This window comes from Amnibacterium flavum, assembly GCF_003097495.1.
GTDB classification, from domain to species: domain Bacteria; phylum Actinomycetota; class Actinomycetes; order Actinomycetales; family Microbacteriaceae; genus Naasia; species Naasia flava.
In genome coordinates, this window is the sequence record NZ_QEOP01000001.1 from 1,478,766 (window position 1) to 1,591,559 (window position 112,794).

Here is a 112,794-nt window from a genome sequence, read left to right on the forward strand (position 1 = left end):
GAGCAGCTCCGCCGCGTCGGGGGCGAGGCCGGGCTGGGTGACCGGGTCGGCGCCGTAGCCGAAGAACTCGTCCAGTTGCGCGACGAAGCGGTCCTCGCCGCCGGTCAGCTCGATCCGGCCGGCCATGTCGTGCAGGATCCTGAACGAGTAGTTGTGCCGGCTGCCCTCGTAGAACGTCGAGTCCTTGAGCAGGCCGGTCTCGGGGTCGAAGGCGTTAGCCCATCTCTCGGCGAGGGTGAGGAACTGCTCGGCCAGCGCCCTGTCGCCCACGTGCTCGGCGACCTGCGCCGTGCACCAGTAGCCGAAGGCGATGTCGAGCGTATGGGTGATCGGATGCGCCTCGCCGCGCTGCAGATACTCCTCGCCGTAGGTGCGGCGCAGGTCATTCGCCATGTGCACGAGCGCCCAATCCCAATCGATCCCCGGCAGCCCGAGCTGGCAGAGATCGGCTAGGAAGGTCTGCGCGAGCGCGCTCCCCTGGCGTGAGAACCGGTCGCTGCCCCGAGCCATCCGGTACCCGATCGGGAAGTTGCCCTCCTCCTCGCAGATCGTGAGCATCGCGTTCGCGAGCTCGACGGCGCGTTCGGGGACGAGTGCCGTGAGCAGCGGGAGCTGGGTGCGGTAGATGTCCCACATGGTGCTGATATCGAAGGCGAACGGGCCGTCGGAGGGCCAGAAGGGGCTCTCGTCGGGCGCCAGGCACGGCTTGATGAGCGAGTGGTAGAGCGCGGTGGCGAAGATCGTCTCGCGTGACTCCGACGTGGTCTCGACCGCGATGGTGTCGAGGTGGTCGCGCCACGACCCGGCTGTCAGCTGCTGCCTCTCCTCGAACCGGGCGGGACCCTCGCCGCAGTCGCGGTGCAGATTGCGCTTCGCCTGCTCCGTGCCGCGGAGGGAGAAGCCGAACCGCAGTTCGATCTGCTCGCCCGGCTCGCTGGGGCCCGCCCACATGACGCCGAACGGGCGCAGGGTCGTCGGGCGGATCCGGTCGAAGTCGAGCCGGGTGCCGCCGGGCATCAGGCGCCGGTCGTACCAGAGCATGCGACGCCAGTTCGGGTTGTCGCATTCGATGTGGACGGCGAGAGGTGTGCCCTCGACGACGATCTCGCCCGCCGCATACGTCGGGTCGAGCGACTCGAGATGTGCGCGAAGCGGAACCGTCGCGCCGTAGGGGATCGTCAGGCCCCCCATCGAGAAGTCGATGACGACGCGCGCGTTCCCATGCTGCGGGAAGGTGTAGCGGTGGACGGCGCTCTTGGGGCCGACCGTGATCTCGGCCCGGATGCCCGAGTCGAGCATCGCCGAGTAGGAGCCGGGCTCCGCGTGCTCGTCGACGATGTCCCAGGTCCGGCCGAGCACGTCGAGCGGCTCGACCATGGGGGTGACGCGGAAGTAGTTGTAGTACTTCCGGATCGCGCCCGTGCCCGACTGCTGGAAGTGCGTGAAGCCCGACGCGAGCTGGCCGTCGTGGAGCGTCGGCGGGACACCGTCGAGGGCGAGGTCGAAGCGTCCGTACCCCGTCGGGTAGGCGCCGGAGTAGGCGCAGGCGGACACCATCCCGAGCGGCGAGGTCGCGCCCGGATGCGTGTTCCCGATCTGCGGCTTCGGCCACCACCAGGTGTCGGCGAGCCCGGTTCGCGGCGGCAGATCGGTGACCTCGGTGCCGATGAACGGATCGACGCGGCGCGTCACCCGATGTGCCCGATCCGTCGCATGGAGCGACGTTAGGGGTGTCAGGAAGACAACCGATGGTGCCCGGGTGAACGGTGGATTAAGCCCGCGCCTCACTCCCTCGCGACTGCGGGGCCCGCCTCAGGCGGCGCCGCCCGTCGAAGAGCTGGTAAGCCAGGCGATCAGGGTTAGCGGTCGGTCCGGTCGTGAGCGCCGTGGGCGGCGAAGACCGCGATCGCCGGGCCGGAGATCAGGTACTCCTCGCCCGCCGCCAGGGACTCGCCCGACGCGAGGTCGTCGGCGCTCGTCCAGAGCAGCTCGTACTCGGTGATGCCGTCGTGGACGGGCAGCACGATGCTCCGGTCGTATTCGCCGCCGTGGACCGCGACGAGCACCATGTTCGCCTTCTCGACCGCGGGGGTCGATGCGGCGAGGAACTGGACGGTCCTGTTGCTGGGGGAGTGCCAGTCGTGGTCGGCCATGCGGTGGCCCTCGGCCGAATACCAGCTGCGCTCGGTGGCATGCGGCGTCGATTGGTCGCGGACGGCGTACTTCATGGGACGCAGCGCGGGGTTCTCGCGGCGGATGCGGAGCAGTGTGCGGGTCACCTCGACCAGCTGCTCCTGCCACTCCGTGCGCAGCCACGAGACCCAGGTCAGGTCGCTGTCGTGGCAGTAGGCGTTGTTGTTGCCGCGCTGGGTTCGCCCGTACTCGTCGCCCGCCGTGATCATCGGGATCCCGGACGAGAGCAGCAGGGTCCCCATCATGTTGCGCATCGCGCGGCGGCGGTCGGCGAGCAGCCGCGGGTCGCGGGTCTCGCCCTCGACGCCGAAGTTGAACGACCTGTTGTCGCTGGTGCCGTCGCGGTTCTGCTCGCCGTTGCCGAGATTGTGCTTGGTGTTGTAGGCGGTCAGGTCGGCGAGGGTGAAGCCATCGTGGGCGGTGACGAAGTTGACCGACGCGAGCGGGCCGCGCTCCGCCGGGAAGACGTCGGCGGATCCGGCGAGCGCGCCCGCCAGCCGGCCGATGCCCGCGGGCGGGTGCGAGTAGTGCCTCATGGCCGCGATGTCGCTCAGCCAGAAGTCGCGGACGGTACCGCGGTAGCCGTCGTTCCACTCGCTCCAGCCGGCGGGGAAGTTGCCGGTCTGCCAGCCGCCCATGCCGACATCCCACGGCTCGGCGATCATCTTCACGCCCGCGAGCTCGGGGTCGTCGCGCAGGGCGAGCAGCAGCGGGTGGTCGCGGTCGTAATGGACGCGGGCATCCCGCCCGAGCGCGGCGGCGAGGTCGAAGCGGAAGCCGTCGACCTGCATCTCGTTCGCCCAGTACTTGACCGAGTCGAGGACGAGTCGCTGCGGCACCTCGTGTCCGAAGTCGAGGGAGTTGCCGCACCCGGTCGTGTCGATGTACTGACCGTTGTCGGTCTGGCGGTAGTACCCGGCGTTGTCGATGCCGCGGAAGCTGTAGCGCGGACCGCCGATCCCCTCCTCGGCCGTGTGGTTGTAGACCACGTCGAGCAGCAGCTCGAGCCCCGCGTCGTGCAGCGACTTGACCATCTGCTTGAACTCGCGGAGAACGCCCGATGGTCCCGACTGCTGCGCGGCGCGAGAGGCGTAGGAGGGGTGCGGTGCGAAGAAGGCGAACGAGTTGTAGCCCCAGTAGTTGCTGAGCCCCTGCCCGACGAGACGGACCTCGCTGCCGAACGCATGCACGGGGAGCAGCTCGACGGCGGTGACCCCGAGATCCTTCAGGTAGGCGACCGTGCTGTCGTGGCCCAGGCCCGCGTAGCTTCCGCGCAGGACGGCCGGGACCCGCTTGCTCTGCTTGGTCAGCCCGCGCACATGGGCCTCGTAGATCACCGTGCGGTCGAGCGGCACGGCCGGTTTGGTCGTCGTTCCCCAGTCGAAGCTCTCATCGACGACGACGCCCCGCCAGTTGCCCGGTCCGAGACGCACGACGCCGCGCGCATACGGATCGAGCAGCAGGGAGGCGGGGTTGAAGGTGTCCTGCGGACCGCTCGGACCCGACACCCTGATGCTGTACCGGCGCCCCGGAGTGAGCCCCGCGGAACGCACCGACCACACGTCGTCGGCCTCGCGCACGAACGGCGCGGTCGAGGTGATCCAGAGCGGATCGGCGTCATCGAAGAGGACCAGTTCGATGGAGGACGCGTTCGAGCTCCAGACCCGGAGCTCGGGGATTCCGGAGTCGCCCCGGGAGACGCCCAGCCGCTGAAGCGCATCGACCGACGTCATGCTTTCTAGAGTATTGGTCATGGTCGCCTACCTGGATCACGCCGCGACGACTCCTCTGCATCCCGAGGTGCTCGAGGAATACGCGCGCGCCCTCGCCGTCGTGGGCAATCCGGCGTCCATCCACGGGCACGGTCAGCAAGCCAAGCGCATGCTCGAGGAGGCCCGCGAGCAGCTCGCCGAGGTGCTCGGCTGCGACAGCATCGAGATCGTCTTCACCTCGGGCGGCACCGAGGCCATCAACCTCGCGATCAAGGGGATGTACTGGTCCCGCAACTCCGCTGGCGACCGCCCCGTCATCGTGATGCCCGCGGGGGAGCACCACGCGACCGTGGACACGGTCGACTGGCTGGTCGACGCCGAGGGCGCCCGCCTCCACGAGATCGGCATCGACTCGCAGGCGCGGGTACTTCCCGGCGTACTCGACACGGCGCTCGCCGAGGACGACGGTGCCGTCGCGCTGGCGACCGTGATCTGGGCGAACAACGAGGTGGGCACGGTCCAGCCCGTCGCGGAGCTGGCTGCCGTGGCTTCCCGGCACGGCGTCCCGCTGCACTCGGACGCCGTCGGCGCACTCGGGTCCGTGCCGATCGACTTCGCCGCTTCGGGGCTCGCGGCGATGAGCGTGTCGGCTCACAAGATCGGCGGGCCCGTCGGGGTGGGCGCTCTCGTCCTCGCCCGGTCGGCCTCCGTCGTGCCTCTCCTGCACGGTGGGGGGCAGCAGCGCAAGGTCCGGTCGGGTACGCAGGATGTCGCGGGAGCCGTCGCCTTCGCCCGCGCCGCGCGGCTCGCCGCCGACCGGTTGGATGCGCATTCCGCATCCGTCCGCGAGCTGCGCGATCGGCTCGTCCGCGGCGTGCACGAGATCGCCCCCGACGCCGTGCTGCGAGGGGCACCGGACGCGCGACTCCCCGGCAATGCGCACTTCACCTTCCCCGGCTGCGACGGCGATTCCCTTCTCTTCCTCCTCGACACCGCGGGTGTGTCGGTCAGCACGGGATCGGCCTGTGCAGCCGGGGTCAGCGAGATCTCGCATGTGCTCATCGGCATGGGCGTCGAGGAGGATGACGCGCGCGGGGCACTCCGCATGACGCTCGGTCAGGGCAGCACGGCGGCCGACGTCGACGCCTTCCTCGCCGCCCTGCCCGACGCCGTCGCCCGCGCCCGGCGGGCCGGCTACTCGAGCCGAGAACCCTCCATCCGCTGACCCGGTTGCGCGGATCAGGAGATCTGCGTGGATCAGGACGATTTCCGCACGGATCGGGACCGGACCCCGTTTTCGTCCTGATGCGTGGAACCGGTCCTGATCCGTGCAGACGGCCGAGTCCGGGAGCGGGGTTCGGGTTGGCGTTTACGATTGAGGGATGCGTGTTCTTGCGGCCATGAGCGGGGGAGTGGACTCCGCCGTCGCCGCCGCGCGCGCTGTGGAGGCCGGCCACGAGGTCGTCGGCGTGCATCTCGCCCTCAGCCGCATGCCCGGCACCCTCCGCACCGGCAGTCGCGGCTGCTGCACCATCGAGGACTCGATGGACGCTCAGCGCGCCGCCAACGTCATCGGCATCCCGTACTACGTGTGGGATTTCTCCGAGAGGTTCAAGGCCGACGTCGTCGACGACTTCATCGCCGAGTACGCCGCCGGGCGCACCCCGAACCCGTGCATGCGCTGCAACGAGCGGATCAAGTTCGCGGCCCTGCTCGAGAAAGCCCTCGACCTCGGCTTCGACGCCGTCGCAACGGGCCACTACGCCACGATCCTCACCGACGAGCACGGCAACCGCGAGCTCCACCGCGCCTCCGCATGGGCGAAGGACCAGTCGTACGTCCTCGGGGTGCTCACCTCGGAGCAGCTCGCGCACGCCATGTTCCCCCTGGGCTCGACCCCGTCGAAGGCCGAGGTCCGCGCCGAAGCCGCCGCGCGCGGTCTGTCCGTGGCCGCCAAGCCCGACAGCCACGACATCTGCTTCATCTCCGACGGCGACACCCGCGGCTGGCTCTCCGAGCGGGTCGACCTGCAGCCCGGCCCCATCGTCGACCGCAACGGGGCCGAGGTCGGCCGCCACGAGGGATCCGAGTCGTACACCGTCGGTCAGCGTCGCGGACTCGGCCTCAGCGTTCCCGCTCCCGACGGCCGCCCGCGCTTCGTCCTCGAGGTCAAGCCGCGCACCAACGAGGTCGTCGTCGGACCGAAGGAGGCGCTCGCCACCTCCGAGATCGCGGGCGCGCGCTTCACCTGGGCAGGGCTCGCCCCCGCCGATCCGTCGACCCCGTTCGACTGCGACGTCCAGATCCGCGCGCACGCCGATCCGGTCCCCGCGGTCGCCGTCGTCCGCGACGGGGAGCTGGTGATCACCCCCGGTACCCCGCTCGACGGAGTCGCCCCCGGACAGACCGCGGTCGTCTACGTCGGGACCCGCGTCCTCGGCCAGTGCACCATCGACCGCACGGTCTCCGCCGTTCCCGTCACCGCCTGATCCCGGTCAGCGGACTTCGGATCCCTCTGACAGTCGGCTCCGGGTCGGCTCGGAGCGCGCCGCGCGTGTCGGCGGTCTGAGGTTGGATAGGGGCATGACCGACGAGCGCGACCCGGTGCCCGACTCGACGCCCGTCGCCCTGGCGAGCGCGGCCGACGAGGCCGCGGCCCTGACCGAGCAGATCCTGCGTCTGCGCGACGAGTACTACGACCGCGACGCGTCGACGGCGACCGACGCCGAATACGATGCACTGATCCGCAGGCTCGAAGAGCTGGAGCGACTGCACCCCGAGCTGCAGAGTCAGGACAGCCCGACCCAGACCGTCGGCGGCCGTGCCGAGACCACGCTGTTCGCGCCCGTCGAGCACGCCGAGCGCATGCTCAGCCTCGACAACGTCTTCAGCGAGGATGAGCTGCGGGCATGGGCGGCCAAGGTCGAGCGCGACGCCGGCGGTGAGCAGGTCCGCTATCTGACGGAGCTCAAGATCGACGGGCTCGCGATCAATCTCCGCTACGAGCGGGGCATCCTCGTCACGGCTGCCACCCGCGGTGACGGAGTCGTAGGCGAGGACGTCACCCAGAACGTGCTCACCATGGGCACCATCCCCGAGCGGCTCGCCGGCACGGGGCATCCCGACCTCGTCGAGATCCGCGGCGAGATCTTCTTCCCCGTCGCCCTCTTCGACGAGCTCAACGCGCGTCAGGCCGAGGCCGGTGAACGCGTGTTCGCCAATCCGCGCAACGCGGCGAGCGGATCGCTCCGGCAGAAGGAGGAGGGCAAGACTCCGGCGAGGCTCGAACTCATGCGCGACCGCATCCGGCGCCTCCGCATGCTCGTCCACGGCATCGGGGCGTGGCCCGTGAGTCAGATCGAGAGCGGAAGTGCCGACCCGAAGATCGGGCCCATCACTTCGCAATCCGAGGTCTACGCCCTGCTCGCCGAGTGGGGCCTGCCGATCTCGAGCCATTTCCGAGTGCTCGACGACATCGACGGAGCGGTCGAGTACATCCAGCGCTACGGCAAGGGCCGCGCCGGCGTCGAGCATCAGATCGACGGGGTCGTCGTCAAGGTCGACGACCTGGCGCTGCACGTCGAGCTCGGCGCGACCAGTCGTGCGCCGAAGTGGGCGATCGCCTACAAGTACCCGCCCGAGGAGGTGCACACCAAGCTGCTCGATATCGTCGTCTCCATCGGTCGCACCGGTCGGGCCACTCCGTTCGCCGTGATGGAGCCCGCCCTCGTCGCCGGATCGACGGTGCGGCAGGCGACGCTGCACAACCAGCAGGTCGTCAAGCAGAAGGGCGTGCTGATCGGCGACACGGTCGTGCTGCGCAAGGCGGGCGATGTGATCCCCGAAGTGCTCGGCCCCGTCGTGGAGCTGCGCGACGGCACCGAACGCGCCTTCGTGATGCCGGAGTTCTGCCCGGCCTGCGGCACGCGCCTCGCACCCGCTCGCGAGGACGACATCGATCTGCGCTGCCCCAATTCCCGGTCGTGTCCTGCTCAGGTGCGCGGGCGCGTCGAGCACATCGGCTCGCGGGGAGCGCTCGATATCGAGGCGCTCGGCGAGGTCGGCGCCGCAGCCCTCACCCAGCCGCTCGTTCCCGAATCGCCGCCGCTCGTCACCGAGGCGGGCCTGTTCGATCTCACTCTCGCCGATCTGTTCCCGATCGAGGTGGTGGTCCGCGATGCCGAGACCGGAATGGTCGTCGAGGAGGACGGCCGGCCCAAACGTCTCTCGCCCTATCGACGCCGCCGGGCGAAGAAGGACGGCCCCTATGATCCCGATGCCGTCGAGGGCTTCCCCGGCGATGCCGAGTACGTGCCGTCCAAACGTGCACTCGATCTCGTCACCAACCTCGAGAAGGCCAAGACCCAGCAGCTCTGGCGCATGCTCGTCGCCCTCTCGATCCGGCACGTCGGGCCCGTCGCCGCGCGTGCGCTCGCCCAGCACTTCGGTTCGATCGACGCGATGCGCGCGGCGTCCCGAGACGAGCTCGCCGCCGTCGACGGCGTGGGCCCGATCATCGCCGACGCACTGATCGACTGGTTCGCGGTGGACTGGCACGTCGAGATCCTCGACCGCTGGGCCGCCGCCGGAGTGCAGCTGGCGACACCGGGCCACCCCGGGCCCGGAGCGGCGGCCGAGGCAGGCGGCGTGCTTGCCGGGATAACGGTGGTACCCACGGGTACTCTCGACGGGTACAGCCGGGAGGGTGCTGTCGAGGCCATCCTGGCCGCGGGGGGCAAGACCGCTTCGAGTGTCTCGAAGAAGACCGATTTCGTCGCCGCCGGACCAGGGGCCGGGTCGAAGCTGGCCAAGGCCGAGCAGCTCGGCGTCCGCATCCTCAACGCTGAACAGTTCACGATCCTGCTGCGAGAAGGGCCAGACGGTGTCTGACGACCGCCCCGGAGATGACGATTCCACGCGCGAGACGCCGAAGCCGAGCCGGCGCAACTTCCTGAGGGTCGCGGGCCTCGGCGCCGCGGGTGTCGCCGCCAGCGCCGCAGCGGCCTTCGGTGTCAGCCAGCTCGGCCGCGCACCGAGCGATGCCCAGGCGCCCGTCCCGACTCCCACCGGGAGCCTTCCGCCCCGCGCGGAAGGGCCGGGTTTCGACCACCTCATCGTCGTCATGTACGAGAACCGCTCGTTCGACAACATCTTCGGCTACCTCTACGACGGTGGCGGTCTCGCCGAGGGTCAGACGTTCGAAGGGCTCACGAGCGCTCACTCGAACAGGACAGCCAAGGGCCACGAGGTCGCTGTCCATCGCTACAAGGGCAACACCGACGAGATCATGTCGAGCCCCCGCCCCGATCCGGGCGAGGAGTACCCGCACGTCAACACCCAGCTCTTCGGCACCGTCGCCCCCGAGAGCAACAAGCACAAGAAGGTCGGCAAGATGACGGCGCCGTTCAACGCGCCGACCGACGACTCCTCACCCGACATGAGCGGGTTCCTGCAGGACTACATCAACAACTACACCGCAGACCACGAGGGCAAGGAGCCCACGGAGGACGAGTACTCCGTCGTCATGGGCGCGTTCGATCCGCAGATGCTGCCGGTCTTCTCGACGCTGGCGAGGAACTTCGCGATCTACGACGCGTGGCACTGCGCGGTCCCGTCGCAGACCTTCGGCAACCGATCCTTCTTCAACGCCTCCACCTCGCACGGCTACGTGACCAACAGCGGCGACGGCGGATACAAGAAGTGGTTCGACTCCAAGAACCTCTCCCCGACGATCTTCAACCGGCTCACCGACGGCGGCCTCGACTGGGCGGTCTACTACGACGACAAGCAGATCGTCTCGATGACCGGATTCATCCACGCCCCCGCCCTCGAGCCGTACTTCAAGACCAACTTCCGGACCATGACCCAGTTCTACGAGGATGTGGCGAAGGGTCAGCTGCCCGCGTACTCGTTCGTGGAGCCGCGGATGGTCTACGACCACAACGACATGCACCCGCCGGTCGGCCCGTTGACCGAGACCGACGTCGACGGGACGATCATCGCCGGCGGAGCGGTCTCCGACGTCCGCGCCGGCGAGGCGCTGCTCCACCAGATCTACTCCGCCGTGCGTGCGAGCTCGTCGTCGACCGGATCGAACGCGATGAACACCATGCTGCTCGTCACCTTCGACGAGCACGGCGGCACCTACGACCACGTGCCGCCGCCCGCCGCGACGCCGCCCGAGCCGCAGGCCGACACCGAGATGGGATTCCAGTTCAACCGTCTCGGCGTGCGTGTGCCCGCAATCGCGATCTCGGCGTACACGGCGAAGGGCAGTGTCATCCACGACCCCATGCACCACGGCTCGGTGATCAGCACCCTCACCACCAAGTACGGGCTGCCGCCCATCACCGCCCGAGACAACGGGGCTCCGACGATCGACAACGCGACCAACCTCGCCGACCCGCGCGATCCGGTCAGCTGGCCCGAGACCCACCCGCAGTACGTTCCAGCGAACCCCGAACGCGACCTGCCGTTCGACGCCGCCGACGAGGACCGTCCGCTCAGCCCTCCCGGGGTCGGCCTGGTCGGCATGCTCATCGCGAAATACGGCACGAAGGACGACAAGGTGCCGACCTCCTACAAGCAGGCGTACGACCTTCTCACCAAGCGCGGACAGGACATCTTCGGCTCGGGTTGAGCCCGCCCTGTCCGCTGATCCGGGCGCTGAGGTTAACAGCTCGTCACGGCTCGGCGAGTCGCGAAACGGGGGACTGTCAGTGTCCTTCCGTGTGTACCTACTATGGGGGCCACGCCCGATGAAGTGAGGACGGCCCCCGCCGCCCTCTTCCCGGGCTGCGCCGCGGTCGAAGCGGTGGGTGGCTCAGGGGGTTTCGGGTGTTCACGGGTGCGGGTGCGATGGTCGTCGCGCTCAGCCTGTCACTCGGCCTTTCGCTCGGTATCACTCCCGTCCCGGCGGTCGATGCATCCGTCGCGTGCGCGAGCAATTCCTGCGTGACGACGGTCGAATCCGAGCTTCCCGACGTTCCCGCCAGCCCGGTTCCGGCCGAGAGCGACGAAGGCGCCTCGGACGATCTCGGCGAGCTGGTGACACCGCCGCCGTCGTTCGACGAGATCGAGACCTGGTGGACCGGTCTGAGCCCGGCGACCCAGGACGACCTTATCGCGGAGTCGCCCGAGCTCATCGGCAACCTCGACGGCATCGACTTCGATCTCCGCGACCGGGTCAACCGCGGACTCCTCGACTCGACCATCGCGACGCTGGAGGCGAGTCTCGAATCGGGCATGGGCAAGGCGGCGGCCGGATCGATCACCCAGCGGCTCGACATGCTGCGCGAGATCGACGAATCCCTCGAGCGCCCCACCGGGTCGCCCGAGCGGCGCCTCATCTCGCTCGACACGACCTTCCCCGGCAAGGCCGCGGTCGCCATCGGCGAGATCGAGCGGGCCGACTTCATCAGCATTCTCGTACCCGGTGCGCTCCTCTCCGTGCGGGCGCACATGTCGGAGTGGACCAAGGTCGCATCCGACCTCTACCAGTCGCAGGAGGCCTGGCAGACGACCTTCTCCGACCCGCGCTCCGTCGCGACCGTCTCGTGGATCGGCTACCAGACACCCGATGTGACCAACGCGGTCAGTCTCGACCTCGCCGAGCAGGGCGCGGAGATGCTCGCCGGTTTCGTGAACGGCCTGAAGGCGCTCCGCGCCGATCACGAGCCCTACATCTCCGTCTTCGCCCATTCCTACGGAGCGACGGCCACCACACTGGCGCTGTCCCGAGGAACGATGACGATCGATGCGCTCGCGATGATCGGCTCGCCGGGCGGTGACGTGTCGAACGTCTCGCAGCTCGGCATCGCAGGCGACAAGGTGTGGGTCGGCGAGGCGCCGTGGGACCCGATCGTCAACACCGCCTTCTTCGGCGTCGACCCGAGCGCGCCGTCCTTCGGTGCGCACCGCATGAACGTCTCGGGTTCCAGCGATCCCGTGACCGGCGCCGTGCTCACCGCGTCGGTCGGGCACGACTGGTACCTCGAGCCCGGCACCGAATCGCTGCGCAATCTCGCGCTCATCGGCATCGACCGCGGCGAGTTCGTGACCGACGGATCGGACGACGACCAGCTGAAGACCCTCGCACTGCTCGACCGCTGACCGGCGGAGGGGCGGGAGGGGCGCACCTAGACTTGAGGCGTGTCTGATTTCTCCCGCGAGCAGGTGCAGCATCTCGCCGCTCTCTCCCGTATCGCGCTCACTCCCGACGAGGTCGATCACCTCGCGACCGAGCTGGCCTCGATCGTCGACAACGTGCGCAAGGTGAGCGAGGTCGCGACAGCCGATGTGCCCGCCACGAGCCACCCGATCCCGCTGCAGAACGTGCTGAGGCCCGACGTCGTGGGCGACGTCCTCACCAACGAGCAGGCTCTCTCCGGCGCCCCTGACGCAGCCGACGGACGCTTCCGCGTCTCGGCGATCCTGGGGGAGGAGCAGTGATGGGCGACGATCTGACCCGGCTCACCGCCTCCGCCCTCGCCGACAAGCTCGCCGCGGGTGAGGTCTCCTCGGTCGAGGCGACCTCGGCCCACCTCGACCGCATCGCCGAGATCGACGGCGGAGTCCACGCGTTCCTGCACATCGCCGGCGACGCGGCACTCAAGCGCGCCAGCGAGGTCGACCAGCTCCGGGCCGACGGCCACGACGTGGGACCCCTCGGCGGCGTGCCCATCGCGATCAAAGACGTGCTGTGCACCTACGACATGCCGTCGACCGCGGCCTCCCGCATCCTCGAGGGGTGGATCCCGCCGTACGACGCGACCGTCGTCGCGCGCCTGCGCTCGGCGAACCTGATCCCCCTCGGCAAGACGAACATGGACGAGTTCGCCATGGGGTCGTCCACCGAGTACTCGGCCTACGGCCCCACCCGCAACCCGTGGGACCTCGACCGCATCCCCGGCGGCTCCGGCGGCGGGTCCGCTGCGGCCGTCGCGTCCTTCGAGGCGCCGTTCGCGCTGGGGAGCGACACGGGCGGATCCATTCGTCAGCCCGCCGCCGTCACCGGCACGGTCGGCGTCAAGCCCACGTACGGCGGCGTCTCGCGTTACGGGGCGATCGCGCTCGCCTCCTCGCTCGACCAGGTCGGTCCGGTCAGCCGCACGGTGCTCGACGCTGCGCTCCTGCACGACATCATCGGCGGCCACGACCCCCGCGACTCCACCTCGCTCGACCAGCTGTGGCCGTCGTTCGCCGACGCCGCGCGTGCCGGCGCCGAGAACCTGGCACTGTCCGGAGTCCGGATCGGTGTCGTCAAGGAGCTCGGGGGTGCCGGCTTCCAGGCCGGTGTGACGCAGCGCTTCACCGAGACGCTCCGCCTCCTCGAGCAGGCCGGTGCCGAGATCGTCGAGGTCAGCGCCCCGCACTTCGAGTACGCCATCGCCGCGTACTACCTGATCCTCCCCGCTGAGGCGTCGAGCAACCTCGCCAGGTTCGACTCCGTCCGTTTCGGCCTCCGCGTCACGCCGGAGGGCGGGGGAACCGTCGAGCAGGTCATGGCTGCCACCCGCGAGGCGGGCTTCGGCCCCGAGGTCAAGCGACGCATCATCCTCGGCACCTACGCCCTCTCCGCCGGGTACTACGACGCCTACTACGGCAGCGCCCAGAAGGTGCGCACACTCATCCAGCGCGACTTCGATGCCGCGTTCGAGCAGGTCGATCTCCTGCTGTCGCCCTCCGCGCCCACCACGGCGTTCAAGTTCGGTGAGAAGACCGCGGACCCGCTGTCGATGTACCTCAACGACATCACGACGATCCCCGCGAACCTCGCCGGCGTGCCCGGCATGGGGCTTCCGATCGGCCTCGCGCCAGAAGACGGGCTGCCCGTCGGGCTCCAGATCATGGCACCCGCCCGTGAAGACGCCCGTCTCTACCGCTTCGGCGCGACTCTCGAGGCGCTGCTCGAGGACGCGTGGGGGCACCCGCTCCTCGACCTGCTGCCGACCGTGCCGCACAGCTACGAGCCGAAGCCCGTCGGCCGCGTCCCCGCACACCTGGCGCCGCAACCGGGCGCCGGCACCGAGCCCGACGGAGGGGCACTCTGATGGCCGCTGAGAAGCTGCTCGACTTCGATGTCGCGCTCGAGAAGTTCGAGCCCGTGCTCGGCTTCGAGGTCCACATCGAACTCGGCACCGTCACCAAGATGTTCTCGCCGGCGCCCAACCCGGCTGCGTTCGGTGCGGAGAGCGGTGCGCAATCCGCCGCCCCCAACACGCTGATCGCCACGGTCGACCTGGGGCTGCCCGGGTCCCTGCCCGTCGTGAACGAGCAGGCGGTCCGCTACTCGATCTCGCTCGGGCTCGCCCTCGGCTGCAGCATCGCCGCGACGAGCCGGTTCGCGCGCAAGAACTACTTCTACCCCGACCTGGCGAAGAACTACCAGATCTCCCAGTCCGACGAGCCCATCGCGTTCGAGGGCGAGGTCGAGGTCGAACTCGACGACGGCACCGTCTTCACGGTCCCCATCGAGCGTGCCCACATGGAGGAGGACGCCGGCAAGCTCACCCACATGGGCGGCTCGACCGGTCGCATCCAGGGCGCCGAGTACTCCCTCGTCGACTACAACCGAGCCGGCGTTCCGCTCGTCGAGATCGTCACGAAGCCGATCTACGGGGCCGAGAAGCGGGCGCCCGAACTGGCGCGCGCCTACGTCGCCACGATCCGCGACATCGTCCGATCGCTCGGTGTCTCCGAGGCGCGGATGGAGCGCGGCAACCTCCGCTGCGACGCCAACGTGTCGCTGCGTCCCCGCGGTCAGGAGAAGCTCGGCACCCGGACCGAGACGAAGAACGTCAACTCGCTGCGCAGCGTCGAGCGCGCGGTCCGCTACGAGATCCAGCGGCAGGCCGCGATCCTCGACGCCGGCGGATCGATCCTGCAGGAGACCCGGCACTGGCACGAGGACACCGGGGTCACGAGCCCCGGACGCGTCAAGTCCGACGCCGACGACTACCGGTACTTCCCCGAGCCCGACCTGGTGCCCATCGTGCCCTCGCGCGAGCTCGTCGCCGAACTGCGTGCGGCGCTGCCCGAGTCGCCGGCCGCGTTCCGGCGTCGGCTCAAGGCCGAGTACGGATTCACCGACTCCGAGTTCCAGGACCTCGTCAACGCCAACCTCCTTGTCGAGCTCGGCCAGACCGTGTCCGCCGGCGCGGCTCCCGCACAGGCCCGGAAGTGGTGGCTGGGCGAGATCCTGCGCATCGCCAACTCGCGCGGTGTCGAGGCCGGCACGCTCATCTCGCCCTTCGACGTGAGCGAGCTGATCGCCCTCGTCGAGAGCGGCGAGCTGACCGACCGGCTCGCCCGTCAGGTCCTCGAAGGCGTCATCGCCGGCGAAGGCACGCCCGATGAGGTCGTCAAGGCGCGCGGGCTGGCTGTCGTCTCGGATGACACGGCACTCATCGCCGCCATCGACGAGGCTCTCGCCGCTCAGCCCGACGTGCTCGACAAGATCCGCGACGGCAAGGTCCAGGCGGCCGGCGCCGTCATCGGTGCGGTCATGAAGGCGATGAAGGGCACCGCGGATGCCGCGCGTGTCCGCGAGCTGATCCTGGAGCGCGCGCAGGCCTGAGATCGCCGGGTGCCACCGGCCGTCGGGTGCCCTTCATTTCGCTGCGCTCAGTGGGCGGGCGGGGTGCGCAGGCTGCATTTCGGCGGGCTCACTGGGCGGCGGGTGCCGGAGGTGCCCTGCACTTCGGTGCGCTCAGTGGGCGGGCGGTAAGTCGCCGCCCGCTGAGCGCAGCGATGCGCAGGCCGGGGGTCGGTGGGCGGCGGCTAGAGGCCGCGGTCGACCATGTCGAGCAGGCGGGTCTCCGCGTCGTCGATCATCTCGGGGGTGAGGCCCCGCAGCGGCCCGTCGATGACGAGCATGGCGAGCCCGTGCACCGTCGACCAGGCGAGGAACTCGCCGTTGCGTCGACGCTCAGGGGTGACGACCCCCGCTGCCGCCAGCTCATCGAGGCACAGCGCGACCAGCTGGAACGGCGTCCTTCCGGCCGCTCCCGCCTTATCGGGCGAGAACGCGTGGCGGAGATCGTGCGGCACGCTGAATGCCGCCCGGAACAGTCCCGGCTGCTCGCGCGCGAACCCGATGTACCCGGTGCCGACGGCACGAAGATGCCCTCGCGCGATGGTCGCCTCGTCGGTGTCGGCGGGCACCTTCGCCCACTCGATCTCGATCCGATCCGCGGCGAGCCCCTGCGCGACCGCGGACACCGCGTCGAGCAGCGCGCCGCGGTCCGCGAAATGCCGGTAGGCCGCATTGGGAGAGACGCCGACCCGTCGAGTGGCTTCACGCAGGACCACCGCGTCGGGCCCGCCGTCACGGGCGAGGTCGAGACCCGCATCCAGGAGGGCCTGGCGCAGGTCCCCGTGGCGGTAGGTGCTGCGCACCGGCGTCGCGGTCATCTGTGCCTCTGCTCGGAAGGGGTTCTGGTGGAGTGCGGCACAGCGTAGTGTCGCAGTTGTTCACAGTGTAAACATTTTTGTCATCCGCAAACTGCGGAGAGTGGAGATTTTGCCATGCTCGGGACCAGTCATGCGTTCAGCGGCTTCTCGTCGAACCGGATCGCGGAGTCCGTCGTGTTCTATCGCGACACGCTCGGGCTCTCCGTCGAGGAGAACATGGGCGGATTCAACCTGACCTTCCCGGGCGGGGGAGCGGTGTTCGTCTACCCGAAGGACAACCACGAACCGGCCACCTTCACCGTGCTGAACTTCCCGGTCGACGACATCGATGCCGCGGTGGGCGAGCTCAACTCGCGTGGGGTGGTGACGAAGATCTACAGCGATGACGAGTTCGAGACCGAGCCGAACGGCATCGCCCGTGGGGGCGGACGCGGTCCCGACATCGCGTGGTTCAAGGACCCCGCCGGCAACGTGCTCTCCGTACTGGCCGACCCGAGGAGCTGACCTCGTCGCGCTCATCGACTCTGAGTGCTGGCCGACAGCATCCCGATGGATGCATGCGCGGGTGACCGCTGCTGCCAGACTCGGACGCGATGAGCACTCTCGATGCGATCGTCGTCGGCTCGGGCCCGAACGGGCTCGCGGCTGCCGTGACCCTCGCCCGCGCCGGACTCTCCGTGACCGTTCTCGAACGCGCGGAGACCATCGGCGGCGGGGCCAGGACGGCCGAGCTCACACTTCCCGGGTTCCGGCACGACATCTGCTCGGCCGTCCACCCGATGGCCTTCGCATCCCCGTTCTTCTCCGAGTTCCGGCTGCGCGAGCGGATGGAGTTCGTGACTCCCGAGATCTCCTACGCCCACCCGCTCGACGGCGGACGCGCCGCCCTGGCGCATCGCGATATCGCGCTGACCGCCGAGGGACTCGGGCGTGACGGCAGGGCCTGGCAGCAGATGTTCGGCCCTCTCGTCGCAGACGGCCGAGCCCTCGCCGAGGTGACGGGCAGCGCCCTTCTCCGTGCCGTGGGTCATCCGGTCGCCACCCTCCGCCTCGGGCTGCGAGCACTCGAGCAGGGCGGTCCGCTCTGGAATCTGCGCTGGTCGGGCGATGCGGCACCCGCGCTCCTGTCGGGGGTCATGGCGCATGCGGTGCAGCCGATGCCGACGCTCGGCTCCGCTGCGGCGGGGCTCGCCCTCGCCACGCACGCGCACGCCGCCGGGTGGCCGATCCCGATCGGCGGCAGCCAGAGCATCATCGACACCCTCGCGGCCGATCTCCGCGCGCACGGCGGCACCATCGAGACCGGGATCGACGTCACCGATATCCGAGCGCTGCCCGCCTCCCGCCTCGTGCTGTTCGACACCAGTGCCGCTGGCATGGCGCGGATCGCCGGAGACCGTCTGCCCGACGCCTACCGGGCTCGGCTGCGTCGCTTCAGGTTCGGCAACGCCGCCGCCAAGGTCGACTTCGCCCTCTCGGCTCCCGTGCCGTGGACGAACCCCGATCTCGTCAGGTCCGGCACGCTGCACATCGGCGGCACACGACCTGAAGTCGCACGGGGGGAGCGGGACGTCGCCACCGGTCGGATCCCGCGCAGCCCGTATGTGCTCGCCTCTCAGCCGACGACGTTCGATCCGTCCAGGGCGCCGGCGGGCAGGCACGTGCTCTGGACCTACACGCATGTGCCCGCGGGGTCGACCGTCGATCCGACGGAGGCGATCACACGTCAGATCGAGCGGTTCGCCCCGGGCTTCCGCGACGTGATCCTCGCCTCGGCGAGCAGCTCCGCTGAGGGGCTCGAGGTCTACAACCCCAACTACGTCGGCGGCGACATCGCGTCGGGCGCCGGGTCGTTCGCTCAGCTGCTGGCGCGACCCGTGCTGTCACCGACCCCGTGGCGCACCCCCGCGAAGGGCGTCTACCTCGCGTCGGCTTCGGCCTCACCGGGCCCCGGCGTCCACGGCATGGCCGGCTGGAACGCAGCTGTCACCGCACTCCGCGACGAGTTCGGGGTCGCAGCCCCGCCGTCGCTCGCACCGGATGGAGCACAGCATGTCGCGTAACTCCCGCATCATCGACGCAACGCCGCAACAGGTCTTCGACGTGCTGGCCGACGGGTGGCTGTACCCCGCGTGGGTCGTCGGGGCGTCGAGGATCAGGTACGTCGATGCGAGGTGGCCGGCCGTCGACTCCGAACTGCACCACTCGTTCGGCGTGTGGCCGCTGCTCATCAACGACAAGACGGTCGTGCTCGAGTGCGAGCCCCCTCGGCGGGTCGCGCTGCAGGCGCACGGCTGGCCGATCGGGGAGGCCCGCGTCGTCATCCACGTGAAAGCCCGCGGAAACGGGAGCGTCGTCCGCATCGAGGAGGACGCGGTCGAGGGTCCGGGCCGATTCGTGCCGGAGTTCATCCGATCGATCGGTCTCTCGATCCGCAACCGGGAGACCCTCCGTCGTCTCGCCTGGCTCGCAGAGGGCGGCGCGGGCGCGACTCGCTGACCGAGGCTTCCTGCGAGCGGCGTCCGCCCCGTGGGGGTCCGCGACGGCGACGGGTCCGCGATCCGGGCGCGGCGGCCGAGGGAGCGCTAGGAGGCCAGCACGGAGTCGGTGAACGCTCCGAGCCGGGTCTGGAGAGTGCTGATGCGACGCTCGACGATCTCGGCGGGGTCGGGCTGCATGTCGTACTTGGGCGGCGCGATGCGGATCGTCAGCGAGCAGGCGAGGTCGGCGCAGATGTAGGTGCCGACCGTGTTGCCGTCGCGTCCCGCCTCGCCCGCTTTCGGCGCGGAGAACAGCGACACCTGGTTCGCCGGCTGCTGGGTGCTGCACAGCGAGCACATCGCGGCGAATCCGGGACGCATCGACGACTCGGCGGCTCGCAGCAGCAGGCCGATCGGCTTGCCGTCGCGCCAGGTCACGATGTAGCCGCGCTGAGGCGCCTTCGGATCGCGCCAGCCGAGGTACTCGCGCTGATCCCAGAGCACCTCGTGCAATCCCGGCAACGTGAAACGCCCGGCCTCGCCGGCGGACGCGTTGACGAACGAGGTCCTGATCTCTGATTCGTTGAGCGGCTGCATTCTGCCGACAAGCCTAACCGGCCTTGCCGCGGGTCCAGAGCCTCTCGATGACCGCCCCGACGGGTCCGGCGACCACGAGGACGAGCAGCGCCCAGTAGTTGATGTCGGGGAAGAACAGGCCGACGATCAGCGCGGTGACGAAGAGCACCGTGATGGTGAGGCTGCCGACGAGCGCGTGGACGCTGACCGGGTTGTCCTTCGACTCGGCGTCGGGGTGCCCCCTGACCGCGAATGCCATCGCCGTGAGGGTCGCGCTGCTCAGAGTCATGGTGCCGACGTAGAAGGCGACGGTGAAGACCGATGGCTCGAACTCCGACGTCATCGCGGTGGGCAGGGGAAGCACGACGACCGTGAACGCCCACAGGACACTGAGCACGGCGATGAGCGGCGTGTACTGGACGACGTGCTCGAACAGCTGGTGATGCGCATACCAGAGCCGGGCGATGACGAGGAAGCTGATCAGGAAGCTGATCACCTGCGCTCCGTTGGAGACGATGAAGTCGACCGGGGTGGCGCCGCCCTCCGACGACTGCGGGACCAGGTCGACGAGGGGCAGGATCAGCAGCGTGATGGCGATCGCCGCGATCGCATCGGTGAAGAACACGACGCGATCGAGACCGCGCGAGGTCGCGAAGCGGGAGCGTCTCGTCAGCGGCCGGTGGGCGGTCATGAGCCCAGCCAACCATGCCGTCGCTCCTGTCCACCGATGCCGCGGCGGGTCGATGCGAGGATGGAGGGTCCCGGCGAGTGCCGCGGCAGGAAGGCGATCCCGTGACCGAACAGATCACCGCCCTGCGGCGCGACCTCGAGACAGCCGGGTACACGGTCGACGCGCTGCGGGAGCTGTGGGGCGACTCCGCCGACGCGGCCCTCCACCGTGGACGCCGGCTCCCCGCACTCCGGCGCCTCGAGGCCTCCGCCCCGTCGCCCCTCGCCACGCTCGCCCGCCTGTTCGTCCTCGGCTATCCGAGTACGAAGGAGGACCTCGACCGCGCCCTGCCCTCCCTGGGTGCCCTCGGAGCCGAACAGCTGGGGCTCGTCGGAATCGAGGGCGACGCCGTCGCTCCCGCACTCGACCTGCGCCCCTACTCCTTCGTCGATGCCTTCGGCGCCGGGCACTGGTGGATCGCATCCGACCTCGGCGAGATCGCGACCGACGGGCCCCTCCGGCTCGACCACGTGCTCGGGGTCGGCGGCGCCTCGCTCACGCTGGCCCGCCTCCAGCTGCCGACTCGCGCCCGGCGGGTGCTCGACCTCGGAACCGGATCGGGTATCCAGGCGCTGCACGCCTCCCGAGGCGCCGACGAGGTCGTCGCGACCGACATCTCGGCACGTGCGCTCGAGCTCACCCGATTCAACGCGGCACTCAACGAGACCCTCGTCGTGACCCGCCTCGGCAGCCTGTTCGACCCGGTGCGAGGCGAGCGATACGACCGCGTGGTCTCGAATCCGCCGTTCGTCATCACCCCGCGGGGCGCCGACGTCCCCGACTACGAGTACCGGGACGGCGGCCTCGTCGGCGACGGCATCGTCGAGGCGGTCGTGCGCGGTGTCTCCGACGTGCTCGTCGAGGGCGGTATCGCACAGCTGCTCGGCAACTGGGAGTACCGCGCCGACGAGGACGGTCTCGACCGCGTGCGCGGCTGGGCGGAGGCGAGCGGCCTCGACGCCTGGGTCATCGAGAGGGAGAGACAGGACCCCTCGCTGTACGCCGAGACCTGGATCCGCGACGGGGGCACCCTGCCCGGCACGCCCGCGTTCGATGCGCTCCACGAGGCGTGGCTCGCGGACTTCGACGCCCGCGGCGTCACGGCTGTCGGCTTCGGGTACCTGCTGCTGCGGCGTCCCGTCGGAGGGGTCGTCACGTTGCGCCGATTCGAGCGGGTGGCCGACGCGCTGGGCGATGAGCCCGGCGGCCTCGGTCGGCACCTGCAGGCCGCGCTCGACGGGCATGACTGGCAGGTCGAGCGGGACGATGTCGCCCTGCTGTCGGCCAGGCTCGTCGTCGCGCCCGATGTGACAGAGCAGAGGCACCACTGGCCCGGAGACGCGGACCCTGCCGCGATGGATCTCCGACAGGGCGGCGGCTTCATGCGGACCGTGCTGCTCGACACCGCGCTCGCCGCGTTCGTCGGCGCCTGCGACGGGGAGCTCGCCGTGGGGCAGATCATCGCCGCCATCGCGTCACTGCTCGAGGCGGACGAGTCGGAACTGCGTGCCGAGCTGCTTCCGCGCATCCGGTCCCTGCTCGACGACGCGATGCTCCTGCCGGACTGACCGGGGGGCTAGTTATGGCCTTCGGCCTACTCGACCTCCGGGGGCAGCGGGTCTCGGTAGGGTCTCCGGAGGTCGAGTAGCGCGAAGCGCGCATCGAGACCGAAGCCCCGACACGTAGCCCTCAGGCGTGGCCCGGGAACGGCTTCCCGTCGAGGCTCACGTCCGAAGGGTCGACATCGACATCGCCGACATCGTCGGGACCGCCGGTGCCGGGCAGGACGTTGACGTCATCCGAGTCGACGTCGGAATCCGCGGTCGCCTCGCTCGTCGTTCCCGATTCCTGCTTGCGCTCCGTCTCGGTTTCGCTGGCGGGGGAGTAGGCGACGTCCTTGGCCTCGAGGGTCTTCTCGTCGTGGGTTTCAGTCATGATCCGACGTTAGGCGCGCACCCTGGCCGTGCACCCGGCAACTCCTGTCGATCAGCCGGTCAGAGGCTGCGTTCGAAGCAGACGGACAGGTCGGAGTCGACGTAGTAGCCGAACAGGTCGATCTCGTGGTACCCCTCACGGGTGTAGAACCGGATCGCGTCGGGCTGCTCGGTCCCCGTCTCGAGACGCAGCGTCCGCCAGCCATGGGAGACGGCCTCGTTCTCGAGGGCGCGGAGGACCGCGGTCGCCACCCCGCTGCCACGGTTCTCGGGACGCACGTACATCCGTTTGATCTCGGCGACGCCGTCCTCCAGTCGTCGGAGCGCGCCGCAGGCGATCGCATCGCCCGACTCGTCGTCGACGGCGATGAGGTAGACGTCGATGTCCGCCGCGGTCGGCTTCGGGCCGGGTTCGTGGTCGTCGCGGCCGTAGCGCGCGTCGAGCTCCGCACGCTGAGCGAGTCGCAGAACGACCCCTTCCGGTTCGTCCCAGTCGGCGGTTCGGATGGTGAAGGTTACGCGCTCGATTCTTCCAGGGCCGGCTCGCGACGGATCACCGGCATCTGCAAGACTTCAGCCATGACGGTTCTGCTGGGGGTGCTGCGCGATGCGATCGTTCGCGACGCCGGCTCCCTCGTGCTGCCGCACCTCGACCTCCTGACGGCTCTGGCCCTGCTCGGCGGGGTGGCCCTCGCGGGTGTCTGCGTCCTGGCCATCGCCGACCGCTGGGGTCGCCGGGCCGCACTTCGGCTGGCCCTGCTCGGGGCGCCGCCGGTGTTCCCGCGGGCCCGGGTCGCGCATCCCGTTCCCGTTCCGCATGCCATGCCCGACGCGCCGGGTCGTCGACTTCCGCGAGCTCCTGGAGCGACCCTCCCGGTCGTCTGAGTTCCACCCCTGCGGTGGGAGGAGGGCGACCAGACGTCGCCCGCTCATTCCTTCACCCTCAGGAGAACTCTTCGTGGACCCCTTCGCCTTCGGCCCCTTCCAGGCCGTGCTCGACTTCGCCTACTCCGCCGTCGCCGCTCTCGGCACCGCCCTCGCACCGTTCGCCGGTGCCTCATCCGCCGCGCTGGCGATCGCACTCGCGACCGTCATCGTCCGCATCGCCATGCTCCCGCTCGGGATCGCGGCGGCGAAGTCGTCGGCCGCCGCCCGCCGACTCGCACCGCAGGTCGCCGAACTGCGGAGACGCCATTCGAAGAACCCGGAACGCATGCAGCGCGAACTGGCGACGCTCTACCGCGACGCCGGTACCTCGCCGGTGGCGGGATGTCTTCCGCTGCTCGCTCAGGCGCCCCTCGTCGCGGTCATCTACGCGATCTTCACCCGTCCGGAGATCCACGGCGGCCTCAACAGTCTGCTCGCCGACGGTCTCGCGGGAGTGCCGCTCGGCATCCCGCTCGGCCACACCGTCTTCTCCGGCGCGATCGATCCCGCCTCGGTCGTCGTCATGCTGATCGCGGTCCTCTCCATCACCCTCGCGGCCGAGCTGTCTCGGCGCCTCGCCCTCCGTCTCGCGCCGCCGAGCCTCCCCGCCCCCGAACCGGCACCGGGACAGCCGGTGATGCCGACGCCGAGCCCCGGCATGATGCGCGCCCTCGGATTCGCGCCGTACCTCTCGCTCGTCGCGGCGGTCTTCGTTCCGTTCGCGGCGACCATCTACATGGCGATCTCGGCGCTGTGGGGGGTCGGGGAGCGGTGGATCCTCGCCCGCAGGTACGCCCGGGTGGTCTGAACCTGCAACCTCCGGTCCCGTTCGCGGCGGCAACACACCGGCGCCGCGGGCGGGTCGGCGGGCACGGCGAAGTTAGCGTCGAAGGATGGAATTCGACCGCTACGGATCCGATGTGCTCGCGACGAACGACTGGCGCAAGCCGAAGAAGGCTCCCGTCGTCATCGTCGAGGCGGTCAACGACCTCGTCGTCGAGCTCGCCGGCGACGGGTTCTGCGGCGCGGTCGTCGGAACCGAGGGTCGGATGGTTCGTCTCGAGGACTACCGCGGCAAGGTGCGGCTGTTCCCGCTGGGGCCCGGTTTCCTGCTCGAGGGGAAGCCGGTCGTCCTCAAGGCCCCCGCCGCGCTCAAGGCCCAGGGCGGGCGGCTGGTCAGCGCGTCGGGATCGATCGCCGTCACCGATGCGAAGGCCAGGACGGCTCGGGCGAGTCGCATCTTCGTCGAGGGCCGCCACGACGCCGAGCTGGTCGAGAAGGTGTGGGGGCACGATCTCCGCGTCGAGGGCGTCGTCGTGGAGTACCTGGAGGGCGTCGACCACCTCGAGGACATCCTCCGCGAATTCCGGCCCCAGAACGGACGGCGGGTCGGAGTCCTCGTCGACCACCTCGTGACCGGTTCGAAGGAGAGCCGTATCGCCGACCAGGTGCGCAAAGGACCGTTCGGAAAGTCGGTCCTGGTCGTCGGTCACCCGTACATCGACATCTGGCAGTCGGTGAAGCCCGCACGCCTCGGGCTGAAGGCCTGGCCCGTCATCCCGCGCGGCACCGAGTGGAAGCACGGGATCTGCGAGGCGCTGCGCTGGCCGCACGAGGACCAGGCGGACATCGCCCGCGCCTGGCAGCGGATCCTGTCGCGCGTCGACAGCTACACCGACCTCGAACCCGAGCTGCTCGGGCGGGTGGAGCAGCTGATCGACTTCGTCACCAGCGACTGAGTCTCGGGGGGACTCGATGAGTCGGCGCCCGAGCGTCAGCGCCCGAGCTCGAGGGCTCGAATCAGCGGTCGGCGCGCGCGTTGACCCGGATGCTGATCCGGCCCTCGTAGATCCCGCGATCGTCGTCATCGGCTGACGGGGCGGGTGCGGGGAGCGAGGTCTGCCGCTCCACCTCGAGCTGCGCCTCATGGCGGGCGGGGGCGAAGATCTCGTCGGCGACGCCGAACATTCCGCTGCCGATGGACCCCGACCCGCGAGCGGGCCGCGAGGAGCCGCGCGCAGCGATCGACATGGCGGTGATCGCGGCAACGGCGACGCCGGCGACGATCAACCACTCCACGCGCACGATCCTATGTCGCCCCTCGGACCCGGTGGGCGTGTCGCGGATGGCGTGTGGCGAATCAGCCGAGGCGATGCAGTTCGACCTCCGCGATACGACCGTCATCCAGCACGAGGGTCATGAATGTCCGATGCGGCTGGCGCCGTCGGTCGGTGGGGGAGCCCGGGTTCAGCAGTCGCAGGCCACCCGGAGCCGTCGTATCCCACGGGATGTGGCTGTGTCCGAAGACGAGCAGATCGGTACTCCGGAATGCCGCCTCGGCCCGGCGCTCGCGGCCGGTCGCCGCGCCGGTCTCGTGCACCACGGCGACCCGAACCCCGTCGATCTCGGCACGGCCGACCTCCGGCAGCCGGTCGCGCAGGTCCTGGCCGTCGTTGTTGCCCCAGCAGCCGAGCAGGCTGCGGGACCGTTCGCTCAGCCGTTCGAGCGTCGACAGGTCGACCCAGTCGCCGGCGTGCACGACGACGTCCGCCCGATCGACCTCGCTCCACACCTCGGCCGGCAGATCTTTCGCCCGCTTCGGCAGATGTGTGTCAGCTACGAGAAGGAGCCGGGTACTCACGTTCACATTCTGCGCCGAGCGCGGGGGCGTTCACTGGACGGATGATCACTGATCGATCCGTCTCGGCTGACGAAGCGGTAATGGTCGGCGACTCGGTGTACGACATCCAGCCGGCCACTCGCGCGGGGGTCGTGGCGATCGGCCTGCTGTCCGGCGGAGCGGGTGCCGCCGAGCTCACGGACGCGGGCGCGATCGCCGTGTACGAGGACGCCTGCGCTCTGCTGGATGCCCTCGACGACGTGCTCGGCGGGGGCTCAGCTGACGCTCCGCCCGCTGTCGGACGTGCGGCGTAGTGTCCCTCGCATGACCGACAGCAACGCATCCACCAGCGAGCCCGAGATGCTCGGAGCTCCCCGCGACGACAGCGACCCCTCCTCCGCTGCGAAGGACCCGGCCGACTGGGTCACCGGCGACGAGCCGATGACCGGACCGCAGCGCAGCTATCTCGACACCCTGGCCCGCGAGGCCGGCGAGGAGATCCCCGCCGACATCACCAAGGCCGAGGCGTCCGAGCAGATCGACCGCCTGCAGAACGAGACCGGGCGCGGCCAGTAGTCGCGACCTGACACACGCCGACGCCGCCTCCCATCGGGAGGCGGCGTCGGCGTTTTTGCGAGCGGTGACCGGCTCAGGAATTCTCGGCCGCGTCGCGCAGCAGTCCGAGCAGAGGCGCGGCGGCCTCGTCGAGGAAGCGCTGCTGCAGCTCGTCACCGACCTGGACGAGGGCGACGTCGGTGAAGCCGGCCTCCCAGTACTCCTTCACGGCCTCGACGATCGCATCGAGGTCAGGACCGCAGGGGATGCTCTCGGCCACGTCCTCGGGACGCACGAACTGGGACGCCCCGGCGAAACCGGCCGGCGTCGGCAGGTCCGCGTTGACCGCCCAGCCGCCGCCGAACCAGCGGAACTGGTCGTGCGCGCGTGCGATGGCGTCATCCCGGTCGGGCGCCCAGCTGATCGGGATCTGACCGATCTTCCGTGCACCCTCGCCCTTCAGGCCGTCCCACGCCGACAGCAGTTCGGCATCGGGTTCCGTCGTGATGAGGTGATCGGCGAGCGGCGCGAACCGCTCGAGCGCCTTCTCTCCTCCGACCGCGATCCCGATCGGCACGCCGCCATCGGGTGCGTCCCAGATCCGCGCGGAATCGACGCGGAAGTAGTCGCCCTGCCAGGTGACCAGCTCGCCGGTGAGGAGTTCGCGGATGATCGAGGCCGCCTCGACGAGCATGTCCTGCCTCTGGTCCACCGGGGGCCAGCCCTCGCCGGTCACGTGCTCGTTGAGGTTCTCGCCCGAACCGAGCCCCAGCATGAAGCGACCGTCGGACAGGAGCTGCAGTGTCGCCGCCTTCTGCGCCACGACAGCGGGGTGGTAGCGCTGGATGGGAGAGGTGACGTAGGTCGCGAGATCGACCTTCGACGTGGCCTGCGCCACCGCGCCGAGAACGGTCCAGGCGTAGGGCGCGTGCCCCTGGGAGACGAGCCAGGGTGAGTAGTGGTCGCTCGAGACCTCGAAGTCGAAGCCGATCCGTTCCGCGTCGACGGCGTAGGAGACGAGCTCCTTGGGGCCGCTCTGCTCGGTCATGAGCGTGTATCCGAATCGAACCATGGTGTCCTTCTCCCTGTCGTGTCCGGCCTCTCAGCCGCGCTTCGACGCTATGGCGGACGTCGATCCGATCCCCGTCGAGCGAGGGAACTCCCAGCAACCCCCACCTAATCTGCAGGTGTGACCAGCCACGCACTGACCACGCTCGCAGCGGCCTCCGGGGGCGGCACCGACGATCTCGGCGGACTCGTCGGCGTGGCTGCCCGGGTGATCCGCGCTCTGGGCGAAGTCGGGGTCGGGCTGCTGACCCTTGCCGAGACGATCTTCCCGCCCATCCCGAGCGAAGTGGTCCTGCCGCTCGCCGGCTTCCTCTCCCAGCGCGGCGACATGAACATCGTGTTCGTCTTCATCAGTGCGACGCTCGGCGCGTACCTCGGCGCCCTGCTGCTCTACTGGCTCGGTCGCCGGATCGGCGAGGAGCGCTCGATCAGACTGCTCTCGAAGCTCCCGCTGGTCGACCGGGACGACTTCGAGCGTGCGGCCGGCTGGTTCTCGCGGCACGGCAAGTCGGCCGTGTTCTTCGGTCGTCTGCTGCCGGGCGTGCGCAGCCTCATCTCGCTTCCCGCGGGTGCCGCCAAGATGTCGCTCGTCGTGTTCAGCGTGTTCACGATCGCGGGCAGCGCCCTCTGGAATGCTCTCCTCATCGGCCTCGGGGCTCTGCTGGGCACTCAGTACGAGCTCATCGACCAGTACTCCTGGGTGCTCGACGTGCTCGTCTACGCGGCGATCGCCGGGGTGATCGGCTGGCTCGTCATCAGGCGGATCCGGCGCGGACGGGCATCGACGGCGTCGTGACGGCGGTCTGATCGCGACTGCCCGACCGTGAGGCGAGAGCCCGGTTCAGTGCGCGGGCCGCGCGGTGGCTGGGACGCTCGACGAACCGCCAGAACAGGTGGGCGACGACGAAGCTGACCGGGATCGCGAGCAGCGCGGCCTGCTTCCAGTCGTCCGGTCCGAGGAGGTAGGCGAGCGCCACGATGATCGGCACGTGGACGAGGTAGAGGCTGAACGAGATCCGGCCCAGCCAGGCGAACAGGGGCCGGGTCAACGCCTCGCGCACCGCCGGCACGACGATCGCCAGCACGATGACCGCCACCGACGAGGCGACGCTCACTCCGCGCAGCGCCTCGACGATCGTCGCGTCGGCGACGAGCGGCCTCGCCAGCTCGGAGGCGACGAAGCCGAGAAGGGCGGCAGCGAGCAGCAGAGGCCACCCGATGCGGAACCAGGAAGCGGTGTTCCTCTCGGCGGCCCACGCAGTGAGCCGGGGGAGCAGAACGGCGACGAGGGTGCCGAGCAGGAACGCCGGAAGGTAGGAGAGTGTGCCGTCACCCACGGCGAACCCGGTCACCGCGATCCCGAGCACGACCGGACCGATCACCCACCAGAACCGGGCAGCAGCTCTCGCGGCGACGATGAAGAGCGGCAGCAGCACCGCGAACAGCATCTCCCAGCGCAGCGACCAGAGCACGTTGTCGATGTCGTAGCTGTATCGGGACAGTGTCGCCTCATCGATGAGGGTGCCGGCGGTCAGGGTGGCGGCGTTGTTGTCGACGAGCCAGCCGGCCGGGAACAGGGAGGTATCGCGGGGAACGGCGACGAGGAGCACCGACGCCAGGACGAGCGCGGCCCAGACGGGCAGCATGATGCGCACGAGACGCGATGCCAGGAACCCCGCCCAGGAGAACGAACGCGACCGCAGTGCCGGCAGTGCGACCACGAGTCCGCTGAGCACGAAGAACAGCACGACGGCCTCGCTGCCGGCGGTGAAGAGAGCGAGCGGGGTGTCGTTCAGCCACCACCAGAGGCCCCCGGGTGCGGCAGAGGCTCCCGTGTCGAGGTGCGGGCGCGCGACCTCCATCAAGTGGTGGAGGACGACGACCAACGCCGCGACCCCGCGCAGCCCGTCGAGTGCTCCGAGTCGCCCGGACGCGGCCGTCGGCGCTGCGATGCGCTCGGAACTGCGCGTCGAAGACTCGGTCATTCCCTCAACACTACGAACAGGTCCTGGGCGTCGCCCGGGTCCTGGCGACGTCATGGCATGCGCTCAGTGCCGCCTCAGCCGACGGTTCTAAAGTCGGATGATCCGTAGGATTCGCGCCGGAGACGGCGTGCTGGCATCAGCAGGAAGGACAGGCCATGGGATTCCTCGACCGGTTGCTCGGACGCGAAGACGACAGCGCCGACCAGCGCCCCGCACGTCCGCAGACGCAGCCCCGCACCGATGACGAGATCGCCATCGAGCGGTACCGCTACCTCCTCCGCACCGCCCCGCCCGAGACGATCGAGCAGGTCCACGCCGAGGCGTTCTCGAAGCTGACCCCCGAGCAGCGACGCCAGGTCTACGACGAGCTCAAGCAGGGATCCGAGCCTCCCGTCGACGACCAGCCCGCCTCGCTTGCGAGGTCGGCCACCCGTGCCGAGATCCGTGATCCCGGCTCGATGGAGCGCACGTTCGGCGGCAACGCGGCGCGTGGCGGCCCGAGCTTCGGCTCGATGGTCGGCTCCTCGATCCTCGGAACGGTGGCCGGTTACGTCATCGGTTCCGCTCTCGTCAGCGCGTTCATGCCCGATGCGGGGTACGGCGACGCGTCAGCCGACGGCGGAGATTCGGGCGACACGGGCGCGGACTCAGGCGACGCCGGCTCGGACGCCGGAGGCGACTCCGGCGGCTGGGGCGATTCCGGCTGGGGCGGCGATTCCGGCGGGGGCGACTTCGGCGGTGGCGATTTCGGCGGCGGGGACTTCGGAGGATTCGACGTCTGACATCGTCGACCAGGCGGCCGGCACGCCGGGTCCGGAGACGGACCCCGAGGTGTCGGTCATCGGCCGCGCCTTCGATCCCATCCGACAGAGTCTCCTGCGCACGCTCACGAACGAGGATGAGAGCCCGCCCGAGTGGGTCAGCAAGCTCGAACGCGGCGACGACGGAGGCTACTTCCCGCAGAGCTCGGCAGCGTGGGCGGTCCACGGCGACCTGCCGACGATCGTCGCGGGGATCCGCGCCCTGCTGACTCAGGCCCTTCATCCGGGGGCGCTCGCGGGTGTTCACGACCACTCCCGGTACCGGGAGGATCCGTTCGGTCGGCTCGCGGGCACGATCCGCTGGATCTTCACGGTCACCTACGGCTCGACCGATGCGGCCGACTCCGCGACGGGGTGGGTGCAGCACATCCATCAGCGGGTGCGCGGCGTCTACCCCGGATCCGACGGCGAGCCGATCGCCTACGCGGCCGACGATCCCGACCTGCTGCGCTGGGTGCATCTCGCGTTCACGGATGCGTTCCTCGGGGCGCACCTGGTCTGGGGAGCGCGTCCGATCCCGGGTGGACCCGATGCCTACGTCGCCGAGTGGGCGAAGGCCGGCGAGATGATGGGCGTCGCGGCCCCGCCGCGGACGCATGCCGAGCTTCGTGCGCAACTGCGGGAGTATCTCGACGCCGGCATCCTCCGGTACGACGAACGCGTCGCCGACGTGGTGCGGTTCCTCCGGCGCCCGCCGCTGCCCCGAGCGCTGAAGCCCACCTATCCTCTGCTGTTCCGTGGCGCCGTCGCGTCGATGGACGACGAGTACCGCGCACTCCTCGGACTGCCGACTCCGCGTGGTCCGGTCCGACTGCCCACCGCGCTGGTGCTCGACGCGACCGGGCGGCTCATCGGTCGCACGACGGGCGCCGAGGTGTCGGCTCTCGCACGTCTCGAGCGACTCGGTCTCACCCGTCCCTGACGGGGCGCTGAGTCCGCGGGCCGGAAGACGATCCGGCCTGCGGACTCCTCGGGTCAGGCCTTGCGGCGCCCGAACGCGGAATAGCCCGCGAACACGAGCGCGAGAGCGGCCACCACCAGTGCGGCGATCCCGAGGCCGCGCGCGACCCCGTCGTCGGACGACGTGGACGACGCGGTGACCGTCGCGCTGTCGTCGTCGGCGTCCGCCGCGGCGTCGTCACCGTCCGCAGCGCCCCCGTGGTGGTCGGCAGCGGGAGCGTCCGTCACGTAGAGGACCGGCGCGGGGTACTCGCCGTCGGCGTCGTCCGCCCACTCGACGACCTCGCCGTCGGAGTACGTCTGCGTGGCGGGAAGCGCGATCGAGCCCGTCTCGGGGACCGGTCCGACGCTGATGGCGAAGCGCTGGAACTCACCCGGGTCGATCTGGGTTCCCTCGTCGGCCTGCCAGGTGATGCTCGTGGCAGCCTCCGTGATCTCGGTGCCGTTCTGATCGACGGGCTCGGGCAGGGCGCCGCGGTTGACGGTCGCGGTCCAGCCGTCGACCGGCTCGACGGACACGCTGGCGAACGGGGTGTCCGTCGGCAGGGCGACGGACAGGGCGATGGTGCCCGCCGTCTCGCTCTCGTTGGGGACGCGGAAGGTCAGGAGCGAATAGCTGCCCGGCTCCGCCTGGTCGGGACTGACGGAGACGTGCGCGCTGGCGGCGAGCGGGGCGGCGAGGGCGAGGACGCCGCCGGCGATCAGTGCGGTGAGCGCGCGAGTGGTCTTGTTGATGGGCATGGTGGTGTTTCGGCTTTCTGGAGTCTGCTGGATTGGGGTTCGCGTGACGCCCGTTCGGGCGGTCAGGCCCGAACCGGAGGTCCGCGATGACGCAGAGTGCCGAGGAGTTCCCGCAGAGGCGGTGGAGTGCTGACCGAGTCGGCGGGGAGCGCGAGGCCGCCCGTGCGCCGGACCGGGATGAGGGTGAAGCGAAGGAGCGCGACGACGACCCGTCGGGCGATGGCGGCCGTCGCGTCGAGAGTCCTGCGTCCGAGGAGGACGATCGCCGCGGTGAGGACGGCGGCCGCGGCGTGCGCGAGGAACATGGGCGGGACCGGGCTCGCCCCGATCTCGGGCTGCATCGCGCCACCGTGCTGGTGCGCGACGGCGAGCGAACCCGCCGTGCCGGTGATCGCGAACAGACCGTGGAAGCCGGCCTGGCTGACGACGACGGCGACGGTGGTACGCCAGATGGAGAGAGCGACTGACGAGAGCGCGAGGCAGACGAGCGCGGCCAGCGCGAATGCGAGTGCGAGGGTGACGAATCCGGGCGGGGAACCCCCGCCGACGACATGCGCGAACATGGCGACGAATGTCGAGATGGACGCCGTCGCGAGTGCGCCGAGCGTACGGACGGAGCGGTCGCTCACTCGCGCACCCCCGTTGTTCGGCTCGTCGATGCCGGAAGGCATCGATCCGACCCTATCCGGAGGCGCGGGGGGTCGGCGCAGCGGCGAGCCTCAGAAACCGACGAACAGCGCCGTGATCCCGAGCCCGCCGGCGACCACGGCGGTCACGCCGGCGACGCCGATGAAGACCCGCTCGCGGGTGCGTTCGAGGCGTGTGCGACGCAGGATCTCGGGTTCGAGCGAGCGCTGCGCGGAGACGAGGTCGGGATGCGACTCGAGCCGTGCGCCCACGCTGTCGAAGGCGGTGAACTCACCGGGACGTTTGGATTCGACGATTCCGGCGAATTCGCCGCGGCGTCGGCCGACCCACATGGTGTCGCCCACGGTGGACCAGTCGATCGAGAGCTGTGGGAATTCGGTGAAGCCGGTGTTCGTGGGGCGAATTGCGGTCATGACGACTCGATGTCTCGGAGCGTGCGGGCCCCGCGTCTCAGCCCGGGGGAATCCACGTCGACGCGGCACTGACTCAGTGCTTCATCGCCGGCGGAGAAGTGTTCTACTCCCGGTTCACTCACGCTAGGGGAGCCCCGGGCGGGGGCGCATCCTACGGTGGAGTGATCCGGACCCCTACCACAGAGTGACGCCCCGTGCCTGGGCGTCCGACCTGAAGCGACACGCGGCGAGTGTCGAACGTTTGTTCTAATCTCGGGCCGTGGCAGGAAGGACGTGGCCGAGTCGGCAGTGGCATCCGCTGCTCGCGACCATCGAAATTACTCCCGGCAACTGGGAGCTGCGAGATCACCTGGGGCGGACCTACGGGGTGGTGCGCATCATCCGGCGCGGAGACGAGGTCGGCTACAAGGCGGAGTTCATCGACGAGGACGGAGGGCGCCACCTCGTCGGCTATCGGACGAATCTCGCCGCGTCATGTCTCCATGTCCACTGGCGGTTCCTCGCGTCTCACGGGCCCGGAGGCCCGGTGAACGGCGCATGATCACGGAGGCTGAGATCATGCTGGGAACAATTGTCTTGTGCACAACATAGTTGGACGCGAGCTGCTAGCTTCGCTGCATGGCCGCCGAAACGAAGACTCTGGGTGTCGATCAGCAGATCTGCTTCGCGCTCTACAGTGCTTCGCGCTCGTTGACCGCGCGATACCGCGACCTGCTCGCGCCCCTCGGCGTCACCTACCCCCAGTACCTCGTGCTGCTCGTGCTCTGGGAGACCGCTCCTCTGAGCATCGGGGCGATCGGCGAGCGTCTGCAGCTCGACTCGGGCACCATGTCGCCCCTCGTACGTCGTCTGGAGTCGCTCGGACTCGTCGAGCGCACGCGCACGGCTACCGATGAGCGCACGGTGCTCGTCCATCTGACCGCCGCCGGTCGTGATCTCGAGAGCCTCGCAGCGGGCATTCCCGATCAGATCTGCGCCGCCACCGGGCTCGGAGTCGAGGATGTGGTCGCCCTGCGCGACCAGGTCGCCGACCTGGCCGAAAATGTCCGCGCTTCAGCACGAACCGCGGCCTGACAGAAGGAGAATCATGCCCACTCGTACCGCCCGCACCGCATGGAACGGCAGCCTCGAAACCGGTGAAGGCCAGGTCGAGCTGACCAGCTCGAAGCTCGCCACATTCGACGTCTCCTTCCCGAAGCGTGCCGCCGACGACGCGAACGGTGCCACGAGCCCCGAGGAGCTGCTCGCCGCCGCCCACTCCGCCTGCTACGCGATGCAGCTCTCCGCCGTGCTCGGTGCCGCGGGCGGAACGGTCGAGGCTCTCGACGTCAAGGCCGACGTCTCGCTCGGCCCCGACCCCGCAGGTGGATTCCGCCTCACCGGGATCGCGCTCACGGTCCGCGGCGAGGTCACCGGAATCGACGCTGCCGCGTTCCTCGAGGCCGCGAACGCCGCCAAGGTCGGCTGCCCCGTCAGCAAGGCGCTCACCGGAGTCGAGATCACCCTCGACGCCGAGCTCGAGGAGTAGTCGACCCGCATCATCGGAGAGGGCGGGCGTCTCACGACGCCCGCCCTCTTCGCGTGCCGCCCGCGGTAGGGGGCCTTCGGCATCCCCGCCGGCATCGGTGTCGTCTCGCGATGTCAGGGGATCAGGTCAATCCTCGGGCTGGTCGATCGCGCGTGCCGCGATCGTCTTGCCCTCGGCGATCTTCTCGTCGTCGTCCTGCAGCACTCCCGCCGTCTCGAGGATCCGGCCGCCGATCGCGGTGACGATCTCTGCGGGCGTGTGCTCGGCAGCCTCGTCGGTTGCCGGGGTCTCGGGGGCGACGTGCAGCCGCGAGTCGTCGACGGGAGCCTGCTCGGACTCCCGTGCGTGTTCGACGCAGAGCCTCGCGACCGTCTCGGCGTGGGCGTACATCACCGAGTGGGCGGCGCCGGTGATCTCCCACGTCTTCGATGACGGCAGCAGCTCGCCGACCTGCTCGACCCATTCACGTGGCGCGACGGCGTCGAACTCGCCGCGGATGACGAGCGTGTGGGCGCGGATCCGCGGAAGGCGGTCCTCGATCGGGAACGAGAGCATCTTCGGCAGGACTCGGAAGAACCAGCGGAATCCGCAGAACAGATAGGCGCTGATGGCGAGCACTTTCACGGTGTTCGGTTCGTGCCAGCTCGCCTGCAGGAAGCGGCGTGCCTGGGTGATCACCCGCCGCTCGGTCGGATGGACGACAGGCCCGATGAGCACCAGTGTCGAGATCTCAGGGCGGCGGGAGACGAGATCGCTGACCACCTGACTGCCCATGGAGTGCCCGATGATGATCGGATCCACGAGATCGAGCTCGTCGATGACCTGGCCGACGAGGTCGGCGTAGTCGCGGATGGACAGCGTGTGGTCGGGGTGCGGGACGCCCGCGAAACCCGGCAGGTCGACGGCGTGCACCGGCCCGAACTCGTTGAGGTACGGTGCGAGCTTCTCGAAGTACGTCGACGAGACTCCGATGCCCGGGACCAGGAGGAAGGGCCGGGTGCCGTCGGTGCCGACCGAGTTGACGCGCACGTACATGCCGTCGCGACGGACCCTCGTGACCTCGACGGTCGGCGAGAGCTTCCTCCGTCGCTCGCGGATACGCGGCTCGGCGGAGGATCGGGAGGAACGGACCACCCTCCAACGGTAGCCGTGCCATCCGGTGCGGATGCTCGGATGCCCCCCGGTCCGTGAGGGTGTCAGAGGGGTCGGGTCGCCTTGATGATCGCGCCGTGCATCTCGGGGGCGACCTCGTGCGTGTACTCGACGGTGATGTCGGTGAATCCGGTGCCAGTCAGCGAGTCGACGTATTCGCTGCGGGACAGTGCGCCCGCGATGCAGCCCGCATGGCTGCCCCGCTCGACGCGGTCCGCGTGGGACAGGTGGTCTTCCGCGACGACGTCGGACACCCCGATCCGACCGCCGGGCCGCAGCACCCGGAACATCTCGGAGACCACGGCGGCCTTGTCGGACGACAGGTTGATGACGCAGTTGGAGATGACGACGTCGATGCTCGCATCGGCGAGCGGGATCTCCTCGATCCGGCCCTTCAGGAACTCGACGTTCTGGGCGCCCGCCTCGATCCTGTTGCGCTCGGCAAGGGCCAGCATCTCGTCGGTCATGTCCAGTCCGTACGCGAACCCGGTCGGCCCGACGCGTCGTGCCGAGAGGAGCACGTCGATGCCGCCACCCGAGCCGAGGTCGAGAACGGTGTCGCCGGGAGCCAGATCGGCCACAGCGGTGGGGTTGCCGCAGCCCAGGCTCGCGAGCACCGCTCCCTCGGGGAGGCTGTCGGTGCTGATGCCGTCGTAGAGGCGGGAGCCGAACACCTCGGGTGCGTCGAACGCGTCGGAAGAGCAGCAATCGGCTGCGCCGGATGTCACGTCGGTCACGGCGAGAGCGGCGCGGGCGTACCTGTCGCGCACCGCATCCTGGAGTCGATCGTCGGCGCTCATCGTCCGGTGCCCCCCGCCGCAGTCGGGATCAGCTCGGCCAGGAGACCCTCGATCCGGCCCTTGATGTCGTCGCGGACCCGTCTCACGGTCTCGATGTCCTTGCCCGCCGGGTCCTCGAGGTCCCAGTCCTCGTACCTCTTGCCAGGGAAGAAGGGACAGGTGTCGCCGCAGCCCATGGTGATGACGACATCGGAAGCCTTCACCGCTTCGGTGGTGAGCAGCTTGGGCGAGTTGTTCGCGATGTCGATGCCCTCCTCGGCCATCGCCGAGACGGCCACCGGGTTGAGCTGGTCCTTCGGCTCGGAACCGGCCGAGAGCACTTCGACAGCACCACCGGAGAGCGCCTGCATGTAGCCGGCGGCCATCTGGGATCGTCCTGCGTTGTGCACGCACACGAACAGCACTCGGGGCTTGTCAGGCATAGTCTCTCCAACCGATCGATGGCCGTCGATGGAAAAGCTAGGCGAACCCATCGATGAATGTCAATGTGTATGCGACACTGAAGCCGTGCCCGTTTCCGAACTGCTGACGCTGACCGACGTATCGGCGTGCTGTGCGCCGATCGCCCGAGCGCCCATCGCATCCGACCACGCGGAATCGCTGGCGCGATCCCTCAAGGCCCTGGCCGACCCAGCGCGCCTGCGCCTGGTGTCGATGGTCGCGGCCCACGAGGACTCGGAAGCGTGCGTCTGCGACCTCACCGAGCCGCTCGGCCTCAGCCAGCCCACGGTCTCCCACCATCTGAAAGTGCTGGTGGACGCCGGATTCCTCACGCGGAGCAAGCGCGGTATCTGGGCGTACTACCGTCTCGTGCCCGGCTCGCTCGATGCGGTGGCCGGGCTGCTGACGACGGTGTAATCGGGGCCTGTCGATCCGGGTCCTCCGTCAGAGGAGACTCGTGGCCAACCAGACGGCCACGCCGGCGAGTGCGAGCAGGACGATGTTGAACCCGATCTGCCGACCCTCGCCGCGGCTCAGGTGAAGCGCGATGCCGCCGACCTGCACCAGGATCAGCCCGATCGCCGCAGCGATCGCAAGCGCGGGAGCGACACCGGTGAGCGGCGGGAGAATCAGGCCGGCAGCTCCGAGCACTTCGAGCACCCCGATCGTCTTGATGACGGCCACGGGCGTCGCATCGACCCACCCCATCATCGGCCTCAGCTTCTCCCTGCTGCGGAGGATCTTCACCCCGCCCGAGTACAGGTACACGAGCGCCAGCAGTCCGGCGACGATCCAGTAGGCGATCTGCATGAGGTTCCGTTCGTTCCAGTAACTGTTTGTGTGCAACCACATGCTGCGTCAGTATCGGAACGGTTACAAAAGGCACAGAGCTGTTCGCAAGGAATCACGCGGTGCGGGGAGACGGAGGACGGTCGTGTCGGAGTACGAAGACACCTGCATGATCCTCGGCGACGGGGGCAGGCGGGTTCGTGCGATCCTCGATCGGATCGGCGACAAGTGGACCCTGCTCGTCGTCGCCACGCTCGACGCGGGCCGCATGCGCTACTCCGAGCTCCAGCGGCATGTGCCGGGTGTATCGCAGCGGATGCTGTCGCTGACGCTGCGCAACCTCGAGCGCGACGGCCTGGTGACTCGTACCGCCTATGCCGAGGTGCCGCCGCGTGTCGAGTACGAGCTGACGGGGCTCGGCGCGAGTCTCATCGAACCCGCGCTCACTCTGGCCGGCTGGGCGATCCGGAACAACGGGGCGATCGAGGCGAATCGGGCCGCTCATGACGAGGCCCGTGCCACCGCTGGCGAGTCAGCTGCTCCCGACGCCTGAGGGACCCGCGTGGAGATCGTCACCGATCCGAGCTGAGCCGCGTTTGCAGCGAATCGTGTCTAGCCGACGAGACCGCGACCCGAGTCCTGGGCGATCGTCTCCGCGTCGACGCGCTGATCGGTGAACGAGTCCTTCGGCACGAAGATCAGGAGGCCCGCTGAGATGAGCGCGGTGATCCCGCAGATCGCCCACACGGTGAAGTAACCCGCGAGCGGGGCGGCCGTGCTCTCCGCAGCGGAACCCATCGCTCCGGCCGCGAGGGCGATGCCGAACGTCGCCGATGCGATCGCTCCACCGGCCGTCTTCACCGAGTTCGTGAGCCCTGTCGCGACGCCGGTCTGCGCCGCGGGGGCGGCAGCTGCCGCCGCGGCCGGCAGGGCGGCGACGAGGGCGCCCGATCCGAGCCCGACGACCACCATGCAGGCCACGACCGTCGCATACGTGCCGTGCAACGGGATGAGGGCGAGGAAGCCGATCCCGACGAGCATCGAGGCTCCGACGAGCGCGAGTCGCGGAGTCGCACGTCGTGCGATCGGTGTGAAGACCAGTGCGCCGACGATCATCGCGATCAGGTAGATGCCGATGATCAGAGAGGTCAGGAAGCCGGTCGTGCCGAGCCCGTACCCGTTGGCCTCCGGGTCGGTGCGGGCGAACGTCGACAGGGGCGCCTGCGCCCCGAGCACACTGACGCCGAAGAGGCCGGCTGTCAGGAAAACGGGGCGGAGGGCCGGCGAGCGGAACATGCGCACATCGATGAGCGGGTCGCTCTGGCGCAGCTCCCAGCGGGCGAACGGCCAGAGCATCAGCAGGCCGACGAGGACGAGCAGCCACGGCAGCGGGTTGCCGGCTCCCGCCAGACGCAGGTAGCTGAGGCCGCCCATGAAGATGACGAGTGCGAGTGACAGCAGGATCATGCCGACCGTGTCGAAGCGTCCGCCCGCTGATTCGGGCGACTCCTTCACCCCGACGAGGATGACGACGAAGCAGGCGACGACCAGCAGGGCGGGGATGAGCAGCACCGTCCGCAGCGGCAGCGAGTCGATGAGCGCGCCACCGGTCAGGGCTCCGGCGATCGCACCGAGTTCGAGGGATGCGACCAGAAGACCCGCGGCCGTCGCGGTGACGGCGGATCGCTGGGGCATGCTGCGCGAGCGCGACCAGATCAGCGCGATCTCGAGCGGCAGCCACACCGTGTAGAAGCCCTGCAGCGCCCAGGCGACGAGGAAGAGGGCGAATGAGTCGGTGAACGGCAGCGCGAGCGACGCGATCGCCGTCAGGGCGGTCGACCACAGGAGCATCCGCTTGTGGCCGACCATGTCGCCGAGCTTCGCGAACGCCGGGATGATGAGCGCTGCGATGACCAGCTGCGCCCCCTCGAACCAGTTCACGTCGGCGTCGTGGATGTCGAGGTAGCGCGCGATGTCGGTGAGCATCGGGGTGTAGTAGCCCTGCAGCACACCGCTCGTGAACTCGACGAAGACGAGGAATCCGACGACGGTGGCGAGGGAGCCGAGGGTCACGCGTTTCATCGTCCAGCTCCTGTTCTCCGGGTCGCCGCCCTGATCAGGGTGCGGTGGAAGACCTCGCCGCGCTCGAGCGCGGCGATCTCGACCCGTTCGTCGACTCCGTGGATCGAGCCCCGCTGGGCGACGCTCATGGCGAGCGGCGCGAAGCGGTAGACGGCGGGGGAGAAGCGGTGGAAGTAGCGGGAGTCCGTGGCCGCCATCATGACGTAGGGCACGGTCGTCGCGTCGGGATACGAAGCGGTGACCGCCTCGCGGAGGAGCGCGAACTGCTCATTGTCGGTGCGCGACTCGGGTGACGGATCGTCGCCGTGCAGGAAGGCGACGTCGACGAGCGGGTCGTGGATGCGGTCCCTCACCCGGGCGATCGTGCCGTCGATCGTCTCGCCGAGCGCGATCCGCAGGTTGAGGGTGACCGACGCCTGCGACGGGAGCACGTTCGAGGCGATGCCGCCGCTCTGCATCGTGGGGGCGATGGTGGTGCGCACGAGGGCTGCCGGTTCGCCACCCATTGCGGCGAAGACGCGCGCCGCGACCGGCGGGACCGAGCTGAGCGTGCGGTAGAGGAGTCGGCGCCCGCCCGTGGCTTTCTCGGAGAGCAGGCGGAGCATGTCGGAGATCGCGGAGGGAGTGCGCGCCGCGAACGTGGTCGGCGTGAGTCTCGTGACGGCGCGCGCGAGTCGGCCGACCGCGGTGACTGAGGGCGGGGCGGAGGCGTGCCCGCCCTCCCCGCGGGCGCTCAGCAGCAGGTCGAGGGTGCCCTTCTCGCCGACGCCGACCATCGCGGTCGTGCCGCCGACGCCGGGGAGCGGTGCGTCGACGACGGCGCCGCCCTCGTCGAGCACGAACCACGGGGTGATGCCGCGCTCGCGCAGGAGGGAGGAGATGGCCTGCGCTGCCGTTCCGCCGACCTCCTCGTCGCCGCCGAACGAGAGGTAGACGTCGCGTGCGGGCGAGAATCCCTCGGAGATGAGGTTCTCGACGGCTTCGATGACGACGAGGAGCGGGCCCTTGTCGTCGAGGGTCCCGCGGCCGTGAACGTACCCGTCGTCGATGACGCCGGCGAAGGGCGGGTGGGTCCAGGCGTCGCTGGTATCGGCGGGCACGACGTCGAAGTGCGCCATGAGCACGAGCGGGTCCGCGGACGGGTCGGTGCCCCGCCATCGGTAGAGGAGCCCGAGTTCGGTGACCTGCTCGAACTCGAGCGCGGCGGCCGCCAGCGGGTAGAGCTCGGCGAGGAGATCGCGGAACGCGCGGAACGGTTCCGGGCCGCGTTCAGCCGCTTCGGCGGACACGGTGGGCAGCTGGATCATGCGCGACAGCCGCTCGGCGACCCCGGGTCGGGCGGGGATCGTGTCGTTCATGCGCTCACGATACGGTCCCCGCCATCTCGGCGCCGTCCCGCGCGCCGCCGGCCCCGCCCATTGAGCGCAGCGAAATGAAGGGGGTTCCAGGCGAGGCCCCGCCCATTGAGCCCGTCGAAATGAAGGGGAGCGGGCCGACCAGGTACCTTCTCCGACCCGCCCATTGAGCCCGTCGAAATGAAGGGGGTCCCGACCAGGCACCGCCCATTGAGCCCGTCGAAATGAAGGGGGTCCCGACCAGGCACCGCCCATCGAGCCCGTCGAAATGAAGGGGAGTGGCGCGATCGGGGCCCTCGCTTCGACGGGCTCGGGGGGCGGCTGCCCCGCCCACCGGCCTCTGAGACAGGCGAGGCGAACTTCCTTGTAACACAGGACCTCTAACGTCGGAGTATGCACGAAGCCACCCCATCCGATGTCACCGACCTCGTCGGCCGGTTCGAAGCGGAGCAGAACATCCCCGAGCGGATGCGCTCCGACGTCCACCTGTTAGGCGATCTGCTCGGCAAGGTGCTCTGCGAAAGCGGTTCGGCTGAGCTGTTCGAAGACGTCGAACGGCTGCGGCTGGCGACGATCCAGGCCTACACGGATGAGACCGACGATGCGTTCGCACGGGCCGCTGCCATCGCCGAGTCGTTCACGATCGAGCGGGCCGACGAAGTCGCTCGAGCCTTCACCGCGTACTTCCATCTCGTGAACCTCGCGGAGGAGCACCAGCGGATCCGTGCCCTGCGCGAGCGCGACACCCAGGCGGTGCGGCGCGCGGACGCGAACGACTCGGTCGTCTCGGCGTTCCGTCGTCTCGAGGAGGAGGTCGGTGCCGACACGGCACGTCAGCGCCTCCAATCGATGAAGTTCCATCCCGTCTTCACCGCGCACCCGACCGAGGCGCGACGTCGAGCGGTGTCCGGAAGCATCCGCCGCCTCGCCGACCTGCTCGACGACCACGACGCGGCGTCGGGCGGGACCGCGCTTCAGCGGGTCGAGATCCGCATGCTGGAGGAGATCGACACTCTGTGGCGCACGGCGCCCCTCCGCGCGGAGAAGCCGTCGCCGACCGATGAGGTCCGCTCGATCATGGCCGTGTTCGACGAGACCCTCTACACCTCGATCCCGGCCGCGTACCGCCGCATCGACGACGCCCTGCAGGGCGATCGGGCGGGGGCCGGGGCGCCGGTGATCCGTCCGTTCGTGCGCATCGGCACCTGGGTGGGCGGCGACAGGGACGGCAACCCGTTCGTCACCGCATCGGTGACCAAGAAGGCGGCGGGCATCGCAAGCGAGCACGTGCTGCTGGGGCTCGAACGCACCGCCGCACGGGTGGGACGCGGGTTGACGCTCGACGCGACGACGACCCCTCCGTCGGATGCGCTGCTCGCGCTCTGGCAGCGTCTTCGTTCGGCGGACGAGGACGCGGCGGCCGAGATCGCGAAGCGCTCGCCGAATGAACCCCATCGGCGCGTTCTCCTGCTGCTGTCCCGCCGCATCGCAGCGACCCGCACCCGCGACGCGGACCTCGCGTACACCGATCCCGATGAGCTCCTCTCCGAGCTGACGATCGTGCACGAGTCGCTGCTCGCGGCGGGTGCAACCCGACAGGCGTACGGGCATCTGCAGGAGTTCATCTGGCAGGTGCAGACCTTCGGGTTCCACCTCGCCGAGCTGGAGGTGCGCCAGCATTCCGCAGTGCACGCGAAGGTGCTGGCCGAGATCGAGTCGGGGCAGCCGCTCAGTGAGCTGGCCGAGGAGGTGCTGCAGGTCATCCGCACCATCTCGCAGATCCAGCGCCGCTACGGGCCTCGGGCCGCAGGCCGGTACATCGTCTCGTTCACCCAGTCGGCCGATGACCTGCTGAACGTCCACCGGCTGGCGCGGGCCGCGGTCGGGCCGACCGGCACGCCGCCGGTGCTCGATGTCATCCCCCTCTTCGAAACCTTCGCCGACCTCCAGGCCGGCCCGAGCATCCTGGCCGAAGTCGTCGAGCACCCCGAGTTCGCGTCGCGCCTCGAAGCGACGGGTCGCCGGCTCGAGGTGATGCTCGGCTACTCGGACTCGTCGAAGGATGTGGGGCCCGTTGCCGCAACGCTGGCCCTCTACGAGGCGCAGCGCGAGATCGCCGCCTGGGCGGCGGAGAGCGACATCGAGCTCACCCTGTTCCACGGTCGTGGCGGCGCGCTGGGTCGCGGTGGCGGGCCGGCGAACTCGGCGATCCTGGCGCAGCCGCCGCACTCCGTCGACGGCAGATTCAAGCTGACCGAGCAGGGCGAGGTGATCTTCGCGCGCTACGGCGGCAGCGACATCGCGATGCGGCATATCGATCAGGTCGCCGCCGCAGTGCTCCTCGCGTCAGCGCCGTCGATCGAGAAGCGCAACGAGGACGCGGCTGCGCAGTACGCCGAAGTCGCCTCGACGATGGATGAGGCTTCACGGGCGCGTTTCTTCGAGCTGGTCAAGGCTCCCGGCTTCGCGCCCTGGTTCGCCACGGTCACGCCGATGGAGGAGATCGGGCTCCTGGCGCTCGGGTCCCGTCCTGCCCGCCGTGGCCTGTCCGTGGAGTCGCTGGAGGACCTGCGAGCCATCCCGTGGGTGTTCGCGTGGACGCAGGCGCGCATGAATCTCGCGGGCTGGTTCGGCCTCGGAACGGCGCTGGAGGCGGTGGGCGATGAGGCCGTGCTCGCGGCCGCCTACCGGGAATGGCCGCTCTTCCAGACGATGATCGACAACGTGGCGATGGGTCTCGCGAAAGCCGATGCCCGCATCGCCCGCCACTACCTGGCGCTGGGCGACCGAGACGACCTCGCAGCGCTGGTGATGGAGGAGATGGGGCTGACTCGCTCCTGGGTCGTCCGCCTCGCTGGTGGCGGGGATCTGCTCGCGGGCAAGCCCGTGCTGCAGCGCGCGGTCAAGATGCGCAGTCCGTACGTCGACGCGCTGTCACTTCTCCAGCTGCGTGCCCTGCGTGCGCTGCGCGAAGCGCCCGAGGGAAGCGCGGCGGATCCCGATCTGCAGCGACTGCTGCTGCTGTCGGTGAGCGGTGTCGCTGCCGGACTCCAGAACACGGGGTGACTCGGCACCCGCCCACTGAGCGGAGTCGAAGCGAAGGGGAGCCGCCACCGGGGCTGGGTACCTTCGCTTCGACGGGCTCAGCGGGCGGCGGTGGGTACCCGCCCATTGAGCGCAGCGAAATGAAGGGGGTTTCGGACGTGTGGCGAGGTCCCGCCGATTGAGCCTGTCGAAATGCAGGGGGTTCCGGTGGCCGCGCGGTCCATCGCTTCGGCGGCCTCGACGGGCTCAGCGGGCGGCGGTAGGGGAAGGCTCAGCGGGCGGCGCTAGCGCTCAGTCGGCGGCGCTCGTGCGTCGGAGCTTCAGCACGCTGTCGACGATGCTGCTGTCCGATCCGTCCGGTGCGACGATCGGCCTCTCGACGAGTTCCGAGGTGATGACCGTCCAGTCGCCCCGCTCGAGTCGCGGGTTGTCGACGAAGAGAGCCTCGAGCATCTCGTCCGGTGTCGGCAGCTCCTCGATGTGATCGCCGAACTCTGCCGGGTCCACCCAATGGGGCACCCCCGAATGCCCGACGATGAGCAGCAGCCCACCGGGCGCGACGGCCTCGGCGGCGCGACGCAGGATGCGCTCCCTCGGCAGTTCGACGAACGAGTGCAGGAAGCAGGCGGAGACCAGGTCGTAGCTCCGGGGTGGCTGCCAGTCCGACAGGTCGGCGGCGACCCAGGTGATGTCGTCGCCGGGCTGCTGCTCGGCTGCCCCGATGGCGAGGGCCGACGGCGCGATGTCGACGGCGGTCACCGCCCAGCCCTGACGGGCGAGCCACAGCGCGTCGCCGCCTTCGCCTGCTCCGAGGTCGAGGGCGGTGCCGGGGGAGACCTCGCCCACCTCGCGCACGAGAGCGGCGTTCGCGTTGCCGCTCCACGACTTGCCGTTCTCCCGGTACCGGTTCTCCCAGTACTCGGCGGCGGTCAGTCCGGTGGTGTCGACGGTGTGCTCGTGGCCGTGATGCGAGGTCATGCCTCCACCCTGGAACGCGACTGCCCCAGGCGCAAACGAAGTTGCGAGAACAGCAAACGATTCAGACGCCGAACCGTCCGGTGAGTCGGCTGTGGAATCCGGTGCTCCGCTCGTCCAGTCCTTCGATCGTGACGGTCGCGCCGCGGGAGCGGTACTTGGTCTCGATCGAATCGAGAGCCGCGACGGTCGACGCGTCCCAGATCTGGGCGAGGCTCAGGTCGATGGTCACCGTTGCGGGGTCGTCGGCGTACAAGAACCGGTCCACGAGGTCGTTGCTGCTCCCGAAGAACAGCGGTCCGCGGACCGTGTAGCGCACGCCCTCGCCGTCGGTGTCCACCGCGCGCTCGACGGTGATCACGTGGGCGACGCGGCGCGCGAAGAGGATCATGGCGAGCACGACGCCGACGAGGACTCCCATCGCGAGGTTGCCCGTGGCGACCACCACGACCACGGTGACGACCATGACCAGGGTCTCGGGGAACGGCATCCGACGCAGAGTCGAGGGCTTCAGACTGTGCCAGTCGACCGTCGTGACCGCGACGACCATCATCACCGCCGCGAGGGCGACCATCGGGATCTGACCCATGATCGAACTCAGACCGGTGATGAGTCCGAGCAGGAAGACCCCCGCGACGGTCGTCGAGATGCGGGTGCGAGCGCCGCCGGTCTTCACGTTGAGCACGGTCTGGCCGATCATCGCGCAGCCCGCGATGCCGCCGTAGAAGCCGGCGAGGATGTTCGAGACGCCGAGCGCCCACGACTCACGACCCTTGTGCGACGGAGAGTCGGTGATCTCGTCGACCAGCTTCGCCGTCAGCAGCGTCTCCATGAGCCCGACGAACGCGACGCTCAGCGCCGTCGGCAGAATCAGCTGAAGGGTCTCGAAGTTCACCGGCACGAGCCACGGCGTCAGACCGGGGAGCTGGCCGGTCAGCTCGCCCTCATCGGCGACATCGGGCACGGCCAGCTTCGCGATGATCACGATGGCGGTGACGACGACGATCGCGATGAGCGGCGACGGGACGGCTGTGGTGAACCGGGGGACGACGAAGATGATCGCGAGGGTCAGCGCGAACAGGATGTAGGCGAGCCATGGGACGTCGATGACGTGGGGTACCTGGGCGAGGAAGATCAGGATTCCGAGGGCGTTGACGAAGCCGATCATCACCGAGCGGGGAATGAACCTCATCAGCCTCGCGAGTCCCGCGAAGCCGAACACGATCTGGATGATCCCGGCCAGGATCACCGTGGGAAGCACGTATTCGACGCCGTGCTCGTGCACGAGCGGAGCGATCACGAGAGCGACGGAGCCCGCCGCTGCGGTGATCACGCCGGGGCGCCCGCCGAGGACCGACATGGTGAGCGCCAGGACCACCGATGCGACGAGCGAGACCATCGGGTCGACGCCCGCCACGATCGAGAAGGAGATGACCTCGGGAACGAGCGCCAGGGTCGTCACCATTCCGGCGAGGACCTCGCGCGACAGCTGGCGGGGCGATCGCAGGGCGCTCAGGACGGTGATCGGATTCGGAATCTGCGGCGGACGCGCGGCGTCGGACATGTTGGTGCCTCCAGCGGGGGACTCTCGCGGGAGAGCGGATGTGACGTGGCTGCGCACTGCGGCGTGCGATGACGCGACCGGCGCCCGGGAGGTCTGAGCGTCCGGGGGCCTCGCGACCGTCCAGCAACCCTAACCGAGACGCCGAGACGATCTCCGGAGCCACTCACCCGGGGGCTCGGGATCCGGCGCCGGTCTTCGGCGACCAGGCGACCTCTCGGGACGGAGGCCCCGACCTGCTCTCGTCTCTAGGTGGTGGGCGCCGCGAGCCCTTCGACGTGAACGGGCAGCGCGTCGTCGCCCCGCAGCACCGCCCGGATCAGGCGTCGTGCCTCCCAGCGGGGGGAGACGACGGACTGGTCCCGACGCAGCATCAGGTCTCCGCTCGGCGTCCCGTACCGCTCCTCCAGATCGTCGAGCTCGTCGGCCCGCAGGAGTGCGACCGTGCTGCCGACCGACGAATCGATGAGGCGGACCAGCGAGGACGGCCCGGTCAGTTCGGTGGCGATGAGTCGCTTCTCGCTCGTCGCGAGGATCGTCTTCTGGGCGCCGCGCGTCACGATCATGGGACGCGAAGGGCCGTCGAGCAGTCCCGAGAGAACATCGGCAGCCGCATCGGGGCGCCCCAGTCGCTGAGCCGCCGCCTGCATCCGCTGAAGACGGCCGGGCGTGCGAAGGACCTCGTCGATCTTCCAGCCGATCGTGGCCGCGGTGTTGCAGCGGACCGCAGCGCCCTGCTCCATGAGGTAGTCGCCGTTGCGCACCTCCTGGCCGGGGATGGGGTTCACCAGCACCATCGGCAGCCCCGCCGCCATGCATTCCGAGGCCGAGAGCCCGCCGGGCTTACCGATGAAGAGGTCCGCTTCGCGCAGCAGCTTCGGCATCTCCGTGGTGAAGCCGAGTACTCGGTACCGGTCGCCTGCCGGCGCCACGAGCTCTTCGATGCGCCCGCGGAGCTCGTCGTTGCGCCCGCAGACCACCGTCGCGGTGAACGGGGAGCGGATGTGCATCGTCTGCCTCACGACGGCGAGGGCGTAGTCGCCTCCGGCCGCTCCCGCGGAGATGAGGAGCATCGGGGGTTCGGTGCGGGAGGGCGGAGAGACCGACGTGTCCGCGGCGTCGAGTTCGGGTGCCGCGCTCGTCGACGGGATGATCGGAATGCCGGTGGCGGAAACGCGATCGGACGGCAGACCGAGTGCCGTCAGCTGAACCCGGCCTTCCTCCCGTGCGACGAACAGCGCGTGGAAGGCGCTCGTCAGCCACAGGCCCTGGAAGTCGTAGTCGGTCGTGACGACCGCGGTCCTGGCGTCGATCGTGCCGCGCAGCAGCAGCGATGCCAGCAGCTGGGCGGGAAGGAAGTGGGTGCAGATGATCGCGGTCGGCTGGAACCGCTTGATCGCGGCGACGACCGGCAGCGCGTTCGCCCGATTCCACGGGGTGATGAGTCCGCGGCGCCGGAAGGGCGGGTCGCTCTGGTCGTAGCCCCACTCGACGAGCCATGGCAGGTCTTCGACGAGGACGAAGTACCCCTTGCCGAGAAGGTCGCGGTACAGGACGTTGCTGGCCTGGAGCACGTCGAGCACCTGCACTTCGGCGATGTCGGCGCGCCCGGCGCAGGCCTGCTGCACTGCTGCCGCCGCGCTGTTGTGTCCGGACCCCACCCCGGCGGAGAGGATGAGTACCCGTTCTCCTGGTGCGGCGGGGCCGGGAGCCGTTGTCCTACGCATGAGCACACGGTAGTGGGACGCGGTACCTCACCGCCCGCCGACAATCCGGGCGGCGGACAGGTGCGGGGAAGTAGCCTTCTGTCCGACTCGTCGTTGTGCCGGTATCCCGGTCGGCGACGCCCCCGGACAGCTCACAAGGAGACACCATGGCGGTCACCGCCCTGCTCGACCTGCACCTCCGCCCCGACGTCATCGAGACGGCTCCGTCGGTGCTCGCGGCGATCCTGGCGGACACGCGCGCGTTCGCCGGGTCGCTGGGGATCGAAGTGCTCGAGGACGTCGCCGACCCGGCGCACCTCACGGTTGTCGAGCGCTGGGAATCGCTCGAGCACGACAACGCCTATCGCGCTTGGCGTGCAACGCCCGAGGGTGCCTCCGGGCTCGGCGAGATCCTGGCGGCCCCGCCGTCGCTGTGGCGCTACGAGACCCAGTCGACTCTCTGAGAGGAGCTCGCCGCCGCCCGGAGTCGGTGATCTCGGCGGTTGGACGAATGCCACGGATCGCCGGGTGAGTGCCGTGAGGTCGCCGGGCGTTAGCCGCTGAAGTCTCCGCGGTGGTCTACGGCCCATTGCTCAAGGGTCCGACGCTTCACTCCGAGGACCGGCTCGAGGGGCTGTTCGGGTTCCTCCACGGTTTCGGACCAGTAACCGAGCAGCATGTCGATGATGCTCGGGCTCATGTACTGGCCCATGTCCGCGCGGAATTCATCGGGGCTCACTTCAGTGAGCGTCGCTTCGCGGCCGATCGCGGCCGAGATCGCGGCGAGCTGCTCGATCTTCGTCAGGCTCCGCGGCCCGGTCAGCTCGTAGATCCGACCTTCGTGATCCGGCTCTGTGAGAGCGGCGGCGGCAGCGGAGGCGATATCCGCCTCGTGGATGAGTACCTGGGACGACTCGGGGTACGGCACTCGGACGGGATAGCCGGAGCGGATGGGGTAGGCCCAGTACAGGAGGTTGTTCGCGAAGTTTCCGGGGCGCAGGATGGTCCATTCGTCGGTGCGGCTGGTCACCGCATCCTCGACGGCGCGGTGATGCACCTGGGTCGAGGATCCCGCGTCGCGTGAGTTCCTCTCGGACACGGCGAGCGATGAGAGCACGACGAATCGGGTTGCTCCAGCGGCAATGGCGCGGGCGACGAATCCGTCGATGTCATCGGCCGCGGGGAACAGGAAGACCGCATCGATGCCGGTGAAGATCTCGTCGGGCACGTCGCCGAGGCTTCCGTCGACCACCTCCACCGCGGGGGGCAGGTGGGCGGTGTCGGGGTTGCGGGAAAGGGCGCGGAGGCGGACTCCTCGAGCGAGCAACTCGTCGACGAGCAGACGCCCGATATGGCCGGTCGCTCCGGTGATCAGGGTTGTCATAACTGTTCTCCTTCAATCGGAGCCTCACCGTACCGACTCATTAGGTCTGTTTCCGTCCTAATTGATGGCAGCATTGATCGGTGATGGAAATGTCGACGACGTCGCGGGTTCTGCGGTTGCTGGGCCACCTTCAAGCGCGTCGATCGTGGGCGGGGACGGAGCTTGCCGAACGACTCGGGGTGAGCCCTCGGACGATCCGCCGCGACGTCGATCGGTTGCGTGAGCTGGGCTATCGGATCGCCGCCGAGCGGGGCTCGGCGGGCGGCTACCGTCTCGAAGCCGGTTCGGATCTGCCTCCGTTGCTGTTCACCGAGGATGAGGCCGTGGCGCTGGCGCTGGGGTTGCGCATCGGGGCCGCCCACGGCGCGGTGCTCGGCATGGCCGACCTCACCGTCTCGGTGCTCTCGAAGCTCGAGCAAGTGCTGCCTCCCGCTGCGCGAGCCCGCCTTCGAGCGACCCAAGCCGCAGTGATCGGCCCGGGTCCGGTTCACTCCGAGTCGGCGGTCAGTCCGGAGACGTTCGCGACGCTGGCGTTGGCCTGCCGCGACGGCGAGGTGGTGGCGTTCGTCTACGAGGCTGCGTCGGGTGCCCGCACGGAGCGACGCGTCGAACCCGTGGCGCTGGTCCCGGTCGATCGACGCTGGTATCTCCTCGGCTGGGATCTCGCTCGCGACGATTGGCGCACCTTCCGGCTCGATCGCATCGCGGAGCCGATTCGGACCCGGGAGTTCCCCTCTCGGCACGACGCTCCCGGAGGGGACGCCGCCGGCTTCGTCACGCGGCAGCTGGCGCGGGGGGCGTCGCCTCAGTTCGCCGGCGTCGTGCGCATCGCGGCGCCGCTCGGCGAGGTCGAAGCGCGGATCGGTTCCTACACGAGCGGACTCCAGGCCGACGGCGACCGGCACACGCTGTGGCGCATCCGCGACGACCGGCTGGAGCTCCTGGCGGGCGCGCTCACGTGGCTCGCCTGGCCTTTCACGGTGATCGAGGGGGACGAGCTGCAGCAGTTCCTGCGCGACTTCGCGGCGCGAGCCGGGCTCTGAAGACGCCTTCCGGCGCACACCGGCGCTGGCGTGCGCCCGTCCGCTACTTCAGGAGGGCGAGAAGGATTCGGCGGAGTTCGCCCCGGTCGCCCTCGTCGATCCTGCCCATCATCGCCGAGAATTCGGCGGCGAGGGTTTCGAGCGCTTGGGCTCGGACCGCGCGCCCCTTCGCGGTCGTCGTGAGGCGGTGACGGCGGAGGTCGTCGGGGTCGATCTCGCGTTCGACGAGGCCCTTCTCCACGAGATTGCGCAGATACATCGTCACGCTCGCTTTGGGCAGCATGAGTTTCGCAGCGAGTTCTGCCGGGTAGGGGCTCTCGTCGATCTCGTCGAGGACGAAGAACTCCTTGGTCTCGATGCCGTGGAGCTCGAACTGCGGTTCGGCGGCGTTGAGGACACGGGTGAGCAGGCGCTGGTTGAGCTTCCACAGCAGCGCGCCGTCGTCCGCAGGCATAACCCCTCCGCGCAAGTGGTACAGTCTCATATTAGTACAGAACTGTACAAGTTGAATCCCGAACCGGATCCGACAAATATCCCACACGGAGGTCATGACCGACATGCCTCAGCGCATCTCGATCCCTCGCGGCTCCATTTCGCTCGCCGCTGATCTGTACCTACCTGACGGATTCGACGATTCCCTCGCGCATCCCGCGATCGTGGTCGCGACGCCGGGCAGCAGCGTCAAGGAGCAGATCGGCGCCAACTACGCCGCGCGGCTCGCTGCGAGAGGTTTCGTCGCTCTCACCTTCGATCCCGCTCATCAGGGCGAGAGCGGCGGCGAACCGCGCGATCTCGAAGACCCCTATCGGCGCGGAGAGGACATCTCCTACGCGGTCGATGCCCTCGGTGTTCTGCCCGGCGTCGATCCGCTCAGGATCGGCGCCCTCGGCATCTGCGCCGGCGGCGGATACGCCGTGCACACCGCGCGCACCGATCACCGCATTAAGGCGCTCGGAACCGTCGTCGCCAGCAACATCGGCGGCGCATTCCGTTCGTTCCTGACGGACGGTGCAGCTGTGGCCCTCGACGCTCTCGCTGCCGCTCGCACGGAGGAATCGGCGCGAGGCGAGTCCGACGTCGTCAACTGGTTGCCGGACGCCCGAGGGGAGGCCGTGGCAGCCGGGATCACCGACATCGACCTCGCCCAAGCGATCGACTACTACCGGACGCCCCGAGGCGGTCACGGGAACTCGACCAACCGACGACTCTCCCGCAGCGATTCCCTCATCCTCGGCTACGACGCTTTCCACCTCGTCGATCAGCTGCTCACCCAGCCTCTGCAGGTGATCATCGCCGAGCACAGGGGCAGCACCTTGCAGTACGAGGACGGGATGACGCTCTGGAACCTCGCGCCCAACCCGGTCGATCTGCTCGTGATCGAAGGGGCACGCCACGTCGACCTGTACGACCGACCCGAGTACGTCGGCCAAGCCGTCGAGCGCCTCACCGCCTTCTACCGCGACCACCTCTGAGCATGGCACCGACAGGCCCGCTCGGGAGCGGAACGCCGATGCGCTGATCGGCTATCTCACTCAGACAGACGATGTGACGATCGCGACAACCCTCGCAGCCGGTGGCGAGGTCCGCACCGAGATCTGGGCGGTCGTCGTCGACGGCGCAGGTTACATCCGCAACGGTTTCGGCGAATCGTCGAAATGGTACCGGCGCGCCCAACGCACGCACCGGGCCGCCTTCATCGACGGCGACCGGCGCTTCGGGGTCACGATTGAGGACGTCCACGACGAGGCAACGCTGGAATCAGTCGATGACGCGTACAGGAGGAAGTACCGGGGCCCCGGTCTCAGCGCCGTCCTCTCATCGGGCACCCGCCGCTACACGATGAGGGTCGTCCCGCGCGCCGACACGGAGCTGGAGCCGTGAGGGCGCCATCACCGCGAACGCGAGGGGAGGCGCTCGTGGTCGGAGGGTCACTCGCGGGGCTCATGACGGCGTCGACTCTCGCCCGCCGGGGTCTGGGGGTGACCGTGGTGGAACGTTCGGGCGACACCGGCAGAACCGGCGCCGCCCTGAGTGTCCCCGAAGGGTTGCTCGAACGGATCACCGGCCTGCGGTCCGAGCAATTGCCGCGCACACTCGCGCCCGGCGTCCAGAGCTGGTTCGCCGTGCACACCGCGCTCCACGCCGCGGCGGCAGCCGATCTCGGCATCCATTTCCGCGAGAACACCCGCGTGGTCGAGGTCGGACAGGACACCGACGCGGCGTGGGCGGTCACCGCCGAGGGTGAGCGGATACACGCGGACATACTCGTCGGCGCCGACGGCCACCGCAGTGTGACTCGACGGCACGTCGCACCCGACAAGTCCGATGCGCGGTACGCCGGCCAAGTTCTCTGGATCGGCGTCGCGGAAGAATCGGCGATCGGCAGCCGGGGATGGCCGGCGAGCGTCGCCTTCCAACACGGAGCGGGATACACCCTCATCGGGTACCCGCTCCCGGGTGCAGACGGCTCGACCGCTCCCGGTGCTCGTCGACTGGGGTGGGCCCTCTACGACTCGAGTCGCGACGACGTCCTGCGAGGAAGCGGCGCTCTCGTCGGTTCCGTGGTTCAACACACCCTCACCGCGCCCGAGATCCCCGAGCACACCTTCGAGGAACTCGCCCGCGATGCGCGGCGCGCGTTCAGTGGCACATGGCGGGATGCGATGGTCGACAGCATCCGACGACGCGCGGTCATCGGCACTCCCGTCGCCGAATACGTCCCGGACCGGCTCGTCCGAGGCCGGGTCGCGCTCGTCGGGGATGCGGCGCATGTCGCGAACCCGATGACCGGTCGTGGGTTCGCGGAATCGCTTCTCGACGCGGAATCGCTGGGGGCGGCGCTGAGCTCGAACCCGGGTCGAGGCGACCGCACCCGCGCTTTGCTGCATTACGAACTGGATCGCCTCGACGCTGTCCGCGAATTCGTCCGCTCCGGCCGCTAGGCCACGCGACGCCTCGAAGAACCCGGCGTCGAGGGCAGCACGTGCTCACCAGCTCTCGCGGCGGGCCTCCTGGTCGACGACCGCGTCGCGGTCGGACAGGCGGCGCAATCCCGCCAGTGGTTGCGCCATCCGATGGTTGCCGCGCAGCACCGGCTCGGTACGGTCGAGGAAAGCCCAGTAGCCGGCGGTGAACGGACACGCGTTGTCACCGAGACGGACTTTCGGATCGAATCGGCAGCCTCCGCAGTAGTCCGACATCTTCGAGATGTACGCGCCGCCCGCCGCATACGGCTTGGTCGCCACTACTCCGCCGTCGGCGTGCTGCGACATCCCGATGACGTTGACGGGCATGACCCAGGGCGTTCCGTCGACGAACATGTCGATGAACCAGTCGCTCAGTGCGACAGGGTCGTACCCGTGCTGCAGCGACCAGTTGCCGAGCACCATCAGACGCTGGATGTGATGAGCCCAGCCGTGCCGGCGCATCCCATCGATGGTCTCGTGAAGGCAGTTCGACTCAATCGCGTCGGCGTCGAGCGTGCGGAAGACCTCGGGCAGGGGTGCGTGCGCGTCGAGCGCGTTGCTCCGGGTCGGATAGGACTCGCCGAGGTGCCAGTAGAGGTGCCAGACGTAGTCGCGCCACCCCGCGATCTGGCGGGTGAATCCCTCCACGCTCGCCAAGGGCGCTCGCCCCGCGTGGTATTCGGCCACGACCCTGTCGATGACCTCGCGCGGATCGATCAGGCCGAGATTCATGGGCGCGCTCAGCAATGAATGCGACATCGTCCAGTCGCCCGTGAGCATCGCATCCTCGAACGGTCCGAAATCGCCGAGCCGAGACTCGACGAAGTCGTCGAGACACCGAGCCGCCTCCGCCGCCGTCGCGGCGAACCGGCGAGGTCCGTCGTCACCGACGAGCGTCACGGAGCCTTCCGCCTGCCACCTGTCGAGATCGCGTCGCACCTCGTCGTCGATCTCGTGCTCCTCGGGCCACCACGGTGCCGGCAGACCGAGAGTCGCGGCGTTCTTGGGCGGCGGATAGCGGTTGTCGTGGTCGAAATTCCAGCGGCCGCCCTCCGGCTCCGGTCCGCGCATCAGGATCCCCGTGCGTTCGCGGACGGACCGGTAGAAGTCCTCGAGCAGCAGCCGGGCGTCGCCGCGGGCACCGGCCCACTCGGCGAACTCCTGCTCGCTCGTCACGAAGCCGCGGCTCGGCAGGACCTCGATGCCGTGCCGGCGGACGAATCGTCGCGCGCTCCACGAGGTGGGGTCGATCACTTCGAGGTCGTCGCGGCCCTCGATCACCTCGGCGTAGGTGTTCACCTGATGGAACTCGACCCGGTCGCCCAGCTCGGCCGCGCGATGGCGCATCGCGGACAGCAGCAGGTGAGCCTTCGCCCGGTGCATCGGGCGCCGCCCGAACACCGATCGCGCCTCGACGATCATCATCGGCCCGCCGTCGTCGAACAGCGGACCGAGCTGACCGGCGAAGATCCATCGCGTGCGCGCACTGCCCATCATCAGAGGCTAGGCGCCACGACCGACGCGCCGCCGAGAGTCCGGTGACAGCCGCCTGCCGCCGCCCGTTGAGCGCAGCGAAACGAAGGCCTCCGCGATGCCGCTCGCCGCCGCCCGTTGAGCCCGCCGAAACGAAGGCCCGCCGCCCGCCCTCACACCTTCGCTTCGACGGGCTAACGGTCGACGTTGAAGCTCAGCGCCGCGAGCAGCGGCAGGCAGGGCGTGAGGAGGGCGATGACGAGCACGAGCGATCCACTGAACCGGAGGGGTCTCCTCCGTCCAACGAGCGCGACGAGCGCGACCATGAGGATTGCAGCGACGCCGGCGACGATTGCCGCTGCGATCAGCAGACCGCGGGACCCGGAGAGCTGGTCAGGGGTGGGAATGGTTCCGAAGAACGGCGCGATAGTGATAGCCGCCCCGAACCACAGGATCGCGACGGTGACGAGGGACGCGACCCAGACCAGCCAGGCGAGGACGAGGAGCGCACGCGCACGGAACGGTTCCTCGCGAGCAGGAGCACCCTGCGGATCGCTGTCAGTCATCGTCGCAACCAACCCACTGCTCCCGCGATCCACCCGCCCACTGAGCCTGTTGGGTCAGGATCCGGCTGTGCACCCCCGCCCATTGAGCGCAGCGAAATGAAGGGGGTCTGGGGTCGCCTCAGGCCGCTGCCGTGCGGATGCGCACCTCGCGCTCCATGCGCTTCTCGTGCCGTTCCCGCCCCTTGATCGCCTCCACCTCGCGTGTCTTCGGCGGCGCGTTCGTCACCAGGCCGTCGAGGAGTCGCCTGGTCGCCTCGGAGATCTCGTCGATGGCTCGCTCGAACGCCTCGGCGTTGGCGCGAGAGGGCCGGGTCGAGCCGCTCACCTTGCGCACGAACTGGAGCGCGGCCTCGCGCACCTCGTCATCCGTGGTGGGCGGCTCGAAGTTGTGGAGGACGCGGATGTTGCGGCACATGCGGTGAGGATAAACCCCGGCCCCGGAAGTGCTCTAGCACTATCGGGTGCGCGCAAATGGCCCGCTTCCGCAGATCTGGCGGAACCGGGCCGTTTTCGTGCCCCCAGTAGGATTCGAACCTACGCCCGGCGGCTCGGACGTCACGTCGCTTCGCGACGCGCCGTTACCGGCAGCCCGGGGCCCCGGGCGAGGTCTCCTACTACCGGGGACACGCAAATGGCCCGGTTCCGCGTTATCGGCGGAACCGGGCCATTTTCGTGCCCCCAGTAGGATTCGAACCTACGCCCCTGCCTCCGGAGGGCAGTGCTCTATCCCCTGAGCTATGGGGGCTCGTGGGACCGGTCCAGGTTAGCAGGACGGCCCGGCCTCTCCCGCCGCTCCCACTCGGCCGATCTAGGCTCACGCCATGGCAGACATGCACGACCCCCGCAGCTGGCGCGAACGACTCGGCGCGCTCTCGATGCCGACGACCGACGCTCCGGAGTTCGATGCGACGGCAGCCCCGGAGGATCCGCTGGCGCTCGCCTCCGACTGGATCCGGACGGCCATCGAGGGGGGAGCGGCCGCTCCCCATGCGATGACGCTCGCCACGGTCGCGCCCGACGGGCAGCCCACCGCTCGCACCGTTCTGCTGCACGACTTCGAGCCGGGCGGCGATGCGCCCTACTTCGAGTTCGCCAGCAACGCCGACAGCCCGAAGGGTGTCGACCTCGCCGATGACCCGCGCGCCGCGCTGGTCTTCCACTGGCGCGAACAGCATCGGCAGATCCGGATCACCGGCTTGGTCTCCTCAGCGCCCGCCGAACAGAACGCCGCCGACTTCCGCCAGCTCTCCACGCGGGCGAAAGCGGCGACGATCGCGATCCGCCAGAGCGCACCTCAGCCACCCGAGGACGAGGTCGACCGGCTGCTCGACGAGGCCGGGCAGCTGCTCGCCCGCGAGCCGGAGTTCGCCCCGGAGAGCTGGACCCTGTTCCGCGTCGCGCCCACGGCGATCGAGTTCTGGCAGGGGCAGCCGCGCTCGCCGCAGCAGCGGCTGCTCTACAGGTCGGCGGCCGCCGGTTGGACGCATGAACTCCTCTGGCCCTGACTCGAGCCGGGCCGTAGGACTCGTGGTACGAGCGGGCGTCCGCGATACGTCGTCCGCGCCGTGCCCGCCCGTGCCTCGAGACCGGCATCACATGTCGCGGTAGCGCTTCGCCTCCGCGAGGTGCTGGGTGAGCTGGGCGGCGTCGTCGCGCGCCCCGTAGCCCGGGGTGTCGCGCTGGATTCGCCAGCCGTCGGCGAGTGAACCCGCGTCGACGACGTCGAAGCCGAACGAGTCGATCAGGGCAGCCGCGGTGGCCTTCGCGTCGGCGTCATCGCCCGCGACGACGAGCGCGCGTCGACCCGTCGTGCCGGAAGGGGAGCCGTCGGTGGTCAAGTCGCCGAAGCCGATGTGGTTGAAGGCCTTCACGACCTTCGATGAGGGGAGGCGGCGCTGCAGGAGCTCCGACACGGTGGTGGACTCGTCGTCCAGCTCCGCGATGTGCCCATCGCGCTGGGGGTAGTAGTTGTTCGTATCGATGACGACCTTGCCGGCCAGCTCCTCGACGGGCAGGGAGTCGAGCGCCTTCAGCGGGACGGTCACGACGACGACGTCAGCCGCGGCGGCAGCCTCAGCCGGGGTGCCCGCCGATGCGCTGGAACCGAGCTCGGAGACGAGGTCGGCCAGGGTCTCGGGTCCGCGCGAATTGCTGACGACCACCGAGTAGCCGTTCGCCACCGCCAGACGAGCCAACTGGCCTCCGATGAGCCCTGCTCCGATGGTGCCGATGGTCTTCACATTCGAGTTGGTCATACAGCCCGGGAACCCGGCCCTCGCCTGTCATATTCCCGTGCCATCATGGCTCGCATGAAGCGCACGGTATCCGCACACCTCGAATTCAACATCGACTCGCGCGCCAACCTCGTCTTCTCCATCGCCGCGGCCCTTCCCGACGAGGGGGTCGCGCTCGACGAACGGATCTCGTTCGTCAAGGACGGCGAGCCCATCGAGCCCATCGAGATCGCCGACCTGCACCGCACACGACTGCACCAGCTCATCTCCGAGCCCGGTGTTCTCGTCGTCGACTACTGGGCCGAGGTCACCGGGCAGAGCGGGCCGCCGGCTGTGGCACCCCTCGACCTCATCACCTACCTCCGTCCGAGCCGCTACGCGGAATCGGACGCTCTCCTCCCGACCGCCCAGGCCGAGTTCTCCGGATTGACCGGGCGCGACCTGCTCACCGGCGTCAGCTCGTGGGTCGGCTCGCACCTGCGCTACGTGCCCGGATCCAGTCAGCCCACCGACGGTGCCCGCGAGACCCTGCTCGACAGGCGGGGAGTGTGCCGCGACTACGCGCACCTCTGCGTCGCCCTGCTGCGCGCGCTCGACGTGCCCGCCCGCCTCGTGTCGGTCTACGCACCCGGCCTCTCGCCCATGGACTTCCACGCGGTCTGCGAGGCCTACGTCGATGACGCATGGCACGTGGTCGACGCGACAGCGCTCGCGCCTCGCCAGACGCTGCTGCGCATCGCCACCGGGCGCGACGCCGCCGACACCGCGTTCCTCACCAGCCACTGGGGGAACGTCACGGTCCGGTCGATGGAGGTCACCGCGACCGTCGACGAGCTGCCCTACGACGACGTGCGAGACTTCGTCTCCCTGGGCTGAGCTCTCGCTTCGACGGGCTCAGCGGGCGGGTGCTCTGTCTTAGCTTCGACGGGCTCAGCGGGCGGGCCGCTCGTCGAGCTCGTCGAAACGCCCGGGGGAGGGCGGCTAGCTGACGCCCTGAAGGTTCGTGGCCGCCGGCTCGACGAGGGAGATCGCGTCACCGGGTTCGAAGAACACCGACGAGCGCATCATCAACCAGTACTCGCCGACGAACACGTCGGCGCGGCCGATGGTCCCGTCGGTGGTGAAGTAGCCCTCGTCGGCGACGTTGTTGTACGTGGGAACCAGGTGACTGCTGATCACGAGCTCGTTCTTGCGGGCTTCGATGTCGGCGGGCTCGAGGTGAGCCACGGCGACCTCGATCAGCTCGTTGCTGGTCTGATTCAGCCATCCGCAGGAGATCCCCTGCAATGCGACGATCTCGGCAGCGACAGTGCCGGGTTCGACGACGTACTGCGGATTGGCGCCGAAGTTCGCGTTGAACGCGTAGACCTGCTCGGGCGTCAGCAGTTGATCGCAGGTGAAGGTGATCGGGATCCCCGTCGGCGTCGTCGGCTCAGGGGATGCGACCGGCGCGGTGGTCGTCTCGACAGGTGCGGGAGCGTCCGTCGTCTCGGCCGGCGCGGGGGCGACGGGGTTCGAGGTGCAGCCGGCGAGCACGACCGACGCGGCGAGGAGGGAAGCCGCCAGGAGACCCCGACCGACCATGATGCTCCGTGCGCGATACGACATGGACATCGATCCCTCCACCCCGGAACCGGTCGTCGTGAGCCCCGACGCTGCCGGCCCAACCCCTGCATTCGACCCTCTGCGAAGAGTAGCAACCCCTTCCCACGAACCGGTCGCGACTGCCCGCAGCCCCGCCTTCTGCGAAGCGGAGCCCAGCCCGGAGCAGTAGGCTGACTCGCCGTGACTCCCGCTGATCTCGCCGATATCGTCGCCCGGCTCCTCGCCGAATCCGCCGAACGCCGTGGGGTCGACGACCTGCGACCGAGCGCCGACGACGTCGCCCTCGAACGCCCTCGCAGCCGCGAGCACGGCGACTGGGCGAGCAACGTCGCCATGCGGTTCGGCAAGCGGCTCGGTGTCGCCCCGCGGGAGCTCGCCCTCGAGCTGGCCGATGAGATCGGAAAGGTCGACGGCGTCAAGGCCGTCGACGTCGCGGGGCCCGGCTTCATCAACATCACGCTCGAGCCCGCCTCGTCCGGTGCGCTCGCGAAACGCATCGTCGACGAGCAGGGCGCGTTCGGGCAGGGCACCGCGCTCGCCGGGGTGTCCATGAACCTCGAGTTCGTGTCCGCGAACCCGACGGGCCCGATCCACCTGGGCGGCACGCGCTGGGCGGCCGTGGGCGACAGCCTCGCCCGCATCCTGCAGGCGCAGGGCGCCCTGGTGACCCGCGAGTACTACTTCAACGACCACGGCGCCCAGATCGACCGCTTCAGCCGCAGTCTCCTCGCCAGCTTCCTCGGCGAGCCCACCCCTGAGGACGGCTACGCGGGCGGCTACATCGCCGACATCACGGCCCGCGTCGTGGCCGACTACCCCGGCGATCTCGCCGCCATCCCGCGCGACGAAGCCCAGGAGGTGTTCCGCGCCGTGGGCGTCGAGCTCATGTTCGGCGACATCCGGGCGCAGCTGCACGACTTCGGCGTCGACTTCGACGTCTACTTCCACGAGAACGAACTGCACGACACCGGTGCCGTCGACCGCGCCGTCGCCCGGCTGCGCGAGCTGGGCCACATCTACGACGCCGACGGCGCCGTCTGGCTGCGCACCACCGAGTTCGGCGACGACCGCGACCGCGTGATTATCAAGAGCGACGGGGAAGCCGCGTACATCGCCGCGGACCTCGCCTACTACCTCAACAAGCGCGAGCGCGGGTTCGAGCGCAACATCATCATGCTCGGCGCCGATCACCACGGATACATCGGTCGTCTCATGGCCGCCGTCGCCGCCTTCGGCGACACCCCCTGGGTCAACCTCGAGATCCTCATCGGCCAGCTCGTCAATCTCGTCAAGGACGGCGTGCCCGTCCGGATGAGCAAGCGCGCCGGAACCGTCGTCACCATGGAGGACCTCGTCGACGCCGTCGGCGTGGATGCCGCCCGCTACTCGCTGGTGCGCTCCTCGACCGACTCGCAGCTCGACGTCGACCTCGACCTCCTCACCAGGCGCAGCAACGACAACCCCGTCTTCTACGTCCAGTACGCCCACGCGCGCACCAGGGCCGTGGCCCGCAACGCCGAGGCCTCGGGAGTCACCCGCGAGCGCGACGGGGTCCCCGTCTTCGAGCCCGGCCTCCTCGTGCACGAGACGGAGTCGGCGCTGCTCGGCAGCCTCCAGCAGTTCCCCCGCGTGCTCACCCAGGCGGCGCAGCTGCGCGAACCGCACCGGGTGGCGCGCTACGTCGAGGAGCTCGCCGGCGCCTACCACCGCTGGTACGACAACTGCCGGGTGATCCCGCAGGGCGACGCGCCGATCGAACCGGTGCACAACACCCGGCTGTGGCTGAACGACGCGGTGTCGCAGGTGCTGCGCAGCGGGCTCGGCCTCCTCGGCGTCTCGGCCCCGGAGCGCATGTGATGTCGGCCGACGAGGCAGCTCGCCCCGTCCGCTACCGCGACGCGAAGCCGCGCCAGCGGTTCTGGTTCCGCGTCGTGGTCATCGTCATGTCGATCGTCGTACTGGGCGTGCTGCTCGTCGTCGCCGACATGCTGATCCGCGGCTACGCCGAGGACCGGGTCTCGTCCGAGGTCGAGAAGAGCCTGCCGACGAGTGTCGAGGGCGACGTGACGACGATGATCGACGGCCCGTCGATCATCACCCAGCTCATCGGCGGCCGGCTCGACCAGGTCCACCTCACCTCGGACGATCTCACGGTGCAGGGCTTCCCCGTCGTCGCCGCCATCGACCTCACCGGGGTGCCGACCGACACATCGAAGCCGATCGAGTCGGCGACGGGGACCTTCACGCTCGGTCAGGAGACCGTGGCCGGACTCATGGCGGCGAGCGGCATCGAGGGCGACATCGCGCTCGGGGCCGGTGGCCTCAGCTACACCACCGGGACGGCGTTCCTCGGCCAGAACATCGACGTCACCATCCAGACCCGCCCCGTCCTCGACAGCGGGCGGATGGTCTTCCGTGCCGACAGCGCCCAGCTCTCGCTCGCGGGCTTCGACTTCGACGCCACCGCGCTGCTGGACCGCGTCGTCCCCAACGGTCTGTCGGTCTGCGTGGCGCAGTACCTGCCCGCGGATGTGAGCCTCGACGCGGTCGACATCGTCGGCGACGAAGCCGTGATCGACCTGTCGGCGACCGACCTCGTCCTCGACGAATCGGCCCTCGCCCGCACCGGCGTCTGCAACTGACGGGCGCGCGCGGAACTCAGTCAGAGATGCGCCTCGAACGCGGCGGTCATCGCCGCACGGTCGTGGACTCCCGCGGCGAGCAGCGCGAGTAGAAGCAGTCGGGCCTTCAGTCCGTCCAGATCGACCGCGCTGATCAGACCGCGATCGGCGAGATCCTTCTCGGAGCCCGGGTAGCCTCCCGTGGCCCGGTAGAGCTCGCCTGATCCGGTCCGGGAGGCGAAGACGACGGGCATCGCGTCGACGGCCCGCGACAGGGCGTCGAGTGCGCGGGAGCCCACATGCCCCGCGCCGTACGTCTCGATGACCAGACCGTCGTAGCCGAGCGACGGGATCAGCTCGAGGACAGCCGTGTCATCGCCGAGCGCCAGTCGGTGCAGGGCGACCCGCGGGAGAGCTCCTGGGGCTGGAGAAAGGGTGATCCGGCGGCGGGCGGGCTGCAGCGGTACGCGCACCCTGTCCTCGACGACCCATCCGATCGGACCCGTGCCGGGGGAGCCGAATGCCGCGAGCGCCGAGGTGTGGAGCTTGCGGACCGTGCGCGCGGAATGGATCTCCCCGGCCATCACCACGAGCACACCCAGGGACGCGAGTTCGGGCCGGGTCGCCGTTCTGACCGCGTCGATCACGTTGGCCGGACCGTCGACGACGGGGCGGCCGGGGTTGCGCATCGCGCCCGTGACCACGACGGGGATCTCGACCTGGAGGAGCAGATCGAGCAGGTAGGCGACCTCTTCGAGCGTGTCCGTGCCCTGGGTGATCACCACGCCGTCCGCACCGTGCGCGGCGAGTTCCGAGATCCGGGCGGCGAGGTCGACGACGTCCCCGACGCCGATATCCGCCGACATCACACTGCGGAACGTCGAGGGTTCAATGTCGGCGACCCCGTCGAGCCCGGGGATGGATGCGACGAGAGTCCGCCCGTCGATCGCCAGAGCCGAGTTCGAGCCCGACGCGTCGACGGGGGCGCCGATCGTGCCGCCGAGAGCGACGACGGCGATCCGCGGAAGCGGAGCGCTCACCTGCGCCCTCCGATCACGCGCGGAACTCGCGATCGAACGGGTATCGCGGAGCCTCCTCGAACGGGAACCGGCGCTTGAAGTCCTGCACGATCGCATCGCATGTCTCGATGGTGACACCGTCGTGGCCGAGCATGTACTCGATGAGACGCTCCAGCATGAGCAGCACCTGCGGGCGGCCCGAGACATCGGGATGGATGCAGATGGGGAAGGAGGCATAGTCGTACTCGCGGTAGACCCAGTCGAACTGGTCCTTCCACAGCTGTTCGATGTCGCGCGGGTTCGCGAACCCGTAGCTGTTGGGCGAGCTCTTCACGAACATCATCGGGGGCAGATCGTCGAGGTACCAGTTGAAGGCGAGGCTGACGAGCGGGATCTCGGTACCGCGGACGACGGGCTTCATCCACTCCTCGGCGGTCCCCGTGTAGTCGATCTTGGTCCAGGTGTCGCCGGTGCGCGCGTAGAACGGCTGGAAGTCGTGCAGGACCTGCGTGCGGTCGTACTGGAATCCGTTCTCGAGCAGGAGATCCGCGGTGATGGTCGTCATCTCTCCCCACGGCGCGATGTACCCCGTCGGCTTCTGGCCGGACAGCTTCTCGATGAGTTCGAGGGATCGGGCGAGCACGTCCCGCTCCTGCTGTTCGGACATGTCGCGCGGGTTCTCGTGCGAGTAGCCGTGGGCGCCGATCTCGTGGCCCCCCGCGACGACGAGCTCCATCGCCTCGGGGAACGACTCGATCGAGTGGCCGGGGGTGAAGAAGGTCGCCTTCACGTCGTACCGATCGAACATCCTGACCAGTCGGGGGATGCCGATCTCGCCGGCGAAGAGGCCGCGCTGGATGTCCTGCAGGCTGTCCTCTCCGCCGTACGAGCCCAGCCAACCGGCCACGGCATCCACGTCGACGCCGAAGCTGACTTTGATGTCCTTTGTCATGGGGGTGTTCCTTTCGGGGGAGGGTCAGGACTCGGTGGAGAAGGGCGCGAGGCGTGCGTGCGGCCTGCCGGTCGATGCGACGGCCAGTGCGATGACGATCTCGTCTTCCGCGGGTGCGTCGGCGAGGCGCACCTCGACGCTCTGGTGGTGGGATCTGATCGTCTGGTCGGTGATGTGCTTGAGGGGGATGTCGAACGACGCGGCCGCCGGCGCTCGTTTCTCGACCGCCGGCAGCAGGCTGGAGGCGCCGGTGAGGGTCCGGAGATGATCGCCGAATGTCAGCGTGTGGATGAGTGCGGAGCCGTGCTCGACTTCTCCGCCGAGTCCGACGATCGCCGCCTTCCCGTACGCCTCGACCGGTGCGCCGAGCGCGTCGACGACTCTCGGGGCCAGCAGGGCGCCGAGCGCGGATGCGTTGGCGGCGATCCCGGGCGCGAGGTCCTCGACGAAGCCCTGGCCGTACCAGGGGTTCCGCAGCACCGCCGCGACGATCGCCACCCGGGCTGCGGGGGCGACGTCGCGGTCGCCGTCGCGGAGGGTCTCCTCGACGATGGTGACGATGGTTCGGATGGTCATTCTCACGGCCTCCACGGGGTCGGGTCGAAGGGCGGGTCGGTGCGGCGGTCGCCGATCCGGGCGGCCGGCCGGGCGGCGGATGACAGCGCCACGACCACGAGGATCTCGTCGGGTTCGGGGGCGTCGGCAACGCGCACGGTCATGCCCTGGTAGTGGGAGCGGGTTCCCGCGGCCGTCACGTGGCAGAGAGGGACGGCGACCGCGGTGCCCGCAGGACCCCGCGATTCGGTGGAGGCGATGACGGAGGTGCCGCCCGCACCCAGTCGCACGACGTCCGAGAAGAACGGGTTGTGCACGAGAGCGTCGCCGTGCTCGGTCTCGCCGCCGAGGCCCACGACGACGGCCTTGCCGAACGCCTCGACCGGCTGCCCGAGCGCATCGAGGCCCCTGCGCATCATCTCCTGTGCGAGAGGCGGGCAGATTTTGCGCACGTCGGCCGCGAAATCCTCGACGGAGCTTGCGAACCAGGGATTGCCGACGGCCGCGGCGACCGCCACCCGGATCAGGGGCTCGGACGGCCTCCTGCCGCGGTCTTCGAGCACCTCGTCGCGGATGGTCGAGATGCGTCGGATGCGGTTCATCTCGCCATGCCGGTCTCGCCGGGGAAGGTCATCGCGCCGAGGAGGGCCTCCTGGCTGGCGCGGACGTGCTCGCGCATCAGGCGCTCGGCGGTGGACTCGTCCTTCGAGACGATGATCGCGAGCACCCTGCCGTGCTCGGCATCGCTCTCGACGAGACGGCCGGGGCGGGACAGCGAGGTGGCGACGAGTCGCGGGTAGGCGAGCTGGTTCATGAGCATCGTGTAGTGCGTGCGGAGCTTCCGATTCCCGGACCCCCGGACGATGAGGTCGTGGAAGTCGCCGACGAGCGCCGCGTAGCCGTCGACATCGTCGCGGGCGACCGCCGCGTCGGACGCGACGACGTTCGAACGGAGAGCTTCGAGCTCGGGGATCTCGCCCCGAGCGGCGAACAGCCGTGCGGCGGCGCCCTCCAGGATCTCCTTCATCTGGAACAGCTCCACGATGTCGGCGCGGGTCGGAGTCGACACGAACGTGCCGACCCGCGGCCTGATCTGGACGAGCCCCTCGGTCTGCAACTGCTTGAGCGCCTCGCGGACCGGAGTGCGGCTCACCCCGTACTCGCTCGCGAGCGCGATCTCGGACAGGCCGACACCCGTCTCGAGCTCGCCGGCGATGATCCGGGCGCGCAACCCGTCGGCGACCATGAGCTGCATGCTCTGCGACTCGAGGGCCGCGTCATCTTGCATGCAAGTGACCCTAGGCGCGCCGCGCTCAAGCTGTCAATCGCCTTCTCTGGCATACAAGTAACAGTTCTCAGCCGCCTATATTTCGGGCTTGTTTCAGTTTGGCGAGACGGGAAAGTCGCAGTTGACATGCTCCGCCGGCGGTATGGATACTCGTCGCTACCATGCAACACGCCCCCCGGTTCCTCACGGAACGAACCTTCACCGCGTCCAGCCCCCGCATCGCCTTCCTCGAGTTCGGTGACCCCGAGGGGCCCGTCGTGGTGCTCCTGCACGGCGTCGGCAGTTCGGCGTCGACGTGGTCCGAACTCGCTCCGCTGCTCGACCCGAGCCGCCTCTACCTCATGCCCGACTACCGAGGGCACGGCCTGTCGGAGGCGTCTTCCGTGCCCTACGCGGTCGACGACTTCGTCGACGACCTCATCCGCCTCCTCGACGAGCGCGGAATCGCACGGGTATCTCTGGTCGGCTTCTCGATCGGTGCCGTCATCGCCCTCGCCGCGGCTCTCGCTGCTCCCGACCGGGTGGAAGCCCTCGTCCTGCTCAACTCGATCGCGGGTCGCACCGCCGAGGAACGACAGCGCGCGGAGGCCCGCCTCGAACTGATCCGCAGCACCGCGCCCGCCGAGCTCGCACCGGCGAGCGGCGAGCGATGGTTCTCCGCAGCGTTCCGAGCCGCGCACCCCGACCTCGTCGACGCTGAACTCGCCATCGTGGCAGGCGTCGCCCACGCGCCCTATGCGGCCGCCTACGCGGTCCTCGTCGAGACCGATCAGCTCGAACGGGCCGGTGAGATCTCCGTCCCCGCCCTCATCGCCACGGGGGAGCACGACGGCGGATCAACTCCCGCCATGTCCGAGAAGCTCGCTGCCCGCATCCCCGACTCGCGCCTGCGGATCCTTCCCGGGCTCAAGCACTACATGCACATCGAGGCCGCCCCGGCCGTCGCCGAGCTGGTCAACGACTTCCTCGACGAAACCTCCCATTGACTCCCGGCGCCCGCCGGACGCACCCGCAGCACCCTCCACAGCACCACATCATCCAGAAGGAAGAGACAGCACTATGAGAAAGTCATCCTGGCTCGGGGGCACGGCCCTCGTCGTGACCGCTTCGCTCCTGCTCGCCGGCTGCTCAGGCGGCGGCGACGACACCGGAAGCGGCGATGCCGGCACCGAAGAGGTCACGATCTCGGCTCCGCTGAGCGGTCAGCTCGGCGATCAGAGCTTCATGGACTCGGCGAACGACGGCCTCCAGCGTGCCGCTGCCGACCTCGGAGTCAAGGTCAGCGTCATCGAGGCGGGCGCCGACGACGCTCCCGCGTGGGAGCGCAATCTCACCGAGGCCTCGGCCAGCGGCGAGAACGACCTCATCGTCACCGGTGGAACGGTCATGGCGTCGACGCTCGAGCGCGTCGCGGCGCAGTTCCCCGACCAGCAGTACCTGATCTTCGACTCGGAGTCGGTCGGCGACAACGTGACCGGCATCTCGTACGCACAGAACGAGGGCGCGTTCCTCGTCGGCGCACTCGCGGCCATCATCAGCACCAACCCCGACTCGTTCCCCCGGTCGACCGGGGCCAACAAGATCGGCCTCGTCGGCGGCATGGACATCCCGGTGATCCGCGACTTCGCCGTCGGTTACGAGCAGGGCGCCAAGGCGATCTCGCCCGACATCACAGTCGACCTCCGCTTCGTCGGCGACTTCGAGAGCGCACAGGGCGCCTACGACATCACGACGGCGATCTTCAACGACGGCGCCGACGTGGTCTACCAGGTCGCGGGCGCAGCGGGACTCGGCGTGCTCCAGGCCGGCGCAGACAGCGGCCGCTACGCGATCGGCACCGACTCGGACCAGAACGGCATCCACCCCGAGTCGACTCCGGCGAGCGCCATCAAGTCCGTCGGCAACACCGTCTACACGGGTATCCAGCAGTTCCTCGACGGAAAGCTGGAGCTCGGCACCACCACTGTCGGCAACATCGCGAACGACGGTGTGGGCATCGCCTACAACGACGATCTCGTCCCCGCGGAGTTCCAGGACCAGATCGACGCTCTCCGCCAGCAGGTCATCGACGGCGAGATCACCGTCGACTCGGCCCTGTGATCGGATAGCTCGACCGCAGGAAACCGCCCCGCCCCGTTCCACCCCGAGGAGGACCCGTGCAACCGCTGCTCAGGATGCGTGACATCGTGAAGCGCTTCGGCACCATGACCGCGGTCGACCATGTCGACCTCGAGATACGCGCTGGAGAGGTGCACGCCCTGCTCGGGGAGAACGGGGCGGGAAAGTCGACCCTGATGAACTGCCTGTTCGGTCTCGTCCTGCCCGACGAGGGCAGCATCGAGATCGATGGGCAGCCCGTCGAGATCACCTCGCCGCGCCGAGCGCTCGCGCTCGGGGTGGGGATGGTGCATCAGCACTTCAAGCTCGTCCCCTCACTGACCGTCGCCGAGAACGTGTTCCTCGGAACCGAGGCTCACACCGGGCCCTTCGTCCTCGGACGGGAGCAGATCAGCCGCGTGCAACGCCTGAGCGAGGAGTACGGCCTCGAGGTGAAGCCGCGCGACAGGGTCCGCTCCCTGTCGGTCGGAGCCCAGCAGCGGGTCGAGATCCTCCGAGCCCTCGCCAAAGACGTCCGCATCCTCGTCCTCGACGAGCCGACAGCAGTGCTCACCCCCGCCGAGACCGAGAGGTTCTTCGAGGTGGTGCGGGGATTCGCCGAGCGCGGTCTCGCGATCATCCTGATCAGCCATCACCTCAAAGAGGTGCGACGCATCGCCGACCGGGTCACCGTCCTGCGTCGGGGTGTCCGCGTCGCGACGGCCGAGATCGGCGACGTGACCAACGCGGAGCTCGCCGCGCTCATCACCGGTAACGAGGGCTTCGCACCCAGCGATGTCGCGCCGGGCACGCCCGGCGAGGTGCGTCTGCAGGTCGAGGACCTGCGACTCAAGAGCGCGCGCGGGCTCGACGTCGTCGACGGGGTCAGCTTCGAGGTGCGCGCCGGCGAGATCGTGGGCGTGCTCGGCATCGCCGGCAACGGGCAGACCGAGCTCGTCGAAGGCGTGACCGGACTCCGCACACCGGCGGCAGGTCGAGTGATGCTCGGGGGCACGGACGTGACCGGGACGGGGCCGGGGGCCGTCCGGGACGCGGGCCTGGTCCACATCCCCGAAGACCGCATCGGGCGCGGCATGGCGGGCTACTGGTCGGTCGGCGACAACATCGCGGTCGGTCGACTCGACGGCGACGCGGTCGGCGGGACGTTCCTCTCCCGTTCACGCATCGGCGCTCTCGCCACCGAGCTCATGGCCCGGTTCGACGTGCGAGCGTCGTCGCCCCGGCAGCTGGCGCGACGCCTGTCGGGCGGCAACGCTCAGAAGATGGTGCTCGCCCGCGAGCTCTCGCAGGACGCGAGCGTCGTCGTCTGCGCGGAGCCTACCCGCGGGCTCGACATCGCGGCCACGGCATTCGTCCGCTCGGAACTCGTCAAACGCCGCGACCAGGGCGGAGCGATCCTCCTCGTGTCGAGCGAGATCGAAGAGGTCACCCAGATCGCCGACCGGGTGCTCGTCATGTCCGCGGGGCGCATCGTCGCCGAATACTCCGGTGAACGCCCGTCCGAAGCCGAAGTCGGCAGAGCCATGTTGGAAGGCAAGTCGTGACGACCACACCACCTCCCACCGAGAACCGCGAGGCGGCTCCGGTCACCGCGTCGGGTGTCCGCCCGCGTGGCGGCTGGTTGACCGCCGCCCGACGTGTCGTGCCCCTCGGCCTCAGCCAGTCGGTCATCGCCGTGGTGCTCGGCATCGCCGTGTGCTTCGTGATCATGCTCGCGGTCGCGTCGAACCCCCTCGAGGCGTTCGGATCGTTCGTCTTCGGCACGTTCCGCAATCCCTACTCCATCGGCAGCATGATCGCCATCGCCACGGTCCTCGTGCTCACCGCGCTCGCCGCCGCTGTCGGCTTCCGGGCGGGTGCGTTCAACATCGGCGCTGAGGGGCAGCTCGTCCTGGGCGGTCTCGCCGCGGCCGTCGTCGCCGGCAATGCGGGGATCGACGGATTCGTCGGCCAGGCGCTCGCGCTCATCGCGGCGACCGTCACGGGGGCACTGTGGATCGCGGTGCCCGCGGTGCTGCGAGTCCGGTTCCGCACCAACGAGATCCTGACGACGCTGATGTTCAACTACATCGCCGCCGATTTCGCCCTGTTCCTCGTCAACAGCTACTTCCGCGACCCCGACTCCGGTGCGGTCGAGACCCCGCCCCTCGACGACAGCCTGTGGCTGGCGCGCCTGCTGCCCCCGCCGTCCCCGGCGAACGTCGGTGCCATCCTCGTCGTGGTGATCGCCGTCGGGCTCTGGATCTACTTCGACCGCACCCGCTCGGGTATGCGCATGGAGGCCGCCGGCCTGCAGCCCGCGTTCGCCGAATACCTCGGCGTCCGATCGGGTCGGTACCTGTTCCTCTCGCTCGCCGTGAGCGGCGGACTCGCGGGCCTCGCCGGCGGCGTCGCCGTGCTCGGGATCACCCACGCGTACATCTCGGGTTTCTCGCCGCAGTACGGGTTCCTCGGGATCACGGTCGCCCTGATCGGTCGGCTCCGCCCGCTCGGCATCCTGGTGGCGGCGGTGCTGTACGCCTCTCTCATGACCGGGGCGACGGCGATGCAGGCCACCTCCAACGTGCCGTTCTCGCTCGTCTTCGTCCTCCAGGGAGTGCTCATCCTCCTCATCACCAGCCAGCGTCTCGGACGGAGCAGCTCGTGAACGTTCTCGGCGACTTCCTCGCGCTCACGCTGACGAGCCTCATCCCGATCCTGGCGCCCGCCATCGGAGGCATGTTCGCCGAACGGGCTCGCGCCTCGAACATCGCCCTCGACGGCTGCATGCTCGTCGCCGCCCTCGCAGCCATCGCCGTCGGCGCCGCACTCGGCAACCCGTGGTTCGGCCTCGTCGCCGGCGTCGTCGCGGGTGCCGTGTACGCCTCGATCCTCGCCTTCGCCGCCTTCGTGCTGCGCAGCGACCTGCTCATCGCCGGCATCGCGGCGAACCTGCTCGCGACGGGTGTCACGCTCCTCGTCGTGCAGAACGTTCTCGGCTCGACCGGCACGTACGCGCCGACCGGCGTTCAGCTCATCCCACGGATCCCGCTCGGTCCGCTCGCCGAGATCCCGATCGTCGGCGCGGCGCTGGACGGGCAGAGCGTGCTGCTCTACCTCACCGTCGCACTCTTCGTCGTCGCGGCCGTCGTCATGAACCGCACCCGCTTCGGCGTGCACGTGAAGGCGGTCGGCGAGTCCGATGAGGCGGCGCTGGCCGTCGGCATCAAACCGGTTATGATCCGCACCGCGACGCTGCTGATCAGCGGCGCGCTCGCGGGAGTCGGCGGTGCCTACCTCTCGATCAGTTCCGTGGCGTCGTTCAATTCGAACCTCACCGGCGGACTCGGCTTCATCGCCTTCGCCGCCGTGATCTTCGGGCGTGCCACGCCGCTCGGCACGATCCTCGCGTCGCTGCTCTTCGCCGTCGCCACCGCGCTGGGCATCCAACTGCAGGGCACCGGAACGGTGTCGCCGCAGCTGCTGCACATGCTCCCTTACGTCGCCACCGTCGTGGCGCTCGCGGTGCAGGCCATCAGCCGCCGCCGCCGTGAGCGCTTCGACGTGTCCGAGACCAATTACGTACCCGCGATCATCCCGCGCGGCTGAGCGGAGAAGGAACCACCACGTGACCACCAGTGAACGGACACCCGTCCTCGTCGACTGCGACACCGGCATCGACGACGCGATGGCCCTGCTCTACCTGCTCCGGCACGAGGGCGTCGAGATCGTCGGCGTCACGAGCGTCTTCGGCAACAACACGGCCGCCCAGTGCGCCATCAACTCGCTGCGCGTGCTCGAGCTCGTCGGCCACCCGGAGATCCCCGTCGCCGTCGGCGCCGAGGAGCCCATCGCCAGTGAACTCGAGTACCTCGCGACCCACGTGCACGGAACCGACGGCCTCGGGGATGCCGGTCTGCCGCTCGATGTGTCGACCGCGCCCGATGCGCGCAGCGCCATCGAGCTGATCGATGAGCTCGCGACCAGGTACCCCGGCAGGCTGCGGATCCTCGCGATCGGCCCCCTCACCAATCTGGCCGCCGCGCTGCGTGCGCACCCCGATCTCACCGACCGCGTGGCTGACGTCGTCATCATGGGCGGCGCCGCCGACGCGCCCGGCAACCAGTCCCCTGCGGCCGAGGCCAACATCATCCACGACCCCGAGGCCGCGCAGGAGGTGCTGTCCGCCGCGTGGCCGACGACCCTCGTCCCGCTCGATGTGACGATGCGCGAGATCCTCACCGAGGACCATCGGGCGGCGCTCGTCGCGTCCGAGGAACCCGCAGCGAACTTCGTGGGCGCGGCGACCGGCTTCTACTTCGAGCATTTCGGCATGGATTCCTACGGCACGCCCAGTTCGCCGTGTCACGACGCGCTCGCCGCCGGGGTGCTGACCGGCGACGTGGTTCCGCTCGTCGCCCCGCTCATCGACGTGGTCGTCGACTGCACCGACGGACCGGGACGCGGCGCCACGATCTGCGATACCCGAACCAAGTGGCGGGGCTTCACCGGGCTCACCGGCGGTAACTGCACCGTCGTGCTCGAGACCGACGGCACCTTCCCCGAGACTCTGGTCGCCTCTCTCACCGCGAGCGGATCGTGAACGATCTCGCGGGCAGAACGATCGTCGTCACCGGTGCCGCCGCCGGACTCGGCAGGGCCATCTCGGTGCGGCTCGCAGCATCCGGAGCGCACATCGTGGCCGTCGACCTCCGCAGCAGCGAGGCGACCGTCGATCTGATCGTGGCAGGGGGTGGCTCGGCCCTCGCCGTCCGGGCGGACGTGACCGCGACCGATGACGCCGAGCGGATCATCGGCGACGCCCAGGCGATCACCGGCCGCCTCGACGCGGTGGTCAACAACGCGGGTCGCTACGGCGGGTCCGCCATCCTCGACACCACCGACGAGGAGTGGGACGACTACCTCGACGTCAACCTGCGCTCGACGTTCGTCATGACGCGCGCGTCGGTGCGCCGCATGATCGAGCAGGACGAACGCGACGGGGTGCGGGGCAGGGTCGTCAACATGGCCTCGCAGCTCGGCATCACCGGCCCTCCGGCCGCACTCGGTTACGGCGTCGCGAAGGCGGGCGTCATCCAGCTGACCCGCCAGGTCGCCGTCGACTACGGCAGGCACGGCATCGTCGTCAACGCGATCGCGCCGGGGCGGATCATCACCGGCGACCACCCCGGTGAGCGCGAATACCTCGAGTCAGGAGCCATCGACGCCGCGACCGAGTTCTCGCTCGCCCGAACGCCGTTCTCGCGGCTCGGTGCGCCCGAGGACATCGCGGGTGCCGCGGCGTTTTTGGTGTCCGACGACTGCCGATTCGTCTCCGGCGCCGTCCTCGCCGTCGACGGCGGCTGGACCGCCTACTAGACACCCGGGGCGGCACCGCCTCTCGCAAGCTACAGATAAGGAACCCGACGATGTTCGAACTCCACGGCACGGTCACGATCATCACCGGGGCGGCATCCGGAATCGGGGCCGCGACGGCCCGCCGGTTCGCCGCAGCCGGCAGCGACCTCGTGCTCGCCGATCACTCCTCCGACGGGCACGACATGGACGCGGTCGTCGCGGACGTGCGCGCCGCCGGACGCCGCGTCGATGTAGTGGAGGTCGACGTGCGGGAGTCATCCTCGGTCGACGCGCTCATCGCGACGGCGCTCGCGAATCACGGCAGGGTCGACACGGTCATCGCGAATGCCGCGATCGCGCGCATCCACCCGTTGGTCTCGATGACCGAAGCGGACTGGACCGAGACCATCGACGTCGACCTCACCGGCGTCTGGCGCACCTTCCGGGCCGCGGTCGGTCCGATGCGCGAAGCGGGACGGGGGAGACTCCTCGCGACGACCTCGACCGTCGGAGTGCTCGAGTCGTGGGTGAACCATGCCCACTACTCCGCGGCGAAGGCGGGTATCGCAGGCATGGTCCGCACCCTCGCGACGGAGCTCGGACCCGACGGCATCACCGTCAACGCGATCGCGCCGGGCATCATCGAGACGCCGCAGACCCTCGACCCGGTCAATTCGCTCGGCGCGGCGGGGATCGCCGAGGTGTCGGCGCGGCAGGCGGTCCGCCGCATCGGGCGCCCCGAGGACATCGCCGCCGGCTACCACTTCCTGGCCAGCGACGATGCATCGTTCGTGACCGGGCAGGTGCTCGTCATCGACGGCGGGCGCACCCAGCAGCACGGCTGAGGGGCCGATCGCCGTGGCCGCTGCGTTCGCCGCCGACCCGCCCGTGCGGAGGTCGACTCGACATTCCGGTAGAGTTTCGGGCATTCGTCCAGGCTTCAGGGGCCAATCCGGGTCCGCTCGCCACGCTCATCCTCACTCGTAGGTTCACGTGACCGTGTCGCCCAGCGCAAACCCGCTCGCCCCCGACGGCCTGCGGGTCCCGTCCGACCCCAACCTCCTCGATCCCGCCATTTGGCCGGCGAGTGCCCATCGGCAGTCCGGTGAACTGATCGTCGGAGGCGTCTCCGCCACCGAGATCGCCGCGCGCTTCGGCACGCCGGTCTACGTGCTCGACGAGGCCGACGTCCAGCGCCGCGCCACCGAGGTCCGCGACGCGTTCCGCGGTGCGCTCGAGGCTGTCGGGTCGAGCGCCAAGATCTACTACGCGGGCAAGGCGTTCCTCTCGGTCGCCGTCGTGAGATGGATGGACGACCTCGGTCTCCACCTCGACGTCGCGAGCGGGGGCGAATTCGCCGTGGCTCTCGCCGCCGGCTTCGACCCGGCACGCGTCGGCTACCACGGCAACAACAAGTCGGTCGCCGAGATCGAACGGGCCGTCGCCCACCGCGTGGGCGCGATCGTGCTCGACAGCGAGATCGAGATCGAGCGGGTTGCGGCCGCGGCGCGCTCCGCAGGGGTGTCCCAGCGCGTCCGTCTGCGCGTGAACAGCGGGGTTCACGCGTCGACGCACGAGTTCCTCGCCACCTCGCATGAAGACCAGAAGTTCGGGGTGCCGCTCAGCGAGGTCCCGCGTCTCGTCGCCCGCATCCGCGAGCACCAATCGCTCGACTTCCTCGGCCTGCACTGCCACATCGGCTCGCAGATCTTCGACACCGGCGGTTTCTCCGAGTCGGCGTCCCGCTTGATCGCTGTGCACCGCGACCTGCTCGCGGGCGGTCCCGTCCCCGAACTCAACCTCGGCGGCGGATTCGGCATCGCCTACGTCGACGGCGACGACCCGACCCCGATCGATCGGATCGCGGAGCAGATCGCCCAGGCGGTCGCGGGGGAGTGCGCCGCCTTCGGCATCCCCGTCCCCGTCGTCGCGGTCGAGCCGGGCCGCTCGATCATCGGCCCTGCCGGGCTCACCCTGTACGAGGTCGGAACCATCAAGGACGTGCGGGTCGACCACGACCTGGGCACCGCCGTCCGCCGCTACGTGAGCGTCGACGGCGGCATGAGCGACAACATCCGCACCGCGCTCTACGGCGCCGACTACACCGTCCGGATCGCGTCGCGCAGCTCGGACGCCGAACCCGAGCTCGTGCGGCTCGCCGGAAAGCACTGCGAGAGCGGCGACATCGTCGTCTCGGCCGACTACCTCCCCGCCGACGTCGCCCCCGGCGATCTCGTCGCGGTCGCCGCGACGGGCGCGTACTGCTGGTCGCTGTCGAGCAACTACAACTACCTCGGTCGCCCGCCGGTCGTCTCCGTCCGCGACGGCCGCGCTCGCGTGCTCGTGCGCGGCGAGACCGAGGCCGACCTCCTGCGCCGCGATGCGGCGCTCGACGAGCCCAACGACGGGGAAGCCTCCTGACATGATCGAATACCGCACGCTCCGCATCGCCCTCCTCGGCGCCGGCTCCGTCGGCAGCCAGGTCGCGGGCCTCCTGCTCCGCCATGGCGAGGAGCTCGCCACCCGTGTCGGCGCGCGCCTCGAACTCGCGGGCATCGCGGTCCGCAACCTCGACTCCCCGCGCGATGTCGAACTCCCCGCCGAGCTCTTCACCACCGACGCGCGCGAGCTCATCCTCGGCGCCGACATCGTCATCGAGCTGATGGGCGGACTCGAGCCCGCACGCGAGTACATCGCGCTCGCCCTGTCCTCCGGCGCCGACGTCGTCACCGGCAACAAGGCGCTGCTCGCGCATCACGGACCGGAGCTCTTCGACCTGGCGGAGCAGGTCGGCGCCCAGCTCTACTACGAGGCGGCGGTCGGGGGCGCGATCCCGATCATCCGGCCGCTGCGCGACAGCCTCGCCGGCGACCGGGTCGACCGGATCCTCGGCATCGTCAACGGCACGACCAACTTCGTGCTCGATCGGATGGACACGGGCGGCGACGACTTCGACGACGCCCTCGCCACCGCGACGGCCCTCGGCTACGCCGAGGCGGACCCGTCGGGCGACATCGACGGCTACGACGCCGCGCAGAAGGCCGCGATCCTCGCCAGCCTCGCCTTCCACACCGTCGTGCCGCTCAGCGCCGTCTACCGCGAGGGCATCGCCTCGGTCACCGCAGCCGATGTCGAATCCGCGCGCAAGGCCGGATACGTCGTCAAGCTGCTCGCGATCTGCGAGCGGGTCATCGATGCCGAGACCGGCGTCGAGGGCGTGAGCGCACGAGTGCACCCGGCACTGGTCTCGCGCCAGCATCCGCTCGCCGCCGTTCGAGGGGCCAACAACGCGGTGTTCGTCGAGGCGCAGGCGGCCGGCAGTCTCATGTTCTACGGGGCGGGTGCCGGCGGCATCGAGACCGCGTCGGCGGTCCTCGGCGACGTCGTCTCAGCGGCACGCCGCCACGTCGTCGGCGGACCCGGAGTCGCCGAATCAACTTCCGCCGATCTGCCCGTCTTCGACATCGGCAAGGTGACCACGCGCTACCGGGTCACGCTCGAGGTACTCGACCGGCCGGGCGTCCTCGCCCACATCGCCGGCATCTTCAGCGATCACGGCGTGAGCGTCGAGGCCGTCGAGCAGTCGGCGAGCGACGGCGAGGGGGGCGGCACCGCTACCCTGGTGATCGGCACGCACACGGCCACCGAGGCCGACCTCTCGGCCACCGCGGCCGCCCTCGCGGCAGCCGACGCGGTGGTCGCCGTGCAGTCCGTGCTCCGAATCGAAGGGGAGTGACCCCGGCCCGCCCCGCGGGTACGGCCGTGGTCCCCGCTTCGCAGTCCAAGATCGAAAGGCAGTGACCGTGGCCCATTTGTGGCGTGGCGTCATCCGAGAGTTCGCCGACCGTCTCGACGTGAGCGATGCGACTCCCGTCATCACGCTGGGGGAGGGCGGCACTCCGCTGATTCCGGCGCGTGCGCTGTCCGAGCGCACCGGTGCCGACGTCTGGGTCAAGTACGAGGGCATGAACCCGACCGGGTCGTTCAAGGACCGCGGCATGACGATGGCCATCTCGAAAGCCGTCGAGCACGGGGCCAAGGCGGTCATCTGCGCCTCGACCGGCAACACCTCGGCCTCCGCCGCGGCCTACGCGACGCACGCGGGCATCACCGCGGCGGTGCTGGTCCCCGAGGGCAAGATCGCGATGGGCAAGCTCAGCCAGGCGGTCGCGCACAACGCGCAGCTGCTGCAGGTGCAGGGGAACTTCGACGACTGCCTCGACATCGCCCGCGAACTGGCGGCGAACTACCCGGTGCACCTCGTGAACTCGGTCAACCCCGACCGCATCGAGGGGCAGAAGACGGCGGCGTTCGAGGTCGTCAACGTCCTGGGTGACGGTCCCGACTTCCACTTCATCCCGGTGGGCAACGCCGGCAACTACACGGCCTACCACCGCGGTTACCGTGAGGAGATCGCGCGCGGCGCCGCGTCGACGCTTCCGCGCATGTTCGGCTTCCAGGCCTCGGGCAGTGCGCCCATCGTCCTGGGCGAGCCGGTCCGTCACCCCGAGACGATCGCGAGTGCGATCCGCATCGGCAACCCGGCCTCGTGGGAGCTCGCCCTGTCCGCTCGAGATGACAGCGACGGCTACTTCGGTGCCATCGACGACGACAAGATCCTCGAGGCGCATCGCATCCTGTCGGCCGAGGTCGGCATCTTCGTCGAGCCCGCGTCGGCCATCTCGGTCGCCGGCCTGCTCGAGCGGTCCGAGGCCGGCGCGATCCCCAAGGGCGCGCGCGTCGTGCTGACGGTGACCGGACACGGCCTGAAGGATCCCCAGTGGGCCCTTCGCGCGGCCGACGGCTCCGATGTCACGCCCACGATCGTCCCCGTCGACGTCCCCGAGATCGCGGGTGTCCTCGGCCTGGCGGCCAGCGCGTGAGCGCACGGGTCGTCGACGAGCTCGCGGGCCGCACCGTCTCGGTGCGCGTCCCCGCGACGAGCGCCAACCTCGGCCCCGGCTTCGACACGCTCGGACTCGCCCTGTCGCTCTACGACGAGCTGACGGTCACGGTCCTCGACCGTCCCGGCGTGACGGTCGAGGTGCACGGAGTCGGCGAGGGCGAGGTGCCGACCGATGAGAGCAACCTCGTCGCGCATTCGATCGCCCACGTGTTCGAGCACTACGGCATCGCGCTGCCCGGCCTCCACCTCGTGGCCCACAATGTCATTCCGCACGGCCGGGGCCTCGGCTCGTCGGGTGCGGCCATCGTGTCCGGCGTCATGGCGGCCAAGGGTCTGCTCGAGGGCGTCGTCGAACTCGACTCCGAGCAGCTGCTCGCGCGCGCGACGGCTCTCGAGGGGCACCCCGACAACGTGGCGCCCGCCCTGTTCGGCGGGCTGACGATCGCCTGGGTGACGCCGAGCGGCCCCCAGCACAAGAAGCTCATGGTGCACCGCGGCGTCTCGCCGCTGGTGTTCGTGCCCGAGCACACCATGTCGACGGCGCTCGCACGCAGCCTCCAGCCCGAATCGGTGCCTCACGCCGACGCCATCTTCAACGTCTCGCGCTCGGCCCTCCTCGTCGCTGCGCTCGTGCAGAGCCCCGAGCTGCTGCTCGCGGCGACGGAGGACCGGCTGCATCAGAACTACCGCGCGTCCGCCATGCCCGAGACGTTCCGTCTGGTCACCCTTCTGCGGGAAGAGGGCTACGCGGCGGTCGTCTCGGGAGCCGGCCCGTCGATCCTCGTACTGGGCAGCGACCCGGTGCAGCGGCTCTCGGCCGCGCGCCTGATCGAGCAGCGCTCCGACACCCCCTGGCAGGCGCTCATGCTGGCCGTCGACTTCAAAGGTGCTACAGTGTTGACTCATCCGGTGCAGACGCCGCCCTCTTTGTAGCGGCACGAATCACTTGGTCCCCGAGACAGTGTCATCTGGAAACAGCGTCATCTGGACGCGAGTTTTCGTCTCGGGCTCGCGATTCGCTCGCCCCCGGACTTTCGTTCCCACTCACCCCCATGTCTTTGGGGATAGGCCAAAACCTCTTTGTCAATTAAGGCTTCTTCGTGACTGATGTCGACATCAGCGCTTCTCGCGCGGTTCGGATCGCTGATCTGAATTCGATGCGCGTGCCAGAGCTCCAAGCTCTCGCCACGTCGCTCGGCGTCAAGAACGTCGCCAGACTCCGAAAGGGAGAACTCGTGGCAGCAATCTCTGACACCTCCACCGATTCCGTCGAACCCAACGCCGAGACCGAATCCGGCGCCGCCGTGGTCGACGACCTCAGCGCGGTCGACGGGTCCTCCGTCGAAGCGGACACCGTTCAGACGGACACCGACCAGACGGGCAGCGCCGAGGCCCCCGCGGCCGAGCCCGAGGCTCCGGCCGAGGCCGACGTCGTCGCCGAGGCGCAGTCCGTCGCCGACGCGGTCGACGTCTCGCCCAACGCCACGCCCGCCGCCGACGCACCCGTCGCCGAGGAGCCCGCAGCCGAGGCCGAACCGGCCACGGTCGAGCCCGTCGCGGCTGTTCCCACCATCGACGAGACCACGCCCGTCGCGGTCGCCGAGGCGCCCGCTGAGAAGCCGGTCCGCGCCCGTCGCTCCCGCCGTGCCACCTCGGCTTCGGTCGAGGCCGCCGTGGAGGAGACCCCCGCGCCCAAGAGCGCGGCATCGCACGTCAATCAGGGCGAGACCGGCATCAGCGAGGATGTCGAGCAGGCCGCGACCGAGGCCCCCATCGCCGAGGCGCCCGTCGAGGGCCAGCACGACGGCTCGCACCCCACCGACACCGCCGAGGAGACCCCCGAGGCCGCTCCGGCCGAGACCGAGGGCTCCACGACCACCGACGAGACCGAAGCGCCCGCCGAGGGTGAGCGTTCCGGTCGTCGTGGCCGCGGCCGCGGTCGCCAGGGATCGCAGGGCGAGTCCAACCGCCAGAACGACGGCGGCCGCCAGAACAACGGCGGCAACCAGAACAACGGCCAGAACGAGAAGGCCGGCAACGGTCAGAACGACGGCGGTCAGCGTGGCGAGGGCCGTGGCCGCGGCGACCAGAACCGCCAGAACAACGACCGTCAGAACGCGGACCGCCAGAACGCGGACCGCCAGAACAACGAGCGCCAGAACGCCGAGCAGGCGGGCGCCGGCGAGCAGGGCGGCACCGACGCCGAACGCCAGGAGCGCAGCAGCCGCAGCCGTTACCGCGACCGCAAGCGCGGCCGCGGCACCCAGAACGACGACTTCGAGCCCGAGCTGAGCGATGACGACGTGCTCATCCCCGTCGCCGGAATCCTCGACGTCCTCGACAACTACGCCTTCGTGCGCACCAGCGGCTACCTGCCCGGTGCGAGCGACGTCTACGTCTCGCTCGGCCAGGTGAAGAAGTACAACCTCCGCAAGGGCGACGCCGTCGTCGGCGCCATCCGTCAGCCCCGCGACGGCGAGGGCGGACGTCAGAAGTACAACGCCATCGTCAAGATCGACAGCATCAACGGCCAGACGGTCGACGAGGCCGCCGCTCGCGTGGAGTTCGGCAAGCTGACCCCGCTGTACCCGCAGGAGCGTCTGCGCCTCGAGACCGAGCCGGGCATCCTGTCGACCCGCATCATCGACCTCGTCTCGCCCATCGGCAAGGGTCAGCGCGGCCTCATCGTCTCGCCCCCCAAGGCGGGCAAGACGCTGATCCTGCAGGCCATCGCCGGTGCCATCGCGAAGAACAACCCCGAGGTCCACCTCATGGTCGTCCTCGTCGACGAGCGTCCCGAAGAGGTCACCGACATGCAGCGCACGGTGAAGGGCGAGGTCATCGCCTCGACCTTCGACCGTCCCGCTGAGGACCACACCACGGTCGCCGAGCTCGCCATCGAGCGCGCCAAGCGTCTCGTCGAGCTGGGCCACGACGTCGTCGTGCTGCTCGATTCGATCACGCGCCTCGGCCGTGCCTACAACCTCGCGACGCCCGCGTCGGGCCGCATCCTCTCCGGCGGTGTCGACGCCTCGGCGCTGTACCCGCCGAAGCGCTTCTTCGGCGCCGCGCGCAACGTCGAGAACGGCGGTTCGCTCACCATCCTCGCGACCGCACTCGTCGAGACCGGATCCAAGATGGACGAGGTCATCTTCGAGGAGTTCAAGGGCACCGGCAACATGGAGCTGCGCCTCTCGCGCGGCCTCGCCGACAAGCGCATCTTCCCCGCCGTCGACGTGAGCGCTTCCGGCACCCGCCGCGAGGAGATGCTCATGGGCCCCGACGAGGTCAAGGTCACCTGGAAGCTGCGTCGCGCCCTCGCCGGGCTCGATCAGCAGCAGGCGCTCGAGATCGTCCTGAACAAGCTGAAGGAGACGAGCTCGAACGTCGAGTTCCTGATGCAGGTGCAGAAGTCGATGCCGGCCGCCCCGGGCAGCAACGAGGCGTAAGCCGTGTTCGAGTCAGTGGCGTCGCTGCTGGCCGAGCGAGAAGAGCTGCAGGAGCAGCTCGGCGACCCGGCCCTGCATGCCGACGCGGCACGTGCGAAGAAGGTCAACCGGCGCTACGCCGAGCTGAGCCGGATCGCGGAAGCCCACGGAGCGTGGACGGGTCTCGTCGACGACCTCGAAGCCGCTCGCGAGCTTGCGAAGGACGACGCGGCGTTCGCCGAGGAGGTCCCGCTGCTCGAGGAGCAGCTCGAGGCCGCCCAGGAGAAGCTGCGTCGTCTCCTGATCCCGCGCGACCCCGACGACGGCCGTGACGTGATCATGGAGATCAAGGCGGGCGAAGGCGGGGCGGAATCCGCTCTGTTCGCCGCCGACCTGCTGCGCATGTACCTGCACTACGCCGAGAGCAAGGGGTGGAAGACCGAACTCCTCGACTCCACCGAGAGCGACCTCGGCGGTTACAAGGACGTCCAGGTCGCCATCAAGGGTCCCGCCGCCGATGTCATCGGCGTCTGGGCGCACCTCAAGTACGAGGGTGGAGTGCACCGCGTGCAGCGTGTGCCCGCGACCGAGTCGCAGGGGCGCATCCACACCTCCGCCGCCGGTGTGCTCGTGTTCCCCGAGGTCGACGCGCCCGAGGAGCTCGAGATCAACCCGAACGACCTCAAGATCGACGTGTTCCGATCGTCGGGCCCCGGCGGTCAGTCGGTCAACACGACCGACTCCGCCGTTCGCATCACGCATGTGCCGACCGGCATCGTCGTGTCGATGCAGAACGAGAAGAGCCAGCTGCAGAATCGCGAGGCCGCCATGCGCGTGCTCCGCGCCCGTCTGCTCGCCGCTCAGCAGGAGGCGCTCGACGCCGAGGCGTCCGCCGCTCGCCGCAGCCAGATCCGCACGGTCGACCGGTCCGAGCGCATCCGCACCTACAACTACCCCGAGAACCGCATCGCCGATCACCGCACCGGGTACAAGGCGTACAACCTCGACCAGGTCATGGACGGGGCTCTCGAGCCCATCGTCCGGTCCGCCATCCAGGCCGACGAAGAGGCTCAGCTCGCCGCCGTCGGGACCGAGTCGTGACGCACCCCTCGCTCGACGAGCAGCAGGCGCGCTCCGGCGGCTCGTCGGATCCGCAGGCGGGCGCCGTCGACTCGGTGCTCAGCCGTGCCGCTGCGGCCCTCACCCGCGCCGGGATCCCCACGCCCACTGTCGATGCGGAACTCCTCGTCGCCCATGTGCTGGGTGTCGGTCGAGGCAGGGTGCAGGCTCTCGCCATGAGCGGTGCACTGCTCTCCGCTGCCGACGCGGTCGAGACCGCCGACCTCGTCGAGCGCAGGTCCGCTCGGGTTCCGCTCCAGCACATCACCGGGCGGGCGGCGTTCCGACGCATCGAGCTGTCCGTCGGCCCCGGCGTCTTCGTTCCCCGGCCCGAGACCGAGATGGTCGCCGGAATCGCGATCGACGCACTGACCGCCGACCCGTCGCCCGAGCCGATCGGCGTGGACCTCGGGACGGGGAGCGGCGCGATCGCGCTGTCGCTCGCGGTCGAGGTGCCGCACGCCCGCGTCTTCGGCGTCGAGAACTCGGCCGAGGCGTTCATCTGGGCGACCCAGAACACGCGCGACGTCGGTGCGGGCAACGCGAAGATGGTCTTCACCGATCTCGCCAAGGCGCTTCCCGAGCTCGACGGCACCGTGTCCGTCGTCATCTCGAACCCTCCCTACATCCCGCTCGGCGCGATCCCACGCGACCCCGAGGTACGGCTGCACGACCCCGCGGCCGCGCTCTACGGCGGAGTCGACGGGCTCGACGTGGTCCGCCAGGTCTCGGTGACCGCTCGACGCCTGCTGCGTGCAGGGGGGACGCTCGTGCTCGAGCACGGGGAGCTCCAGGGGGAGCAGATCCGTGCGCTTCTCACCGCCGACGGCTGGCGCGCCGCGGCGACGCACCCCGACCTGACCGGTCGCCCCCGCGCCACGACCGCCGTCCGCTGAGAACCGCGACACGTCTGACGACCCTTCGCTTCGCGCCGCTCAGCGGGCGGGGGAGTTCGCCCGCGCGCTGAGCGGAGCGAAACGACGGGCTGAGTCTCAGCCTTCGGCGGGCGTGACGCCGCGGCTCTCCGCGAAGGCCTCGATCGCCGCGCGCATGGCTGCCGCGTCGCCGTCGAAGAGATGGGTGGTGATCCCGACGGACTCCGCACCCGCGACGTTCTCGACGAGGTCGTCGGCGAAGAACGTGTCGGCGGCGGGGGAGTCGTAGGACTCCAGCATCCGCTCGAACACGAGCGGATCGGGCTTGCGGGCCCCGTAGAAGCTCGACGCCCGCAGCTCCGACCCGAAGATCGGAACCAGATCGGGTGCCAGGTGCGCGAGGTGCTTGTGCACGAGCGGCCCGTTGTTGGTGAGCAGGCTCACCCGCCCCAGTTCCCCGGCCCGACGGGCCGCGGCGATCGAATCGGGCAGCGCGGTCATCCCGCTCTTCCGGGCCGCCACCCAGTCGGCTTCCGACACGCCGGTGCCCACCGTGCGCCGGAAGGTGTCGAGGTAATGGTCGGGCCCGTCGAATCCGCCCGCCTCGGCGTGCATCTCACGGGTCGGGTCGAGCCACCAACGCTGCCGCAGAACAGGAACGGGGATTCCGCTCGCCGCCGAGAGAGCGCGCATCCGCGCCATCCAGTCGTAGTCGTACAGCACGTTGTCCATGTCGAACACGAACAGAAGAGTCATCACCCCCAGTCTGCTGCACGCCCGACCGAATCGGCCGCGCACGCCGCGTGCCCGGAGCGGTCGGTGCTTCCACCGGTACACTCGGCTCTCGACATGGCCCGCACATTCGACTGCAACGCCGAGTCCGATCTCCTCACCGGAATGCGCCTCGCGCGCGGTGCCATCGGGCGCGGTGAACTCGTCGTCCTGCCCACCGACACCGTCTACGGTGTCGCCGCTGACGCGTTCTCTCCCGCTGCTGTTCAGCGGCTGCTCGATGCGAAGGGTCGCGGCAGGCAGTCGCCCCCACCCGTGCTCGTCCCGGGCATCCCGACACTCGACGCACTCGCCGAGTCGGTTCCCGAATCGGTGCGCGCGCTCGTGGCCGAGTTCTGGCCGGGGCCGCTGACGATCATCCTGCCCGCGCGCGCCTCTCTCGCCTGGGACCTCGGCGACACCGGGGGAACGGTCGCTCTCCGCATGCCCGATCATCGGATCGCCCTCGAACTGCTGAGCGAGACCGGACCGCTGGCCGTGTCGTCCGCGAACCTCACCGGTCAGCCCGCTGCGACGACCGCGGCCGACGCGCTGGCCCAGCTGGGCGACTCGATCTCGATCTACCTCGACGCCGGCGAGACGCCGGGGTCCGTGCCCTCGACCATCATCGACGCCACCGGGCTCGCCGACGGCTCGGGCGGCCTCCGCATCGTGCGCGAGGGCGTCCTGCCCGCCGCGCGGATCGCCGAGGTCTCAGGTGAGCCTCTGGAGAGCGCCCCGTGATCCAGTACGGGATCGTCGCGCTCGTCGCCGCCGTCGTCACGTTCGCTCTGTCGTACGTGGTCTACAAGATCGGCCGCAAGTACCGGCTGCATCCCGAGATCCGTGCGCGCGACGTGCACACGAACCCCACTCCGCGCCTCGGCGGGGTCGCCATGTTCGGGGGAGTGCTGGTCGCGATCGCCGTCGCCTCGCGCATCCCGTTCTTCGAGATCGTCTTCTCCCAGCCGGGCAAGATCTGGGCGATCGTCGGTGCGGCGTTCATCATCGTGGCCATCGGCGTCGCGGATGACCTGCTCGACCTCGACTGGATGATCAAGCTCGCCGGGCAGATCCTCACGGCGGGGCTGCTGGCCTGGCAGGGCGTGGCCATCGCCTCCCTCCCGATCGGCGGCCTCACGATCGGGTCGGCCTGGATGTCCCTCGCCCTCACCGTGCTCGCGATCGTCTTCGTCATGAACGCCGTCAACTTCATCGACGGGCTCGACGGCCTCGTGGCGGGCGTCACGATCATCGCGAACAGCGTCTTCTTCCTCTACAGCTATCTCGTCGTGCAGCAGACGAGCCCCAACAACTACTTCAACCTCGCATCGCTCATCGCGGCGGTGACGATCGGCATCTGCGTCGGGTTCCTGCCGCTCAACTTCCACCCGGCGAAGCTGTTCATGGGCGACGGCGGCGCCTACCTGGTCGCCCTGCTGATGGCCACCTCCGCCATCGCGGTGACGGGTCAGATCGACCCCGTCGTGTTCGGCGCGACCTTCGGTCGGTCGTCGCTCCTCCCCGCCTTCCTCCCGATCCTGCTGCCGGTCGCGATCCTCATCGTGCCGTTCCTCGACTTCGCGCTCGCGGTCACGCGGCGGCTCCGGGCGGGCAAGTCCCCGTTCAGCGCCGACCGGAAGCACCTCCACCACCGCCTGCTCGACATGGGTCACTCCCACCTGCACGCCGTGCTGATCTTCTACGCATGGACCGCGGTGCTCTCGGTCGGCGCCCTGCTCTTCTTCGTGGTGAAGCCCTGGTACTGGGCGCTCGTGTTCATCTTCGTCGGCCTCGTGGTGTGCGCCGTCCTGACGCTCGCGCCGCTCTCGCGTCGCAAGGTCGTCGAGGCCGCGGCCCAGTCGACTCCTGTCGACCAGGAGAGTCCGATCCGAGCCCAGCTCGACCCGCTCGACGAGGCGGCCGACGACGTCGTGCTCGACTCGCACCTCGACAAGGAACCGACATGAACCTCAGCGCCCTCCTCAAGCGGACACTGGTGCTCGGTGCCGCCCTCGCCGTCGCGATCGTCGTGATCGGCGGCATCATCGGCTTCACCGTCGCAGGCGCGCCCGGATTCGTCGGAGCAGCGATCGGTGCGGTCGTCGCGGCGGTCTTCCTGGGTCTCACCGCGGTGTCGATCATCCTCGCGGTCCGCGCGACCGGGGGAGACATGCTCAAACCGGCATTCTTCGGAATCGTGCTCGGCGGCTGGATGGTGAAGTTCGTCGCGTTCCTCGTGCTCGTGCTCACCCTGCGCTCGGCGGACTGGCTAAATCCCGTCGCGTTCTTCTTCGCGGTCGTCGCGGCGGTCATCGGAAGCCTCGCCATCGACGTGTACGTCTTCGCCACCTCGCGCATGCCCTACGTCGATGCGAAGCTCCCGCCGTCGTCCGCGGAATCGGACCTCCCGCCGACCGCATGATCATCGGCCGGTCCGATTTCTACATTGCATCGAAAACGGTTCGCGGTGGCCCCCGTTCATTGATAGGGTTCTAGGACTTCCCCTTCCGATCGCCGCGTGCGAACGCGCGCCCCGATGCAGGAGAACGAGCTGCTGAACGCCGTCCTTTCACATCTGCCCCTCGCCAGCGACGGCGGGGGCTTCCACCCTCCCTCGATCGACGAATTTTTCCCGCCGGTCCTGCTCTTCGAGGGAACTCCCTTCGAGCTGAACCGGATCATGCTGATCCGTCTGCTCGTGGTCGTCGTCCTCATCGTGCTGTTCTATCTCGGCACCCGCCGGATGAAGATCGTGCCGGGTCGCTTCCAGAGCATCATCGAGATGGGGCTCGACTTCGTTCGCGTCAACATCGCGGAGGACCTGCTCGGTCGTAAGGACGGAACCCGCTTCCTCCCGCTGCTGACGACGATCTTCTTCCTCGTCCTCGCGATGAACATCACGGGCATCATCCCGTTCCTCAACATCGCGGGCACCTCGGTCGTCGGTCTGCCGGTCGTGCTGGCGATCGTCGCCTATGTGGCCTTCATCTACGCAGGACTGAAGAAGCACCCGGGGACCTTTCTCAAGGCATCGCTCTTCCCCCCTGGCGTGCCGTGGCCGATCTACCTGATCGTCACGCCGATCGAGTTGGTCTCGACCTTCATCCTGCGGCCCGTCACGCTGGCACTGCGACTTCTCATGAACATGGTCGCCGGCCACCTGCTGCTGGTGCTCTGCTTCTCGGCCACCCAGTTCTTCCTGTTCACGGCCGGTGGCTTCTGGACCCTGTTCGGCGTCGGCACCTTCGCCTTCGGATTCGCCTTCACCGTGTTCGAAATCCTGGTCGCAGTACTCCAGGCCTACGTCTTCACCCTGCTTACGACGGTTTACATCCAGCTCGCGCTGGCTGAAGAGCACTGACCTTCGTCGTAAGCATCGCCTAGACCCCATCACCGAAAGGAAATACCTGTGGACACCACAGTTGTCGCTGAGCTCACCGGAAACATCGCGACCGTCGGCTACGGCCTCGCCGCGATTGGCCCCGCAATCGGCGTCGGCATCGTCGTCGGCAAGACCATCGAGTCGGTCGCGCGCCAGCCCGAGCTGCAGGGTCGTCTCCAGACCCTGATGTTCCTCGGCATCGCGTTCACCGAGGCGCTGGCCTTCATCGGTATCGCCACGTACTTCATCTTCACCAACTGATCACCCGTCTCTACATCGACATAAGGAGGCTGGCGTGGCACTAGTGCCATCGCAGCTCGTGGCCGTCATGGCGGCGGCTGCCGAAGAGGAGCCCGGCAACCCGCTCATCCCCGCTGACTACGACATCCTTTGGTCGGCGGTCTGCTTCGCGATCATCCTGGCGTTCTTCTTCTGGAAGGTTCTGCCCTCGGTCAAGAAGCTGCTCGATGAGCGCTCGGCGAAGATCGAAGGCGGCATCGCCAAGGCCGAGGAGGCCCAGCGCGAGGCCACCGCAGCGCTCGAGAGCTACAACCAGCAGCTCGCCGAGGCCCGCGCCGAAGCGGGTCGCATCCGCGAGCAGGCACGCGAGGACGGCAAGAAGATCCTCGTCGAGCTCCGCGAGCAGGCGACCGCCGAGGCCGCCCGCATCACTGCAGCGGCGCAGGCTCAGATCGAGGCGGAGCGCCAGTCGGCCGTCGTCTCGCTCCGTGCGGAGGTCGGCTCGCTCGCGATCGACCTCGCCTCCGGCGTCGTCGGCGAGAGCCTGTCGGACGACAAGCGCGCGACCGCCCTGGTCGACCGCTTCCTCGCCGACCTCGAAGCATCCGAGAAGGCGGGCAAGTAGTGGGCTCCGCGAGCAGGCAGGCGCTCGAGACGGCGATCGCCGCACTCGACAAGCTGGGCAGCACCGACCTGGCGACGGGTGAGCGGCTGCTGGCGGCCGCACGTGCCATCGCCGGATCGACCCAGCTGCGTGCTCTGCTCGCCGACCCCGGCATCGAGGCGCAGGGCAAGTCGCGTGTCGTGAATCAGGTCTTCAGCGGCTTCGGCGACATCGTCCCCGTGCTCGACGCCGTCGTCAACGCGCGCTGGTCGTCGGGCAATGAGCTCGTCGACGGCATCGAGACACTCGGTTACCGCGCCGTCTCGGCGTCGGCCCCGCAGGGAGTGTCCGTCGACCGCGAGCTGTTCTCGTTCGGCGCCGCGGTCGGCTCGAACTCCGAGCTCGAACTCGCCGTCGGCAGCAACCTCGGCGGCCACGGCGCGAAGACGGTCCTCGTCGACCGGCTCCTCGTCAATGCGTCCGAGCAGACTCGCGTCATCGTCCGCCACATCGTGCAGTCGCCGCGCAAGCGCCGTTTCTCCGACGCGATCAGGAGAGCCGCGTCGGTTGTCGCCGATCAGTCCGGCCTCGGCGTCGCGACGATCCGCACCGCCACCGCTCTGACCGCGGCTCAGCTCGACCGCCTCGAGAAGGCGCTGAGCGTCCGCTACGGCCGTCAGCTCAGCATCAACCAGGTCGTCGACACAGGCCTCATCGGGGGAGTTCGCATCTCCATCGGTGACGATGTGATCGACGGCAGTGTGGCGACGCGACTCAACGATCTTCGACTTCAACTCGCCGGCTGACGCCGGACACGATCAAGGAATCAATCCCATGGCAGATCTGACCATCAGTCCCGAAGAGATCCGCGGCGCCCTCAAGGACTTCGTCGACTCCTACGAGCCCGAGCAGGCGAAAGCGACCGAGGTCGGCTTCGTCATCGACGCCGCAGACGGCATCGCGCACGTCGAAGGCCTTCCCAGCGTCATGGCCAACGAGCTCGTGCGCTTCGAGGACGGCACCCTGGGCCTCGCCCAGAACCTCGACGAATCCGAGATCGGCGTCGTCGTCCTCGGTGAGTTCAGCGGCATCGAAGAGGGCCAGGAAGTCCACCGCACCGGTGAGGTCCTCTCGGTCGCCGTCGGCGACGGCTACCTCGGTCGCGTCGTCGACCCGCTGGGCAACCCGATCGACGGCCTCGGCGAGGTCGCGACCGAAGGCCGCCGCGCTCTCGAGCTCCAGGCCCCCGGCGTCATGCAGCGCAAGAGCGTGCACGAGCCCATGCAGACCGGCATCAAGGCCATCGACGCCATGATCCCCGTCGGCCGCGGACAGCGTCAGCTGATCATCGGCGACCGCCAGACCGGCAAGACGGCCATCGCGATCGACACGATCATCAACCAGAAGGCCAACTGGGAGTCGGGTGACCCGACCAAGCAGGTCCGCTGCATCTACGTCGCCATCGGCCAGAAGGGCTCGACCATCGCCTCGGTGAAGGGCGCGCTCGAGGACGCCGGAGCCATGGAGTACACGACAATCGTCGCGTCCCCCGCCTCCGACCCCGCCGGCTTCAAGTACCTCGCCCCCTACACCGGCTCGGCCATCGGCCAGCACTGGATGTACTCGGGCAAGCACGTCCTCATCATCTTCGACGACCTGTCGAAGCAGGCCGAGGCCTACCGCGCCGTCTCCCTGCTGCTGCGTCGTCCCCCGGGACGCGAGGCGTACCCCGGCGACGTGTTCTACCTGCACTCCCGCCTGCTCGAGCGCTGCGCGAAGCTCTCCGACGAGCTGGGCGCAGGTTCGATGACCGGTCTCCCGATCATCGAGACCAAGGCGAACGACGTCTCGGCTTACATCCCGACCAACGTGATCTCCATCACCGACGGCCAGATCTTCCTCCAGTCCGACCTGTTCAACGCCAACCAGCGTCCCGCGGTCGACGTCGGAATCTCGGTTTCGCGGGTCGGTGGTGACGCTCAGGTGAAGAGCATCAAGAAGGTCTCGGGAACGCTCAAGCTCGAGCTCGCCCAGTACCGCTCGCTCGAGGCGTTCGCGATGTTCGCCTCCGACCTCGATGCGGCCAGCCGTCGTCAGCTCGCCCGAGGCGCACGCCTCACCGAGCTGCTCAAGCAGCCTCAGTACTCGCCGTACCCCGTCGAGGAGCAGGTGGTCTCGATCTGGGCCGGAACAAACGGCAAGCTCGATGAGGTCCCCGTCTCCGACATCCTGCGCTTCGAGCGCGAGCTGCTGGACTACCTCGGCCGCAACACCGAGATCCTGACCACCCTGCGCGACACCAACGTGCTCGACGACGACACCGTCGCCGCCCTGAGCGAGAACGTCGACAAGTTCAAGCTGGAGTTCCAGACGGGTGAGGGCAAGCCCCTCAACTCGGTGGGCAAGGAGACGTTCACGGCCACGGACGAGGCCGACGTCAACCAGGAGAAGATCGTGAAAGGTCGTCGCTAACTAGTGGGCGCTCAGCTTCGCGTCTACCGGCAGAGGATCCGGTCGGCGCAGACGACCAAGAAGATCACTCGCGCCATGGAGCTGATCTCCGCGTCGCGAATCCAGAAGGCGCAGCAGCGTGTCGCCGCGTCGACCCCGTACTCGCGGGCTGTGACGCGTGCGGTCTCCGCCGTGGCCACGTACTCCAACGTGTCCCACGTGCTGACGACCGAACGCGAGAACCCCAAGCGCGCCGCCGTCGTGATCTTCGCATCCGATCGCGGTCTCGCCGGAGCGTTCAGCGCCAGCGTGCTCAAGGAGTCCGAGGAACTGACGACTCTCCTGCGCAGCCAGGGCAAAGAGGTCGTCTACTACCTCGTCGGACGCAAGGCCGTCGGCTACTTCTCATTCCGCAAGCGCGCATCGCTGCGCTCGTGGGTGGGAGGGACCGACCAGCCCGAGTTCGCGACCGCGCAGGAGATCGGCGAGGAGCTCGTCGACGTGTTCACGCGTGACGAGGCCCAGGGCGGAGTGGACGAGATCCACATCGTCTACAACCGCTTCGTCAGCATGGTCACCCAGACCCCCGAGGTCGTCCGGCTCCTCCCGCTCGAGATCGTCGAGGGCCTCGAGGCCCCCAGCGCCGAGGTGCTCCCGCTCTACGAGTTCGAGCCCGAGGTCGACGCCGTTCTCGACGCCCTACTCCCGGTTTACATCGAGAGCCGCATCTACAACGCCATGCTGCAGTCGGCTGCGTCCGAGCACGCCGCACGTCAGCGGGCGATGAAGTCGGCGAGCGACAATGCCGACACCCTCATCCGCGACTACACGCGCCTCGCGAACAATGCGCGCCAGTCCGAGATCACGCAGCAGATCTCCGAGATCGTGGGCGGCGCAGACGCCCTCGTCAGCGCCAAGTAGACGCGTTCCACACAAGCCAGCCAAGAAGCCAAAAGGCAGGAATCAGACCATGAGCATCACCGCCCCCGAGAAGCCCGCTGCGGCGGAGTCGACGCCCGGCGTCGGCCGCGTCGCGCGCGTCACCGGACCCGTCGTCGACATCGAGTTCCCGCACGACTCGATCCCCGAGGTCTACAACGCGCTGAAGACGACGATCGTCATCGGCGAGGAGAGCACCGAGATCACCCTCGAGGTCGCACAGCACCTCGGCGACGACCTCGTCCGCGCCATCGCGCTCAAGCCGACCGACGGACTCGTCCGCGGTCAGGAGGTCCGCGACACGGGCGCTGCCATCTCGGTGCCCGTCGGCGACGTCACCAAGGGCAAGGTCTTCAACGTCACCGGTGACATCCTCAACCTCGAACCCGGCGAGACCGTCGAGATCACCGAGCGCTGGCCGATCCACCGCCGTCCCCCGGCATTCGACCAGCTCGAGAGCAAGACGCAGCTGTTCGAGACCGGCATCAAGGTCATCGACCTCCTCACCCCGTACGTTCTGGGTGGCAAGATCGGCCTGTTCGGCGGCGCCGGTGTCGGCAAGACCGTCCTCATCCAGGAGATGATCCAGCGCGTCGCGCAGGACCACGGTGGTGTCTCGGTGTTCGCCGGTGTCGGCGAGCGCACCCGTGAGGGTAACGACCTCATCCACGAGATGGAAGAGGCCGGAGTCTTCGACAAGACGGCCCTCGTGTTCGGCCAGATGGACGAGCCGCCGGGAACCCGCCTCCGTGTCGCCCTGTCGGCCCTCACGATGGCGGAGTACTTCCGCGACGTGCAGAAGCAGGACGTGCTGCTCTTCATCGACAACATCTTCCGCTTCACGCAGGCGGGCTCCGAGGTGTCGACGCTCCTCGGCCGCATGCCGTCCGCGGTGGGTTACCAGCCGAACCTCGCCGATGAGATGGGTGTCCTCCAGGAGCGCATCACCTCGACGCGTGGTCACTCGATCACCTCGCTGCAGGCGATCTACGTGCCGGCCGACGACTACACCGACCCGGCTCCCGCGACCACGTTCGCGCACCTCGACGCCACGACCGAGCTCAGCCGTGAGATCGCCTCGCGCGGCCTCTACCCGGCTGTCGACCCGCTGACCTCGACGAGCCGCATCCTCGACCCCCGCTACCTGGGTGCCGACCACTACCGCGTGGCCACCGCCGTGAAGGCGATCCTGCAGAAGAACAAGGAACTCCAGGAGATCATCGCGATCCTCGGTGTCGACGAACTGTCCGAAGAGGACAAGATCACCGTGTCGCGTGCTCGCCGCATCCAGCAGTTCCTCTCGCAGAACACCTACATGGCGAAGAAGTTCACCGGTGTCGAGGGCTCGACGGTTCCGCTGAAGGACACCATCGAGAGCTTCGACGCGATCGTCAAGGGTGACTTCGACGACGTCGCCGAGCAGGCCTTCTTCAACGTCGGAAGCATCAACGACGTCGAAGAGAAGTGGGCGCAGATCCAGAAGGAGAACGGCTGATCATGGCCGTCCTCACAGTCGACGTGGTGTCGGCCGACAGCCAGATCTGGTCGGGCGAGGCCGAGATGGTCGTCGCCCGCACCAGCGAGGGCGAGATCGGCATCCTGCCGGGGCACGAGCCGTTGCTCGCGATCCTCGCCAGCGGCGAGGTCCGCGTCACGCAGAGCGGCGGTCGCAAGATCGTCGCCAACGCGGAAGACGGCTTCCTCTCGGTCGAGAACAATCAGGTGACGATCGTCGCCCGACAGGCGGAACTGGCCAACTGAGCCGCCGATGACGCGAAAGAGGGCGCAACCGGGACCCCCGGTTGCGCCCTCGCTCCGTTTCACCGTTCGCGCGGCCTGCGATGGGTGCTCGAATGAGACTTGATGGCTCCTACGAACGCGACGGTTGCGTTCTGCGCTTCGCCGACAGCGGTGGACGCGGTCCCGCGGTCATCCTGAGCCACGGTGCCGGCGCCGACCACGTCACCTTCGAGAGGCAGTTCGACGCGTTGGTCGCAGCCGGCCATCGCGCGGTCCTCTGGGATCTCCGCGGCCACGGGCTGTCGCGCCCGTCGACGGGCGCGATCACCTCCGACGCTTACCTCGACGATCTCTTCGGCCTCATCGACTTCCTCCGCCTCGACCGGCCGGCGCTGGCCGGTCATTCCCTGGGAGGGAATCTGTCGCAGGAGGCCGTTTGCCGGCGACCGAACGCGTTCCGAGCGTTGGCGGTGCTCGACTCCACTTGGAATGCAGGCTCGCTCTCGCGTTTCGAGTCGGTCGCTCTCGCCGCAGCAGCACCGTCGCTCGCGCTCGTCCCCGCTCGGACTCTTCCTCGGCTGATGGCGGGCGTCTCGGCGGTCACCGCCTCGGCGCGGGCAGATGCGCTCCGGGCGTTCTCGATGCTGTCCAAGGCGGAGTTCATCGCGATCTGGCGGGCGACCGTCGGGTTCGTCCGACCCGACTCGGGTTACACGACGCCGATACCGCTGCTGCTGGTCGTCGGTGCCGAGGATGGGACCGGCAATATCGCGTCGGCGATGCGCCGCTGGGCGGAGGAGGAGGGCGTGCCTCTGTCCGTCGCCCGCGATGCGGGCCACTTCGTGACCCTCGACGCGCCCGAAGTCGTCGACGACCTGCTGCTGGAGTTCTTCGGAAGAGTGCTCCGCTGACGTCTGCCGCGTCGTCGGCAGGTCGTGCAAAAAGGGGCACCGACCGAGTGGTCGATGCCCCTTCGTGTTCTGCTTCCGGACTTACGGCTGAAGCACGAACTGGAGCTCGAAGTTGATGGTGACGTCCTCGCCGAGGGTCAGTCCGCCGGCCTCGAGAGCAGCGTTCCAGTTGACGCCGAAGTCGTGGCGGTTGATCTTGGTCTTGGCCGAGGCGCCGAACTTGGTCTGACCGTAGCCGTCGGTGGTCGTGCCGCCGAACTCGCCCTTGAGGACGATCGTCTTCGTCACGCCGCGGAGGGTGAAGTCACCGGTGACGGTGAAGTCGTCGCCGTCGACGGCGAAGTCCGTCGAGCGGAACGTGGCGGTGGGGTGCTCGTCGACCGCGAAGAAGTCGCTGGTGCGGAGGTGGTTGTCGCGGTCCTTCTGGTTGGTGTTCACAGAAGCGATGTCGATGGTCGCGTCGAGGGTGCTGTCGTTCAGGTCCTCAGCGGCGACGAAGGTCGCGTCGAAGGTCTCGAACGTTCCGCGGACCTTGCTGATCGCGAGGTGACGGACCGAGAACGAGAGCTCGGAGTGGGTCGGGTCGAGTTTCCAGGTGCCCGCGACGTAGGCGGGGTGGATCGAAGAAGAAGTAGTCATGACTACATGCAATCGCATGCAGCACCGCCTTATTCCGCCTCGGGGCGGTGTTTCGCGAACTTTGTTGACATGTCACATACCGACGAGCAATGACCCTGCGATGACGAACAAGACGAGGGCGATGACGGCGTCGAGGATGCGCCAGGTGACGGACCGCGCGAACAGCGGACGAAGCAGACGGGCTGCGAAGCCGAGGGATGTGAACCAGAAGACGCTCCCGATGACCGCTCCGGCGCCGAACCACCAACGGGCGGCGTCGGGCTGCTGGTTCGCGATGGTGCCGAGTAGCACGAGTGTGTCGAGGTAGACGTGCGGATTGAGCCAGGTCATCGCGAGCAGGGCGAGAAGCGGTCGGACGAGTGCCTTCGATCCATCCGGTTGCAGTGACTCGCTTCCTCGAAGAGCCCGTCGTGCGGCGAGGGCGCCGTAGACGATCAGGAAGGCGGCCCCCGCATAGCGAGCGACGACCAGGATCAGGGGTGCGCTGCCAACGAGGGCGCCGACGCCCGCGATCCCGGCGATGATGAGCGCGGCATCCGCAGTCACGCAGATGAGCACGGCAGCGACGACCGTCCGCGGCGGAGAGGCCAGGCCGATTCGCAGTAGGTACGCGTTCTGCGCACCGATGGCGACGATGAGGCCGAGCCCGGTGCCGAAGCCCAGCAGACCGGCGAGAAGCAGTTCAGTGGTCGTCACACCTGCGAAGCTACCGGCGCACCTTGTTCAGCACAGCGAATGTTTCTTACGCTGGATAAGCTGGGCTGATGTTGATGCCGCTCCAGCTCGACCAGCTCGAGACCCTCATCGCGCTGGTCGACGAGGGGTCCTTCGAGTCGGCCGCGCGGAGACTGCACATCTCACCGTCGGCCGTCTCGCAGCGGGTGAAGGCGATGGAATCGACTCTCGGTGGGATCGTCGTCGAGCGATCGACTCCGGTACGCGCGACCCCCGTCGGCGCCATCGCGTTGCGCTACGCCCGGCAGATCCAGGCCATCTCGGCCGACGCCTCACTCGAACTGTCGGTCGATGACGGGGCGCGGGCGACCGTGTCCATCGCCGTGAACTCCGACTCGCTCGCCACCTGGTTCCTTCCCGCCCTCGCGCTCGCGAATCGCGATCGCGGGATCGCGTTCGACCTGCATCGGGACGACCAGGATCACACGACCGATCTCCTGCGCTCCGGCACCGTGGCCGCGGCGGTCACCTCGACTCGCACGCCGGTTCAAGGGTGCATGAGCACGCCCCTCGGCTCGCTTCGCTACCTGCCCGTGTGCACCCCCGCCTTCGTCGACCGGTGGCTCGAGGGCGAGGCCACCGCGGCGCGGCTCGTCGATGCGCCCGTCGTCTACTTCGACCGCAAGGACGACCTGCAGGCGCGGTACCTCCGTGATGCACTGGGCCGGGCGCCCGGCGCGTTCCGGCATCACGTCCCGAGCTCGCGCGAGTTCGCCGAGTCGGTGCTGCTCGGCCTCGGATGGGCCCTCCTTCCCGAGCAGCAGTGCTCCACAGCCCTCGCCGCGGGTGAGCTCGTCGAGATCGCCGGCGGATCCCCGATCGATGTCGAGCTCAATTGGCAGGCCTGGAACCTCAGCTCCTCCACCCTCGACGCCGTGAGCGCAGCGGTCATCGCCACCGCGAAGAGCTCGCTGCGTCGGTAGCGGGCGGGCCGCGGCACCCCTCGTCGTTGTCTACGCTTGTTCGGTGCTCCTGCTGCTTCCCCCGTCCGAGACCAAGCGAGACGGCGGGACGGAACCGGCTCTCGACATCTCCTCACTCGCCCATCCGCGACTCGCGACGCGACGCCGGGCGGTCGTCCGAGCGGTGGCCCGGTTCGCGAAGACGCCCGACGAGATGGCGGCCTCCTTCAAGCTGGGGCCGAAGCAGGCGTTCGAGATCAAGCGCAACGAGGTGGTGACGCGGTCGCCGACCATGCCGGCCATCGATCGCTACACGGGTGTCCTGTACGACGGACTCGACTCCGCGACCCTCTCGATCGCCGCTCGGGATCGGGCTCACGAGATCGTCCGCATCCACTCGGCGATGCTCGGGCTCGTCGCCGCGCTCGACATGATCCCGGCGTACCGGCTCTCCTACGATTCCCGGCTGCCCGAACTGCAGCTCAAGGCCCACTGGTCCGATGCCGTGCGGCGTGAGCTGGCGCAGCACCCCGGGCTCGTGCTCGACCTGCGCTCCGGCGGGTACGCGGCGCTCGGTCCCATCCCCGACGATCCCCGTGCTGTCGCGTTGAGAGTGCTCGCACGCGACGAGACCGGAGAGGTGCGGGCGCTCAACCACTTCAATAAGAAGGCCAAGGGCGAGTTCACGCGCGCGCTGCTGGGCGCCGACGAGTTGCCCGACGATGTTGGTTCGCTACTGGATTGGGCCGACGCGGCCGGTTTCGAGCTGCGGCCCGGAGCCGTGGGAGAGCTCGAACTCGTGACCTCCTCCGTCCACGTCGGGGGGGGCCTGAGGAGGACGTCGCCCGAGGTGGCCGACGGGGCAGGTGGGTAGCGTAGGGCCATGGAATATCGGAATCTCGGACGATCCGGCCTGCGCGTCTCCGCGGTGGGCCTCGGCTGCAACAACCTGAGCAGGCCCGGCACCGCGACCGAGAGCCAGGAGGGCACGACGGCTGTCGTCGACGCGGCGCTCGACTCAGGGGTGAATTTCTTCGACACCGCCGAGATGTACGGCGTCGCCTTCGGAGCCAGCGAATCGAGGCTCGGTGCCGCTCTCGCCGGGCGCCGGGACGCCGCGGTGATCGCGACGAAGTTCGGGCACACCGACATCCCGTCGCAGATCGAGGGATGGGGTGCGAAGGCGTCGCGCCGGTACATCCGTCTGGCGGTGGAGGGCTCGCTGCGCCGACTGCAGACCGACTGGATCGACCTCTACCAGCTGCACACCCCCAATCCGCTGGTCCCGATCGAGGAGACTCTCGCCGCGCTGGGGGAGCTGATCGACGAGGGCAAGATCCGCTACATCGGTCACTCGAACTTCGCAGCGTGGCAGCTGGTCGAAGCGGAGTACATCGCCCGCGAACTGGGTTCCGAGCGCTTCATCTCGGCGCAGAACGAGTACAGCCTGCTGGTGCGGGGGGCCGAGCGTGAGCTGTTCCCCGCGGCTGACCGATTCGGGGTCGGCTTCCTCCCGTTCTACCCGTTGTACAACGGCGTCTTCACCGGTAAGTACAGCCGCCAGGGCGGGCCGGAGGACAGTCGCATCATGCAGCGGCGCCCGCAGCTGCTCGAGACCGTGCCGTGGGACGCCGTCGATGCGTTCGCCGCTTTCGCCGCGGACCGCGGCATCACGATGCTCGAGGCGACCGTGGGGTGGCTGCTCAGTCACTCCGGCGTCTCCAGTGTGATCGCGGGTGCCACCACTCCCGAGCAGATCTCCCAGAACGCCGCGGCCGGCACTGCATGGATCCCGTCGCCCGACGAGGTCGAGCAGATCGAGGAGCTGTTCCCGCTCGCCTGACCCTGCTCGGGCGAGCCCCTCCGCCGCCGCCCGCAGAGCGCAGCGACGCGCAGGCACCGGGGGCGAGGACGGTTCCTTCGTTTCGCTGCGCTCAACGGGCGGGGCGCCGCTCGCAGAGCGCAGCGACGCGCAGGTGCCGGGCGAGAGGGAGCTCCCTGCGTTTCGCTGCGCTCAACGGGCGGGGGCGCCGCTCGCAGAGCGGAGCGACGCGCAGGCACCAGGCGAGAGGGAGCTCCGTGCGTTTCGCTGCGCTCAACGGGCGGGGTCGCCGCTCGCAGAGCGCAGCGACGCGCAGGGGCCGGGGGCGAGGACGGTTCCTTCGTTTCGCTGCGCTCAACGGGCGGGGCGCCGCTCGCGGAGCGGAGCGACGCGCAGGCGCTGGGGGCGAGGGCGGTTCCTGCGTTTCGCTGCGCTCATCGGGCGGGGTGCCGCTCGCAGAGCGGGGCGACGCGCAGGCGCTGGGGGCGAGGGCGGTTCCTGCGTTTCGCTGCGCTCATCGGGCGGGGTGCCGCTCGCAGAGCGGGGCGACGCGCAGGCGCTGGGCGAGAGGGAGCTCCCTGCGTTTTGCTGCGCTCAACGGGCGGGGTGCCGCTCGCTGAGCGGGGCGACGCGCAGGTGCCGGGGGAGAGGCGGGCCCTTCGTTTCGCTGCGCTCAACGGGCGGGTGGTGTCCGCCCCGTGTTCCTCTCGGCTACGCGACGGCGCCGGCGCGGAAGCAGCCGGCCAGATGGTCGTCCACCAGGCCGCTGGACTGCATGAGCGCATACACCGTGGTCGGACCCACGAACCGGAAGTCGGCCTTCTTTAGAGCCTTGCTCAGCGCGACCGACTCCGGCGTCGTCGCCGGGAGTTCGCCTAGCTCGCGGGGACGCTCCGACTCGGGCCGAGCGGCGGGCGCGAAGCTCCAGATCAAGTCGTCGAGCGCTGTCGGCCCGTGCTCCGCTTCGAGCGCGAGAAGCGCGCCGGCGTTGCGGATGGTCGCCTCGATCTTGGCGCGGTTGCGGATGATCCCGGTGTCGCCCAGCAGTCGGGCGACGTCGTCGGGACCGTAGCCGGCGATGGTCTCGGCATCGAAGCAGGAGAACGCGGTGCGGAAGGTCGGCCGTCGCCGCAGGATCGTGATCCACGACAGACCCGCCTGGAAGCCCTCGAGGGAGAGCTTCTCGAAAAGGGGCCGGTCGCCGTGCAGCGGAACCCCCCACTCCTCGTCGTGGTAACGGAGGTACTCGGGGTCGCGGCCGACCCAGCCGCAGCGCACGACGCCGTCGGCGCCTTCGATGGTTGTCACATGGGGGAGCGTACGGGAGGCGTAATCGATCATGCGGGCACGCTACGGACGGGCGGGCGGTCGTCGGGGCCGGAGAACCCGTTCCGTGCGCAGCGGCGACGCTGCCGCGCCTGTGGAGGATCAGGTGTTGAGGACGGCCAGACCGATGTTGAGCGTGGTCGCGTAGAGGATCCACACCAGGTACGGCAGCAGCAAATACGCGGCAGTAGGCCGCACAGCCCAGAACGACACGATCGTCGCGGCGACGCAGATGTCGAGCAGCACGATCACCGCGACCCCGATCCACAGTGCCGGCGGCCCGATGATCGTAAAGCCACCGAAGAACACCGGAGTCCACACCGAGTTGAGGAAGAGCTGGCCCACGTAGAGCGTGAGGGCGGGGCCGACGAAGTAGACGTGCCGACGACGCCAGACGAGCCACGCCGAGACGGCCATGGCGAGGTAGAGGACCGACCAGACGGGACCGAAGAGCCAGTTCGGCGGGCTCCAGGCCACCTTGACGGCGTCGGCGTACCAGCCGTCGACCGTCGAGATGGTCGTAACCGTGCCGAAGGCCGCGACCGCGGCGGAGATCGCGATGAACACCGCGAGCATGACGTAGGACCGGAAGTCGATACGGCGTTCGACGGCCACCAGGCTCACGCCCGGCGCGCCCGTGCTGTAACTCACCTCGGCCCCCTCAATGGGAGGAGAACTCCCGCTTGAATGCTACGACAGGCCCCCGACAGAGGGCGGTTCCGGCTGCGGGGGTGGCTAATGACCGACCAGGGGAGCTACGATCTTCGCCGCTATCGACGGGCGGCCAGTCACCCGTTCCTCGACATCGGCGAACGCCGTGGCGGCCAGCCCCGCATTGGCGCCGGTGAAGCGCAGCGGCTCAGGCTCCCACCGGGGCGAGGTGTGGCCGACCCACGGCAGCGCGGTCAGAGCGGTGCGTCGCCCGCTCACGAGGTCGGCCATCGTCCGGCCCGCGAGATTGGTCGTCGACAGTCCGTCGCCCACGTATCCGCCGGCGAAGCCGACCCCGGTGCGGGGGTTGTACGAGACGGTCGCATGCCAGTCGCGCGGCACCCCGATGGGCCCGCCCCAGCGGTGGGTGATGCGAGCATCACCGACCGCGGGCATCAGCTCGCGCAGCGTCGTCTCCAGGTGCTCGAACACCTTCGGCACGATGTCGTACCCGTCCCGGATGGCGCTGCCCCAGTGGTACCGCGCGCCGCGGCCGCCGAACGCGATGCGGTCGTCGGCGGTGCGCTGACCGTAGATCAGCAGATGCCGGTAGTCGCTGAACGTCTGACCGTGCTCGACGCCGATGGCGTGCCAGACGGATGCCGGGAGCGGTTCGGTCGCGATCATGAGCGAGTAGAGCGGCATGATCCGGCGGCGCGTGCGCGCCAGAGTTGCGGTGTAGGCCTCGAGGGCGAGCACGACCGAGTCGGCGCGCACGGTGCCCCGCCTCGTCACGACCCGACCGGCCGAGAAATCGACGGCCTCCGTCTTCTCGTAGATCGTGACCCCGCGTGCCTCCACCGACCGCGCGAGACCGCGCACGAGCTTCGCGGGATGCAGACGTGCGCACGCCGGATCGAGGACAACGCCGTGCACCTCGCTCACCCCGAACCCCTCCGGACCCAGCAGACGCAACTCATCGGTTCCGAAGTCCGCGGCCTGCGAGACCTCGGCCTCCGCCGCTTTCTGCTGGAGCGGCGACCGCGCGAACGCGACCGTGCCGCCCTTCACGAAGTCGCAGTCGATGCCGAGTCGTTCCGCCTCGCGGCCCACCTCGTCGACGGTGTCGATCATCGCCCGGCGCATCGCGGTGGCGGCGTCGCGTCCGTGCCGGCGCTCGAGAGACGCCGCGCCGGCGGGGAAGAGTGCGGAGCACCACCCGCCGTTGCGACCCGACGCACCGAATCCCGCGATCTCCTTCTCGACGATCGCGATGCGCAGCGCGGGGTCGCGCTCGAGCAGGTAGTGCGCGGTCCAGAGCCCGGTGAGGCCCGCGCCGACGATGCACACGTCGACCTCGACATCGCCGCCGAGCGACGCCCGCGGCACGAGGTCGTCACCCGCGTCCGCGACCTGATCGAGCCACAGACTCAGCTCGCGATACGCCCTCACGCCCGAGTTGCCCGCTTCTGGCAGTTCTCGAGCGAGAACACTGCCTGATGCGGGCAGTTCAGCGTCACAGCTTGGTCCATGCCTCGGTCAGGACGCTCCGCAGGATGCCCTCGATCTCGTCGAACTCGGGCTCGCCGATGGTGAGCGGGGGAGCGAGCTGGATGACGGGGTCGCCCCGGTCGTCGGCGCGGCAGTACAGGCCGGCGTCGAAGAGGGCCTTGGACAGGAAGCCGCGGAGCAGACGCTCCGACTCGTCCTCGTCGAACGTGGTCTTGGTCGCCTTGTCCTTCACGAGCTCGATGCCGTAGAAGTAGCCGTCGCCCCGGACGTCGCCGACGATCGGCAGGTCCTTCAGCTTGGAGAGGGTCTGCTTGAAGACCGGCCCCTTGGTGCGGACGCGCTCGTTGAGGCCCTCCTCCTCGAAGATGGTCAGGTTCTCGAGCGCGACGGCCGCCGAGACGGGGTGACCGCCGAAGGTGTAGCCGTGGTAGAACGACGTCTGGCCGTGCTTGAAGGGCTCGTAGATGCGGTCGCTGATGATGGTCGCGCCGATGGGGGAGTAGCCGCTCGTCATCGCCTTCGCGCAGGTGATCATGTCGGGCACGTACCCGTAGGTGTCGCAGGCGAACCAGTTGCCGATGCGGCCGAACGCGCAGATGACCTCATCCGAGACGAGCAGAACGTCGTACTGGTCGCAGATCTCGCGGACCCGCTCGAAGTAGCCCGCGGGCGGCGGGAAGCAGCCGCCGGAGTTCTGCACGGGCTCGAGGAACACGGCGGCGACGGTGTCGGCGCCCTCGAAGAGGATCATCTCCTCGATCCGGTTCGCCGCCCACAGCCCGAACTCGCGCTCGCGCTCGGGGCCCTCGGGAGTCGAGGACACGAAGCCCATCTCCTCGGATCGGTAGTAATTGGTGTTCGGGACGCGGAAGCCACCCGGGGTGACCGGCTCGAACATCGCCTTCATCGCCGGGATCCCGGTGATCGCGAGTGCACCCTGAGGCGTGCCGTGATAGGCGACCGCACGCGAGATGACCTTGTGCTTGGTGGGCTTGCCCTGCAGCTTCCAGTAGTACTTCGCCAGCTTGAACGCGGTCTCGACCGCCTCGCCGCCGCCGGTCGAGAAGAAGACCCGGTTGAGGTCGGCGGGAGCCATGTCCGCCAGCCGATCGGCGAGCTCGATCGCGGCGGGATGCGCGTAGGACCAGATGGGGAAGAACGCGAGCTGCTCCGCCTGTCGTGCCGCGACCTCGGCGAGTCGACGACGTCCGTGTCCGGCATTGACGACGAACAGCCCCGAGAGGCCGTCGAAGTACTTCTTGCCCTTGGAATCCCAGATGTGGTGGCCCTCGCCCTTGACGATGACCGGGACCCCGCCGCCGTCCTCCATGACGGACTGGCGCGAGAAGTGCATCCAGAGGTGGTCCTTGGCCTTCTGCTGAAGGTCGAGATCGCTCTGCGACTGCGAGACGGGCTGTTCGGTGGTGGTCATCGTGTTCCCCAGTTGTAGTGCTGCTTCTGCAGCTTCAGATAGACGAAGGTCTCGGTCGAGGTGACGCCGTCGAGCGTGCGCACCCGCGAGTTGAGAAGCGAGATGAGCTCGTCGTCGTCCTCGCAGACGATCTCGGCGAGGATGTCGAAGTTGCCGGCGGTCAGCACGACGTAGTCGACCTCGTCGAGGGCGGCGATCTGCTCGGCCACGACGCGGGTGTCCCCGCTGCACCGGATGCCGATCATCGCCTGGCGGAAGAAGCCGAGCTGCATCGGGTCGGTCACGGCGACGATCTGCATGACGCCCGACTCGGTGAGCTTCTGGACGCGCTGACGTACCGCGGCCTCGCTCAGGCCCACCGCCTTGCCGATGTCGGCGTAGGAGCGCCGTCCGTCGAGCTGGAGCTGCTCGATGATGCCCTTGGACACCGCGTCGAGGGTGACCTGTCGCGTGCCTGCAGAGCTGCTCCTCGATTCGGCCATGGCCCGATTCTGGCAGCCGATATCGACTCGGGCAAGCGAATCCGTACCTCACGGCGGCAAATCCTGCGGAATCCGTCATTCCGGGGTGTCGCGATAGATCCGCGACCCGAGCTGCTCCGAGCGGGCCGTCGGGGGGCTGCGAGGGAGCCCGCCCGCGCGGCTCGGCGAGCAGGGCCTCTCGATCCGCGGTCTCGAGGATTACACTCGCATCAAGCACGTGATGAGTGGCACCGGCGCATGATCGGCCGGCACTCGTCACGCGGAATGCAAGAGGGGCGGCCTCGATCGAGGTCAGCTGCTGTGCAGGGGTCTGGGTTCCCTGACACCTGATCGTGCGGGGGGAGTCATGTCGACGTGACCCCGGGCCACGCCTTCTACTCACCGATCGCCTCCGATGTCGGCGGCTCCCTCAACTGGATCTTCTTCGCCGCCGGGCCGGTGCTCGCGGGCTTCGAGACCGTGACGCCGCTCGAGACCGTCACCGCTCTCTGGCGCCTCGCCTCCGAACCCGATGCGAGTGTCGAGTCGGTCGTGGCGTCCATTCCGACGCGGGGTCCCGACGCGGTCGAGTCCTTCGTCGTGGCCGTCGTCGACGAACGGGTCACGATCGTGACCCGCGGCTCCGGCAGCGTCGACGTGGTGACGGCGGCGGGTCAGCGCCGAATCGACTCCCGGCAGATGCAGCCGTGGTACCTCGCCGAGTTCGACGGCGTGATCGGACTCTCCCTCGGTTCCGATGCGAGATCCGTCGGAGTCGTCTCCGCACCCGCCTCGGGTGATCTGCCGGTGCTCAGCGGGCTCGTGCGCGCGCCGTGGCTCGCCTGGGCGGCGGGTTCCGCCGGTCCAGGGCGCGACGACCGGAGCGCGCTACCGGCCGAGTCGAACCGCGACGATTCGAGTCCGATGGATTCGCGGATCCCCGCACACCAGCCCTCGGCCCCGATCACCGGCTCGATCCCGGTGCAGAACCTCGCCGTCTCGCCCGGACCGTACCGTTCGCCGATCACGACGCCGATCCCCGTCATCCCTGCCGCCGGCGGCACGGCCGAGCCTCCTGCGGCCTCCGACGGGCGGCGCGCGGGACCGGCCCGAACGGCGCCGACGAGCCGGGTCGATCCGGATACCCGGGAGGGCGCCTCGGAGCCCGCCGATCTCGACGACACGATCCGTGGCCTCGGAACCGGCCGCTGGTCGCTGGTGGAGGAGGCGGAGCGCGCGGCTCAGCTCGCGTCGGCCGGCAGTCCCGAGGGCGACATCGGAGACACGATCGTTACCGAGCGGCAGCGTCACCGCGCCGACGTCCCCTCGGTCACCGCGTGGTCGCCGGGAAGGATCGATCTCGACCCCCGCTTCGCGCCCGGCGCCGCCCAGCGTGTCGGCCACTACTGCTTCCGCATTGGCGACGGCCCGGTCTACCGCCTCGACACACCCGTCTACATCGGACGCAAACCGAGCAGCCCGCGCATCGTCACGGGCACGATCCCGCGGCTGCTCAAGGTGGTCTCCCCGTCGATGGAGGTGAGCGGAACCCACGTCGAGCTGCGCCAGGAGGGAATGACGGTCGTCGTCACCGATATGCGTTCGACGAACGGAACATTCGTCTCGCAGCCGGGCTCCGCGCACGTAAAATTGCGGCAGGGGGAGTCGCTCGTCGTGACGCCGGGAACACTGGTGGACATCGGCGACGGCAACGTGATAGAGATACTTCCCATCCGCTGATCGGATCGGCTCTCCCACCGTCTGCATGGTCGCCTTCGGCCGTGTGCCAAGAGTCAGGATTCGTGTGACACAGATCGGCCGCAGCAACCCGGGGTATTCGATCACCGTGCCGCGGAGACCCGACGTGGAGATCACTCTGTCGTGGTCCGCCGTCACCGATGTGGGTCGCAAACGGGCGGTCAACGAGGACAGCTTCGTCGCGCAGAGTCCGCTTTTCGCTGTCGCCGACGGCATGGGCGGGCACTCGGCGGGCGACCTCGCCAGCACCGCGGTCGTCACCCGGCTCGCCGAGGTCATCGAGGCCGATTTCATCGATCCCGATGTCGTCGAGCATGCGCTCGGGGTGGCGGCGCAGGACATCGACCGCGTATCGGGGCAGAGCGCGCTCGGCACCGGCACCACGGTGACCGGTGCAGCGCTGACCCTCGTCGGGTCGGACCCCTACTGGGCCGTTTTCAACATCGGCGACTCGCGCGTCTACCAGTTGCGCGGACGCACCTTCGAGCAGGTCACGGTCGATCACTCCGTCGTGCAGGAGCTCGTCGACTCGGGTGCGATCACCAAGGAGCAGGCGGAGCACCACCCCGACAGCAATGTGATCACGCGGGCCATCGGCTTCAACGACGTGCCCGCCCCCGATCTGTGGATGATCCCCGTGACGGAGGGGCTGCGTCTCATGATCTGCTCCGACGGGCTCACGAAGGAGCTCAACGACGACGACCTGCGCCGTCACATGGTGGCGGGCAAGCCCTCGAAGCAGACCGCCCGTGACCTCGTCGACGCCGCCCTGATCCGCGGCGGACGCGACAACGTCACGGTGCTGATCGTCGACGTCGTGTCGACGACGGGGGACTTCGACCTCGACCAGACCGTGCCGCGACGGGGAACCGGCCGCCACTCCTGAGTACCGGTCCGTCTGCCCCCGCTCTGGGGGTGAACCGGATTTGTCCCCCGACCCCCTCATTCCGGGGTATGCGGGCACCCCTCGCCTAGAATTGGCAGTTCCAGCACCCGCCGGTGTTACCCGCCCGGCACGCACAGGAACCGCTCACTTCTGCAGCCTCGGGGGGATGACCATGGCGCGACGCCTTCCGTCAACGCCTCCCGCGCTGCCCGGTTTCAGCTACGTCCGAGCCCTCGGATCCGGCGGTTTCGCCGACGTCTTCCTCTACGAGCAGAACATGCCACGCCGCCAGGTCGCGGTCAAGGTGATGCTCTCCGAGGTCGTCAACGAGCAGGTCCGGCAGATGTTCCAGGCCGAGGCCAACCTCATGGCGCAGCTGTCGACGCACCCCTCGATCCTCACCGTCTACCAGGCGAGCGTGTCCGCCGACGGCAGGCCCTACCTCGTCATGGAGCTGTGCTCCGCCGGGCTCAGCGAGCGGTACCGGCGCGAGCCCGTCCCCGTCGCCGAGGTGCTGCGGATCGCGATCAAGATCGCCAGTGCCGTCGAGACGGCGCACCGCGCCGGCGTCCTGCATCGCGACATCAAGCCGTCCAACATCCTCACGACGGCGTACGGCCACCCGGTGCTCTCCGACTTCGGCATCGCCGCGACCCTGTCCGAGTCCGAGCGCACCGAGTCGATCGGGCTGTCGATCCCGTGGTCGGCGCCCGAGGTCCTCATGGACGAGACGGCGGGGACCGTGGCGAGCGAGGTCTGGTCGGTCGCCGCGACGATCTACAGCCTGCTCGCCGGCCGCTCGCCGTTCGAGATCCCGGGCGGGGAGAACAAGTCCGTCGATCTGATCTCGCGCATCAACCGCGCCAGACCGCAGCCGATCGGCCGGCCCGACGTGCCGCCGAGGCTCGAGTCGATCCTCCAGCGGGCGATGTCGAAGAAGCCCGAGCAGAGGCCCGCGAGCGTGCTCGAGCTGATCCGCGAGCTCCAGTCGGTCGAGACCGAGCTGGGGGTACCGCAGACCCAGATCGAGGTCGCCATGGACGACTGGGCGCTCGCGACCGTCGCCGACCTCGAGGACCGCACCCGGGTGCGGGGCATCCCGTCGCCCAAGGGCGCGCCCGAACGCCGGCGTCGCCGGGGCCGGCTCGCGGAGACCACCGGTGACTACCGACCGGTCGGCACGCTGCAGAGGCCGCAGAGCGGATCGCTCGAGCGCAGCCTCGCCCGGTCGCAGCCCGGCGGGCGAACCACCTGGCTCGCCTGGACTCTCGTCGCCGCCTCCGTGCTGGTCATCGCACTCGGTGCCACCGCCGCCTTCGTGCTCTTCCGCGCCGCGTCCGGAGACATCCCGACGGTCGACACCATTCAGGCCGAGGTCTCGGGGCGCTCGGTCGACTTCAGCTGGGACGACGTCGGAGCGAACGGCGACAGCTACCGCATCACCACCAGCGACGGCGGCTCGAGCGTGCAGAAGGGCACCACCTTCACCGTCGACAGCAACGGCCGCCAGGTCTGCATCACCGTGACAGTGCTCCGCGACGGCCGGCCGGGCGACGTCAGCCCTGAGAAGTGCGCGGGAAGCTGACGGTGTCCGGTCTGCCCGCGCGCGGTCGCAGCGTCCTCGGGATGCTGGCCCGGCGACGTTCGGTCACGATCACGTCGGTCGGCGTGGTGGCCATCGCGGCGGTGCTCGTGTCGACCGCCGTCGTCTCCGGCGGCTACACCGCGCAGCGGATGGACCTCGACGACGGCTCCGTCTGGGTGGCGAACGGGTCGAAGCAGGCGATCGGACGCGCCAACGAGCAGATCCTGCAGCTCGACACGGCGGTCGCGAGCACGAGCAGCTCGATCGAGGTCATCCGGCAGGGCGCCGACGTCATCCTCTTCGACAGGGCCAACAGCACGATCGACCTCGTCGATCCCGCCGTCGCCGCCATCGACGACACCGTCCCCGTGCCGCCGGGCGGAACCGAGGTCTACACGACAGGGCCGCAGGTCACCTCCGGCGTCGCGGTCGTCCACTCGGGTGCCACCGGTGACGCCTGGGTCGTCCCGCTCGAACAGCTCAGCGCCTACGACGCGCAGTCCGAGCCCGACCTGGTCTTCGGGGCGACCTCGGTGTCCTCGATGGACTCCGACGGCACCTTCTTCGTCTGGTCGCCCGATGCCGGCGAGGTGTCCCGCGTCGAGGCCGCCGACGGCGCCGTCGTCAACCAGACCTACAGCATCGAAGGGATCAGTCCCGACGACGACTTCGAGATAACCTCGGTCGGAGGGCGGTGGTTCCTCCTCGACACGACGACGCGGATCGTCTACTCCGAGGGGCGCAGCACCGACCTGTCGGCGCTCATCGGCGTCTCCGGTGCGCCGGTGCTCGAAACACCGGTGACAGCGGCGGACGGCGGTCGGGGTGCGACCGACCAGGTCTACATCGCCCACGCCTCCGGTCTCGTTCGGGTGCCGACCGGCGGCGGCGAACCCGAGGAGATCGCGGAGCGCGACCCCGTGCGCGGGCCCGGAACCGTCACCGCCCCGCTCGTCCGCGGGGGCTGCTCCTACGCCGCGTGGCCCGACGGTACGGTCTGGACCCGGTGCCTCGACTCGATCGACTCCGGATCGCGTGCGGGCACCATCACCCCCGCGGCCGGTATGGCCGCGACAGCGCAGCTCGCGTTCGCGACCAAGGGCACGCGCGTCCTCCTCAACGACGTGCAGAGCGGCGCGAGCTGGGCGGTGCAGGACGGCAACGCCCTCATCGACAACTGGGACGAGCTGCTCGAGACCGAGACCGACACCCGGGTGGTGGAGGACAACACGGAGGACACTCCTCCCGAGTACGACAAGCTGCAGGCCCCGCCGGTCGCGGTCGCCGACGACCTCGGTGCACGCCCGGGGCGCACCAGCGTCGTCCCCGTCCTCCTCAACGACTACGACCCGAACGGCGACGTGCTCGTCATCGATGAGGTGACCGGCTTCCCGCCCTCGGCGGGCTCCGTCACGCTCACCGGCGACCGCCAGCAGCTCCTGCTGACCCTCGCCGACGATCCGCCCGGCTCGTTCACCTTCGGCTACTCCATCTCGGACGGGCGCGGCGGCGAGGCGGCGACCTCGGTCACGATCACCTTGCGGGGCGACGACGAGAACTCCGCCCCCGTGCAGTCCCGCACCACCAAGGCGACGGTCGCCTCGGGGTCGCGGACCACCTCGCAGGTGCTGGGCGACTGGTACGACCCCGATGGCGACGCCTTCTTCCTGCGCTCCGCGTCGGCCGCCGCACCCGACAGCGTCACCTACAAACCCGACGGCGAGGTCGTCTTCATCGACGCCGGGGGAGCCGACGGGGTGAAGGAGATCTCGCAGACCGTCTCGGACGGACGCGACGACGGCACCGGCGTCCTCGCCGTGACGGTGCGCGCGCGCGGCGAGGTCCCGATCATCGTCGAACCGTTCGTGGTGCTCGCCTACACCGACGGCGAGGTCACCATCTCGCCTCTGCAGCACACCCGCGGCGGCAGCGCGCCCATCCGGCTCACCAATGTGCCCGACAAGGCGGGCGTGCGCATCACCGCCGACTACGAGGGCGGCACGTTCCGCGCGCAGAGCAGCGACATCGGCACCCACTACCTCGACTTCACCGTGACCGACGGTGCGGTCACCGTGACAGGGACCCTCCGGCTCGACGTCGAGGCCCCGCCCGACCCCGGGACCGCTCCGATCCCGGTGCCGCACACCGCGTTCATCCGTCAGGGCGGCACCGAGACCATCGACGTCGTCGCCACCGACATCGACCCGGCCGGCGGGGTGCTGCTCGTCGCCGGCGCCGACGAGCCCGACAACGCCTCCGGTCTGCGCGTCGAGCTGCTCGAGCAGCACCTGCTGCGGGTGACCCTCACCGGTCCGCTCGAATCCGGGACCGTCTCCTTCGGCTACACCCTGAGCAACGGCCTCGCGGAAGCGCAGGGCTCCGTCACCGTGGTCGAGATCCCCGAGCCCGCCCGGCTCCAACCGCCGATCGCCGTCCCCGACCGGGTATCGGTCCGCGTCGGCGACGCGATCGACATCCCCGTTCTGCTGAACGACGAGCAGCCCGACGGCGAATCGCTGACACTCGACCCCGTGCTCGTCGACGAGCTGCCCGACGGCGCCGGACTCCTGTTCGCCGCCCAGAACCGTCTCCGCTACCTGGCACCCCAGCAGACCGGAGACTTCACCGCCGTGTACCGGGTCGACGGACCCGACGGCCAGTGGGCGAGCGCCGAGGTGTCGATCTCCGTCCGCGAAGCCGACACGGCGTCGAACAACCCGCCCGTCCCGAAGACCGTGACATCGCGCGTCCTCGCGGGCGAGAGCGTCCGCATCCCGATCCCCCTCACCGGGATCGACCCCGACGGCGACTCCGTCCAGCTCCTCGGCCAGGAGAGCAATCCCGAGAAGGGCGCGGTCGTCGAGACCGGCTCCGACTGGATCGAGTACGAGGCGGGTGACTACTCGGCGGGAACGGACTCGCTGATCTACCGCGTCGTCGACGGTCTCGGCGCCTCTGCCACCGGCACGATCCGGATCGGCATCTCGCCGCGACTCGACGGCGCGCGCAATCCGGTCGCCGTCGCCGACGAGGTGACGGTGAGGCCCGGCAAGTCGGTCGCCGTGCAGGTGCTCTCCAACGACTCCGACCCCGATGGCGGGCAGCTCGACCTCGTCAGCATCGAGCCGACCACGACCGGTGCGGACGCGGAGATCGACGGCACGGTCGTCCGTTTCACCGCGACCGACGTTCCGGGCCGGTACGGGTTCGTCTACAGCATCGAGAACGCCCGCGGCGGGACGAGTTCGAACTTCCTCACCGTCGTCGTCGATCCCGAAGCCCCGCTGGCCCGCCCGATCGCGGAGGACACCGTGCTGGGGCTGAGCGACATCCTCGGCCGCACGAGCATCGACGTCAACGTGCTCGCGGGCGTCTTCTTCGCCGAGGGGAGCGTGCGCCGGCTCGACCTCGCGGTGCTCCCCGGATTCGGCGACACCGCGACGGTGACCTCGTCGAAGCGCGTGCGGGTCGAGCTCCAGGACCGCAGCCAGATCATCCCGTTCCGCGTCTCCCACCCCGACGACCCGAGCGTCACCGCGTTCGCCTTCATCCGCGTCCCCGGCTTCGACGACGCGCTTCCGCAACTGCGCAAGGGAACACCCCGACTCACCGTCGTGAGCGGGGAGCGCCTGGTGATCGATGTCAACGACTACGTGGTCGCCGTGGGCGGCAAGCGGGTCCGCATCACCGACTCCGGGTCGGTGCGGGCGACGCACAGCGACGGATCCGCCCTGGTCGCCGGCACGGGGACCCTGACCTATACGAGCGCCGACCAGTACTTCGGTCCGGCATCCATCTCGTTCGAGGTCACCGACGGCTCGTCGATCAGCGACCCGAACGGTCGGCGCGCGACGCTCGTGCTGCCGATCACGGTCACCCCTCGCGACAATCAGCCGCCCGTGTTCGACGGGGCGGTGCTCGAACTCGAACCGGGCGCCGAGCGCTCGGTCGACCTCGTCAAGATCACGAGCTACCCGTACGCCGCCGACATCGGAGAGCTCGCCTACTCGCTGGTCGGCTCCGCGCCCCCCGGCTTCCAGCTCTCGATCGACGGATCGAAGCTCATCGTCCGCGCCGACGAATCGACGCCGAAGGGCACCAGGGCGTCGACCATCGTCGGGGTGCGCGACTCCGTCAACGAGGGGACGGCCGGCCGGGTCCAGCTGACCGTCGTCGCATCGACCAGGCCTCTCGCCAATCTCGCCGCCGACGCCGTCGTCGCACCGCGAGGCCAGACGACCACGGTCGACGTGCTCGCCAACGACGAGGCGGGCAATCCGTTCCCCGGCAAGCCGCTGTCGGTCGTCGCCGTCCGCGGTATCGACTCGGCCGCACTGCCGGACG

112 protein-coding genes and 1 tRNA gene (2 of these 113 running past the window's edge) are annotated in these 112,794 nt (G+C 69.2%); 69 read left to right on the plus strand and 44 right to left on the minus strand.

All coding sequences use genetic code 11. From position 1 onward, the window contains the following. Positions 1–1,692 carry the 5' portion of a glycoside hydrolase domain-containing protein gene (locus DDQ50_RS06850; protein ID WP_116755877.1) on the minus strand. Its footprint begins 561 nt before the window's first position, so only the first 1,692 of its 2,253 coding nucleotides appear in the window; its start codon is at positions 1,690–1,692; the stop codon falls past the left edge of the window. A 167-nt stretch (positions 1,693–1,859) separates the two neighbouring features. Then, complete coding sequence (gene glgX / locus DDQ50_RS06855) at positions 1,860–3,926, minus strand: glycogen debranching protein GlgX (protein WP_116755878.1); 2,067 nt, start codon at positions 3,924–3,926, stop codon at positions 1,860–1,862. Between the two features lie 19 nt (positions 3,927–3,945). On the opposite strand from glgX, the gene DDQ50_RS06860 reads away from it, so the two are divergent. From DDQ50_RS06860 to gatB, 8 genes are all read left to right on the plus strand, one after another. Next, a complete protein-coding gene (locus DDQ50_RS06860; RefSeq protein WP_116755879.1) occupies positions 3,946–5,130 on the plus strand; it encodes a cysteine desulfurase family protein in 1,185 nt (394 codons plus the stop codon). A 157-nt stretch (positions 5,131–5,287) separates the two neighbouring features. Then, positions 5,288–6,394, plus strand: coding sequence for a tRNA 2-thiouridine(34) synthase MnmA (gene mnmA / locus DDQ50_RS06865; RefSeq protein ID WP_116755880.1), 1,107 nt, complete (start codon positions 5,288–5,290; stop codon positions 6,392–6,394). 94 nt (positions 6,395–6,488) lie between these two features. Then, on the plus strand, positions 6,489–8,795 hold the full coding sequence (gene ligA, locus DDQ50_RS06870; protein WP_116755881.1) for an NAD-dependent DNA ligase LigA: 2,307 nt from the start codon (positions 6,489–6,491) through the stop codon (positions 8,793–8,795). Next, the gene (locus DDQ50_RS06875) at positions 8,788–10,545 is read left to right on the plus strand and encodes an alkaline phosphatase family protein (protein WP_116755882.1); all 1,758 of its coding nucleotides are present in this window, start codon (positions 8,788–8,790) and stop codon (positions 10,543–10,545) included. The genes ligA and DDQ50_RS06875 overlap by 8 nt, the downstream gene beginning before the upstream one ends. A 314-nt stretch (positions 10,546–10,859) precedes the next feature. Continuing rightward, positions 10,860–12,017 carry an alpha/beta hydrolase gene (locus DDQ50_RS06880; protein ID WP_165829727.1) on the plus strand — a complete coding sequence of 386 codons (1,158 nt, stop codon included), beginning with the start codon at positions 10,860–10,862 and terminating at the stop codon, positions 12,015–12,017. A gap of 39 nt (positions 12,018–12,056) precedes the next feature. After that, positions 12,057–12,356, plus strand: coding sequence for an Asp-tRNA(Asn)/Glu-tRNA(Gln) amidotransferase subunit GatC (gatC, locus tag DDQ50_RS06885; protein ID WP_116755884.1), 300 nt, complete (start codon positions 12,057–12,059; stop codon positions 12,354–12,356). Further along, entirely contained in the window at positions 12,356–13,957 is a 1,602-nt protein-coding gene (gene gatA, locus DDQ50_RS06890; protein ID WP_116755885.1) for an Asp-tRNA(Asn)/Glu-tRNA(Gln) amidotransferase subunit GatA, read from the plus strand. Before gatC ends, gatA begins: the two co-directional genes overlap by 1 nt. Further along, complete coding sequence (gatB, locus tag DDQ50_RS06895; protein ID WP_116755886.1) at positions 13,957–15,483, plus strand: Asp-tRNA(Asn)/Glu-tRNA(Gln) amidotransferase subunit GatB; 1,527 nt, start codon at positions 13,957–13,959, stop codon at positions 15,481–15,483. The genes gatA and gatB overlap by 1 nt, the downstream gene beginning before the upstream one ends. Positions 15,484–15,686: 203 nt before the next feature. Here gatB and DDQ50_RS06900 read toward each other — a convergent pair whose 3' ends face one another. Then, the gene (locus DDQ50_RS06900) at positions 15,687–16,319 is read right to left on the minus strand and encodes a TetR/AcrR family transcriptional regulator (RefSeq protein WP_116755887.1); all 633 of its coding nucleotides are present in this window, start codon (positions 16,317–16,319) and stop codon (positions 15,687–15,689) included. Between the two features lie 114 nt (positions 16,320–16,433). On the opposite strand from DDQ50_RS06900, the gene DDQ50_RS06905 reads away from it, so the two are divergent. The 3 genes from DDQ50_RS06905 (at position 16,434) to DDQ50_RS06915 (ending at position 18,818) form a co-directional block, all read left to right on the plus strand. Next, positions 16,434–16,823 carry a VOC family protein gene (locus tag DDQ50_RS06905; RefSeq protein WP_116755888.1) on the plus strand — a complete coding sequence of 130 codons (390 nt, stop codon included), beginning with the start codon at positions 16,434–16,436 and terminating at the stop codon, positions 16,821–16,823. Positions 16,824–16,912: 89 nt separating this feature from the next. Continuing rightward, positions 16,913–18,382, plus strand: coding sequence for a phytoene desaturase family protein (locus DDQ50_RS06910; protein ID WP_116755889.1), 1,470 nt, complete (start codon positions 16,913–16,915; stop codon positions 18,380–18,382). Beyond that, positions 18,372–18,818, plus strand: a complete 447-nt coding sequence (locus DDQ50_RS06915) for an SRPBCC family protein (RefSeq protein ID WP_116755890.1) — start codon at positions 18,372–18,374, stop codon at positions 18,816–18,818. The genes DDQ50_RS06910 and DDQ50_RS06915 overlap by 11 nt, the downstream gene beginning before the upstream one ends. A gap of 86 nt (positions 18,819–18,904) precedes the next feature. Here DDQ50_RS06915 and DDQ50_RS06920 read toward each other — a convergent pair whose 3' ends face one another. Then, positions 18,905–19,396 carry an FBP domain-containing protein gene (locus tag DDQ50_RS06920; RefSeq protein WP_116755891.1) on the minus strand — a complete coding sequence of 164 codons (492 nt, stop codon included), beginning with the start codon at positions 19,394–19,396 and terminating at the stop codon, positions 18,905–18,907. Positions 19,397–19,409: 13 nt separating this feature from the next. After that, positions 19,410–20,066 (minus strand): TMEM175 family protein, encoded by a 657-nt coding sequence (locus DDQ50_RS06925; protein WP_116755892.1) that lies wholly within the window; start codon positions 20,064–20,066, stop codon positions 19,410–19,412. Between the two features lie 101 nt (positions 20,067–20,167). Here DDQ50_RS06925 and DDQ50_RS06930 point away from each other — a divergent pair, with 101 nt between their 5' ends. Next, positions 20,168–21,673: a DUF7059 domain-containing protein gene (locus DDQ50_RS06930; protein WP_240614258.1), complete on the plus strand. Its 1,506-nt coding sequence runs from the start codon at positions 20,168–20,170 to the stop codon at positions 21,671–21,673. Positions 21,674–21,794: 121 nt separating this feature from the next. Here the strand turns inward: DDQ50_RS06930 and DDQ50_RS06935 are convergent, their stop codons facing one another. Both DDQ50_RS06935 and DDQ50_RS06940 read right to left on the minus strand, forming a co-directional pair. Continuing rightward, the gene (locus DDQ50_RS06935) at positions 21,795–22,040 is read right to left on the minus strand and encodes a hypothetical protein (protein ID WP_116755894.1); all 246 of its coding nucleotides are present in this window, start codon (positions 22,038–22,040) and stop codon (positions 21,795–21,797) included. Between the two features lie 59 nt (positions 22,041–22,099). Next, positions 22,100–22,567 (minus strand): GNAT family N-acetyltransferase, encoded by a 468-nt coding sequence (locus tag DDQ50_RS06940; RefSeq protein WP_205663604.1) that lies wholly within the window; start codon positions 22,565–22,567, stop codon positions 22,100–22,102. Positions 22,568–22,618: 51 nt separating this feature from the next. Between DDQ50_RS06940 and DDQ50_RS17030 the strand changes: the two genes are divergently transcribed. From DDQ50_RS17030 to DDQ50_RS06955, 3 genes are all read left to right on the plus strand, one after another. Further along, a complete protein-coding gene (locus DDQ50_RS17030) occupies positions 22,619–22,924 on the plus strand; it encodes a hypothetical protein (protein WP_133245928.1) in 306 nt (101 codons plus the stop codon). A gap of 73 nt (positions 22,925–22,997) precedes the next feature. Further along, a complete protein-coding gene (locus tag DDQ50_RS06950) occupies positions 22,998–23,774 on the plus strand; it encodes a YidC/Oxa1 family membrane protein insertase (RefSeq protein ID WP_165829728.1) in 777 nt (258 codons plus the stop codon). Between the two features lie 85 nt (positions 23,775–23,859). Further along, on the plus strand, positions 23,860–24,705 hold the full coding sequence (locus tag DDQ50_RS06955) for a DUF3097 domain-containing protein (RefSeq protein ID WP_116755898.1): 846 nt from the start codon (positions 23,860–23,862) through the stop codon (positions 24,703–24,705). Positions 24,706–24,766: 61 nt separating this feature from the next. On the opposite strand, the gene DDQ50_RS06960 is transcribed toward DDQ50_RS06955, so the two are convergent. Together DDQ50_RS06960 and DDQ50_RS06965 are read right to left on the minus strand one after the other, a co-directional pair. Next, positions 24,767–25,045, minus strand: coding sequence for a hypothetical protein (locus DDQ50_RS06960; RefSeq protein WP_116755899.1), 279 nt, complete (start codon positions 25,043–25,045; stop codon positions 24,767–24,769). Positions 25,046–25,106: 61 nt separating this feature from the next. Continuing rightward, positions 25,107–25,607 (minus strand): metallophosphoesterase family protein, encoded by a 501-nt coding sequence (locus tag DDQ50_RS06965; protein ID WP_116756156.1) that lies wholly within the window; start codon positions 25,605–25,607, stop codon positions 25,107–25,109. 41 nt (positions 25,608–25,648) lie between these two features. Between DDQ50_RS06965 and DDQ50_RS06970 the strand changes: the two genes are divergently transcribed. Together DDQ50_RS06970 and DDQ50_RS06975 are read left to right on the plus strand one after the other, a co-directional pair. Then, the gene (locus tag DDQ50_RS06970; RefSeq protein ID WP_133245929.1) at positions 25,649–25,900 is read left to right on the plus strand and encodes an HAD family hydrolase; all 252 of its coding nucleotides are present in this window, start codon (positions 25,649–25,651) and stop codon (positions 25,898–25,900) included. A gap of 10 nt (positions 25,901–25,910) precedes the next feature. After that, complete coding sequence (locus DDQ50_RS06975) at positions 25,911–26,162, plus strand: DUF3072 domain-containing protein (RefSeq protein ID WP_116755901.1); 252 nt, start codon at positions 25,911–25,913, stop codon at positions 26,160–26,162. Between the two features lie 73 nt (positions 26,163–26,235). Here DDQ50_RS06975 and DDQ50_RS06980 read toward each other — a convergent pair whose 3' ends face one another. Beyond that, positions 26,236–27,213: an LLM class F420-dependent oxidoreductase gene (locus DDQ50_RS06980; RefSeq protein ID WP_116755902.1), complete on the minus strand. Its 978-nt coding sequence runs from the start codon at positions 27,211–27,213 to the stop codon at positions 26,236–26,238. 117 nt (positions 27,214–27,330) lie between these two features. On the opposite strand from DDQ50_RS06980, the gene DDQ50_RS06985 reads away from it, so the two are divergent. Then, positions 27,331–28,005: a DedA family protein gene (locus DDQ50_RS06985; protein WP_240614259.1), complete on the plus strand. Its 675-nt coding sequence runs from the start codon at positions 27,331–27,333 to the stop codon at positions 28,003–28,005. Here DDQ50_RS06985 and DDQ50_RS06990 read toward each other — a convergent pair. Next, entirely contained in the window at positions 27,965–29,194 is a 1,230-nt protein-coding gene (locus tag DDQ50_RS06990; protein ID WP_165829729.1) for an acyltransferase family protein, read from the minus strand. The genes DDQ50_RS06985 and DDQ50_RS06990 overlap by 41 nt on opposite strands. A 155-nt stretch (positions 29,195–29,349) precedes the next feature. Between DDQ50_RS06990 and DDQ50_RS06995 the strand changes: the two genes are divergently transcribed. Both DDQ50_RS06995 and DDQ50_RS07000 read left to right on the plus strand, forming a co-directional pair. Next, positions 29,350–29,976, plus strand: a complete 627-nt coding sequence (locus tag DDQ50_RS06995; protein WP_116755904.1) for a hypothetical protein — start codon at positions 29,350–29,352, stop codon at positions 29,974–29,976. Further along, on the plus strand, positions 29,933–30,937 hold the full coding sequence (locus DDQ50_RS07000) for an oxygenase MpaB family protein (RefSeq protein WP_240614260.1): 1,005 nt from the start codon (positions 29,933–29,935) through the stop codon (positions 30,935–30,937). Before DDQ50_RS06995 ends, DDQ50_RS07000 begins: the two co-directional genes overlap by 44 nt. Positions 30,938–30,990: 53 nt before the next feature. Here DDQ50_RS07000 and DDQ50_RS07005 read toward each other — a convergent pair whose 3' ends face one another. The 3 genes from DDQ50_RS07005 to DDQ50_RS07015 all read right to left on the minus strand — a co-directional run bounded on the left by DDQ50_RS07005 (position 30,991) and on the right by DDQ50_RS07015 (position 32,777). Next, complete coding sequence (locus DDQ50_RS07005) at positions 30,991–31,716, minus strand: YcnI family copper-binding membrane protein (protein ID WP_116755905.1); 726 nt, start codon at positions 31,714–31,716, stop codon at positions 30,991–30,993. A 62-nt stretch (positions 31,717–31,778) separates the two neighbouring features. Then, the gene (locus DDQ50_RS07010) at positions 31,779–32,387 is read right to left on the minus strand and encodes a hypothetical protein (protein WP_116755906.1); all 609 of its coding nucleotides are present in this window, start codon (positions 32,385–32,387) and stop codon (positions 31,779–31,781) included. 48 nt (positions 32,388–32,435) lie between these two features. Further along, the gene (locus DDQ50_RS07015) at positions 32,436–32,777 is read right to left on the minus strand and encodes a hypothetical protein (protein WP_116755907.1); all 342 of its coding nucleotides are present in this window, start codon (positions 32,775–32,777) and stop codon (positions 32,436–32,438) included. Between the two features lie 259 nt (positions 32,778–33,036). Here DDQ50_RS07015 and DDQ50_RS17035 point away from each other — a divergent pair, with 259 nt between their 5' ends. The 3 genes from DDQ50_RS17035 to DDQ50_RS07025 all read left to right on the plus strand — a co-directional run bounded on the left by DDQ50_RS17035 (position 33,037) and on the right by DDQ50_RS07025 (position 34,305). After that, on the plus strand, positions 33,037–33,318 hold the full coding sequence (locus DDQ50_RS17035; RefSeq protein ID WP_133245930.1) for a hypothetical protein: 282 nt from the start codon (positions 33,037–33,039) through the stop codon (positions 33,316–33,318). 77 nt (positions 33,319–33,395) lie between these two features. Beyond that, positions 33,396–33,851, plus strand: coding sequence for a MarR family winged helix-turn-helix transcriptional regulator (locus tag DDQ50_RS07020; RefSeq protein ID WP_116755908.1), 456 nt, complete (start codon positions 33,396–33,398; stop codon positions 33,849–33,851). 13 nt (positions 33,852–33,864) lie between these two features. Next, positions 33,865–34,305: an OsmC family peroxiredoxin gene (locus tag DDQ50_RS07025; RefSeq protein ID WP_116755909.1), complete on the plus strand. Its 441-nt coding sequence runs from the start codon at positions 33,865–33,867 to the stop codon at positions 34,303–34,305. Positions 34,306–34,431: 126 nt separating this feature from the next. Here the strand turns inward: DDQ50_RS07025 and DDQ50_RS07030 are convergent, their stop codons facing one another. The 3 genes from DDQ50_RS07030 to DDQ50_RS07040 all read right to left on the minus strand — a co-directional run bounded on the left by DDQ50_RS07030 (position 34,432) and on the right by DDQ50_RS07040 (position 36,679). After that, positions 34,432–35,439 carry an alpha/beta fold hydrolase gene (locus DDQ50_RS07030; protein WP_240614261.1) on the minus strand — a complete coding sequence of 336 codons (1,008 nt, stop codon included), beginning with the start codon at positions 35,437–35,439 and terminating at the stop codon, positions 34,432–34,434. Positions 35,440–35,501: 62 nt separating this feature from the next. After that, positions 35,502–36,257, minus strand: coding sequence for an arsenite methyltransferase (gene arsM / locus DDQ50_RS07035; protein WP_116755910.1), 756 nt, complete (start codon positions 36,255–36,257; stop codon positions 35,502–35,504). Next, the gene (locus DDQ50_RS07040) at positions 36,254–36,679 is read right to left on the minus strand and encodes an arsenate reductase ArsC (RefSeq protein ID WP_116755911.1); all 426 of its coding nucleotides are present in this window, start codon (positions 36,677–36,679) and stop codon (positions 36,254–36,256) included. The genes arsM and DDQ50_RS07040 overlap by 4 nt, the downstream gene beginning before the upstream one ends. An 85-nt stretch (positions 36,680–36,764) precedes the next feature. On the opposite strand from DDQ50_RS07040, the gene DDQ50_RS07045 reads away from it, so the two are divergent. Continuing rightward, positions 36,765–37,115, plus strand: coding sequence for an ArsR/SmtB family transcription factor (locus DDQ50_RS07045; RefSeq protein WP_116755912.1), 351 nt, complete (start codon positions 36,765–36,767; stop codon positions 37,113–37,115). A 27-nt stretch (positions 37,116–37,142) separates the two neighbouring features. Here the strand turns inward: DDQ50_RS07045 and DDQ50_RS07050 are convergent, their stop codons facing one another. Continuing rightward, a complete protein-coding gene (locus DDQ50_RS07050; protein ID WP_240614262.1) occupies positions 37,143–37,550 on the minus strand; it encodes a DoxX family protein in 408 nt (135 codons plus the stop codon). A gap of 82 nt (positions 37,551–37,632) precedes the next feature. Here DDQ50_RS07050 and DDQ50_RS07055 point away from each other — a divergent pair, with 82 nt between their 5' ends. Beyond that, positions 37,633–38,040 carry a winged helix-turn-helix transcriptional regulator gene (locus tag DDQ50_RS07055; RefSeq protein ID WP_116755914.1) on the plus strand — a complete coding sequence of 136 codons (408 nt, stop codon included), beginning with the start codon at positions 37,633–37,635 and terminating at the stop codon, positions 38,038–38,040. Positions 38,041–38,099: 59 nt separating this feature from the next. On the opposite strand, the gene DDQ50_RS07060 is transcribed toward DDQ50_RS07055, so the two are convergent. Beyond that, complete coding sequence (locus DDQ50_RS07060) at positions 38,100–39,569, minus strand: MFS transporter (protein WP_116755915.1); 1,470 nt, start codon at positions 39,567–39,569, stop codon at positions 38,100–38,102. Next, a complete protein-coding gene (locus tag DDQ50_RS07065) occupies positions 39,566–40,927 on the minus strand; it encodes a M20/M25/M40 family metallo-hydrolase (RefSeq protein ID WP_116755916.1) in 1,362 nt (453 codons plus the stop codon). The genes DDQ50_RS07060 and DDQ50_RS07065 overlap by 4 nt, the downstream gene beginning before the upstream one ends. A gap of 390 nt (positions 40,928–41,317) precedes the next feature. Here DDQ50_RS07065 and DDQ50_RS07070 point away from each other — a divergent pair, with 390 nt between their 5' ends. Then, a complete protein-coding gene (locus DDQ50_RS07070; RefSeq protein ID WP_116755917.1) occupies positions 41,318–43,990 on the plus strand; it encodes a phosphoenolpyruvate carboxylase in 2,673 nt (890 codons plus the stop codon). Positions 43,991–44,260: 270 nt separating this feature from the next. Here DDQ50_RS07070 and DDQ50_RS07075 read toward each other — a convergent pair whose 3' ends face one another. From DDQ50_RS07075 to DDQ50_RS07085, 3 genes are all read right to left on the minus strand, one after another. Continuing rightward, positions 44,261–44,947: a class I SAM-dependent methyltransferase gene (locus tag DDQ50_RS07075; protein WP_116755918.1), complete on the minus strand. Its 687-nt coding sequence runs from the start codon at positions 44,945–44,947 to the stop codon at positions 44,261–44,263. A 61-nt stretch (positions 44,948–45,008) separates the two neighbouring features. Then, on the minus strand, positions 45,009–46,508 hold the full coding sequence (locus DDQ50_RS07080) for a SulP family inorganic anion transporter (RefSeq protein WP_116755919.1): 1,500 nt from the start codon (positions 46,506–46,508) through the stop codon (positions 45,009–45,011). A gap of 245 nt (positions 46,509–46,753) precedes the next feature. Beyond that, positions 46,754–48,232 carry an MGDG synthase family glycosyltransferase gene (locus DDQ50_RS07085; RefSeq protein ID WP_116756160.1) on the minus strand — a complete coding sequence of 493 codons (1,479 nt, stop codon included), beginning with the start codon at positions 48,230–48,232 and terminating at the stop codon, positions 46,754–46,756. A gap of 146 nt (positions 48,233–48,378) precedes the next feature. On the opposite strand from DDQ50_RS07085, the gene DDQ50_RS07090 reads away from it, so the two are divergent. Then, positions 48,379–48,675 carry a putative quinol monooxygenase gene (locus DDQ50_RS07090; protein WP_116755920.1) on the plus strand — a complete coding sequence of 99 codons (297 nt, stop codon included), beginning with the start codon at positions 48,379–48,381 and terminating at the stop codon, positions 48,673–48,675. Between the two features lie 89 nt (positions 48,676–48,764). Here the strand turns inward: DDQ50_RS07090 and DDQ50_RS07095 are convergent, their stop codons facing one another. Continuing rightward, entirely contained in the window at positions 48,765–49,595 is an 831-nt protein-coding gene (locus tag DDQ50_RS07095) for an SDR family oxidoreductase (protein WP_116755921.1), read from the minus strand. Between the two features lie 89 nt (positions 49,596–49,684). On the opposite strand from DDQ50_RS07095, the gene DDQ50_RS07100 reads away from it, so the two are divergent. Next, positions 49,685–50,638 (plus strand): helix-turn-helix transcriptional regulator, encoded by a 954-nt coding sequence (locus tag DDQ50_RS07100; RefSeq protein WP_165829730.1) that lies wholly within the window; start codon positions 49,685–49,687, stop codon positions 50,636–50,638. Between the two features lie 43 nt (positions 50,639–50,681). On the opposite strand, the gene DDQ50_RS07105 is transcribed toward DDQ50_RS07100, so the two are convergent. After that, entirely contained in the window at positions 50,682–51,092 is a 411-nt protein-coding gene (locus DDQ50_RS07105; protein ID WP_116755923.1) for a MarR family winged helix-turn-helix transcriptional regulator, read from the minus strand. Positions 51,093–51,186: 94 nt separating this feature from the next. Here DDQ50_RS07105 and DDQ50_RS07110 point away from each other — a divergent pair, with 94 nt between their 5' ends. Genes DDQ50_RS07110 through DDQ50_RS07120 form a run of 3 tightly spaced genes read left to right on the plus strand, consistent with a single transcriptional unit; the run spans position 51,187 to position 53,580 of the window. Then, positions 51,187–52,110 (plus strand): alpha/beta hydrolase, encoded by a 924-nt coding sequence (locus DDQ50_RS07110; protein ID WP_205663581.1) that lies wholly within the window; start codon positions 51,187–51,189, stop codon positions 52,108–52,110. Positions 52,111–52,156: 46 nt separating this feature from the next. Beyond that, positions 52,157–52,519 carry a DUF2255 family protein gene (locus tag DDQ50_RS07115; RefSeq protein ID WP_276308382.1) on the plus strand — a complete coding sequence of 121 codons (363 nt, stop codon included), beginning with the start codon at positions 52,157–52,159 and terminating at the stop codon, positions 52,517–52,519. A gap of 35 nt (positions 52,520–52,554) precedes the next feature. Next, entirely contained in the window at positions 52,555–53,580 is a 1,026-nt protein-coding gene (locus tag DDQ50_RS07120) for an FAD-dependent monooxygenase (RefSeq protein WP_205663582.1), read from the plus strand. Between the two features lie 45 nt (positions 53,581–53,625). Here the strand turns inward: DDQ50_RS07120 and DDQ50_RS07125 are convergent, their stop codons facing one another. The 4 genes from DDQ50_RS07125 to DDQ50_RS07140 form a co-directional block, all read right to left on the minus strand. Beyond that, positions 53,626–55,098: a cryptochrome/photolyase family protein gene (locus tag DDQ50_RS07125; RefSeq protein WP_116755925.1), complete on the minus strand. Its 1,473-nt coding sequence runs from the start codon at positions 55,096–55,098 to the stop codon at positions 53,626–53,628. A gap of 173 nt (positions 55,099–55,271) precedes the next feature. Further along, a complete protein-coding gene (locus DDQ50_RS07130; RefSeq protein ID WP_116755926.1) occupies positions 55,272–55,643 on the minus strand; it encodes a hypothetical protein in 372 nt (123 codons plus the stop codon). A gap of 118 nt (positions 55,644–55,761) precedes the next feature. Continuing rightward, positions 55,762–56,058 carry a DUF2277 domain-containing protein gene (locus tag DDQ50_RS07135; RefSeq protein WP_116755927.1) on the minus strand — a complete coding sequence of 99 codons (297 nt, stop codon included), beginning with the start codon at positions 56,056–56,058 and terminating at the stop codon, positions 55,762–55,764. Positions 56,059–56,316: 258 nt separating this feature from the next. Continuing rightward, positions 56,317–56,388, minus strand: a tRNA-Arg gene (locus tag DDQ50_RS07140). A gap of 76 nt (positions 56,389–56,464) precedes the next feature. Here DDQ50_RS07140 and DDQ50_RS07145 point away from each other — a divergent pair. After that, entirely contained in the window at positions 56,465–57,148 is a 684-nt protein-coding gene (locus tag DDQ50_RS07145) for a pyridoxine/pyridoxamine 5'-phosphate oxidase (RefSeq protein WP_116755928.1), read from the plus strand. A gap of 87 nt (positions 57,149–57,235) precedes the next feature. On the opposite strand, the gene DDQ50_RS07150 is transcribed toward DDQ50_RS07145, so the two are convergent. Further along, positions 57,236–57,883 carry an NADPH-dependent F420 reductase gene (locus DDQ50_RS07150; RefSeq protein WP_116756163.1) on the minus strand — a complete coding sequence of 216 codons (648 nt, stop codon included), beginning with the start codon at positions 57,881–57,883 and terminating at the stop codon, positions 57,236–57,238. 69 nt (positions 57,884–57,952) lie between these two features. Here DDQ50_RS07150 and DDQ50_RS07155 point away from each other — a divergent pair, with 69 nt between their 5' ends. Next, positions 57,953–58,753, plus strand: a complete 801-nt coding sequence (locus DDQ50_RS07155; RefSeq protein WP_116756164.1) for a transglutaminase-like domain-containing protein — start codon at positions 57,953–57,955, stop codon at positions 58,751–58,753. Positions 58,754–58,858: 105 nt separating this feature from the next. On the opposite strand, the gene DDQ50_RS07160 is transcribed toward DDQ50_RS07155, so the two are convergent. Beyond that, positions 58,859–59,491 (minus strand): iron ABC transporter ATP-binding protein, encoded by a 633-nt coding sequence (locus DDQ50_RS07160; protein WP_116755929.1) that lies wholly within the window; start codon positions 59,489–59,491, stop codon positions 58,859–58,861. A 171-nt stretch (positions 59,492–59,662) separates the two neighbouring features. Here DDQ50_RS07160 and argS point away from each other — a divergent pair, with 171 nt between their 5' ends. Then, positions 59,663–61,339: an arginine--tRNA ligase gene (argS, locus tag DDQ50_RS07165; protein ID WP_116755930.1), complete on the plus strand. Its 1,677-nt coding sequence runs from the start codon at positions 59,663–59,665 to the stop codon at positions 61,337–61,339. Beyond that, complete coding sequence (locus DDQ50_RS07170; protein WP_116755931.1) at positions 61,339–62,124, plus strand: LmeA family phospholipid-binding protein; 786 nt, start codon at positions 61,339–61,341, stop codon at positions 62,122–62,124. Before argS ends, DDQ50_RS07170 begins: the two co-directional genes overlap by 1 nt. 20 nt (positions 62,125–62,144) lie before the next feature. On the opposite strand, the gene DDQ50_RS07175 is transcribed toward DDQ50_RS07170, so the two are convergent. From DDQ50_RS07175 to DDQ50_RS07195, 5 genes are read right to left on the minus strand one after another with little or no spacing between them, the layout of a single operon-like run. After that, the gene (locus tag DDQ50_RS07175) at positions 62,145–63,143 is read right to left on the minus strand and encodes an asparaginase (RefSeq protein ID WP_165829732.1); all 999 of its coding nucleotides are present in this window, start codon (positions 63,141–63,143) and stop codon (positions 62,145–62,147) included. 13 nt (positions 63,144–63,156) lie between these two features. Continuing rightward, positions 63,157–64,074, minus strand: coding sequence for a polysaccharide deacetylase family protein (locus DDQ50_RS07180; RefSeq protein ID WP_116755933.1), 918 nt, complete (start codon positions 64,072–64,074; stop codon positions 63,157–63,159). A 24-nt stretch (positions 64,075–64,098) separates the two neighbouring features. Continuing rightward, on the minus strand, positions 64,099–64,650 hold the full coding sequence (locus DDQ50_RS07185) for an amino acid synthesis family protein (protein WP_116755934.1): 552 nt from the start codon (positions 64,648–64,650) through the stop codon (positions 64,099–64,101). A gap of 2 nt (positions 64,651–64,652) precedes the next feature. Continuing rightward, positions 64,653–65,231, minus strand: coding sequence for an amino acid synthesis family protein (locus tag DDQ50_RS07190; protein ID WP_116755935.1), 579 nt, complete (start codon positions 65,229–65,231; stop codon positions 64,653–64,655). Further along, complete coding sequence (locus DDQ50_RS07195; RefSeq protein ID WP_116755936.1) at positions 65,228–65,917, minus strand: GntR family transcriptional regulator; 690 nt, start codon at positions 65,915–65,917, stop codon at positions 65,228–65,230. The genes DDQ50_RS07190 and DDQ50_RS07195 overlap by 4 nt, the downstream gene beginning before the upstream one ends. 161 nt (positions 65,918–66,078) lie before the next feature. Here DDQ50_RS07195 and DDQ50_RS07200 point away from each other — a divergent pair, with 161 nt between their 5' ends. From DDQ50_RS07200 to prmC, 15 genes are all read left to right on the plus strand, one after another. Beyond that, on the plus strand, positions 66,079–66,903 hold the full coding sequence (locus DDQ50_RS07200) for an alpha/beta fold hydrolase (RefSeq protein ID WP_116755937.1): 825 nt from the start codon (positions 66,079–66,081) through the stop codon (positions 66,901–66,903). A gap of 73 nt (positions 66,904–66,976) precedes the next feature. Beyond that, positions 66,977–68,017 (plus strand): BMP family lipoprotein, encoded by a 1,041-nt coding sequence (locus DDQ50_RS07205; protein WP_116755938.1) that lies wholly within the window; start codon positions 66,977–66,979, stop codon positions 68,015–68,017. Between the two features lie 56 nt (positions 68,018–68,073). Next, complete coding sequence (locus DDQ50_RS07210; RefSeq protein WP_116755939.1) at positions 68,074–69,579, plus strand: ABC transporter ATP-binding protein; 1,506 nt, start codon at positions 68,074–68,076, stop codon at positions 69,577–69,579. Beyond that, on the plus strand, positions 69,576–70,682 hold the full coding sequence (locus DDQ50_RS07215) for an ABC transporter permease (protein WP_116755940.1): 1,107 nt from the start codon (positions 69,576–69,578) through the stop codon (positions 70,680–70,682). Before DDQ50_RS07210 ends, DDQ50_RS07215 begins: the two co-directional genes overlap by 4 nt. Next, entirely contained in the window at positions 70,679–71,623 is a 945-nt protein-coding gene (locus DDQ50_RS07220) for an ABC transporter permease (RefSeq protein WP_116755941.1), read from the plus strand. The genes DDQ50_RS07215 and DDQ50_RS07220 overlap by 4 nt, the downstream gene beginning before the upstream one ends. 19 nt (positions 71,624–71,642) lie before the next feature. After that, positions 71,643–72,617: a nucleoside hydrolase gene (locus DDQ50_RS07225; protein ID WP_205663583.1), complete on the plus strand. Its 975-nt coding sequence runs from the start codon at positions 71,643–71,645 to the stop codon at positions 72,615–72,617. Further along, positions 72,614–73,393, plus strand: coding sequence for an SDR family NAD(P)-dependent oxidoreductase (locus DDQ50_RS07230; protein ID WP_165829733.1), 780 nt, complete (start codon positions 72,614–72,616; stop codon positions 73,391–73,393). The genes DDQ50_RS07225 and DDQ50_RS07230 overlap by 4 nt, the downstream gene beginning before the upstream one ends. Before the next feature lie 50 nt (positions 73,394–73,443). Beyond that, positions 73,444–74,217 (plus strand): SDR family NAD(P)-dependent oxidoreductase, encoded by a 774-nt coding sequence (locus DDQ50_RS07235; protein ID WP_116755943.1) that lies wholly within the window; start codon positions 73,444–73,446, stop codon positions 74,215–74,217. 148 nt (positions 74,218–74,365) lie between these two features. Then, the gene (gene lysA, locus DDQ50_RS07240) at positions 74,366–75,793 is read left to right on the plus strand and encodes a diaminopimelate decarboxylase (RefSeq protein WP_116755944.1); all 1,428 of its coding nucleotides are present in this window, start codon (positions 74,366–74,368) and stop codon (positions 75,791–75,793) included. A gap of 1 nt (position 75,794) precedes the next feature. Next, a complete protein-coding gene (locus DDQ50_RS07245) occupies positions 75,795–77,108 on the plus strand; it encodes a homoserine dehydrogenase (protein WP_116755945.1) in 1,314 nt (437 codons plus the stop codon). A 67-nt stretch (positions 77,109–77,175) separates the two neighbouring features. Continuing rightward, entirely contained in the window at positions 77,176–78,255 is a 1,080-nt protein-coding gene (gene thrC / locus DDQ50_RS07250) for a threonine synthase (RefSeq protein WP_116756166.1), read from the plus strand. After that, entirely contained in the window at positions 78,252–79,211 is a 960-nt protein-coding gene (thrB, locus tag DDQ50_RS07255) for a homoserine kinase (RefSeq protein WP_116755946.1), read from the plus strand. Before thrC ends, thrB begins: the two co-directional genes overlap by 4 nt. Before the next feature lie 167 nt (positions 79,212–79,378). After that, positions 79,379–81,727, plus strand: coding sequence for a transcription termination factor Rho (rho, locus tag DDQ50_RS07260; protein ID WP_116755947.1), 2,349 nt, complete (start codon positions 79,379–79,381; stop codon positions 81,725–81,727). Between the two features lie 3 nt (positions 81,728–81,730). Next, on the plus strand, positions 81,731–82,807 hold the full coding sequence (gene prfA / locus DDQ50_RS07265; RefSeq protein WP_116755948.1) for a peptide chain release factor 1: 1,077 nt from the start codon (positions 81,731–81,733) through the stop codon (positions 82,805–82,807). 74 nt (positions 82,808–82,881) lie between these two features. Next, positions 82,882–83,721 carry a peptide chain release factor N(5)-glutamine methyltransferase gene (prmC, locus tag DDQ50_RS07270; RefSeq protein ID WP_240614296.1) on the plus strand — a complete coding sequence of 280 codons (840 nt, stop codon included), beginning with the start codon at positions 82,882–82,884 and terminating at the stop codon, positions 83,719–83,721. Positions 83,722–83,817: 96 nt separating this feature from the next. Here the strand turns inward: prmC and DDQ50_RS07275 are convergent, their stop codons facing one another. Then, positions 83,818–84,456: an HAD family hydrolase gene (locus tag DDQ50_RS07275; RefSeq protein WP_116755950.1), complete on the minus strand. Its 639-nt coding sequence runs from the start codon at positions 84,454–84,456 to the stop codon at positions 83,818–83,820. Positions 84,457–84,549: 93 nt separating this feature from the next. Here DDQ50_RS07275 and DDQ50_RS07280 point away from each other — a divergent pair, with 93 nt between their 5' ends. The 12 genes from DDQ50_RS07280 (at position 84,550) to DDQ50_RS07335 (ending at position 94,741) form a co-directional block, all read left to right on the plus strand. Then, positions 84,550–85,215 carry an L-threonylcarbamoyladenylate synthase gene (locus DDQ50_RS07280; RefSeq protein WP_116755951.1) on the plus strand — a complete coding sequence of 222 codons (666 nt, stop codon included), beginning with the start codon at positions 84,550–84,552 and terminating at the stop codon, positions 85,213–85,215. Next, entirely contained in the window at positions 85,212–86,441 is a 1,230-nt protein-coding gene (locus tag DDQ50_RS07285; RefSeq protein ID WP_116755952.1) for an MraY family glycosyltransferase, read from the plus strand. The genes DDQ50_RS07280 and DDQ50_RS07285 overlap by 4 nt, the downstream gene beginning before the upstream one ends. After that, entirely contained in the window at positions 86,438–86,896 is a 459-nt protein-coding gene (locus DDQ50_RS07290; RefSeq protein ID WP_116755953.1) for a Cg1360 family ATP-synthase-associated protein, read from the plus strand. The genes DDQ50_RS07285 and DDQ50_RS07290 overlap by 4 nt, the downstream gene beginning before the upstream one ends. 114 nt (positions 86,897–87,010) lie before the next feature. Continuing rightward, a complete protein-coding gene (gene atpB / locus DDQ50_RS07295; protein ID WP_116755954.1) occupies positions 87,011–87,835 on the plus strand; it encodes a F0F1 ATP synthase subunit A in 825 nt (274 codons plus the stop codon). A 48-nt stretch (positions 87,836–87,883) separates the two neighbouring features. Next, positions 87,884–88,117, plus strand: coding sequence for a F0F1 ATP synthase subunit C (atpE, locus tag DDQ50_RS07300; RefSeq protein WP_116755955.1), 234 nt, complete (start codon positions 87,884–87,886; stop codon positions 88,115–88,117). Positions 88,118–88,184: 67 nt separating this feature from the next. After that, positions 88,185–88,721, plus strand: coding sequence for a F0F1 ATP synthase subunit B (locus tag DDQ50_RS07305; RefSeq protein WP_116756167.1), 537 nt, complete (start codon positions 88,185–88,187; stop codon positions 88,719–88,721). Further along, positions 88,721–89,506, plus strand: coding sequence for a F0F1 ATP synthase subunit delta (locus DDQ50_RS07310; RefSeq protein ID WP_116755956.1), 786 nt, complete (start codon positions 88,721–88,723; stop codon positions 89,504–89,506). Before DDQ50_RS07305 ends, DDQ50_RS07310 begins: the two co-directional genes overlap by 1 nt. A gap of 28 nt (positions 89,507–89,534) precedes the next feature. Further along, the gene (gene atpA / locus DDQ50_RS07315; protein WP_116755957.1) at positions 89,535–91,172 is read left to right on the plus strand and encodes a F0F1 ATP synthase subunit alpha; all 1,638 of its coding nucleotides are present in this window, start codon (positions 89,535–89,537) and stop codon (positions 91,170–91,172) included. Between the two features lie 3 nt (positions 91,173–91,175). Continuing rightward, positions 91,176–92,072, plus strand: a complete 897-nt coding sequence (locus DDQ50_RS07320) for a F0F1 ATP synthase subunit gamma (protein ID WP_116755958.1) — start codon at positions 91,176–91,178, stop codon at positions 92,070–92,072. Positions 92,073–92,121: 49 nt separating this feature from the next. Then, complete coding sequence (atpD, locus tag DDQ50_RS07325) at positions 92,122–93,585, plus strand: F0F1 ATP synthase subunit beta (protein ID WP_116755959.1); 1,464 nt, start codon at positions 92,122–92,124, stop codon at positions 93,583–93,585. A gap of 2 nt (positions 93,586–93,587) precedes the next feature. Next, positions 93,588–93,851 carry a F0F1 ATP synthase subunit epsilon gene (locus DDQ50_RS07330; RefSeq protein ID WP_116755960.1) on the plus strand — a complete coding sequence of 88 codons (264 nt, stop codon included), beginning with the start codon at positions 93,588–93,590 and terminating at the stop codon, positions 93,849–93,851. A 92-nt stretch (positions 93,852–93,943) separates the two neighbouring features. After that, the gene (locus DDQ50_RS07335) at positions 93,944–94,741 is read left to right on the plus strand and encodes an alpha/beta fold hydrolase (protein ID WP_116755961.1); all 798 of its coding nucleotides are present in this window, start codon (positions 93,944–93,946) and stop codon (positions 94,739–94,741) included. Positions 94,742–94,822: 81 nt separating this feature from the next. Here DDQ50_RS07335 and DDQ50_RS07340 read toward each other — a convergent pair whose 3' ends face one another. Both DDQ50_RS07340 and DDQ50_RS07345 read right to left on the minus strand, forming a co-directional pair. Continuing rightward, positions 94,823–95,380: a YceI family protein gene (locus tag DDQ50_RS07340; protein WP_116755962.1), complete on the minus strand. Its 558-nt coding sequence runs from the start codon at positions 95,378–95,380 to the stop codon at positions 94,823–94,825. A 72-nt stretch (positions 95,381–95,452) separates the two neighbouring features. Continuing rightward, the gene (locus DDQ50_RS07345) at positions 95,453–96,076 is read right to left on the minus strand and encodes a LysE/ArgO family amino acid transporter (protein ID WP_240614264.1); all 624 of its coding nucleotides are present in this window, start codon (positions 96,074–96,076) and stop codon (positions 95,453–95,455) included. 68 nt (positions 96,077–96,144) lie between these two features. Here DDQ50_RS07345 and DDQ50_RS07350 point away from each other — a divergent pair, with 68 nt between their 5' ends. Genes DDQ50_RS07350 through DDQ50_RS07360 form a run of 3 tightly spaced genes read left to right on the plus strand, consistent with a single transcriptional unit; the run spans position 96,145 to position 98,860 of the window. Further along, positions 96,145–97,038: a LysR family transcriptional regulator ArgP gene (locus DDQ50_RS07350; RefSeq protein ID WP_240614265.1), complete on the plus strand. Its 894-nt coding sequence runs from the start codon at positions 96,145–96,147 to the stop codon at positions 97,036–97,038. A gap of 43 nt (positions 97,039–97,081) precedes the next feature. Next, on the plus strand, positions 97,082–97,891 hold the full coding sequence (locus DDQ50_RS07355; RefSeq protein ID WP_116755963.1) for a YaaA family protein: 810 nt from the start codon (positions 97,082–97,084) through the stop codon (positions 97,889–97,891). A gap of 9 nt (positions 97,892–97,900) precedes the next feature. Beyond that, positions 97,901–98,860 carry an aldo/keto reductase gene (locus DDQ50_RS07360; RefSeq protein WP_116755964.1) on the plus strand — a complete coding sequence of 320 codons (960 nt, stop codon included), beginning with the start codon at positions 97,901–97,903 and terminating at the stop codon, positions 98,858–98,860. A gap of 690 nt (positions 98,861–99,550) precedes the next feature. Here the strand turns inward: DDQ50_RS07360 and DDQ50_RS07365 are convergent. The 5 genes from DDQ50_RS07365 to DDQ50_RS07385 all read right to left on the minus strand — a co-directional run bounded on the left by DDQ50_RS07365 (position 99,551) and on the right by DDQ50_RS07385 (position 104,242). Beyond that, on the minus strand, positions 99,551–100,180 hold the full coding sequence (locus DDQ50_RS07365; RefSeq protein ID WP_116755965.1) for a DNA-3-methyladenine glycosylase I: 630 nt from the start codon (positions 100,178–100,180) through the stop codon (positions 99,551–99,553). Positions 100,181–100,267: 87 nt separating this feature from the next. Further along, entirely contained in the window at positions 100,268–100,816 is a 549-nt protein-coding gene (locus tag DDQ50_RS07370) for a TspO/MBR family protein (protein WP_240614266.1), read from the minus strand. An 84-nt stretch (positions 100,817–100,900) separates the two neighbouring features. Then, positions 100,901–102,268, minus strand: a complete 1,368-nt coding sequence (locus DDQ50_RS07375) for an NAD(P)/FAD-dependent oxidoreductase (protein ID WP_240614267.1) — start codon at positions 102,266–102,268, stop codon at positions 100,901–100,903. Between the two features lie 64 nt (positions 102,269–102,332). Further along, positions 102,333–103,760, minus strand: a complete 1,428-nt coding sequence (locus DDQ50_RS07380; protein WP_116755966.1) for an aspartate aminotransferase family protein — start codon at positions 103,758–103,760, stop codon at positions 102,333–102,335. Continuing rightward, positions 103,757–104,242 carry an Lrp/AsnC family transcriptional regulator gene (locus DDQ50_RS07385; protein WP_116755967.1) on the minus strand — a complete coding sequence of 162 codons (486 nt, stop codon included), beginning with the start codon at positions 104,240–104,242 and terminating at the stop codon, positions 103,757–103,759. Before DDQ50_RS07385 ends, DDQ50_RS07380 begins: the two co-directional genes overlap by 4 nt. A gap of 354 nt (positions 104,243–104,596) precedes the next feature. Here DDQ50_RS07385 and DDQ50_RS17470 point away from each other — a divergent pair, with 354 nt between their 5' ends. The 4 genes from DDQ50_RS17470 to DDQ50_RS07405 form a co-directional block, all read left to right on the plus strand. Beyond that, the gene (locus DDQ50_RS17470) at positions 104,597–105,961 is read left to right on the plus strand and encodes an FHA domain-containing protein (RefSeq protein WP_240614268.1); all 1,365 of its coding nucleotides are present in this window, start codon (positions 104,597–104,599) and stop codon (positions 105,959–105,961) included. Positions 105,962–106,025: 64 nt separating this feature from the next. Beyond that, a complete protein-coding gene (locus DDQ50_RS07395; RefSeq protein ID WP_116755968.1) occupies positions 106,026–106,865 on the plus strand; it encodes a PP2C family protein-serine/threonine phosphatase in 840 nt (279 codons plus the stop codon). Between the two features lie 166 nt (positions 106,866–107,031). After that, positions 107,032–108,450, plus strand: coding sequence for a serine/threonine-protein kinase (locus tag DDQ50_RS07400; protein WP_240614269.1), 1,419 nt, complete (start codon positions 107,032–107,034; stop codon positions 108,448–108,450). Positions 108,451–108,452: 2 nt separating this feature from the next. Continuing rightward, positions 108,453–112,794: the 5' portion of an Ig-like domain-containing protein gene (locus tag DDQ50_RS07405; protein ID WP_133245931.1), read on the plus strand. 1,613 nt of this gene lie beyond the right edge of the window; the window shows 4,342 of its 5,955 coding nt (coding positions 1–4,342); the start codon lies at positions 108,453–108,455; its stop codon lies beyond the right edge, outside the window.

What these genes read in the sequence shown, in the direction of transcription:
- glgX (WP_116755878.1), bottom strand. Translation starts at nt 3,926, where the DNA reads ATGACGTCGGTCGATGCGCTTCAGCGGCTGGGCGTCTCCCGGGGCGAC.
- DDQ50_RS06860 (WP_116755879.1), top strand. Translation starts at nt 3,946, where the DNA reads ATGGTCGCCTACCTGGATCACGCCGCGACGACTCCTCTGCATCCCGAG.
- mnmA (WP_116755880.1), top strand. Translation starts at nt 5,288, where the DNA reads ATGCGTGTTCTTGCGGCCATGAGCGGGGGAGTGGACTCCGCCGTCGCC.
- ligA (WP_116755881.1), top strand. Translation starts at nt 6,489, where the DNA reads ATGACCGACGAGCGCGACCCGGTGCCCGACTCGACGCCCGTCGCCCTG.
- gatA (WP_116755885.1), top strand. Translation starts at nt 12,356, where the DNA reads ATGGGCGACGATCTGACCCGGCTCACCGCCTCCGCCCTCGCCGACAAG.
- gatB (WP_116755886.1), top strand. Translation starts at nt 13,957, where the DNA reads ATGGCCGCTGAGAAGCTGCTCGACTTCGATGTCGCGCTCGAGAAGTTC.
- DDQ50_RS06900 (WP_116755887.1), bottom strand. Translation starts at nt 16,319, where the DNA reads ATGACCGCGACGCCGGTGCGCAGCACCTACCGCCACGGGGACCTGCGC.
- DDQ50_RS06905 (WP_116755888.1), top strand. Translation starts at nt 16,434, where the DNA reads ATGCTCGGGACCAGTCATGCGTTCAGCGGCTTCTCGTCGAACCGGATC.
- DDQ50_RS06910 (WP_116755889.1), top strand. Translation starts at nt 16,913, where the DNA reads ATGAGCACTCTCGATGCGATCGTCGTCGGCTCGGGCCCGAACGGGCTC.
- DDQ50_RS06915 (WP_116755890.1), top strand. Translation starts at nt 18,372, where the DNA reads ATGTCGCGTAACTCCCGCATCATCGACGCAACGCCGCAACAGGTCTTC.
- DDQ50_RS06920 (WP_116755891.1), bottom strand. Translation starts at nt 19,396, where the DNA reads ATGCAGCCGCTCAACGAATCAGAGATCAGGACCTCGTTCGTCAACGCG.
- DDQ50_RS06925 (WP_116755892.1), bottom strand. Translation starts at nt 20,066, where the DNA reads ATGACCGCCCACCGGCCGCTGACGAGACGCTCCCGCTTCGCGACCTCG.
- DDQ50_RS06935 (WP_116755894.1), bottom strand. Translation starts at nt 22,040, where the DNA reads ATGACTGAAACCCACGACGAGAAGACCCTCGAGGCCAAGGACGTCGCC.
- DDQ50_RS17030 (WP_133245928.1), top strand. Translation starts at nt 22,619, where the DNA reads ATGACGGTTCTGCTGGGGGTGCTGCGCGATGCGATCGTTCGCGACGCC.
- DDQ50_RS06955 (WP_116755898.1), top strand. Translation starts at nt 23,860, where the DNA reads ATGGAATTCGACCGCTACGGATCCGATGTGCTCGCGACGAACGACTGG.
- DDQ50_RS06970 (WP_133245929.1), top strand. Translation starts at nt 25,649, where the DNA reads ATGATCACTGATCGATCCGTCTCGGCTGACGAAGCGGTAATGGTCGGC.
- DDQ50_RS06975 (WP_116755901.1), top strand. Translation starts at nt 25,911, where the DNA reads ATGACCGACAGCAACGCATCCACCAGCGAGCCCGAGATGCTCGGAGCT.
- DDQ50_RS06980 (WP_116755902.1), bottom strand. Translation starts at nt 27,213, where the DNA reads ATGGTTCGATTCGGATACACGCTCATGACCGAGCAGAGCGGCCCCAAG.
- DDQ50_RS06990 (WP_165829729.1), bottom strand. Translation starts at nt 29,194, where the DNA reads ATGACCGAGTCTTCGACGCGCAGTTCCGAGCGCATCGCAGCGCCGACG.
- DDQ50_RS06995 (WP_116755904.1), top strand. Translation starts at nt 29,350, where the DNA reads ATGGGATTCCTCGACCGGTTGCTCGGACGCGAAGACGACAGCGCCGAC.
- DDQ50_RS07005 (WP_116755905.1), bottom strand. Translation starts at nt 31,716, where the DNA reads ATGCCCATCAACAAGACCACTCGCGCGCTCACCGCACTGATCGCCGGC.
- DDQ50_RS07010 (WP_116755906.1), bottom strand. Translation starts at nt 32,387, where the DNA reads ATGCCTTCCGGCATCGACGAGCCGAACAACGGGGGTGCGCGAGTGAGC.
- DDQ50_RS07015 (WP_116755907.1), bottom strand. Translation starts at nt 32,777, where the DNA reads ATGACCGCAATTCGCCCCACGAACACCGGCTTCACCGAATTCCCACAG.
- DDQ50_RS07020 (WP_116755908.1), top strand. Translation starts at nt 33,396, where the DNA reads ATGGCCGCCGAAACGAAGACTCTGGGTGTCGATCAGCAGATCTGCTTC.
- DDQ50_RS07025 (WP_116755909.1), top strand. Translation starts at nt 33,865, where the DNA reads ATGCCCACTCGTACCGCCCGCACCGCATGGAACGGCAGCCTCGAAACC.
- arsM (WP_116755910.1), bottom strand. Translation starts at nt 36,257, where the DNA reads ATGAGCGCCGACGATCGACTCCAGGATGCGGTGCGCGACAGGTACGCC.
- DDQ50_RS07040 (WP_116755911.1), bottom strand. Translation starts at nt 36,679, where the DNA reads ATGCCTGACAAGCCCCGAGTGCTGTTCGTGTGCGTGCACAACGCAGGA.
- DDQ50_RS07050 (WP_240614262.1), bottom strand. Translation starts at nt 37,550, where the DNA reads ATGTGGTTGCACACAAACAGTTACTGGAACGAACGGAACCTCATGCAG.
- DDQ50_RS07060 (WP_116755915.1), bottom strand. Translation starts at nt 39,569, where the DNA reads ATGAAACGCGTGACCCTCGGCTCCCTCGCCACCGTCGTCGGATTCCTC.
- DDQ50_RS07065 (WP_116755916.1), bottom strand. Translation starts at nt 40,927, where the DNA reads ATGAACGACACGATCCCCGCCCGACCCGGGGTCGCCGAGCGGCTGTCG.
- DDQ50_RS07070 (WP_116755917.1), top strand. Translation starts at nt 41,318, where the DNA reads ATGCACGAAGCCACCCCATCCGATGTCACCGACCTCGTCGGCCGGTTC.
- DDQ50_RS07075 (WP_116755918.1), bottom strand. Translation starts at nt 44,947, where the DNA reads ATGACCTCGCATCACGGCCACGAGCACACCGTCGACACCACCGGACTG.
- DDQ50_RS07080 (WP_116755919.1), bottom strand. Translation starts at nt 46,508, where the DNA reads ATGTCCGACGCCGCGCGTCCGCCGCAGATTCCGAATCCGATCACCGTC.
- DDQ50_RS07085 (WP_116756160.1), bottom strand. Translation starts at nt 48,232, where the DNA reads ATGCGTAGGACAACGGCTCCCGGCCCCGCCGCACCAGGAGAACGGGTA.
- DDQ50_RS07090 (WP_116755920.1), top strand. Translation starts at nt 48,379, where the DNA reads ATGGCGGTCACCGCCCTGCTCGACCTGCACCTCCGCCCCGACGTCATC.
- DDQ50_RS07095 (WP_116755921.1), bottom strand. Translation starts at nt 49,595, where the DNA reads ATGACAACCCTGATCACCGGAGCGACCGGCCATATCGGGCGTCTGCTC.
- DDQ50_RS07100 (WP_165829730.1), top strand. Translation starts at nt 49,685, where the DNA reads ATGTCGACGACGTCGCGGGTTCTGCGGTTGCTGGGCCACCTTCAAGCG.
- DDQ50_RS07105 (WP_116755923.1), bottom strand. Translation starts at nt 51,092, where the DNA reads ATGCCTGCGGACGACGGCGCGCTGCTGTGGAAGCTCAACCAGCGCCTG.
- DDQ50_RS07110 (WP_205663581.1), top strand. Translation starts at nt 51,187, where the DNA reads ATGACCGACATGCCTCAGCGCATCTCGATCCCTCGCGGCTCCATTTCG.
- DDQ50_RS07125 (WP_116755925.1), bottom strand. Translation starts at nt 55,098, where the DNA reads ATGGGCAGTGCGCGCACGCGATGGATCTTCGCCGGTCAGCTCGGTCCG.
- DDQ50_RS07130 (WP_116755926.1), bottom strand. Translation starts at nt 55,643, where the DNA reads ATGACTGACAGCGATCCGCAGGGTGCTCCTGCTCGCGAGGAACCGTTC.
- DDQ50_RS07135 (WP_116755927.1), bottom strand. Translation starts at nt 56,058, where the DNA reads ATGTGCCGCAACATCCGCGTCCTCCACAACTTCGAGCCGCCCACCACG.
- DDQ50_RS07145 (WP_116755928.1), top strand. Translation starts at nt 56,465, where the DNA reads ATGGCAGACATGCACGACCCCCGCAGCTGGCGCGAACGACTCGGCGCG.
- DDQ50_RS07155 (WP_116756164.1), top strand. Translation starts at nt 57,953, where the DNA reads ATGAAGCGCACGGTATCCGCACACCTCGAATTCAACATCGACTCGCGC.
- DDQ50_RS07160 (WP_116755929.1), bottom strand. Translation starts at nt 59,491, where the DNA reads ATGTCCATGTCGTATCGCGCACGGAGCATCATGGTCGGTCGGGGTCTC.
- DDQ50_RS07170 (WP_116755931.1), top strand. Translation starts at nt 61,339, where the DNA reads ATGTCGGCCGACGAGGCAGCTCGCCCCGTCCGCTACCGCGACGCGAAG.
- DDQ50_RS07180 (WP_116755933.1), bottom strand. Translation starts at nt 64,074, where the DNA reads ATGACAAAGGACATCAAAGTCAGCTTCGGCGTCGACGTGGATGCCGTG.
- DDQ50_RS07185 (WP_116755934.1), bottom strand. Translation starts at nt 64,650, where the DNA reads ATGACCATCCGAACCATCGTCACCATCGTCGAGGAGACCCTCCGCGAC.
- DDQ50_RS07190 (WP_116755935.1), bottom strand. Translation starts at nt 65,231, where the DNA reads ATGAACCGCATCCGACGCATCTCGACCATCCGCGACGAGGTGCTCGAA.
- DDQ50_RS07195 (WP_116755936.1), bottom strand. Translation starts at nt 65,917, where the DNA reads ATGCAAGATGACGCGGCCCTCGAGTCGCAGAGCATGCAGCTCATGGTC.
- DDQ50_RS07200 (WP_116755937.1), top strand. Translation starts at nt 66,079, where the DNA reads ATGCAACACGCCCCCCGGTTCCTCACGGAACGAACCTTCACCGCGTCC.
- DDQ50_RS07205 (WP_116755938.1), top strand. Translation starts at nt 66,977, where the DNA reads ATGAGAAAGTCATCCTGGCTCGGGGGCACGGCCCTCGTCGTGACCGCT.
- DDQ50_RS07235 (WP_116755943.1), top strand. Translation starts at nt 73,444, where the DNA reads ATGTTCGAACTCCACGGCACGGTCACGATCATCACCGGGGCGGCATCC.
- DDQ50_RS07245 (WP_116755945.1), top strand. Translation starts at nt 75,795, where the DNA reads ATGATCGAATACCGCACGCTCCGCATCGCCCTCCTCGGCGCCGGCTCC.
- DDQ50_RS07275 (WP_116755950.1), bottom strand. Translation starts at nt 84,456, where the DNA reads ATGACTCTTCTGTTCGTGTTCGACATGGACAACGTGCTGTACGACTAC.
- DDQ50_RS07280 (WP_116755951.1), top strand. Translation starts at nt 84,550, where the DNA reads ATGGCCCGCACATTCGACTGCAACGCCGAGTCCGATCTCCTCACCGGA.
- DDQ50_RS07290 (WP_116755953.1), top strand. Translation starts at nt 86,438, where the DNA reads ATGAACCTCAGCGCCCTCCTCAAGCGGACACTGGTGCTCGGTGCCGCC.
- atpB (WP_116755954.1), top strand. Translation starts at nt 87,011, where the DNA reads ATGCAGGAGAACGAGCTGCTGAACGCCGTCCTTTCACATCTGCCCCTC.
- DDQ50_RS07305 (WP_116756167.1), top strand. Translation starts at nt 88,185, where the DNA reads ATGGCGGCGGCTGCCGAAGAGGAGCCCGGCAACCCGCTCATCCCCGCT.
- atpA (WP_116755957.1), top strand. Translation starts at nt 89,535, where the DNA reads ATGGCAGATCTGACCATCAGTCCCGAAGAGATCCGCGGCGCCCTCAAG.
- atpD (WP_116755959.1), top strand. Translation starts at nt 92,122, where the DNA reads ATGAGCATCACCGCCCCCGAGAAGCCCGCTGCGGCGGAGTCGACGCCC.
- DDQ50_RS07330 (WP_116755960.1), top strand. Translation starts at nt 93,588, where the DNA reads ATGGCCGTCCTCACAGTCGACGTGGTGTCGGCCGACAGCCAGATCTGG.
- DDQ50_RS07335 (WP_116755961.1), top strand. Translation starts at nt 93,944, where the DNA reads ATGAGACTTGATGGCTCCTACGAACGCGACGGTTGCGTTCTGCGCTTC.
- DDQ50_RS07340 (WP_116755962.1), bottom strand. Translation starts at nt 95,380, where the DNA reads ATGACTACTTCTTCTTCGATCCACCCCGCCTACGTCGCGGGCACCTGG.
- DDQ50_RS07350 (WP_240614265.1), top strand. Translation starts at nt 96,145, where the DNA reads ATGTTGATGCCGCTCCAGCTCGACCAGCTCGAGACCCTCATCGCGCTG.
- DDQ50_RS07360 (WP_116755964.1), top strand. Translation starts at nt 97,901, where the DNA reads ATGGAATATCGGAATCTCGGACGATCCGGCCTGCGCGTCTCCGCGGTG.
- DDQ50_RS07365 (WP_116755965.1), bottom strand. Translation starts at nt 100,180, where the DNA reads ATGATCGATTACGCCTCCCGTACGCTCCCCCATGTGACAACCATCGAA.
- DDQ50_RS07380 (WP_116755966.1), bottom strand. Translation starts at nt 103,760, where the DNA reads ATGACCACCACCGAACAGCCCGTCTCGCAGTCGCAGAGCGATCTCGAC.
- DDQ50_RS07385 (WP_116755967.1), bottom strand. Translation starts at nt 104,242, where the DNA reads ATGGCCGAATCGAGGAGCAGCTCTGCAGGCACGCGACAGGTCACCCTC.
- DDQ50_RS07400 (WP_240614269.1), top strand. Translation starts at nt 107,032, where the DNA reads ATGACCATGGCGCGACGCCTTCCGTCAACGCCTCCCGCGCTGCCCGGT.